Source organism: Pedobacter sp. GSP4 (assembly GCF_051857575.1).
GTDB lineage: Bacteria > Bacteroidota > Bacteroidia > Sphingobacteriales > Sphingobacteriaceae > Pedobacter.
Window position 1 is genome coordinate 285975 of the sequence record NZ_JBPZIR010000001.1, and the last position, 115343, is coordinate 401317.

Consider the following 115343-nt stretch of genomic DNA (forward strand, 5'->3'; position numbering starts at 1 on the left):
GAAACCATTTATAATTACAAACATAATGCCTATACTAAAGGTATTATTGTAACCTTGGAAAACATACAGAAACATTATACTGTACCCAAATTAAATATAAAAGTAGAAGAAGACATTAATAAAATATAGTTATGTGCGCAAAAACAATAGAAACGAAAGACATTACATACGATAGCTTATTACAGGGCAATAAAGACTGGGTTAAGGATACCATTGAAAGTGATCCTGCCTTTTTCGATAAATTATCGGCCGGACAGAGCCCACCGGTATTATGGATCGGCTGTTCTGATAGCCGTGTACCAGCCAATCAGATTACCAACACTAAACCGGGCGATATTTTCGTGCATAGAAATATTGCGAATGTGGTTGTTCATACCGATATGAACCTACTTTCGGTACTCGATTATTCGATAAATGTGTTAAAAGTTAAACACGTTATTGTTTGTGGCCATTATGGTTGCGGCGGTGTTAAAGCTGCTCTGGGCGATAAACAGGTAGGTATTATTGATAACTGGTTAAGGAACATCCGCGATGTTTACCGGGTACACAGCGAAGAACTGGCTTCTATCACAGATCCAGATCAAAAATTTGACCGACTGGTAGAATTGAATGCCATTGAAGGTGCTGCAAATGTGATGAATACTTCAATAGTTCAAAATGCTTGGGCAAACGGACAGGAGTTATCTGTACACGCTTGGGTATATAGCCTAAAAACAGGTATCATTAACGATTTGAAGGTTACCACCACAAGTCTTGATGATGTTTCGCCTGCGTTTAAGGTGAGTTAAAACATCTTTTAGATGTTAATTTTTAGTTGTTAGGGAAGGCCCCCGATTAATATCGGGAGCCTTTATTTTTTTGCGGTATTTGGCATGTTGCCAGCTTGGCCCTTATTTCCTTTGCCTGCATCTGTTCTGGCTTCTTCCGAACCAAAATCGCCACTTCCGAAATCCTTGCCCAGGTTACCTGCATCAGTAGCTACTTTATTTTTCTTTTCCTTTTCGTTGCTGCGGTGGCGTGGAACCAATTGATCGGGCATATTTGTTTTATCGGCAGTATTTTCTGCCTTGCTATTGCCCAGGTTTTTATTATTATCGCTTTTGCTTTCCATAACCATAAAATTGAATTGTTTATATAGAACAGTACAAAACACGATTGGTTTTAGTTAAGCTAACGGTTAACTGCTTTATTTTCCGTCTTTCCAGTCAATTTTAAACACATAAGTTTCTGCGTTTGCACCTCCGCTAAGGTTTAAGCCTGCTGAGGCATAAAAATACTTTGGCTTACCGTTTATCATCAGTACGGCCGGGCGCTCCATTTTGCCACTGCTGCTGTATTCGAAATGACCGGGTGTGGTTAATAGTTTTTGATGATCTTTTTCGGTGCCCCAATAATCTAAAATGGTACCCATTCCTATTTTGGCATCGGCCAATTTAAAATCTAAACCGGTTTTCGATTGCCATAAGATGATATTGCCAAACACGCCTGTATTGGTACCATGGTTATCGGTAGTTAACAGGTAATGTTTTTTATTTGCGGTAAAGGCTACGGCATCTTCAATGTAATCTATATTATCGGTTATTGGCTGATCGGATAGGGTATAAGGGCCTTCTAAATGATCGGCTACGGCGTAACCGTATTTTGCAGTCCTTTGTGTAGGCATACCAGATTTGAAATAAATATAGTATTTGGATCCGATTTTGGTAAAGGCAGGATTATCGGCGCCGATAGCCCCGTTGTAGGTCCAGTGTTTTGGGTCTTTTGAATTTTCTACCATAAGTCCATCTTTTTGCCCAGCAAAGCGCCACGGTCCGTTAATATTATCCGCTATCATCATGCCGGTATACATTACGGCTTTGCCCTTTTGGGTTTGAAAAATGTATAGTAACACATACTTGCCATCTACATAGCTTATTCTCGAATTGTGTGGTGCCCACATTTTATCGGGGTGTGGAAAATCGCTTGTTTTTAAAACAGTACTTACATACTTAAACGGACCTTCGGGTTTATCGGCAATAAAATGTGCGATTTCGGCATTTTGACCCATCCAACCACTCATTCCCTCTTTTGCGGGCCAGCGGCTGCCAAAAATATGGATCTTTCCATCCTTTCCCTGTATCGGGCTTACGCACCAGTTGTACCAATCAGGATCGCTGATAGCTGGGCCGATAAGTTTTGCGGTAAGGGCCATATTGGAGTAGGCAAGTTTTGGTTTTTTACCTTTTGCAGATGGTAGTATGCTTATGGTTTGGGCCTTTAACTGCGCAATTGCAAATAGCATTACAACTAGCGCTAAGGCGTACCTGGATAATGAACTGGATATTCTTTTTGAGTTTGATAATAGTAAATTCATTTGTTGTGGTTTTACTTATGGGTTATTGGGAATAGCTTTAAAATTGAAAGTTGATCTGCTGTTGCCAACGGTAATGTTTAAGGTAAAATCGTAGCTTTTGCCTTTTTCAAATGCATGGTTTAGCGCTAAATTTTTCACGGCACTTTGATACTTTTCAATAGCTTGTATACCGGCTGTTGCAATTGTTTTTTCCTGTTGATCAATTGTAGCTGAAAGACTTATTTTGGCAGGTTGTGATGCCGTTAAACCAAAGTTTTCTATCGTTACTTCGGCTGTATTTTGGTCGTTACTGATTTTAAAAGTTGGCTTTCGTGCACTCAATATCGCTTCTTCATACTGGATCCATGGTACGCGCGTATAGCCGAAAAGCATTTTCCCTGATCGGTATCTGCCAAGCAGTTTTGGGGCAAATTCATCTCTGGTTAAATCGAGTCCGTTAGTGCTAAACGTTAGGATTAAATCTTTGCCAGATTTTGCTGTACTGATTACTTTGGCCCCTTTGCCAAAATTTACGGCAGTTGATGCCCCAAACCTTAACGATTTAATATCTATATCTGTTTGTGGATTAAAACCATCTTCTGCTTTTAGCTTTATTTTTATGCTTTTTGTCTTTGCATCTGGAAAGCTTTGGCTCATCATGGTAATCAGCACACCTGGGTTTAAGGGAACTACAATGGCTTTGGAGCTGTGGTTATCACTGGCAAAATCTTCTTCTTTTTGCGTGTCGATTACAGCAAAATTTGCCTGTGTAGCCCTGCCAAATTGATCTTGGAAAACCCGCATCCTTTCATATTTGAACCAGTTTTCTACCAATCCATCTTTATGAAAGGAAATGCCCGGTACATAAGCTTCTCCGGCATCGGTAATCCAGTTTACTCCATCTTTAGATCGCAGATAATAGGCAATCCGGCCCAGCCAGTCGTTTACAATTAAATTGTATTGAACGTTATCTTTCCAGATTACAGGATCTTCAAACTCTCCTTTTATGTTTGGATAGGCCCTTTTGTTCGATATTTGCTTATAGGTTGATAGACCGGTTTCACTGATCCAGCTTCCTCCACCGCGGCATACCATGAGGTAGGAGCCATCTTCTCTTTGCGCAAATGTTAGATTGGACAAGCCTTCAATAATGGGCCTGTCTCTTTGGTCGAAGCTAAATTTTCCAGCTTTCCATGGGCCGTTTTCATTATCAGCAGTGTAGTTTTTATCAATGGCGTATAATACCAATCTGCCATCCTTTGACCTAAAAGCATCTACATTATGTCCGTAACCAATGGTATCTTTAATGCTGAAAGGACCAAAAGAACTTTTGCTGGTAGCATGGTAGATAATGGATTTTGGCCATTCGCGATGCCCTTTTGCAGCACTTTCGCGCCAACCCACCACATACATATGATATACATTGTCCTTCCCCGAAATAATATCAGCGCACCAATATGATCTTTCTCTATCTTCTATGCCGTTATCTACATATCGCGGCAATACATTTTTTGCCCCCCAGGTATCACTGCTCAGTTTGCCTTCGGGCATGGGTAAAAAACGATCTTTAAAAGCCCCACCTTTTACCAGTTGTTTCCAGCTTTCAGGGCGCGGCCTGTCGGTTACCTGCGCGCTAACCTGCGTAGCCACAATAACTGCCGTAAAGAGTAAAAAAAATAACTTTTTCATCATGGTTCTATTCAATTGTAATCTATTTATATCTGTTGGCTATTGCTGAACATGCAGTACTAAATTGCATTAAAAATCTATAATCGCCTTAATCAGATTTTGATCTTCGCTATATAAATTTTCAAAATTTCCTGCTAAATTATCAAATGGGATTCTGTGCGTAATGTATCCAGAAGTGTCAATCAAGCCTGCTTGTAGTTTTTCGATCACTTTTTTAAAATCGACCGCTCTTGCGGCTCTGCTGGCTTTTAGGGTAATTTCTTTTCTATGGAAGTTGGCATCGTCAAAAGCTACATCGCCAATAAAAAGACCTACAAAAATGATAGTTCCGCCTGCGGCAACATAATTGAATGTGGCTTGCATCGAAACTTTATTTCCAGTGGCATCAAAAACTACGGTAGGCAGATCGCCTCCATATAAGGATTTTAAATCTTCGATTGTTGAATCGCTCGGTAGGAGTATTTCGATTTCTGGAAATTTTTGTTTTACAAAATCCAACCGTTTTTGATTAAAATCCAGTGCAACAATTTTCAACTTTTCCAATCTGGCAATGGCCATAATCCCTAAACCAATTGGTCCGGCCCCAATAACCAAAATGGTGTCATTTAAGCCCAATTCCGCTCTTTCTACTGCATGACTGCCTATCGCAAGTGGTTCAACTAGCGAAATCTGATCTGGTGAAAGGTTGTTGGTAAGGTGGATATGGGAAGCTTTATAATTGATATATTCTTGCATGGCACCATCTTCATGAACGCCTAATACAGTTAGTTGACTACCGCAATTGGTTTTACCTTTTTTAACTGCTTGATCGAAAACCAGGTTTCTGTAAGGTTCAACTGTACAATTGTCGCCAACTTTGAATGTTGTAACCTGATTGCCCACAGCAGCAATTTCAGCTGCAATTTCGTGCCCCAGTATTCTGGGATAGTTAAAAAAAGGTTGATTGCCTTTATAGGCGTGCAGATCTGTGCCACAGATAGATACTTTATTTATTTTTAGAAGAACTTCATCAGGGCCTGGATTTACAGGTTTCTCTTTTATGATTGTCTCGAAAACACCAGGTGCTTTTAATACAATTGATTTCATTTTTAATGTTTTTATGTTTACATATTAACTGTAGCGCCACCATCAACTGGTAATACCACGCCGGTAATGTATCTTGCAGCTTCTGAGGCTAAAAACACAGCCGCATTGCCTATATCTTCGGGTTTGCCAAAACCTGGCATTGCAATTCGGTTCACAATTTTTTGTTTTCTTTCAGGATCAGCATTAATGGCATTGAGCATCATTGGGCTTTCAATCCATCCCGGTGCTATGGTATTTACGCGTACGTTATGCCTTGAATATTCGGTAACCATATTATTCATTAAACCGGTAAGCGCAGTTTTTGAGGTGCCATAAGCCACAACGCGGTCTATTCCAAAAATCCCTGTCATCGAGCCTAGAAAAATAATGCTGCCGTTCTTACGCTCAACCATGCGTTTTGCACATTCGCGGCTTAAGCTAAAAACACTGATTACATTTGTTTGAAGTATCTTTTCAAATTCATCATCACTTGTTTCGAGCGACCATTTTTTCAAATGGATACCTGCGTTGTTGATCAAAATATCTATTGGTGCAATTTCAGTCTCGATTTTATGGATGAATGCCGGCATTGCTGCTTTATCTAGCATATCGAAAACAAAATAGCTGCAATTAGGGCCAAGTTGTGCTTTGGCCTCTTTTAAAACCTCTTCACGTCTGCCAGTAATAACAATTTTTGCACCCGCCTCTATCATCGCCTTGGCAATGCCAAAACCAATACCTGTTCCTCCTCCGGTTATAAGTGCCGTTTTATGTTGTAGTGAAAATGCTGATAGTGCCATAAATATGATTTTATTTTATCTCTTCTAAATGTTCATCTAAAAATGTAAAGCCCCATCCGTTTTCCTCATGTGGAAAAGCGTAGCCATCTTTTATCTGCATAGGTTTATCAATCAGCGGGTCAATCCAATCAAATGACTCTACTCCAACTCCATTTGGCACAGAACATACCAGGGGCACATCATAATCTTTGTAGTAGTGTGGCAAAACCGGTAAATGATGGCTGTTGGCCAATGCCGCGCTTTCACGCCATGCCTCTACACCCCCAATCCTAAGCAAATCTGGTTGCCAGATGTCAATCGCATTTCTTTTGATCAGTTCTACCAACGGAAACGTGTCATATTCTCTTTCGCCCATAGCTAATGAAACCCCTGTCTGCTCTTTTAAAGTTTTATAACCTTCAAAATTTTGATGATGGAGAGGTTCTTCAAACCAATAGATGTTTAATTCTTTAGCTTTTTGTACCAATTGTATGGCATCAGGCAACTTCATCCCCTGGTTGGCATCCATCATTACATTCAATTTGTTGCCAACGGCATCGCGCACCAATTTAAGCCGTTCGGCATCGGTTTTCCAATTGGGAGAGCCAACCTTGATTTTTACAGCTTTAAATCCTCTTTCTTTGTAATCTGTTACTTCTTCTATAAGCTCATCTATCGTATAAGATAACCAGCCACCACTGCCGTATATTTCACATTTGTTGCGGTGTACCCCCCAAAGTTTCCAAACAGGCTGTTCAACAGTGCGTGCCCAGGCATCCCACATGGCAATATTAATGGCTGCAGCGGCCCATTTATTAATGCCTCCTTCTCCAAAATATTCTGAATGATGCTTAAGTTGCTCATTTACTTTGCCGGTTTCATAGGCTTCAAAACCAATCACAGATGGTAAAGTATCGTGTAGTGCACCTAAAATTGCAAGCGGAGAATACTGGAAGGAGAGCAAATAAGACTCTCCGGTTACGCCATTTTCTAACTGTAACCTTAACACTAAAAAAGATATCTCGTGCAAAGTATGCGTAGCATCTGCAATAGGCTTTTTTAGCTTTGCTTTTGCCTTGTATATTTTATAGGATCTGATTTTTGTTGATGAACTCTTCATTTCGTTGTTATTTAATCCTGGTGAAAAACTTCTTCCATTTGGCTCCAGGTTTCTTTTTTTGCCGCGGCATCAGGCAACGGGATCTGCAAAGGAGCAGTTTCTTTCCACCAGCGTTGCGTGGTGGTATCGGCAGCCATTTTTTTCATGTCGGCTGTAAAATCGTTGCCCTCATATTCAAAATAGCTGAACAGGTATGGTTTTCCATCGATCTCTTTTAAATAGATGGAGTAATTTTTAATGTTACAGGCCTTAATCTGTTTAAGTACACCGGGCCACACCGCAGCATGAAGTTTTTTATAGGCCTCAATTTTATCGGGCTTAAGCCCGGTTATACTGCCATATCTCATTACTTTGGCTTGGGTAGGAGCAGTGGTACTTTGGTTGTTTTGCGTGCAGGCTAACAAGGTAATGATGCCTAATACGATGAACACCAGGAAATTTCGTTGATAAGTAGTTTTCATTATGATGTTTTTTAGTGGTTTACTTTTTCGTAGATACTGGAATATGCCAGCTTATAAATTGTATAAAGTGATTTTTTCTAGATGGGGTGTCCCGGCAGAATCTTTTGCCCGGAATCTTATTTTATCGGTATGCATAGCTGTGAAGTGCTGAATACGTTTATGGCCAATGGAGCTGTCTTCGGTTATTTTTAGCCATTTGTTATTTACCCAAGCTTCTATAACGTACTGCCGTATGCGTTCACCTTTTGTGATATCCTCTTGCAGAACGATGCAATTGATCATTTTAGGTTGGTTTGCAATGGTAAACTGTACTTCTTTACCTGTTGCCTTTACTGAAAATACTGGGTGCGAAAACCTCTTTTTTATTGCCTGGCCAAAATCATGGAGTCTAGCAACATCTTCATCGGGAATTCGCCCGCTGGTATCGACCACTATGCCCAAAAGCATATTGGCATTACGCCCAATACTGGTGTCGTAATTTTTAACAAGTTGTTGCACTGATAATATTTTTTGGCCGTTTGCTTTCCAAAACCAGCCGCCCTGCCAACCGGTCCGCAAAGGGAAATCTGCTTCACCTGGACACCATATTTTACCATTGGGATTACCACTCATATCATCTACCTTGATGGTTCCTGCAGATGAGGTAGTTGTATCGGCCGTACTCCAGTTGGGATATGGTGCGGTACCTTCTTCATTGCCAATCCACCTTACCAGGTTTTTTGCATCGGTTGGCCCTTGAAAAACAATAGCGTTAGGCTGTAACTTTTTTAATAAACCGGCAATGGGCGGTCCACCTTTATCTTCTGGTAGAACACCGCCATCAAACCATATTTCAAAAAGATCTCCATAATTGCTCCATAGTTCAGTAAGCTGCCTAATTACAATGTCATTATATTGCTTTTGTGTATAGGGTGAACTCTTTTGTACCAAACCAGGGTTATCTACGTGGCAGAACCCATTTGCGGCAGCACTTGCGTAAATACCCGGCTTTACTTGGTACTTTTTGCAACTTTCGATAAATGCCTTTACAATATCGCCCTCTCCATTTTTCCAGGGCGTATTTTTAACGCTGTAAGGGTGTGCAGCGGTTGGCCAAAGGCTAAAGCCAGAGCAATGTTTTGCTACCAACACAATATAGGTTGCGCCTGCCGCCTTTGCGGCCTGTACCCATTGATCGGTATTTAACTTTTTAGGGTTAAACAAACTAGATGGCGGATGGGTACCCCAGTTGCGCCAGTTATAAGCGGGTACATAATTTAAAATATCAAAATGAATAATCGCACCCACTTCTGCCTTTGCCCATTGAAGCTGTTGAGCATTGGGTACAATTAATTTTTCGGCTTTCTGGGCTGATGAATGATTAGCACAAAGCGTTATGGATAAGCAGAAAATTAAGCATAATGTATTTTTCATCTTGATAATTATTGCGCTAAACCATCATTTTAGGTTGTTTGACAGCTTATTTTCAATGTAATTTAAAAAACAACAGGCACTAACTTAACTTGTGATAAACTTGCCTTTTTAGTATCGCCTTCTATTAAACTTACCACAATATTGTAGGTTCCGGCTTTGCTAAAGTACATCCAACCAAATGGATACCAGTGATATACTGCAGAAGAACTTTGCTGGTTTTGTACCATCTGCCCGCCATTGTCAATTTTCCATACACACTTGCCCTGACCAGTATAGTTCAGTGCTATCTGATAATAACCGGCTTGCTGCACATTTACTTCCCAGGTTGCTTTTCCATTTTCTTTCCAGTCACTGATGCGTGCAACGTGTTTCCATTCGCCAAATTTTTCCATCCAATGCTCATCGCTCTTTTGTGCATTTTCTGTTTTGGCAAAAAGTGCGTCCATTACGGTTTCTTGTTGTGGATCAATAGCCAACTGTGATGATGCCTTTGGTGCACCAACTGTTTTCAGCGCTATAACAGATACTAATTTTTCTGGCGCGACTGAAGGGATTTTAATTTCAATGGAATTTACTTTTTTGGTATGGCTTAAAGGGATGGCCGTTTTCCCAGTTAACAATTTAATACTGCTAATTTCAGATTGAAGGTTGGGCAGGTAAAGTTTGCCGGTACTTGGCCAATTATACACCAATAGCGAAATGGTATTGCCATTGGTTATGGCATCGACCCATGGCAATTCGTGGCCCCATGGAGAGCGCCCGCCTTCATATACTGTTTTCGGATATTTTTTAATCCAGTTACCTACGCTTATAAGGGCAGCTTTGGGCTGGGGCAAAATTTCCCCTTTATCGCTTGGGCCAACATTTAGCATGTAATTCCCTCCGCGGGCAACTGTTGATAGGGTATTGGTTAGGATTTGCTTGGGTGTTTTCCAATTGTTATCATACCAGGCGTAGCCCCAAGAGTCGTTGGTTACATCAACAGATTCCCAAAGGCCGGGTACATTTTTTTTGGGCACTTCCATATCGCCTAGGGTGCTGTAATCGCCAAGACCATGGCCAATTCGGCCACATATAAACGCGGTAGGCTGGTTTTGGTGTACTACATTGGCCAATTGTTGGGCGTATTTTTTTTCAATACTGCCAGGTGTATCAAACCATAGCACGGCTAATGGACCGTATTCTATTGTCAGTTGCTGTACTTCGGGTAAGCATTTTTCGTTAAAATAATCATCAAAGGTTTTTGCTTTTTCTCCTTTAGTTGAATCTACCCAGCCAGCACCTCCTCCTGGCGCGGTCCAATCCTGGAAATGGGAATAATAGATGCCCAGCCCAATGCCTGCTTTTTTACAAGCAGTGGCCATTTCCTTTATCGGATCTCTTTTAAAAGCGGTAGCATCATAAATATTAAATGGGTTGGCTTTAGAGCGGAACATAGAAAAACCATCGTGGTGCTTGGCGGTAATTACTACGTATTTCATGCCTGCATCTTTGGCTATTTTGGCAATGGTATCCGCATTAAAGTTTACCGGATTAAAGTCTTTAACACCGGGCATGTATTGCGCTGGTGTTAAGTTCGCCATATTCTCATTCATCATCCATTCGCCTATGCCGTAATAGGTTTTTCCATTCCATTTATTTGCGAAATGCGAAAAATATCCAAAATGGATGAACATGGCGTAGCGGCCCTGTTTGAAAATTTTCCCACGGCTAGCTTCTGTGGTTTTTAAAGCGGCATCGCCTTTCCACATATCGTTCATTTTTGGGTTTTGGGCATAAACGGCCATAGCCAAAAGTGATAATAGCGAACAGATAAAGTATGTTTTTTTAAGTCCCATATCCCTTTACGAATGGTTAAATCATTATTTTAAAACCGCTAAGCTTTCTGTAGGCCCATTCAATTCCAATACAACAATATATTCTGTTTTACCAACCAGGTTGGCCGGAAGCGTAATTTTAAAGGTATTGTTGCCTTCCTGTACTTTAAGGTTTTCGCCCTGCATGGTATGTACCTGGTTAATTTTACGATCTGGAATGTTTGGCAGCTCAATTTCTGTTTTCTTGGTATTAATGATGTGAAGAAATACTTTATTGCCTTTCCGCGTTGCGGCATAATCATCTGTAGGACTGTATGGCCCGCCCAGTGTGCCGTAAACTGCGCTACCATTTATTTTAAGCCAGTCGCCAATTTCCTTTAAACGTGTTATCTGTCTGGCTTCAATGCGTCCATCGGGCATAGGGCCAACATTAAGCAACAAGTTGCCATTGCCTCCAAAGGTTTTAGAAGAAATAGATAGACACTCATCCAAGCTTTTCATTTTATCGTTAGGTTTCCAGGCCCATTGGTTGCAGATGGTAAAGCAGCTTTCCCAGGGTGTATCCATATTCATCCGGCCAACTACCTGCTCTGGTGTATCAAAATCGCCTACCATTTGGTGCGCTTCGATCTTTTTATTTTGCGTACCTGCCATTTCTTTGCCGAGCCTGTTGTTCACGACCAAACTAGGCTTCAGTTTTTTAAGGTAGGCATATACTTCTTTACCCATTTCATTTGTCCATGGTTTTTCCCATCCACCATCAAACCAAAGCATTTGCGGATCATAATTGGTTACCAGTTCTTTTAATTGGTTTTTCATGTAAGCGAGGTACTTATTCATATCCGATTTTGGATCGATGGTACTGTTGTGCGCCGAATGGATGGGATATTCGGGATGCCACCAATCTAGAATGGTATAATAAATACAAAATTTGATACCCTGTTTATCGCATGCTTTTTTTAACGCACCCACCACATCCTTCTTGAAAGGCGTGTTCATGATATTGTAATCGGTAAACTTGGTAGGCCATAAACAGAAACCATCATGGTGCCTAGCAGTGATGGTAAGGTATTTCATGCCGGCATCTTTTGCGGCCTTTACCCATTCATCTGCATTAAAAAGTACAGGATTGAATTCTTTGTACAGGTTATCATAATCTTCTTTTGAAACCTGTTTATCTCTGCTCCAGCCAATTTCTGTGCCGCGCAGTGATACGGGCCCCCAGTGGATAAACATGCCGAAGCGCTGATCCATAAAGGCGGCCATGTTGGGGGCAAGCACTTTTTTGTTTTGTGCCATGCCCGGTAAAACACTAACCAATACGGTTAGCATCAACAAAATCTTTCTGAAGTTCATAATTAATTATTTAAAAAATCCATATAAAACAGCCATAATTACCAGAAGTAAGGCCGATAAAACTTTGTAATTGCCAATGCCTTTCCAGCCTTTGTACTGTAGGGGTTCCCAGATAGATTTCCAGTAAAGTACTTCGCTTTGCTTGGTATGCACGGCCGGATAAATGAAAGAGAAAATAACTTGAATAACCACGCAAGCGCAGAAGAGATAAAAAGCCATCATCATAAAAGGAATATTGCCGATAACAGTTTCTGTGCCGTATACTTTGTTTATGATAAATACAGCAACGCCTAAAACCGATCCAATTAGCAAGGTATATTGTGCAGCTTTGGCAGAAGCCTTTTTCCAGAACACGCCCAATAAAAATACGCAGGTAATTGGAGGGGCAATATGTGCAATAACATCGTTTATGCCCTCAAACAAACTCTGGTAGCTGTTTAATAATGGCAATAATGCAATAGAAAGCACTAAAGCTATGGCTGCCGACCAACGACCAACGCTTACCAGCTGTTTATCGCTAGTTTCGGGCTTGAAGCGTTTGTAAAGGTCGTAACTGCTTAAAGTGGCGATTGAATTTAGGGCGCCGGCAATCTGACTCATTAAGCCCGAAAGCAGCGCGGCCACCAAAATGCCTACCAATCCCTTTGGCAAAAGCTGGGTAATCATTAAAGTATAAATTCCTTTGGTATTTAATACTGTTTCGCCATTGGCGCCAATATGCTGTAGGGATGATAAATCCATGGTGCCTGATTTGTACAGTACGAATGCAAATAAGCCTGGCAACACAAAAATGAATACAGGCAAAATTTTTATAAAACCGCAAAATAAAGCGCCTACACGGGCATGGTTTTCATCTTTGGCACCCAATACACGCTGTACAATGGTTTGATCGGCACACCAATACCAGATACCTAAAATGGGATAACCTAAAAATACGGCTACCCAGCTCATTCCGCTTTTATCGCCAACTGGACGCATCATGCTCAGCTTATCCATGGCACTTTCCTTTTGCAGGATGCTGGTCATCTGATCCCAACCGCCAACTTTGTTCCATGCGAAATAGGTAATGATAATGGCACCGGTAATCAACACCAAACTCTGTATGGTTTCGGTAACCACTACCGCTTTTAAGCCGCCAATGATGGTATAAAGGCCAGTTAATGCGGCGATAACGATTATACTGGTATACATGTTAATCCCGAACAGTGTTTCGAGTACAATACCGCCTGCCAAAAAAGAAAAGGCAATGTGAATGATAATTGCTGAAAGAATGGAAATAAAAGCCAGCCAATCTCTACAGGCCCGGTTGTAACGGCGTTCTAAAAAATCGGGGAGGGTAGAAATACCCGATCGGATATAGAACGGAATAAACAGCAGGGCCAAAAGAATCAGGGTAAAAGCGGCCATCCATTCGAAGTTGCCGTTTAAAAGGCCAGAATCGAAGCCGCTTTGCGCTAAGCTTACCAAGTGGAGGCACGAAATATTAGTGGCAAATAAGGCAAGGCCTATCATTGGCCATTTTAAGCTTTTACCTGCCAGAAAATATTCGCCACTCGTGGTTTCTTCATCTTTTTTCTTTCTGGTACCCGTCCATAGGCCAATTGTTACAATAAACAATATGTACGCTATGGTAATTACAATATCTATGGTGCTGATCATAATGGCTTAGTTATATCCAGGGTTTTGCTTTAACTGTTTGTTTTTATCAAGCTCACTTTGTGAAAATGGTAATACGTTGTTCTGCTCGCCAAATTTTAGTGGTGTATCTCCTGGATCTTTTAGAGGTGCCAGCTTGCTTGCCATTAAATTTCTTCTTTTCAGATCGAAATAACGCTGACCTTCGAGTGCAAGCTCTATTCTGCGCTCATGTAAAATAAACTCCCTAAGTTTATCTTTAGTGTTATATTTAACTTGGTCAACTTCGGGTAGATCAACACTTTTCCGCATTCTGATTTGATTTAATGCAGCAGATATACTGGCATCAGGGCCGCTTACTTCGTTTTGAGCTTCAGCATACATTAACAATACATCAGCATAGCGCATATGGATGATATTCTGATCGGTTAAAGGGGTTTTACTTCTGTCAAACGGAAGTTTAGTTAGATCAATATATTTCTTTTGTGTATAATTTGTTGGCTGTAAATCAGTTTCGCCAAATATGGTGCCATCAGGGTTGATGTATTTATCTGTAGGCACTTTGATTGTAAATTTTAAACGTGGGTCTCTGTTTTCATAAGGATTTGCAGGGTTGTATCCCGAACCAGCTTCATTAATGGCTTTCCCGTTATCCATTTCATAATCGTCTACAAGGTTTTGATAAGGCCCAATAGCACCATACCATGCCAGCTCAACCAAAACGCCTTCACCACCTTGGGGGTTATTGGGCGATAGGAATTTGGTGGAGAAAATAATTTCTGGATTGTTCTGTTGTGTGGCAGTAAGGAATAGGTTGGGATATCCTCCTTGGTAAATCTGGAACTTTCCACCGGTAATTACAGTGTTTGCCCATTTCGCGGCGTTTGGCCAATCTTGCTGAGAGAGGAAAACTTTAGCTTTTAAGGCTTGAGCACTTCCTTTTACCGCATGACCGGAATAAGCTACATCAGGTAAAGTTGCAATGGCAAAATCAAGGTCCTCATGTATAAAGCTGAGTACCTGTTCTTTGGTACTTTTCGCAATTTTACCTTCATCAACCGTTTTAGGGGCAGTTTTATAGATAATTACACCTCCAAAGGCCTGAACCAGATCAAAATAAAACATGGCTCTAATAAATTTTACTTCGGCTTTATACCCATTTTTTTCTGCATCGCTAATTGGTGCCCTGTCTATATTATCAAGAAAGAAATTACAGCCTGCAATGCCCTGGTAAGGCGTATCGTAAAACGTCGAGGTTACATTGGTAGAATTTACGATTCCCTGCGTTAAGGCATCGAAGCCCTGATAGCTGTATCTATCCCAGGCATTGTCGGAGTAAGTATCCAGCCACAATTTACTGTGACCAAAAAAACCTTCCTGTAACCGCCTGTAAACCCCAGCCAGTGCAAGCTGTACATCTGAGCTGGTTTTCCAAAATGTTTCGTTAGCTATTTTGGAGGTAGGTTCTTTATCCAGAAAATCTTTTTTACAGGAGGTTAATATTCCAACCCCCATTAGCATAATTAAAGCGATGCTATTATATTTCGTTTTCATTTTATCTTATTTAAGTTTAAACAAGTAATTGTTTACGTGAGGATTAGTATTTAACTTTTAATCCTACGGTGTAGATCCTGAGTTGAGGAAATTGTGCAAATCTTCCAGAATTTGCCCGTTCAGGGTCGTTACCTTCATATTTTGTCCATGTTAATAGGTTATCACCCGATACATAGGCTAATATTCCTTTCGATCCTATCTTTTTCGTGATTTTTTCTGGTAGTGTATAAGACAGATAAAGATTCTTCAAACGCAGGTAAGAAACATCCTGCAGAAAATAAGTAGAGCTATAGCCCGATACACCAGCATAACCGGTAAGGTATACTGCCGGAACAGTGTTGCTTGGATTAGTAGGCGACCACGCATCTAAAAATTTTACCGGTGGTGCCGAACTCTGCATAAACGGCTCGTAGCCCCAGCCATTTACAACTATTTTCTGTCCTTGTACGCCTTGAAAGAATGCACTTAAATTGAAGCCTTTCCAACCCGCATTTAAATTAAATGAATAGGTGTAATCAGGGAAACTACTGATGCGGATCCTATCTTCTGGACCAACTGTTCCGTTTCCATCTACATCCCTAATTTTTAAATCGCCTGGTTTTAATGTGCCAGAATTTGGTTGTTTTGGTGAACTATTTATTTCTTGTTGACTTTGGAAAACTCCTATCCAATCATATAAAAAATAATTGTTATAAGGTTGGCCAACTTCAAAAGTGCCAACCGTTTCGGCCAATACTTTTGTAACCTTGTTCCGGTAACTGTGAAATAAGAAATTAGCACCATAGGTAAAATCCCCAATCCGGTTTTGGTGCCTCAGTTCGATTTCAATCCCCTTGTTAACCATAGCACCGGCATTTACAACTGGAGCAGTTAATCCTATGCTGGCAGGTACATCACTGCGCCTTGCCAATATATCGGTTGTATTTTTGTAATACCAGCTAACGGTAGCTCCAAATAAACCTTTAAATAGGTCTACATCCAATCCAAAATCGGTAATAGCTGTTTTTTCCCAGCGTAAACCTTTATCGGTTAGTGTGGTAAGCTGTACGCCAGAATTCAATCCAGTAGGGGAAAGTGGATAAACTGTGGGCTCGAGTACATCCTGATAAGGATAATAATTCAGCGTGCCATCAGGATTTGTGATCTCTTGATTTCCCAATACACCATAAGAGGTTCTCAATTTTAAATTATCAACCCACGAAAAGTTGTTTTTGATAAAATCTTCTTCTGATATTTTCCAGGCAGCAGATCCACCGCCAAAGGTTCCCCATCTGTATTTTGGACCTACTCTTGATGTGCCATCGTAACGGATATTACCTTCTAAAATATATTTTTCCTTGTAATTATAGTTTACTCTTCCAAATAACGATTGCAGCGCCCATTCAAAAGAATTTCCGCCTAATGATTGATTTAGCGGCGAACTTCCATCCAATTCCATAATGGTATTGTTAGGGAAATCGTATCGGTTACCGCTTAAATTCGTACTTCTATTATCCTGTTGCTCGTAACCGGCCAATACAGCGATATTGTGTGCATTGTTAATGGTTTTGTTATAGTTAAGTGTACTATAAAGTGTTTTGGTAATGTTGCGGGCAGATGATTGCTGAAGTCCGAAGAAAGAAGGCACCCCATTGCTTACCTGTACATAATTGCCATTGGCATCGGGCTGATAGGCAAATGATGCACTTCCAAACTGGCGTTGTCTGTAATCTTGGTTAAAAAAAGTGATAGCTCCTTTCGAATTCCATTTTAAGCCTTTAGCTAGGTCTACTTCAATATAAGCCTGTGCATTTACATTGTAATTTTTGGTATACTGGCCACCTGTATTGTACACTTCTTCAACACCTCTGTTCCCATCGCCTGAAGAGGTAAAATCTTTACTGGCTACTCTGCCATCAGGTAAAAACGGTTTAAAGGTAGGGGCTGCTGCATAGGCCAGCAAGAGCAGGTTATCGTTTGTTAACCAGGGAGCTTTCGCATCTTGATAGGAGAAATTAATATTGGTGCCAACTTTTACCCTTGAGTGGGCCTGTGTTGAGAAATCCAATAAGGCATTGTAACGGTTGTAATTATAGCCCTTGGTAATGCTGTTCTGATCTAAATAATTTAAAGAGATATTATAAGTGCTTTTATCGGTACCTCCTGAAAAACCTAAATTATGGTTTTGAATAGCGCCCTTATCCAAAACATAGCCCAACCAATCGAAATTAGGATATTGATCACTGTTTGGGTTGTTCTTATAAAGGTCTATCTGTGCCTGGGTATATGCCGCAGGACGGCCACTTCTTGCCCTTGCCTGATTGTACATTTCCATATAGGTTACCGAATTGGTAATTAATTTTGGATAGGTAGTGGCCTCGCTTACCCCATAGCTTCCATTATATTCGATTATATTGGTGCCTGCTTTACCTTTTTTGGTTGTTACCAGGATTACACCGTTAGCTGCCCTGGCTCCATATATTGAAGCCGAAGAGGCATCTTTTAATACGGTTACGCTTTCAATATCTTGTGGCGAAAGGTTATTTATGGTACCAATAACACCGTCTACGAGTACAAGTGGGTTGGGTGAGGCTCCGCTTGAACCGAATCCCCTTAGCCTAAAACTAGCGTTGTCTCTTCCTGGCTCACCTGTTGGCTGTACCACATCTAAGCCGGTAACACGGCCCTGTAGTAAATTTTGAACATTTGGTACTGGCCGTTCGGTAAGGGTTTTGCCGGTAACCGTGGCAACTGAACCCGACAAATTGATTTTCTTCTGTGTACCGTACCCAACTACCACTACCTCATCAAGGTTATTGTTACTTTCTTGCAAAGTAATGCTTACCTGAGCAGGATTTTGAACTGAAATTTGCTGATTGGCATAGCCTACCATTGTAACCTCTAACTTATTGCCTTTTTCGCCAGCAATGCTAAATTCGCCGTTGGTATTGGAAATGGTTTTACTTTTTTCTTTAGTGCTGATATTGGTAATCGTAACGCCTGGTAATGGCTGGTTTGCGGCATCAACAATACGTCCCTTAATTAGGGTTTGTGCTTCGGCTATATAAGTGCTTAGGCAAATAGCCATTATGGTTAAAAAATAACGCAAGCACGTTTTTTTAAATACCTTTTTCATAGCTTTTAAAATTTGTATTCATATTTGGTTAGTTTTAATAATAAAATTCTACTTTAAATCGCAGCTGCTCCCCGGTTCTTGCGGGGTGATGTAAACGCCGTTTTCTATTTTTATCGGATTTACAAAGTGTTGTTTTAAATGTGGAATATGTTCTAGAAATAGTGCTTCATGCCCCATACTGATGTGGTTAAACAATACCAGGTGCTGATGCAGTTGCCCCATATCGCCAACATGTGGCACTACCGGAACGCCAAATTTTTTGCACATTAAGCTAATGGTAATAAATTCGCTTACACCACCAACGCGTACGGCATCTACCTGTGCGAAGCTGGTACAGCCTGTTTGCAGATAATTTTTGAAAATGATGCGGTTGGGTACGTGTTCTCCCAATGCCAGTTTTACCGGCGAAATGGCTTTGGCAAGTGTTTGATGTGCCAAAACATCGTCTGGGTGCGTAGGCTCTTCTACCCAATAAGGGTTCATGTTCTTAAGTTCATTGCAGATGGAAATGGCCTGGGGTAAAGTCCATTGTTGGTTGGCATCGAGCATTACTTTAGCTTGGTCGCCGGCAACTTCCCGTACAATGTTTGCCCTGCGGATATCGCGCTGTGGATCTGCCGAACCTACCTTTAGTTTCATGGCTGTAAAGCCGCTATCTATTGCTCTTTTACAGTTTTCGCGTACTTTTTCATCATCATAATTAAACCATCCTACAGATGTATCGTAACCTGGATAACCAACATTGAGTATGCCTGATCTTGATTGTTTTGAGCCAAACTGGTCCTGTAGCATTTCGATGGCTTCTTCTCTGGTCAGTACATCTTCCAGGTAAGATAAATCGAGGGTGTTTACAATTTCCTCAGGACTTAAGTCGATCAGTAATTTCCAAAGCGGTACCCCGCGTTTTTTGGCCCATAAATCGAAACAGGCATTGGTTACAGCTGCTAAACCTAAATGCACTACGCCCTTGTGTGGTCCTAGCCATCTAAATTGCTGTTCGTTGGATAAGGTTTTGAAGGTTTCGCCAAAATTGCCCATCAGTTCTTCTATGCCCCTTCCTTTTAAGGTATCGGCATAAAATTTAGCGGCACTGCAAACCAATTCGTTTCCTTCGCCAAGGGTAAAGGCCAATCCTGTTCCGGTTAGGCCGTTTTCGGTAAGCTCGGTTACCGCATACGAATACTGTGGATCTTTATGTATGGCATCGCTACCGGCACCGGTTGAGAGCTCAAACCTTTTGTCTTTTATCTGTATTTTATCAATCATGTTATAATTATATCAAGGTTCTGTATCCTAGTTCTGCACCTCCACTTACCGGTAAAATTGTTCCGGTAATGAAGCGGGCGGCATGGCTTAAAAGGAAAGTGCAGGCATCGGCAATTACATCACCTTTAGGCATATTGCCCAAGGGCTGAAGTTTGTTCAGGTAATTTTCTATTTCGTGCTGGTTGGGCTGCTCTTGGCTCCAGGCCTGTAATGTTGGGGTATTTACTGCTGCCGGCGAAATGGCATTTACCCTGATTTTAAATGGGGCATAATCTAAAGCCATGGCTTTGGTCAATGCATTAATGGCACCTTTGGTAGCTACGTAAACAGCATGGTTATCCTGCCCAAGGCTGCCAACCATTGAGCTGGTATTCAGGATAACGCCCTGCGATTTTTTTAAATGCACAATTCCGTAGCGGGTGGTATACAAAATGCTCTTCAGGTTAATATCCATCAATAAATCCCATTCCGGATTAGTGGTTTCATCGAGTGTTTTTGATGGGTGGGCAATGGCGGCATTATTGTGGATTGCATCTATACGGCCATATTTTTCAATAATGGTGTTAAAGGCCGCTTGTACCTGTTGCTCGTTGGCTAAATTGCAGGTAAGCATCAATAGTTTATCGGTAGTGATCAGTTCTTTTGCACGGTCATCAGGCACCTCATTTTTGTCCAGTATACAAATGGTGGCCCCAGCTTTTACGTATGCTTTTGCACATTCCCAACCTATACCATCGCTTCCTCCAGTTAGTACAATGATTTTATTTTCAAGCATGCTTTGTTTTAATATTTGGTTAACGTTCAGCTAAATTATTGATGAATTTTGGGAAAGACTGGAGTAAGGTTCGCTAATACTGAGTCTATATTAGCATTCATTGCTTATTATGTAATAAACTTGGGATAATATTGGTGTTCTTTGTAACTTGCATATGTTAACCAAATATTATGAAACCCATTTTTGCTAAAATCCTAGATGGAAAAATAAACGATGTTTATGGATTAAAGGTTGTAGATGCACCTTACTTCTCAACCGATTTCCACTTTCATGAAGAATGCCAGCTTACCTATACCTTGGAGAGTGAAGGCCGGCGCATGATAGGGGATAGTATTGAAGATTTTTATTCGGATGAACTGATCTTTGTAGGATCGAATCTGCCCCATGTATGGCACAACAGCAACCAATACTTTAGTGAGGTAGAAGTGAATCCACATGCCCGGTCGGTATCGATATTTATACACCCCGATAAAATTCTTGATCTTTTTAAGGAACCTGATAATATCCAGCGGATCAAAAACTTTTTTCAGCTGGGCAAAAGGGGGATGAAGTTTGGGAGTGATGCCAAAAATAAACTGAAAACCCTGATGATGAAGGTAGCTTCGCAAACCGAAGAAATAGGGCGGTTAATCGGCGTGCTCGAAATTTTAAACCTGCTCTGTGCCACTAAAGATTACGAATTTTTAACCAGCCCGGGCTACACCAATAATTATCAGTTAAAAGACAACGATAGAATGGATAAGATTTTAAAGTACGTTTTTGATAATTTTAACCAGGAAATTTTGCTTACCTCAGCAGCAGGTATGACCAATATGAACAAGCAGGCTTTTTGCAGGTATTTTAAAAGCCGTACGCAGAAAACTTTTGTAACTTTTGTAAACGAAGTAAGGATTGGCCATGCCTGTAAATTAATGGCCCAGAGCGATCAGCAGATTAGCGAACTGGCCTATTCCTGTGGTTTTAACAGCCTGTCTAATTTTAATAAATTTTTTAAACTGGCGAAGGGCGTTACTCCAAAAGAGTATAAAAAAATGCTGGTGGTTGATTAATTTTCGGTTACGGTATTTAAATATTGCTTCGTGCCTCGCAATGGTAAAGGTTTAGTAATTCGGTAACAGAATTACTAAACCTTTACAGCAATCACGGCAGTTCTTTGTAATCCATCTTTGATGACATAGTAGAAGGATATTTGTGGTATTATGGATACTTAACCAAGTTCAGTATGACGATCCGAGACTTATTTTGTCCTTGCTTCTTCGGTGCTCAGTAAAGCTTCCAGTTCTTTTACTTTTTCGGGATACTTTAAGGCCAGGTTGTTTTTCTCCCCAACATCATCACTTAAATTATACAACTGTGCGGTTGGCAGATTTCCGGTGTCGGTATGGGTAAGTTTATAAAAAGCTTCGCCCTTTGATGGCCTGATGTATTTCCAGTTATTTTTAACAATGGCCAGCTGGTTGCTCTGTTCGATAAAAAAGTCGCGGCCTTTGGTATCTTTGCCTGTAAAAGCCTGCCATACATTTTTGCTGTCTATTGCGTTTTTGCTTTCAATATTGAAAAAACTGGCAAAGGAAGCCAGAAAATCTATTTGTGATACCAGCGCATCAGAAACACCGGGTTTGATTTTGGCCGGCCACGAAATGATAAAAGGTTCGCGGGTACCACCTTCCAAAATACTGTACTTGCCGCCACGTAAAACGCCTGCAGGCGTATGGCCATTTAATTTTTCGAAGCCCTGATCTTCATAACCGTCCATTATTACCGGACCATTATCGCTACTGAAAATAATCATGGTATTTTTGTCCAGTCCCAGGTTTTTCAGTTGTTTCATAATTTCTCCAACAGCCCAGTCCAGCTGTAAAATTACATCTCCCCTGTAGCCCAGTTCGCTCTTGCCTTTAAACATGGTAGCAGGAAGGCGTGGTACATGGGGTTCTGTTAAAGCATAGTACAGAAAAAAGGGTTCCTGCTTATTGTTTTCGATAAAATTTTTAGCTTTGGTCAAAAACGTAAAAGGCAATTCTTCATCCGTCCAACGGGCCAAATTGCCACCTTTCATGTAGCCAATGCGGCCAACGCCATTAACAATGGTTTGGTTGTGTCCGTGGTTCATTTCTGCCGCCATTTTTAACAGCTCGGGATGGTCTTTTCCGGTAGGATCTGTACCGATCGGGTTTTTATAATCAACTGTAATCGGGTCTTTTGCATCTAAGCCCACCACCAGTTGATTTTCCATAAATACAGTGGGAACCCTATCGGCTGTTGCCGGAAAAATAAAGGAGTAATCAAATCCAGTTTCTTTAGGTCCCGGTTTTACTTCCCTGTTCCAATCTTTTTCTACTTTATCTCCTAAACCTAGGTGCCATTTGCCTACCAAACCAGTTCTGTAACCTGCCTGCTGAAAAATTGCTGGCAAGGCGGTATTGTCGGTCGGAATAATCAGCGAAGCATCGCCCGGTAACACACCTGTTCCTTTTTTACGCCAGGCGTATCTGCCCGTCATTAACGAATAACGCGATGGCGTACAGGTTGATGCCGTAGCATGCCCGTTGGTAAATCTTAATCCCTGTTTTGCAAGTGCATCGATATTCGGGGTGTTAATTTTGGTTGCACCATAGCAGCTTAAATCGCCAAAGCCAAGATCATCGGCATATATGATAATGACATTGGGTTTCTTTTGTGCGGTGGCATAATGGTTAAAGCTTGCTAAGATGACAAGTAGGGAAAGTAAAAATCTGTGGTTCATGGTTAGAAAAGGTGTTTAGGTTTGATTAAGCGATACAATCGCTTTTCTTATTAACCCTCATTGCAAACGAGGACTATCAAGTTTACAAAAAAGGCCAAGCAATAATTGCCTGGCCTTTAATATGGTAAATATTAATCTTCTGCTAAGAAAGGGTAACGGTAATCAGTTGGTGATTCGAAAACCTCTTTAATGGTACGTGGAGAAACCCAACGCAATAAATTGATCATCGATCCGGCCTTGTCGTTTGTGCCCGAACCTCTTGCACCTCCAAATGGCTGCTGACCTACAACGGCTCCAGTACATTTATCGTTGATGTAGAAGTTACCTGCCGAATTACGCAATGCATGACTCGCTTTTTCAATGGCGTATCTGTCCTGTGCAATTAAAGCACCGGTTAAGGCATATGGTGAAGTTGTATCAATTAATGTTAAAACCTGATCAAAATCTTTATCTGCATAAACGTAAACAGTTAAAACCGGACCGAAAAGCTCTTCGCTCATGGTGGTATATTTCGGATCATCAACCACTAGGATTGTTGGTTCGATGAAATAACCTTTTGATTTATCGTAGTTACCACCAGCAATAATTTCTACACCTTTATCCTTTTTAGCCTGATCGATGTATTTAGCTAATTTATCAAAAGAACGCTCATCAATTACCGCATTGATAAAGTTGGTGAAATCTTCTGTTCCGCCCATTTTAAATGTAGCTAAATCGGCCAACATCTGTTCCTTAATTTCAGGCCAAAGGCTTTCGGCAATGTAAACACGGCTAGCTGCAGAACATTTTTGTCCCTGGTATTCGAAAGCACCGCGAACAATTGCTGTACTCGCCGCTTTAGTTTGTGCAGATGGGTGAACCAGGATAAAATCCTTTCCACCGGTTTCGCCAACAATACGTGGGTATGATCTGTATTTGTGGATGTTTGTTCCGATTGTTTTCCAGATTTCCTGAAAAACTTTGGTAGAACCTGTAAAGTGGATACCTGCAAAATCAGGGTGGTTAAAAATTACTTCTCCAGTTTCAGGGCCATCGGCATAAACCAAATTGATTACGCCATCAGGTACACCCGCTTCGCGGAAAATTTCCATTAAAAGGTTAGCCGCATAAACCTGTGTATCGGCAGGTTTCCAAACCACTACATTACCCATCATTGCTGCCGATGCTGGCAAATTAGCCGCAATTGCCGTAAAGTTGAAAGGGGTAAGTGCAAAAACAAAACCTTCTAAAGGGCGTTGTTCAACACGGTTCCAGCTGCCACGCGGCGAAACAGGGGGTTGTTGTTTGTAAATATCTACCATGTAGCTTACATTAAAACGTAAGAAATCGATCAGCTCGCAAGCGGCATCAATTTCGGCCTGATAAGCATTTTTGCTTTGGCCCAACATGGTTGCTGCATTTAATTTATAACGGTATTTGCCCGCAATTAAATCGGCAGCTTTTAAGAAAATAGCAGCACGGTGTTCCCATGCCAGGTTTTCCCAATCCTCTTTTGCGGCTAAGGCTGCATCAATGGCCTGGGTAATATGTGTTTTATCCCCAATGCTAAATTGAGCTAAAATATGTTGGTGATCGTGTGGTGGAACAACTTTACCTTTTTTTGCGGTATGAACTTGTTTACCACCAATATACATCGGGATGTCTTGTTGATGTGCACGTGCTTCGGCCAGTGCTTCTTTTAAAAGTGCACGCTCTTTACTGCCTGGGCCGTAGTTTAAAATAGGTTCGTTTACCGGTGTAGGTACGTTAAAAAATCCTTTAAGCATAGTGTATTTTTTATGAGTTGCGCAAAGATAAGGCTTTTTAACATAGCCAATTCTATTATTCTGTAAAGAAAATAGGGCAAACGTTTGTGTTGTTAGTCTTTGGTGAGAAGGCTAACCTGCAAAGCAAATTAGCCGTTAATTTTAAAGAAGTTGTGGTTAAAATATGGTTGGTGAGGAAATGTAACAATATCAGGGCTAGGGTTTACAAATTACTGGCACTGCGGAAAAAAAAATGTAAACTCTTGAATTAAGTGTAAATGAAAAGAGTTGACAATTTTAATAGCATTGTGGCAAAGAAAGTTGACCGCTCTAGAATTGATAGGACAAGTCAAAATACAATCAGGTGTAACTTTTTTAGAGATCCAACATTTGTTTAATCTGCGTTTTTTATCATTTTAGATCTGCGGGAAAATATTTAGCTCAATTTAATTTTCGGGGGGATTTCGCTGAAAATGATGCAGATTTATAACATATAGTTAAAATTAGCGGCACCTTCGCCTAACGCTCCGCTCAGGAGATAAGTTTGCGTTGCATTATTTCCAAAAAGTCTTTCCGGTAAGTTTCTCCGATGAGTATTTCGGTATCAACCCCTTTTAAAATAATCTTGTTTCCATCTACCGAAATAATTTTCTTCAGCGCCACTATAAACGACTTCTGTACCCTAATAAACTGTGTTTGTGGCAATCTATCCTCAACATCTTTCATGCTTAAAAGCGCGAGTGTTCTACTGCCATTGTGGTGAAATGCAACGTAGTTTTTCATGCCCTCAACAAAATCAATCTCAGCAATATTGATTTTAAGCATTTTACCTTTAGCTTCCGTTTTTATCATAAAGAAATCTTCGTATACCGAAGGTTTTACATCGATTTTAGAAGTATTGATCATTTTTTGAACTTTTGTTATTGCTTGTAGAAACCTGGTTAGGCTTATCGGCTTTAGTAGGTAATCGGCTACATGGAGATCGAAGGCGGTAGCTGCAAATTTGGTATCTCCAGTGGTGAGTACAACCATTGTATGTAAATTATTGAGCGTTTGAATAAACTCTATTCCCGATAGCTCGGGCATGTGGATGTCTAAAATGATAAGGTCGACAGTATTCGTGGTTAAAAAATTTAATGCTTTTATAGGATTGTTAAAGGTTGCTTTTATCTGTATTGAACCGATTGATTTTAGGTAATCGATAATCAGTTCTATGGCATGTTGTTCATCATCTACAATAATACAGTTAATCATGAGGCATTTAATTTGAAGTTGTTGAGGTTAATTTTGATGATAATAAGTGCTTGCTTGAAGTTGTTAAGTTCAAACAAGCAGATACGATGTCCGATTTTGAAGTTATTATGATCTAATTCGAAGATAATAACTTGCTGTTTGAGGTTATTATCTTCAAATCAGAGGATAATATGTACTATCTTGAAGTTATTAAGTTCAAATCGAAGGCAATAGGATTATCTAGAAGCTATTATTTGCTAAGTTGAAGGATTGCTTTTCTTAGTAAACCTCTTACTTAAATCTTCATATATTGGTTTGGAAGTGGTTATACCTTTTTTGTAAGCCTCTTTTACCTGCCCATAGTATAGCATTGCCGAGACTAAAGCTTCACTACCTGCAAGCATTACTGTGTCATTAAGGTCGGCTGCAAGTTGTTCCGTTAAACTATTTAAAGGACTAAGTTGAGCTGCAACTTTTTCATCTTTTAAAAACTCTGCTTTATCCATGTAAGCAGGTGCAAACTCAGGATTGGTTTCGATATACGATTTTACTTTTTGCACGGTAGCGATAGTTTTATCGCCCATTTTAAATAAGGCTCTCCGTTCATTGTCCGTGAGGGCATGTAGATAAGGAGCCAAAGCTTCTTTGCTTTCTTGTAAAGCTTTTAACACTTTTTCAATTACCACTGCGGGTATTTCTGCTGAGATTTGATTTGAGGTACTCATATTTTTATTATTAAATTTTCATCCATTCATTCATTCTTTTTTTGGGATGATTTTTTTAAGCAATACACTTTGCTTAGTACTTTAATAATAGGGGGAGATTAGAGAAACCATTATTAGTGATTTCGAAGCCAATATAGTGCATTTTTTACAATCACGTATTTATTTATTACTTTTTTTTGAAATTAATCAATACTTATCTGTCAGTTGTAATAGGTAATAGGTTTTCGTACTTACAAAGTGCCATTTGGTGTATCTTTTTTTCAAATTGATTTTTAAAATGCAATACTTGTTTCATGTTAGGCCAAACATAGGCAGTACCTGAAAAGCCTAAAAAGAGTAAGGAGTAAAATTTAAATTAAACGAAATGAAAAAATTAGAATTATCAAAGTTTGGTGTTCAGGAAATGGATGCCAGAGAAGTGCAAGGTATTGATGGAGGGATATGGCCAAACCCAATACTGTATGGTTGGGGAAAAATAAAAGAAGCTTTTTTAGAGGGATTTAACGATGGGTCTGGTTCAAACTGCAGTAAGTAATAATAAGATGAAAAATTTAAAGGAATTAAACGTATATATTCTGGAGGTGCCAGAATTGATGAAGATAACGGGAGGTACCGATAATTGTAAGGCAAAAGAAGGTAAGAGTTTAGCATATTATATCGGGTATACTTTAGGCTGGCTTTTCGATTAACAATTACTTCCGAAGGCACCCAAATGGGGTGCCTTCAATATTTCAAAGAATATGTCGTTTTTTTTAGAATTCAGAAGTGTTTTGACTACACCAAATTATGGTGTTAATTATAAACAGGGGGTATATTTATATAAGGCCATGTTGTTTTATTTTGGAATAATGGTTCTTTATATTTTTGTTTTAAAATATCTTGACGAATGGTTAGGTTTGCCTCCTCATAAAGCTTTTAGATTCTTTAAGGAAAATAGTTGGAAGTCAGTATTGTTATTTGGTTTAGTTGTTGCCCCCTTAATAGAAGAGTTAACTTTTCGGTTAGCACTTAAGTATACACCGCTAAATTTGGGCATTTCCCTGAGTTTGTTGTTTTATTTCACCTTATCAATATTAACCAAGTCTCCATTTTATAAGATTGATCGCTTTTTTATAATTAAGAGCGCTATAGTTGCTGTTTTTTTTGTTCTTTCTTTTTTAATCTTTAAAAGAAAGAAGGTAGACATGCTCTTGCAGCAGATATGGGAAAAATATTATGTTTCGATTATCTTATGTTTTGCGTTTCTATTTGCATTACTACATATTCGCAACCTTGAAGATTTTTCAATAAAGAATTTATTTTTAATACCTGTTATCGTATTTCCGCAGTTGGTTTTAGCATTTTTAACTTCTTATTTTAGAATTGCTTATGGTTTGAAGTACTGTATAATATTGCATAGCCTCATTAATGCAGTTCCCATTTTGTTTTGGTTAGTTATTCATTAGAATAAACGATAAAACAGCTATCTGCTAAAATGAAAAACAGATTGCCATTTTTCATGATACCTGTTTATTGTCTTATGTACTAATAAACAAATATAGTCAATCAGTCTTTCGTTCCTGTATTAAGCATTTGGTGTATCTTTTTTTCAAATTGATTTTTAAAATGCAATACTTGTTTCATGTTAGGCCAAACATAGGCAGTACCTGAAAAGCCTAAAAAGAGTAAGCAGTAAAATTTAAATTAAACGAAATGAAAAAATTAGAATTATCAAAGTTTGGTGTTCAGGAAATGGATGCTAAGGAGATGATTAATCAAAACGGTGGTATGGAATTGCCAAAATGGATTAAAGGTCTCGGTTGGGGGTACCTTGTAACGGAGGCAGTAGAACACTGGGCTGATATTAAACGTGGATTTGCCGAAGGTTATAATGCTCAGCTTTAAATAGAAGTAATATGAATAACAAAGATTTAAAGAATATTGATGGCGTCACAGAATTGATGTTATCAGAAGTCGTTTCCATTAATGGCGGTAGTGAAAAAGAAACAGGATTTTGGGAAGATGCAGGTTGGTTAGCAGGAGCTATAGTTCGTGGATGCATAATATTTGCAACAGAAGGTGGAAGAAACGCAGGACTCTGTGTTCGTTAGGCTATATTAAGGCCATCAAAATCGATGGCCTTAATTTTTTAATATTATTCTACAAAATTCAAAAATAATAGAATGTGCTTAATCAAATGAAAGAACTAAATACATTCGAATGGAGCTTTATATGGTTTGTTATTCTTATTATCATCAAATTTATTGTTAGGTGAAGGAACATTTAATTAGAATGGATGATTGGTTAAAAAGGTTAAATGGCATAGTCTTGATCGCACTAGCTGTACTGGTCAATTTATGCCTATCGCTAATCTTTTCCTCCATATCTTATTTTTTTACCGGAAAAAATATAGCACATGGAGTTAACGAAGGCATGCCTATTTCTGGCACTTTTTTTTTGGCTGTTATTCTAGCTCCAATACTAGAAACCATAATTTTTCAATACGCGATTATTGAAACAGCGAAAAATAAGATGCCAAAGGTTTATGCCTGTTTTTTGTCGGCATTGTTTTTTGGTATTACCCATTTGTACAATTTTTATTATTTCTTATTTGCTTTTATTGCCGGGCTTCTTTTTGCCTACATCTATACAATTGGTAATACCGTTATGAAAAGTATAGGGTATGTTTTTACAGTACATGTAATCTATAATTTAATTATTTTCTGCATCAAATCTTTTTAAGTTGGAAAATTTACTTCTGATTTCGTTCTGTTCAGGGACAAACAATTTGGCTATAGTTTGGTAAATGGGCATTCGTACTTACAAAGTACCGTTTGATGCATCATTTTTTCAAACTGATTTTTCAAATGCAATACTTGTTTCATATTAGGCCAAAACACAGGAGTAAATAAGTAATACAAAGTAAAATTAATGAAACACATTTTGTATTTTTTGTTTATATGGCTTCTTGTAGGGGCATTAATGGGTTCATTTGGATTTGGTTTAATCGCCTTATTCGATAAAATTCCAATTAGAGAAGTTGCTAATACCTACGATAAAAAACTTTCCTATATCCTCATCTTTCAATTTGTTAATCTTCTTGCAACTACAGTAACGATTTTTATTTTTCTTAAGAAAGAACAGATAGGCATAATGGATATTGGACTAAGGTATAAATATCCGATTTCGACTTTGCAAGGATTTATATTTGGATCATTGCCTATAATGTTGATCGCGATGATCCTTCTTCTTAGAAAAGAGACTAGCTTTGTTATTAATAATTTCAGCAGCCATAATTTGGTTTTATGTTTTTTTATATTTGTAATTGGGGCATTAACTGAAGAAATATTGACTAGAGGATATGTGTTAAGGTATTTGATGCAGAAAAAGAACAAGTATTGGGCATTAGTTTTATCATCAATATTATTTGCACTTTTTCATATTTCTAATGATAATCTTAGTTACATAGCATTTCTTAATATCTTTTTATCTGGAATATTTTTAGGGCTATTTTATATTTATTTTAAAAGTATTTGGTTTTCTGTTTCAGCTCATTTTGCATGGAATTTTTTTCAAGGTCCGGTTTTAGGAAGCGGGGTTAGTGGATTAAAAACAGAGAGCCTTCTGAAACAAACTTTGACAGGGCCTGATTTGATTACTGGAGGAGCATTTGGCTACGAATCTTCTGTGGTTTGTACCTTAATACTAATACTATTTATTTTTTTATTGTACCTGTTTTGCAAAAAATATCCATTGTCACAAGTTGATGATTATCGACAATAATCTATCCAATCTAAATATCAAAAATAAGTTCAACGCTATAAAAACTACATTACCAGAGAAAAATCAGGAAATGGTAAATACGATCTTTATTCACACCCTGATATGTGTTTATCTATTTGATCATAAAACAGCTTTTATAATTAAATAATACAGGGTATTAAAGACCTTATGCTTTCTCTTTAACATCATTAATATAAAACGATCTGCTAAAATGAAATACAAATTTTTTTCTTCATCATGCTTATGCTTGCATTTATTGCAGTTACCTGTTTAGGCGGTTATTTTGTTGAAATGACTACTTATTACTTTACACATTAATAAATTACCGCTTAACAGACAGTTAATATAGCTTTCGTACCTACAATAAGCCATTTGGTGTATCTTTTTTGTAGCTTAAATTAATAATGGCAAACTTGGCCTTAACCAAGCCAATTGATGATTATGCCATTTAAAGAAGATGCCGATTTTGAAGATAATGCCCTCGTTTTTTTGCATCAAACCAAACTCAGTACCCAGGTTATTTATGTAGTAACCCTGCTAGCTGTCATTGTCGCTTTTGCGGTCTTACCTTTAATTTACATCACTGTAAGTGTTAATGGCAATGGCTCTTTGCAAAGCAATATTGAGCGTACAGAGCTGCTTTCGCCAGTGGCTGGGAAAATTACCCTGATTAATTTGTTCGATAATAAAAAGATAAAAAAAGGGCAAGTGCTGTTAAATATCGACCCCACCATACCCCAAACACAAAATACGATTTTAAATACACGTCTACGCGAATTAAAAGATTTGTTAAATGATGCGCGCTATCTTCTACAAGAGGCTAAATTGAGCAATGCAGGGCAACCGGCATTGCAAACAGGCCTTTATGCGGCAAGCTGGCAGCAATATACAGAGCAACTGCAAAATGCTATAAATGCACGTGAGCAAGCTGCTAAAATTTACAAAAGATACGAAGTACTTTATGGCAAAAAAGTAGTTACCGAAGCAGAGTACGAACAATATAAGTTTAACTACGAACAAGCGCTTTCTGATTTTAAACTGGTCGCTAAAAAATACATAACCCAATGGCAAACAGAATCTAACCAGTATAGAAAAGAACTGAAAGATTTGGAGAACCAAAAGATCCAGGTGATGGAGCAGGAGAAAATGTATCACTTAACCGCACGTGTATCTGGAACAGTTCAAAACTTATCCGGACTTCAGCTGGGCTCGTTTATTGCAGCTAACCAAAAAATCGGGGAAATATCTCCCGATAGTGCTTTGCTTGCCGTTTGCTATGTAAAACCTGCTGATATTGGCTTGATTAAAACCCGGCAAATAGTGAGGTTCCAGGTAGATGCCTTTAATTATAACCAGTGGGGACTGCTTTCGGGAGTGGTTACTGATATAGCAGATGATATAGTTCTAGTGAACCAAGTCCCCTATTTTAAAGTGAAATGTAAACTAAACCGGGATTATTTAAAGCTAAAGAACGGATACAAAGGTCAGGTGAAAAAGGGAATGACATTTAGTGCGCATTTCGCCATTGCAGAAAGGAACTTATATCAATTGCTTTATGATAAAGTTGACGATTGGTTAAACCCAAATGGTGCTAAAAGCTGAATGATTAGCTAAAAGACCAAAGGCTGATATGCCTCCTTTCACATCTTTTGTCTCAAATATTGTGTCTCATATTTCACATCTAAAACCCAATGTCAACCCTAGTTAAACAACGTGATATTACCGATTGTGGTGCAGCCTGTCTGGCATCAGTTTCTGCATTTTATAAATTGAAAATGCCAGTTGCCCGCATTCGCCAATTGGCCAGTACCGATCAAAAAGGAACAAATGTTTTAGGATTGATAGAGGCCGCGAACAAACTTGGTTTTGAGGCGAAGGGAGTAAAAGGTACTGCTGATAGTCTGACTAAAATCCCGTTACCGGCCATAGCACACGTAGTGGTTAAAAGGCAATTGCAACATTATGTGGTGGTTTATAAGGTAACGGATAAATACATTGAAATAATGGATCCGGGTGATGGTAAAATGCATCGTAAAAATACCGACGATTTTACTAGTGAGTGGACGGGTGTACTGCTCTTGTTGTTGCCAGATGAAGGATTTAAGCAAGGCAACGAAAAGGTAGATACTGGCAGCCGCTTTTGGAATCTCATTAGGCCACACAAGCGTATTGTTATTCAAGCCCTTTACGGAGCTTTAATTTATACTATCCTTGGTTTATCTACTTCCATATTCGTTCAAAAAATAACCGATCATGTGCTGGTAGAAGGAAACCGCAATCTGCTCAACCTGATGAGTATCATAATGGTAGCCATTCTGGCCCTGCAATTGTTTATTGGTACTACCAAAACTATTTTTACCATCCGTACCGGACAGCAAATAGATGCGCGGTTAATATTGGGTTATTACAAACATCTTTTAAAACTTCCGCAACAGTTTTTTGATACCATGCGTGTGGGTGAAATTATTTCGAGAGTAAATGATGCTGTTAAAATCAGGGCTTTTATCAATGATGTTGCTGTTAATCTTGTTGTAAATGGCTTTATAGTTATATTTTCTTTTGTTTTAATGTTCAGTTACTATTGGAAACTGGCTTTAATCATGCTTGCTGTAATTCCTTTATACCTGTTGGTTTATTTAGTTAGCAACAAACTGAATAAGAAAATACAACGTAAGCTGATGGAAGAATCGGCTGATTTAGAATCGCAGCTGGTAGAAGGCTTGAATAATGTAGGTACTGTTAAAAGGTTTGGGCTCGAAAGGTTTACCAACGAGAAAACAGAAGCACACTTTATTGGCTTGCTCCGAACAATTTACAAATCCGGATTAAACTCAGTCTTTTCAGGTACTTCTACCGAAATTATTGCGCGAATGCTAACTATTGTGTTGCTTTGGGTTGGTGCAGGTTATGTATTGGATGGAGAAATTACTCCGGGCGAATTATTCTCTTTTTATACACTCATTGGTTACTTTACAAGTCCGGCTACTTCATTAATTGGTGCAAATAAGTCTATACAGGATGCCATGATTGCATCTGATCGTTTGTTCGAAATTATGGATCTGGAGATTGAACAAAATTCATCGAGCATTCATCTTACCAGGGAATTAATGGGTGATATCCGTTTTGAGCAGGTGGCTTTCCGGTACGGCAGTCGGGTAAATGTATTTGAAAATCTGAACCTGAATATTAAAGCAGGTAGTTTTACCGCAATAATAGGAGAGAGCGGATCAGGTAAATCTACGTTGATGGCTTTACTTCAAAATATTTACCCCATCCAATCGGGCAATATATTTATCGGTATTAATTCGCTCAAATACCTAAACAATGCTTCTTTAAGAAATCTTTTAAGCGTAGTGCCGCAGCAGATTGATCTTTTTGCAGGCAATGTAATCGAGAATATTGCAATTGGAGATTATGCCCCAAATATGCAGCAGATTATTAGTATTTGTACACAACTGGGTATTTTGAATTTTATTGAAGCTTTGCCTGAAGGATTTCAAACCTACCTGGGCGAAAATGGAGCTTCACTATCTGGTGGACAAAAGCAACGGATTGCCATTGCACGCGCACTATACCGTAACCCTGAGATTTTAATTCTGGACGAAGCGACATCCTCGCTGGATTCGGCTTCAGAGCAATACGTGCAGCGTACAATAGATCTGTTAAGAAAACAAAATAAAACAATTATCATCATTGCACATCGATTAACAACCATTAAAAAGGCTGATAAAATTATCGTTTTGGATAAAGGAGAGGTTGTGGAAGAAGGCAATCACGCTGAAATGGTAATAGCCAATGGACCTTATGCTACATTATGGAAGCAGCAGTTTGGCGGCTCAGATTTAATAGATTGCCCTGGCCAAGAAAAATGCTCGTGAATTTATAGCGTTGTCAACTTTAATGGCGGGTTAGCTAGAAAGTTGACAACGCTGAAACCAAAATTGTCACACCTGCTATCTCTGATAAAAAATAGGCTAGGTAGTTAATTAAGAGCGTTACCAACTTTAATAGCCGGTTTGCTAGAAAGTTGACAATTCTGAAAATCCTCAAATCTCCGTTCAAGAAAGGCTTTTATTAAAATATTTCTAAAATAATTTCATTTTATTAACAGTGTTAATTATGTTTGCAGTGTAATTGTTTTTATCATGGGAATAAAAGAGCGTAAGGAGAAGCATAAAGAAGATTTACGTCAGCGGATTTTGGATGCGGCGAAGGAACTTTTTTTAAAGGATGGCTATGAGGCCACCTCAATCAGGAAGATTGCAGAGAAAATAGAATTCAGTCCAACAACCATTTACTTGTACTATAAAGACAAGGCCGATATCATGTATGCCCTGCATCAGGAGGGCTTTAAATTATTGGGTTCGCAATTTGGAGTACTGCAGCATGTGAGCGAGCCTTTTGAGCGTTTAAAGGCAATGGGGCGAGTTTATATGAGCTTTGCGTTAAATAATCCCGACTTTTATGAACTCATGTTTATCATGAAAGAACCTATTGAATTTGTTAAGGCACACTGCCATGATGAAGAATGGGAAGAGGGTGAGCAAGCCTTTACCGCATTAATTATGACGGTTGACCAATGCAAGGCTGCAGGCTACTTTACCAGTTTCGAAACCACAACTTTTGCACTTAATGTATGGTCGCTAATGCATGGTTTATGCAGCTTAAAATTGCAGGGTCACCTTGATCACATGGCTACAACTAAAGCGCATATGCTAGAGGAAGGCGACTGGTTAGAGAGAACTTTTGATGGTTTTATCGCCATGTTGAATAGTTTAAAATAACAATAAATTAACACTGTTAATTATGAGGACAAAGTTATTTGGTTTGTTGCTTTTCTCGGTTACGGTTTTGGGTTCGACGGCAAATGCTCAACAGTTGTTGGATGGCTACATTGCCGAAGCCTTTAAGAACAACATTGTTCTGCAGCAGAAAAACATTTCGTTGGATAAAGCTCAGTTGGCATTAAAAACAGCTAGGAGTTTATATCTGCCTACAGTAGCATTTTCTACCACTTGGTCTACAGCTGATGGTGGCCGGAATATCCCGCTTCCGCTTGGCGACCTGTTAAATCCCGTTTATTCTACATTAAATAAACTAACCGCCACCAACAATTTTCCTTTGATGGAAAACCAGAGCATCAATTTCTTGCCGAAGAATTACTATGATGCCAAAGTAAGAACAACCGTGCCGATTATCAATACCGATTTGGGCTACAATAAACAGTTATCGGCACAACAGGTAAACCTTCAGGAATTTGAAGTGCAGATTTACAAACGGGATTTGGTAAGGAGCATTAAAACAGCCTATTATAATTATCAGAATGCCTTACAGGCCGTTGATATTTACAAGTCGGGTTTGCAATTGGCCAACGAAGGTTTAAGGGTGAACGAGAAACTGCTTGATGGTGGAAAAGGTTTGCCAGCTTATGTTTTGCGCTCAAAAAGCGAGTTAGAAAATGTAAATGCACAATTGGTTTCGGCAGAGCAGCAGGTAATTAACGCCCAGATGTATTTTAATTTTCTCTTAAACCGCGATGCAAACGAAAAGATTGATTCAGACATTAACAATCAGGTAGATTTAAATAAAGCCACTACACTCATTGCTGATTTATCGATAAAAGGTGGTAGGGAAGAGTTAAAAGCATTAGATCAGTTGGTCAACATCAACAAAACAGCACTTAAAATGAACAAGCAGTTTGCGGTGCCAAAGGTGGGTGGTTTTGTCGATCTTGGTTCACAATCAGAAGGCTTTCATTTTAACGATAATACGCGTTATTACATGATTGGTCTGCAGCTCGATATCCCGATTTTTACCGGCAACCGCAATAACATTAAAATCAAACAAAGTAATCTCGATCTTAAAAATGCCGAGCTTAATGCCAATCTGGTCGCCCAACAGCTCAATCTTTCGGCTAAAACAGCGCAGAACAACCTAAAGGCTGCCTATCAAACTTATCAATCCTCATTAAAGCAGTTCGAGTCCGCATCAAGCTATCAACGGCTCATCGAAAAAGGATATAAAGCAGGTACCAATTCATTTATCGAAACCATAGATGCACGGAACCAATATACTTCGGCCCAACTTTTAGTAAACATAAACAGGTATAAAGTTTTATCGGCAATGGCTGATGTTGAACGCGAAACCGCAACCTATTCAATAAATTAATTTATGAAGAAGATATTTATTTACTCAGCCCTGCTTGCTGCAGGTTTTACAATAAGTGCTTGCGGCAACCATAAAACCGAAACCGCCAAAGTAGGTACGCAGGATACCATTCCTGTGCAGGTAATGTCGCTAAAAGTAGAAGATGCAAGCCACGCCATTGCTGCTTCTGGACAGTTTACCACCAATGATGAAACTTTCCTGTCGTTTAAAAATGGAGGCATCATTAACCGGATTTTGGTAAAAGAAGGCGATGCGGTAAGTCAGGGGCAGTTATTGGCTACGGTAAACCAGACTGAAATTTCGGCCCAGGTACAGCAGGTAAATTTATCATACCAAAAAGCTGAACGTGATTACAACCGGGCGAGCAAACTGTATAAAGATAGCGTGGCAACATTAGAGCAGATGCAAAATGCCAAAACAGCATTGCAGGTAGCCAAAGAACAGTTGGCAGCAGTAAAATTTAATCAGAACTATTCCGAAATCAGGGCAACGAGCAGTGGTTATGTGCTTAAAAAACTAGCTAACGATGGTCAGGTAGTTGGGCCCGGAACACCGATATTACAGATAAACGGAGCAAAACAAAGTAAATGGATTTTAAAAGTGGGTTTAAGCGACGAGCAATGGGCAGCACTAAAAATAGGAGATGGCGCTACGGTTACCACTGATGCGTTACCGAATAAAACATTACAGGCAAAAGTAACCCGCAAAGCAGAAGGGATAGACCCACAAAGTGGAACTTTTGGTATAGAGCTGAGCTTGAGCGATGTGAAAGTTCAGGGACTTGCAGCAGGTTTGTTCGGTAAGGCTACCATTGTGCCAACCAAAACAAGCATTGGCTATACCATTCCTTACGATGCGCTATTGGATGGAGGCGAAAACGAAGGCTATGTTTTTATTACTAATGATAACAAGACTGCCCAAAAAGTAAAGGTGAAGCTCGGGGCTATTCAAAACGATAAAATCAGTATTACAGGCGGTTTAGAAAATGCAGCAGGCTTAATTGTTTCGGGCAGCGCCTATTTAACTGATGGTTCTAAGATTAAAGTGGTGAAGTAAGCGTAAAGCAGAAAGACCAAAGATTAAAGAATAAAGCAGATTGAGCGGAAAGACTGAGAACCAAAGCTGAAAGCTAAAAAGAAGCACTCCAGATCGGTGTAATCATTCAATCCGTGTAATCACCCTGAAGGAAATCATATATACATCATAGCTAATAAGATGAAAATATCAGAATACGCTGTAAAAAATTACCAGTTTACCCTAATCATGGTGCTCATGGTTTTGGCGCTGGGTATTACAACCATATTTAACATGCCGAGATCGGAAGATCCAGATATGAATGCACCAAACTATCCGGTGGTAGTGGTTTATCCGGGCGCCAGTCCGAAGGATATGGAAGAGCTGGTGGTAAAGCCTTTGGAGAAAACAATTTACGGATTGGACGATATCAAAACCATTAAAACCACCATTCGAGATGGCCTGGCTGTACTTTTTGTAGAGTATAAATATGCTGTAAATGTGGATGATAAATACCAGGAACTGGTGCGTGAGGTAAACAGCGAGCGGGCAAACCTTCCGCAGGAAATTTACAGTATGGAAGTGCAAAAGGTTTCTCCTTCGGATGTAAATGTATTACAGATTGCATTGGTTTCTGAAAATGCATCGCGAGATAAGCTGAAAACCAAGGCTGAAGATCTGCAGACTGCGCTGGAGAAAATCCCTTTTTTGAAAAACGTAGAAATAATGGGTTTGCCCGATCAGTTGGTGCGGGTAGATTTAAACCTCCAGAAGCTGGCGCAGCTGCATATCCCGGTTACGTTTATTGCCAGTGCCATTCAAAGCGAGGTGGCCAATATTCCCGGTGGAAGTGTTAATGCGGGTTCCAAATCATTTAACATTAAAACAAGTGGCAACTATCAGAATATTGATGAAATTAAAAATACCGTAGTTTTTAGTGGTAATGGTAAAAATACGGCCTTGAAGGATGTAGCGAATGTATATTTCGATTATTCGCAGGAAAAAGATATTACCCGCTTAAATGGGCACCGTTGTGTTTTTGTGGTTGCTGCGCAAAAATCGGGTGGAAATATTACTGCCGCCCAGAAAGCCTATCTGCCCGTGATTGAGCAATTTCAGAAAACCTTGCCGGCCAATATCGATCAGCAGTTAATGTTTGATCAGGCCGATAACGTAAACAGCCGCCTAGGTGGACTGGGAATGGATTTTATGATCGCTATTTTATTGGTTTTGGTTACACTTCTTCCTTTAGGTACAAGAGCTTCCATTGTGGTAATGGTCTCCATCCCTTTATCGTTAGCCATTGGTGTGGTGCTATTAAGTGTTTTAGGTTTTAGTTTAAACCAGTTGAGTATTGTAGGACTGGTGGTTTCGCTGGGTTTATTGGTTGACGACAGTATTGTAGTGGTCGAAAATATAGAACGTTGGATGCGCGATGGCCATAGTAGATTGGATGCCACCCTGAAAGCCACCAAACAAATTGGCATGGCGGTTTTGGGCTGCACGGCCACATTGATTATTGCTTTCATGCCTTTAATGTTCTTACCCGAAGCATCAGGCGAATTTATCAGAAGTTTACCAGTAGCCGTAATTTGTTCGGTTATTGCCTCGATGCTGGTAGCTTTAACAGTAGTACCCTTTTTATCAAGCAAATTGTTAAAACCACATGCCGATGCCAATGGCAACATTTTCTTGCGCACTTTACAGAAAATTATCCATGGTTCTTATTCAAAACTGCTGGATAAGGCTTTGGCGAAACCAATTTTAACCATCGTTATTGCTGTAGCTATTTTTGTAGGTTCTATCATGCTTATTCCGGTTATTGGCTTCAGTTTATTTCCGGCCTCAGAGAAACCACAGTTTTTGATTAATATCTCTACGCCTTTGCAATCGAACCTATATTATACCGATTCGGTTACCAAAGCCATAGAAAAGGAGTTGAAAAAGATTCCAGAAGTAAAATTCTTTGCCTCGAATGTTGGGAAAGGTAATCCGCGGATTTACTATAACGTGCTGCCACAGAACGAAAGAACCGATTTTTCTGAGCTTTTTGTCTTACTGCAACCCGATATCAAATCCGACCGCAAGATCGAAATTATCGAAATGTTGCGTAAAAAATGGACACCTTACCCTGGTGCAAAGGTAGAAGTTAAAGACTTTGAGCAGGGGCAGCCTATCATTTCTCCGGTTGAAGTACGTTTGCTCGGCGATAATCTGGACACCTTAAGAAGCATTGGTGGGCGGGTAGAAAATATGTTGCTTAAAACCGCCGGGACAATTTATGTAAACAATCCACTCAAAAATTTAAAATCAGATATTAAGGTCGATATCAACAAGGATAAAGCACAGGCACTGGGTATTCCAACGGTTAACATCGATAGGACCGTGCGCATGGCTGTAGCGGGCTTGGAAGTAGGAAAGTTTATCAATCCCAAATCTAATGGCGACGATTACAATATCCTGCTCACCACCGAACGGCCTTCGTACCCTGATTTAACGGTTTTTAATAACCTTTATGTCAATAATAGTCAGGGGGCATCGATACCATTGTTGCAAGTGGCTTCGCTAAAGCTCGAAACCTCACCTTTAAGCATTAATCACTACAATAAAACCCGGACCATTTCGGTAAACGCTTTTGTACAGAAAGGTTTTTTAAATGATAAGGTAATTCAGGATGTAGAGGTGCAAATGAAAAACCTGAAACTGCCCGATGGCTATACTTTTGAAATGGGGGGCGAAATAGAAAGTAGAAACCAATCTTTCGGAGGTTTTGGCAGCATATTGTTGGTTACGCTTTTCCTTTTTATTGCCGTGTTGGTGCTCGAGTTTAAAACTTTTAAAAGTACGCTTATAGTACTTTCGGTTATTCCACTGGGTATTGTTGGAGCTGTTTTAGCCTTAATGGTTACAGGTAATTCACTCTCCTTCGTGGCTACCATTGGTATTGTGGCTTTGGCAGGTATTGAAGTAAAGAACACAATTTTACTCGTCGATTTTACAAACCAGTTGCGTGCTGAAGGTATGCCTTTAAACCAGGCCATTGAAGAAGCAGGAGAGATCAGGTTTTTGCCTATTATCTTAACTACATTTACTGCCATTGGCGGTTTATTGCCAATCGCGCTATCAAGCAACCCGCTTATTTCGCCGCTGGCCATTGTCATGATTGGCGGTTTAATCAGTTCTACTTTGTTATCAAGAATTGTAACTCCGGTAGTTTATAAGTTAATGCCGCCAAGGGTCGATGCGAAAGAGGAGATTTAGTGAAGCTTGCTGTCTTGATGCCTTAATGGTTGTTTTATAGTTTTTACATCATTAAGAAGTTAAGAACATTAAGGGCTTAATCTTAAATATCTTAATTCCTTAACAGTAGTTTATAGTTTTTTACCATTAAGAAGTTAAGAAAATTAAGTGCTTAATCTTAAATATCTTAATTCCTTAATGGTAGTTTATGGTTTTTTACACCATTGAGAAGTTAAGAATATTAAGTGCTTAATCTTAAATATCTTAATGCCTTAATGGTTATTTTAAAGTTATCTCCCAAAGTTGTTAACGTTTTATTTAAGAAGAATAATTAAATTACAGCACAAAAATCATATACCTATTAAATAACCGTTCTAATTTACCAATGTGCTGCTCAAAAATCTTATTGTCGCTAATCGCTGCCTTTTTCTTCTTGTTGCCTTGTACCCAGGCGCAAAAAATAATTAAAGGCCATGTTGTTAATGAAGCCAATAAGGCCATAGAATCGGTATCCATTTACAATAAAGAAAAATTAATTGCACTAAGCGACCAAGAAGGAAATTTTACCATAAAAATTGATTCGTTGGATAAAGGTCAGTTGCTTTCCTTTAGTTCGGTTGGTTATGTAACCCGCTCGGTTAAAATTGATGAACAAACCGCAACCGCCAATCTGCTTGTTAAACTGAAAGACCGCTATGTAAATTTAGAGGATGTTCATATTTATGCCCCAAATTTTGTTCAAACTTTGATCAATGATGCGGTAAAACATCTTGCCGATACCGGTGTAGTGAGCAAAACAATGCTTTGCAGGCAATATCTGGTTAGAGATGGTAAGTACAAAACTTTTGCCGAAGGACTATTTGACCTACATACAGATGAATACAAAAACGAGATCAAGCTTCATCTCAACGGTATCAGAAGGCTCAATAACCTCAGTAAAAATACGGCCAACCGCGTTAAGCTCAACTTTGCGGTCGATTTAAGGTTCGAGCTTAAATCTTATTTTGTAGGCAACCTTAACGATAACATGCTGAGCCCAAACAACGATTACGAAATTGAAGGTTTGGTAGAATACGAAGGTGAAAAGTGTTATAAAATTTACTTTAACAAAGCCAGAAATATCCTCTACAAAAGTAGAAATGGATGGATTTACATTACCGCTGATAAACACCTGATTAAAGGCATGGAGAGCAATGTAGCCACCTTAGCCAAAAACATGATCTGGATCAACAAGCAAAACTATAGCATTCAAAATGGCTTATCCAAGCTTACCTCTACCTATTTGAAATGCAATGTAGTGGCAGGGTTATTTTCGGAAGGAGAGCCCTCGGCAGAAATGGAACTGCTTTTTCTCAATGACATCGATCCGGCACAAAAAAACAGCGATAATTTTTCTACATTCAAACTCCGACAGGATTTTTATGAACACCCTAAAAAGAACAATGCTAAACTTTGGGAAGAACTTTATCAGGTAAATCATTTAATCATTCCCCAGGTAATTGTCGAAACCTATAAATCAGATAAGGATATTTTGGAGCAGTTTTAAACAGGTTTATTGGTCATTGGTTCATTAGTTCATAGGTCAATAGTGGATTGGTTAAGATCATCTTCCATCAAACATTTTCCATTCTACATCTTCCATCAAACATTTTCCATTCTAAATCTTCCATCCTTTATTTAAAACCATTTCTGTTGCTTAACGGTTGCTTTATTGGGCTATGCCTTTCTTTTTTAAATAATCAGTATTTTTGAATCCACGTTATGCTATTGAATTACCTGCGCCTTTTATTGCTCCCCTTTTCATTTATTTATGGAATGGCTATTGTTCTCCGGAAAAAGCTGTACGATTGGGGGCTAATGATATCTGTAAAATTCGATCTTCCTGTTATTTGTGTAGGTAATTTAGCTGTTGGCGGATCGGGCAAAACACCAACAACCGAATACCTGGTTAAGCTGTTGGCCGAATATAAAGTGGCTATTTTAAGTAGGGGTTATGGCCGTAAAACCAAAGGCTTTATACTTGCCGATCTCAATTCGACTGCGGAAACGATTGGGGATGAGCCATTGCAGTATTACCAGAAATTTGCCAATATTACTGTAGCCGTTTGCGAAGACCGTGTAAAAGGCATTAACCAACTAAAAGAAAACCACGATCTGATCATCCTGGATGATGCCTTTCAGCATAGGGCGGTACGTGCAGGTTTTAATATCCTGCTTTTTGAGTTCAGAAAATTAGGCACGCTACAGTTTTTGCTGCCTGCCGGGAATTTAAGGGATGTTTTTTCTTCGCGTAAGCGGGCAGATGTGATGCTGGTAACCAAATCGCCGGTGCCCTTGTTGCATGTGGCGCAGCAGGCATCCATAAATGAACTGCAGCCCAATAATAATCAGCCTGTACTGCATGCTTATCTAAAATATGGCGAATTAAAGCAACTGTATAAAAACGAAAGCCTACCACTGGCCGCTATAAAAGATGTTGAAGTTTTCCTTTTAACCGGAATTGCCAACCCCGATCCCTTGATAGAGGAGCTCGAAAAATATAACAAAACCATCAAACATCAAGAATATCCTGATCATTACGCCTTTAAAGAAAGTGATATCAGGAAATTCAAAGCTGCTTTTGAGGCCGGAACCAAAAAAGAAAAAATCATCATCACAACAGAAAAGGATAGCAAACGTTTAAGAGCTACCGGATTTGAAGATTTACTAGTAGATTTACCAGTATATTATTTACCCATCGAGGTAGAATTATTTGAAGAGGATAAGATTACCTTTGACGAACTCATTTTAAATTATGTTAAGAGCAATAGAAGAAACCGTTGAATATATAAAACGTAAAACAGAGAATTTTATGCCCGAAATAGGCATTATCCTGGGCACAGGCTTAGGCGGGCTGGTAAAAGATATCGAAGTTGAACATCAGTTAATGTATTCTAATATTCCAAACTTCCCGATTTCTACTTTGGAATTTCACAGTGGGAAATTAATTTTTGGAACATTAAACGGAAAGAAAATTGTGGCCATGCAGGGGCGTTTGCACTATTACGAAGGTTACAGCATGCAACAGATTACGTTTCCGGTAAGGGTAATGAAAGGTTTAGGCATCGAAAACCTGATTGTTTCTAATGCTGCGGGCTCTTTAAACCCCGAGTTTAGAAAAGGTGACCTGATGATTATTGAAGATCACATTAACCTTCAGCCAGATAATCCATTACGTGGCTTAATTGAAAGCGACCTCGGTCCGCGTTTCCCAGATATGAGCCAGCCTTATAAACGGAGCATTATTGCCAAAGCGCTCGAAATTGCGAAAGATATCGATATTAAATGCCATAAAGGAGTTTATGTAGCCGTTTCGGGACCTAATTTAGAAACCAAGGCTGAGTATAAATACCTGCGTTTAATTGGTGCCGATGCCGTTGGTATGAGCACTGTGCCCGAAGTTATTGTGGCCAACCACGCGGGTTTACCGGTTTTTGCGATCTCGGTACTTACTGACGAGGGTTTCCCTGAAGATTTACAGCCCTTTAACCTGGACGAAATTCTAGAAGCTGCAGCCAAAGCCGAACCGAAAATGACGGAAATTTTAACCCGCTTAATCGCTGAATTATAATATGCGTAAAGTCGTTCAAGTCTGTTTTTTTGTTCTGCTGCTTTTGGGCATCAATAAATCCTTTGCGCAAGATTTAAAAACAAGTGTTGGTACCAATAAAGAACTGGATTCGGTTAGAAAAAAACTCGATTCAGGCAAAGATTCTGTTGTTTTTACCGCTAAATATATCCGCTTTACCAAGCTTTCTCTAACCAAAGATAGTATTGTGCTGCTGCCTTTAGATACGAGTACCGTAAATATCCAGAACTACAGTCCGCTTTTACAGCCCAAACACCCCACCATCAGCAACGGTAACATGGGGCTTTCGGCAAGGCCGCTGTTGTACGAGCCAAGTAAGCGCATTGGCTTTGATGAAGGTTTCCATGCGTTGGATTATTATGCCCTAACGCCCGAAGATATTATCTACTACCAGGCACGTACACCCTTTACCAGTTTGTATTTCGTTAGTGCCGGACAAAAAGAACAGTTGTTCAGGGCCATACACACACAGAATATCAAAAAGAACTGGAATGTTGGGGTTAACTTTAACCGTGGCGATTCAAAAGGCTTTTATGCGAGGCAGCGTGGCGATAATTTAAATGTTGCCGTATTTTCTTGGTATCAATCGCCCAGCAAACGTTACAACATGTGGGCTTCTGCAATTTTTAACACCATGCGTGCCTACGAAAACGGCTCGGTGGTGGCAAAAAATATATTTGAGCCCGATTATACTACCATCAGCAGAGAGGCCGAGCCTGTTAGTTTATCAACAGCACGGAACATGTACAAAAAGAACACTTTGTTTTTAAAACAGACCTATTATGTGGGTAGGATAGATACCTCTGCCAATGTTAATAATGCGGTGCTGCCAACCAATAAGGTTACTTATACCGTTGAGTATAACAATAATACCTACGATTTTTTTAAAAATGAATCGGATATCAACAATGTTATGCCTCCGGGTATTGCCAGTACGGTGTTTACCAATGATTCTACACGCGTGCAGCATCTGAAAAATGAATTTATTTATAGTTTCTTTTTGAGGCCAAAAAACTCGTCGGTAATTAAAAATGAACTAAAAGTTGATGCAGGTATCAGGCATGATTATTTTAAGCATCAGTTTTTGGGTATTAAGGCCGATGGAACAAACTACGAACAGAGCCGTTTTGCCTATCAGAACATCACTGTTTTAGGGGCTGCGGGCTACCGTTTTTCTAACAATATCGATTTTAATTTAGATGTGCAGCAGATATTGCAGGGAGAAAATGCCGGCGATTATTTGTACGAGGCCAAAAGTAAAATCCTGTTGGGTAAATCTATCGGAAGGATTGAGCTTGGTGCATATGCGCAGAACCAGAGTCCGGCTGCAATTTTTGATTATTACCACGGTAACCACTATAAATGGAACAATACCGATTTTAAAAACACCAAAATTGCCAATTTATCTTTCAATTATGTAAACGATAAATATGGTTTAATTGCTGGGGCAAAATATTTCTTAACCAGTAATTACCTGTATTTTGCTGCCGATTATAGCAATGGTACCAATTCTATTTTACCCCAACAGGCTACTGCCGATATCAGTTTAATCAGGATAGATGTATCGAAAAAATGGCGTTTTGGCAAGTTTGCTATGGAAAACTACGTGGCTTACCAAAAAACAGATAAAAATTCGGTTTTAAGAACTCCTGAGCTTTATACCTACAATAGCATTTATTTTGATAATACCTTTTTTAAGGTGTTAAAGGCCAATATTGGCTTTGATGTTCGGTACAATTCAGAATATGCAAATTATTTATACTCGCCGGCAACTGCACAGTTTTATATAGACGAGCGTAATCCTACAAATTTATCTTCAAAACCAATTGTCGATGTGTTTTTTAAGGCGAATTTAAAAAGGGCCAATCTTTTTATCAAATACGATTTTGTAAACCAGGGCCTTTTCCAAAAAGGATACTATACCGTAAACAGATACCCAATGCAGGATGCGCTGTTAAAGTTTGGTGTAAGCTGGAATTTTTACGATTAAACGGCAAATATCAAGCATAAAAAAACCTGTTACGTTATCCGTAACAGGTTTTTATTTTTAAAGATTTTTTCTCTTAGAAAGAATAACCTACTGATAAACCAATTACACGGTTTTTTAATTTGTTATCAGATGACCTTTTATCATCAGGTACTAAGTTAGATAAACCAAGACCGTAGTTTGCACCAACTAAAAAGCCTGAAGTTGTTCTGTAAGCTAAGCCGAAGTTTGCACCAAAATCAATGCTGTTCAAATCATCATTATTGGTTTTACCAAATTCTAAATCTCTGTCGTTGTAAGTAGTACCGGTAACCAGTGGGTTAGAATAAGTTCCGGTGTATTTATTTTTACCAGAAATGTTAAAACCGATGTATGGTCCTGCACTGATCTGTACAGCTCCTGCATCTCCTGTTGGGATACGTACCACAGCATTAATCGGAACTTCGATAGCCATAACATCTTGTTTAAATGTTCCGGTGCTGGTAGTAGAACCAACTGTGGTTACGCTTTCAACTTTTGCACCTTTATTCTGTAATGAAATTCCAGGTTGGATAAAGAAGTTGTTGCCTACTCCAAAATCGCCAAATGCAGTTACATTATAACCAACATTATTTTTGTAATCCAGGTCGTATGCACCTGTACCGCTATAGCTCGAAAGGTTAACGCCGGCTTTTAATCCAAAACGGGCTGTTTCACTTGTGGTTTTTGTTTGTGCAAATGCACCTGTTGCCAATAATAAAACTGAAGCGCTTAATAATAACTTTTTCATAATATTTTTCTTTTAGAACTATCTTGTTTAAAAAATGCAGGCTATAAACCTGTGTTAATTACAAGCCTCAATTCCAAAAGCTGTGCCAAAGTATCAAGTGTGTTACATTTAGATTTCTAATGTGCTGGTTTACAGCGCTGTTTTTGTGGTGTTTAAGCATTGTACGCCAAGCAGCTGATAGGTAGTATAGCTGTTTCTTATTGTATACAGAATAGGAATATTAGCCAGAATTTGGAAAATATTCGCCTTAAAACGAATAATCCCAGAAACGTTGGTCAGAAAAACTATGTTTTTTGGGGTTTCTTTTTTGCTGCTGGGAAAAGCACATTGTTTAAAATGAGGCGATAGCCTGGCGAGTTTGGATGCAGGTTTAAATCGGTAGGAGGATCGCCTACGGCATGCTGGTAATCTTCTGGGTCGTGACCACCGTAAAAAGTAAATTGACCTTTACCAATTTCGCCATGTAGGTACCTTACTTCTGCTGCACCTTTATTTTCGCCCAAAACAGTAACACTCGTTTTAACCAAACTTTTTCTAAAGGCGGTAGTCTGTCCCATAAAACCTTTAATCACCTTATCATGGTCTTGGGTAAGCATGGTAGGTACAAGATCCCATTTGGCCGAAAAATCAAAGAGCGTAAAATAATCGTTGGTTTGGTTCAGTGTACGCGTTTGGGTAGCATCAATATCCGAAAATTCATAATTCATCGGATTGTTATCGAGCTTAAAATTCTGGAAAGCCAACGTTTTACTAAAATCAAGCTTGGCCTGTGCATTGGGGTCGGCGGCATCGCCATCAAACATCTGTGCGCAAATATCTACACCCTCGGCCGCAAGTGCAATATCGAAACTATCGGTGCCTGAGCACATGGCAAATAAAAAGCCTCCGCCGGCACAGTACTCTTTAATATGTTTGGCAACAGCCAGTTTCATTTCCGAAACTTTTTTAAAGCCCATCCTTTTGGCCAGGGTTTCTTGGTTTTTAACATCTTCCTGGTACCAGGTGGCGTATCTGAAATTTGCCCAAAAGCGGCCGTACTGTCCTGTAAAATCTTCATGGTGCAAATGCAGCCAATCATATTTGCTCAGTTTATCCTGCAAAATATCATCATCATATATTACATCGTAGGGAATTTCGGCATAGGTTAAAACCAATGTAACGGCATCATCCCAGGGTAATTTGCTTTTAGGCGAATAAACGGCAATTTTAGGCGTTTTCTCTAATTTAACCATTTCCATGTTTACCGATGGATCGCTGATTTCATTCAACAGGTTGGTTACCTTTCCATCCGCCATCACTTCGTACGATACGCCTCTTATTTTTAGCTCATCTTCAACTGTTTTATTGTATTTAATCAGAAAGCTCCCTCCACGGTAGTTTAAAAGCCAATCAACCTCTAGCTGTTTACTAATGGTCCAATAGGCAATGCCATACGCTTTAAGGTGGTTTTTCTGGTCTTCATCCATGTAAATTAACAATGATGAAGCCTTGGCACCAAAAGCACAGAGCAGGCAGATAAGGAGGATATAATATTTCTTTGTCAAAACCAATTTGCTTAAAACACTAAAATACCTCATTTATACTGTATAGAAAAATTTAATGATGTTATAAGTTATACAATTTTGTTATTTTTGCCCTCTACTAAAAAAAGCCATAAACTTTTTTGGTAAGTTAAATTTAAATTTAGTACCGATATTGATATGAGTAAAGCAATAATAAAAACAGAAAAAGGCAACATGACTGTAGAGTTCTACGAAAATGATGCGCCAAAAGCAGTTGCAAACTTTAAAAAACTAGCTAAAGAAGGCTTTTATGATGGTGTAACTTTTCACCGTGTAATTCCTAACTTTATGGTTCAGGGCGGATGCCCAAATTCAAAAGATCCAGCTAAAGCACATTTAGCAGGTACAGGTGGCCCAGGTTACAAAATTGATTGCGAGCTTGATGGCGAAAACCAGTTTCACGACCGAGGTGTGTTATCAATGGCACATGCAGGCCGCAATACCGGAGGTTCACAGTTTTTTATCTGCCACAGCAGAGCAAATACAGCACATTTAGACCGTAACCATACTTGTTTTGGGAAAGTAGTTGAGAATGTTGATATTGTAGATGATATCCGTCAAGGTGATAAAATTTTAAACATTGAAGTTTTAGAAGATTAAGAGCGTAAAGCGTTTGGCGGTAAGCGTATTGATTATACATACATTTCAGCCATCTAAATTTTATAACATTGAAAAACGCGTTGAGCGTTTGGCTAAGCGCTTTGTTGTGCTAACCGCCAACCGCTAGCCGCTTAACACACATATAATATGAACTTAAGAGGAATTGTTGCCGTATCTGGCAGACCAGGTTTATTTAAACTGGTTGGACAAAATAAAGTAGGATACATTTTAGAGGGTTTAGATGCTCAAAAAGCTAAAATTGTAGCCAACATCACCAACACGAAATTAGCTTCGTTAGAAGATATTACGGTTTATGGTGAAGAAGAAGAAATTAAATTGGCTGATATTTTTGCTAAAATTTCGGAAAAAGGATCTACTCCTGATCTGAAAGGCGATTTACGTGCTTATTTTCTTGAAGTAGCGCCAGGTCACGATCAGGAAAAAGTGTATGCTTCGGATATGAAGAAAATCATTACCTGGTATAACCTGTTAAAAGATCTGCCTTTGTTTACCGAAGAAACACCAGAAACCCCTGGTACACCAGCTGAAGTAAAACTTTCGGAAGAAAAGGCTGCTTCGGACAAAAAACAGAAAGCTACGGGATCTAAAGCATCGGCAAGTGCCAAAGCAACAACTAAGACTTCAGCTCCAGCTAAAAAAGCGAGCATGACAAGTAAAAAAGGCGTTTAAAATTTTTTACGACAATATAAAAAACACCAGGCTATTCGTCTGGTGTTTTTTTATGGTATTAATCCAGGAAATACCAAAGCACCGCTACAATAACCAGTGAAACAATGATGCTGATCCACAGGTTTTTATTGTTTCCGTTCTGATTGCTTTTGTACCGGTATTCGCGTTTATATTTATCTAGTAGCATAATTTCTTTTATTTAATGATGATATTAATCTTGTTTTTCCATACCTCAACCACATTTTCCATCTCCAATTCACCATTTTCCATTTGTTAAGCGTGATGGTAAGGTTCTCCTTTTAAAATACTAAAGCCACGGTAAAGCTGCTCTACAAAGAATAACCTGATCATCTGGTGCGAAAATGTCATGTCAGACAAAGAGATTAAGCCATTGGCCCTTTTGTAAATGCTTTCGTCAAATCCGTAAGGTCCGCCAATAATGAAAATTAAATGCTGCACACTGCCAATCATCTGTTTGTTTAAGTAGTTGGAAAACTCAACAGAAGAATACTTTTTCCCTTTTTCATCCAATAAAATAACAACATCGCCATTATTGATTTGTTTGTGCAGCAGCTCGGCCTCTTTGGCCTTTTGTTGGGCTTCGCTTAGGTTCTTAACGTTTTTTACATCGGGTAAGGGCAAAAAACTAAAGTTAATGTAGTGCTTTAGGCGGTTAATGTATTTATCAATGCCTTCAATTAGGTATTTATCTTCGGTTTTGCCAATGGCGATTAAAGTAATCTTCATTTAATATTTTGCCTATCTTTAGAATTTCGAGATCCAAACTTAGAGAAATTGTAACAAAAAAGACAATCTATCGATCTTATACCTCCGAAAATATACACAGCGAAGCACCCATGTTAAAACAACAGACCGAAATAATAGCCGGATATGAACAGAAAATTAAGGAAGTTACCTCAGATATTGCACAGACCAAAAAACTGATTGACCAGCTCTCTTTGATCAGGGTAGGTTTGTTTTTGATCGAAATCCTATTTTTTATCCTATTGGTACGCTCGGCTGATGATAATTTGCGCACATTAATTCAACTGGGGTTGATTTTGCCCATAATTGCTTTTGCTTTTATTGTGCGTAGGCAAAGTAAGCTCGACCGCGAAATTGATTATAAAAAACAGCTTTTATGGGTTTACCAGAATGAGTGGAATATTTTAAACGGTGCTTCTAATGGTTACGATCATGGCAAAGCCTTCGAGTCTGAGCTGCATGCTTATACGGCCGATCTTGATATTTTTGGAACGGCATCCCTATTTGCACTGGTTAACCGCTGTAGTACCAAAAATGGGAACAGCCTATTGGCGAAAAATCTGGCAGAAAAATCTGTTAGGGATAAAATGCTGCAACGTCAGGAATCGGTGAAGGAAATAATGGATAAGATAGGCGAAACCTATAGTTTTAGGGCAAACCTCCATGGCTACGATCCCGATAAAATAGAACAGATTAAAACACAGTTAAAAAGCCAGCTAGGCGAACAACTGGAATTTGTAAAAAATAAGTTTTTAAGGTTTTATGTTAAGCTGGTGCCTTATATTTCTATTGGACTGGTATTAGCGGCAATTTTTATCAGCGCTGCTTTTTGGAAGTTATTGGCCCTGTTATTTGTGGTGCACACCGGCTGGAATGTTTTGTTGAACGCCAAAATTACCAAGGTGTTTTACTCATTTGGTGGCAGCTCTAACCTATTAAATGGCTATGCCAGCGCTATTTTATGGACAGAAAACCAAAATTGGAAGAGCGCTTATACCCTAAGCTTACTGGATACTAAAATTCCGGTGAGTAAAGAAATCAGAGCCCTATCTAAAATTATCCAAAATTTCGATGCACGGTTAAATATCCTAGTAGGAGGCATATTAAACGCACTGTTTTTATGGGATTTAAAGTGCTGCATCAGTTTGGATAGCTGGTACAAGTCATCTTCAAACGATGTGGTATCGGCGCTCGATCATTTAGGCGATTTCGAAGAACTGATTTCGTTTGCCACCACGGCCTACAATCAGCCTGATTGGGTTTTTCCGGTAATTAGCAATCAGTTTAGCTTGGCTGTTACTCAAATAGGGCACCCGCTCATTAAAAAGCAATTGCGGATAAACAACGATTTCCGTTTGGCCGAAAAACCTACGGTTGATATTGTAACGGGCTCTAACATGGCGGGTAAAAGTACTTTTCTCCGTACTTTGGGCATTAATATGGTTTTGGCTTACGCCGGTGCACCGGTTTGCGCTGAGGCCATGCAACTATCGGTTTTCTCAATCAATACCTATATGCGGATAAAAGATTCGCTGAACGAAAGCACGTCTACTTTTAAGGCCGAGCTGAACCGTTTAAAAATGATTTTAGATAACGTAGTTAAAGATAAAGATACTTTTGTGCTGATTGATGAAATGCTGCGTGGCACAAATAGCAGGGATAAATACCTGGGATCGAAGGTTTTTGTGCAGAAACTGATCGCCGAAAAAACACCGGCATTATTTGCTACCCACGATCTGCAACTGGCCGATCTGATTGCCGATTATCCGGATACTGTGCGTAATTTCCACTTCGATATCCAGATCACCAAAGGGGAAATGAAATTCGATTATCTACTAAAAGCAGGTCCATGTAAAACATTTAATGCCGCGATTTTATTAAACGAAATTGGCTTAAGCCTGGATTAATACAGGAATTAACCCTTATTTAAATTATACCTGATCTCGTGAAACAAGCGCTCCTGTTTACCCTTAAAGTTACCCTAACTACCTTATTATTTTGCTTACCGGTTACCTTTGCGGTAATGGTGACCTACCTTAAACTGTTGCCCATATTTGCCTCAAATTATAATTACAACTTCAATTTAGATCTGACAGATGCCCTTGTATTTATTGTAATGGTATTTTGCGTACTTCTATTTAATATGCGGAAAATTGACGGCTCAGTGCAGGCTGCTTACAACAAACGCATCATTACCAAACGTGCACTGTGGATTTCGATAGGGCTTTTTATCATTTACCTTTTAATTATAGGTGAACTAAAAGAACTTTCTGTTGATGGATTTTTGATTACCTATGGCCCTTCATTTTTGATTATGTGGCTTTGCATGCGGATTTTTCCGCTTCATAATGAGGCTCGGGCAGATGGTAATATCCCATTTTCCCTGTAAAAAATATCAATTAAACCTATTGTCGCGGTATTGCTTTGGCGATGTACCCATAATGCTGGAGAACAGCCGGCTAAAGTAATATGGATCGTTAATGCCGATTTTTGCCGCAATTTCGCTGATCCGCAGGTTGGTAAAGCGCAGATATTGGGTAGCCTGTTGTATTTTGAGCTGGTTAAAATAATCGATGGGAGAAGTGCCGGTCTGTTTTTTGAAAGAAGCCGAAAAATAGGATGGGGACAAATAAATGGCCAAAGCTATTTCCTTTAAACTGAGTGGTTTTTCAATGTTGTTGCGCATAAAATCTATCGCCTCTTCAATTTTGTTGGGGCCTGCATTGTTATCGCTCATACTCTGCCTGTCGGCATAAACAAATTCGGCCAGGTACCTATGGAAACATAAATTGGCATAAATAATATTTTCTCGGCTAAAACCTCTTTCAAATCTGTTGTAAATAGAATTGAATATCGTTGTGCGTTCTTCATCAAAACCCGAATAGGATTTGTAGCCCTGTAAATGCTTAACAAGTGAATCGGCACCCGTACCATAAAAATGAAACCAATAGATTGTCCATGGTAACATTACATCTGCCTGGTAAATGTGCGGTGTTTTTTTTGGAATGATGATAAAATTACCAGCTTCGATCTTATATTCCATGCCATTGAATATAGCTGTCCCTTTCCCTTCAAAACAATAGATCAGGATATGCTGTTCAGCTCCATTTTTGCGTTCACAATAGTGATTTTGTGCTTTTTTATAGTACCCGATATCAGTAATATACAACGCGCTGATTACCTCGTCCTTTACGCAAAGCTTATTTAAAACATTTTTTGGAATGATAATGGCTTTTTGAACTTCAAACTCACTTTTCTTCCTGATGGGCTGCTTTTTCATGCGTAATTTCTTTACCTGGAATATTCTAAATTATAACAAAAAGTAATATAATCCATTTTTTGAGCAAGTTAGTACATTTTTGTGCTTTGTTTTTTTCTTGATCTTTGGTTTAACAGAAACAGGAAAGCAGTGTTTTAGCTTAATAATGCCTCTTGTTATGTTTATGATTATTGTTTAGCTTAATTTAACTTTGTATACAAATACAAAACTGCTAAAAAATATTTTAAATCCATACTAACCAAATGTTACCGAAAAAGAAAATCATCTTTGCTACTGGCTTTGTGCTGGTTGCTATCGCCTTAATTGCTTTTTCTCTTCTTTCATCAGAGAAGCAGGTCGATTTTAACACACAGGTTAAGCCGATACTCAATAAAAAATGTATTTCGTGCCATGGTGGTGTAAAGCAGCAGGGTGGCTTTAGCGTATTGTTTAGAGAAGAAGCCTTGGCGAAAACCAAAAGTGGTCATCCGGCCATTATTCCAGGCAACCCTGAAGATAGTGAATTTATCAAAAGGCTAAAATCAGACGATCCCGAATTGCGGATGCCTTATAAACATCCCGCACTTAATAATGATGAAATCGATATTTTAAGCGCCTGGATTAAACAGGGTGCAAAATGGGGTAAGCACTGGGCTTATGTGAGTGTAAAAGCAACTGAGGTTCCCGATGTAGCAAACAGTTGGGTGCGTAACGATCTGGATAAATTTATTCTGGCCAAACTGGATGAGCAAGGGCTTAAACCTGCTAAAACTGCAGATAAGGCTACTCTGTTGAGAAGGGTAAGTCTGGATCTGATCGGTACCTATCCTTCAGCTAAATTGGCTGCAACATATCTGGGCAGTACGGATGAAGAACGTGCTTATAATGTATTGGTTGATAGTTTATTGGCTTCGCCTAAATTTGGTGAGCGTTGGGCCTCCATGTGGTTGGATATTGCACGTTATGCCGATACCAAAGGTTACGAAAGCGATCCAAACCGCAACATTTGGAGCTATAGAGATTGGGTAATTAAGGCCTACAATCAGGACATGCCTTACAACAAGTTCATTACCGACCAGATTGCTGGCGATTTGTTTCCGAACCCAACCGATGCACAATACATTGCCACGGCGTTTAGCCGCAATACGCCTACCAATGATGAGGGCGGAACCAATAATGAGGAGTTTAGGACCGCTGCAGTTTTAGATCGGGTAAATGCAACCTGGGAAGGTTTAATGAGCACTACTTTTTCTTGTGTACAATGCCATAGCCATCCTTACGATCCCTTTAAACATGATGAATACTATAAGTTTATGTCGTATTTTAACAATACCAGAGATGAAGATGTATCGGCAGAATACCCTTTGTTAAGGAATTTTAATGATAGCCTTAAAAATCAGCTCGATAAACTGGTTGGTTGGGTTAAAGGCGTTTCGGGTAAAGAGAGGGCTGCGGCTGTAGAACTGTTTTTGAAAACCGGGCAGCCGGCTATAAATTCTACCACAGCAGATGAATTGGTTAACTCGGTAATCGGCAATCATAATATTGCACTGTTCTTTAAAAACAGCTCATCGGCCAGGTTAAAATCGGTTAACCTACAGGATGTAGATCAGCTGATTTTGCGCTATAACTGTAGCAAACCAAATGGTACCATGAGCCTACATCTGGGCTCGCCAAACGGCCCTGCACTCAAATTGTGGAAAGTGGCCGATACCAAGGGCTACCAGAACATAACGGTCGATTTTGCCAAGCAGAGCGGGGTAAAGGATGTGTATCTGAAATACAGCAATCCATCGGTAAAAAATCCGGATGAGTTTATGGTGTACTTCGATTGGTTTTATTTTACACAGCAATTTCCAGGACAGGGCAAACCAGATTATGCAGCCTATAAAAAAACTTTTACGGATTTAATGAATGCCAGTGTGCCAACCACACCAGTTATGGTCGAAAACCCGCAGAGTATGCAGCGTAAAAACTTTGTGTTTGAGCGCGGGGCATGGACATCGAAAGGTAAGGAAGTAAAAGTTGGTGTACCCAATTCGTTGGCTTTTGCTATGCCTGCAAACGCACCCGCCAACCGGATGGGCCTGGCCATGTGGCTTACCGATAAAAGAAATCCCTTAGTATCCAGAACAATGGTAAACCGGTTATGGGAGCAGTTATATGGTGCAGGTTTGGTAGAAACCCTCGAGGATATGGGTACGCAGGGAATGGCGCCAACGCATCAGGAACTGTTAGATTTTATGGCTTACCAGTTAATGTATACATACAATTGGAGCATTAAAAAGATGCTTAAGGAGATGGTCATGATGGCTACTTACCGCCAGGACAGTAAGGTATCAGAAGAGTTGAAAGAAAAAGACCTGTTTAATAAGTTTTATGCCCGTGGCTCGCGGGTAAGGCTAAGTGCCGAACAGATCAGGGATCAGAACCTGGCTGTTTGTGGCGTGCTAAGCAATAAGATGTATGGCCCACCGGTAATGCCATGGCAGCCCGAGGGCATCTGGTTTTCGCCTTACAATGGTTCAAAGTGGGTAACGAGCGGTGGAGAAGAACAATATAGAAGGGGGATTTACACCTATTGGAAACGCACAGCCCCATATCCATCGGCTATTGCTTTTGATGGTGCATCGAGGGTAGTTTGTAGCCCACGCAGAATCCGTACCAACACGCCGTTGCAGGCTTTAGTTACCCTAAACGATAGTGTTTATATCGATATGGCCCGGAAACTGGCTGTGCGCATGGAAAAGGATGGAGGAAACAGTAATAAATCTAAAATTGCCAAAGGCTACGAACTGATCCTATATAAAACTATTCCAGAAAGCAGGTTGAAAATATTTGAAGAGCTGTATGCAAAAGCCTTTACTGAGTTTAAAAGGAATGCGGCAGGTGTATCGGCCTTTATGGGCGATAAACAAAAGAAATATAAACCAGAAGAGGCAGCAATGGTTTTGGTAGCCAATGCCATGCTTAATCTGGATGAGGTAGTTACCAAAAATTAACTGATCGGTATGACAAGAGATGAGCTTAACGCACATAGATTAATTAAGGAAGCGCAAGAGGCCAATGCCCACATGCATTCGAGGCGCCATTTTTTAAAAGAAAGTGCAATGGGTTTGGGCGCCCTGGCCATGGGATCACTATTGGGGAGCTGCGGCAATCTTTTTTCCAGTCCGCAAACTAAAATTGCCTACGATCCCGCACATCCTTTACTGCCAAAATCGCCACCATTGGTTGGAAAGGCAAAAAGTGTAATTTATTTACATATGGCAGGTGCACCTTCGCAATTGGAGCTATTCGATTTTAAGCCAGAATTAATGAAAATGGATGGTCAGGATTGTCCGCCATCATTACTCGCCGGCAAAAAGTTTGCCTTTATTACCGGGGTGCCCAAAATGCTGGGGCCACAGGCTACCTTTGCAAGGCATGGACAATCTGGTGCTTTGGTAAGCGATAATTTGCCCCATTTTTCTACGATGGTAGATGATGTAAGCTTTTTAAAAGCGGTAAAAACCGATCAGTTTAACCATGCACCCGCCCAGTTATTGGTACATACAGGTTCGCCCCGTTTAGGCAGGCCGAGCATGGGCAGCTGGGTAACCTATGGTTTAGGTTCCGAAAATCAGAATCTGCCTGGCTATGTGGTGCTTACCAGTGGCGGTAGTTTTCCTGATGCAGGGAAAAGTGTATGGGGAAGTGGCTTTTTGCCTTCCGTTTATCAGGGGGTACAATGCCGTAGCGAGGGCGATCCGGTACTGTTTATCAAAGACCCCGAGGGGATGAACAGAGATTTGCGAAAAGCTTCGATAGATGCCATAAACAAAGCAAACGAACAACAATACCAGGAATATAACGACCCTGAAATTTTATCGCGTATTGCGCAGTACGAAATGGCCTACCGCATGCAGATATCGGCTCCAGAAGTGATGAACATTAACGATGAACCGGCCTATATCCACGAAATGTATGGTACACAGCCAGGAAAAAGCTGTTTTGCAAATAATGTGCTGCTTGCCCGTAAATTGGTAGAAAAAGGTGTACGTTACATTCAGCTGTTCGATTGGGGCTGGGATGCGCATGGCGATAACCCCAACAACTCATTAAATATCGGACTTAAAAATAAATGCAGAAGTATTGATAGGCCTATTACCGCCTTACTGCTCGATTTAAAACAGCGTGGACTGCTCGAAGAAACCTTGGTGGTTTGGGGCGGCGAATTTGGGCGTACACCGATGATGGAGAACCGCAACGGGATACAAAATCCGTTCAAGGGCAGGGATCATCACACCGAGGCATTTACAATATGGATGGCCGGTGGGGGCGTTAAAAAAGGCTTCACGCACGGCGAAACCGACGAAATAGGTTATAGCGCCATTAGCGGTAAAGTAGATGCATTTGATATCCAGGCGACCATTTTAAACCAGCTGGGCTTTGATCACGAACAGTTTACCTATCCATTTCAGGGCCGTCCGTTCCGGTTAACCGATGTAGCCGGAAAAGTAATCTCAGAAATTGTGGCCTAGCATGCTTAGTTCAATTAACAGTTAATCATTCATTCACTCACTCAATCACCCATTCAATTCTATGTCTCAAACCAGAAGGAAATTCTTACAAAATACTGCGGTGGTAACAGCGGCTTCTTTTATCGCGCCGATTGGTAATTTAAATGCAAACGAACCTAGGCATATCAAGCCTAAAGCTGGCTACGAACTGTTGTTTATGCAAACCGATTGGGGTTTTGAAGGTACAAGGGATGAATTTTGTGCAGCCGCTAAAAAAGAAGGATATGAAGGGATTGAGGTATGGTGGCCTGCTGAAACTGCGGCTCAAAAAGAGCTTTTCGATGCGGCTAAAAAGCACGGTTTGCAGATTGGTTTTTTGTGCGCGGGCTCCAGTGTAAATCCTGCAGAGCATTTCACACAATTTAAAAGTAATCTGGATGCCATTTGTGCTAACACCTATCAGAAACCGGTTTACATCAACTGTCACTCGGGCAAAGATTATTTCAGCTATGAGGATAACAAAAAGATTATCGATTATGTAACTGCTAAAGCGAAGGCAACAGGCATTGCTATTTACCATGAAACACACCGCGGCAGGATGATGTTTGCGGCCACAATAGCCAGAAATTTTGCTGAAAAGAATCCTGATATACGTTTTACGCTCGATATTTCGCACTGGTGTGCTGTGCACGAAAGTTTATTGTCGGATCAAAAGCAGACCATAGATCTCATCCTGGAAAAAACAGACCATATCCACTCGCGCATTGGACACCCAGAAGGGCCGCAGGTTAACGATCCGCGCGCACCAGAATGGACCAATGTGGTAAAAGCACATTTGGCCTGGTGGGATAAAGTAATTGAACGTAAAAAACAGAAAGGCGAACGGATGACCATTCTTACCGAGTTCGGGCCGGCCGATTACATGCCAACTTTGCCTTACACCCGCCAACCGCTTGCCGATCAATGGGGAATAAACGTATACATGATGAATTTATTAAGAAAGAGATACCAATAAGATGCTAGAATTTTTCGGTCGTTTCCATCCGGTTTTTGTCCACCTTCCCATTGGGATTTTACTGCTTGCCTGTATCTGCATCCTCTTATCTTGCTGGGCAAAGTTTAACAGTTTAAAACCAGCCATTCACCTGATGTTGCTGTTTGGCGCACTGAGTGCCATTGTTTCGTGCCTCACCGGATATTTTTTGGCCAATAATGGAGATTATGATGGTAAATTGGTGAGTAACCACCAGTGGATGGGAATAAGCGTGGCCATAATTGCTTCAGTTTTATGGGCGGTTTATCAAAAAGTTAAAGCCAATTGGGCATTGGGTACAATTGCTACGGTGCTTATCGTGTTGATATCAATTACAGGCCATATGGGCGGTTCTTTAACCCATGGGGCCGATTATTTAACGGCACCGCTTAAATCGGGCGCAACAAAAGGAGGAGCGGCCATTCCACCAATCCCGAATGTTCAAGAAGCCTTCGTTTATCAGCAGGCCATTCAACCTTTGCTTAAAAATAGATGTTACAGTTGCCATGGTAGCGAAAAACAAAAAGGAAAATTGAGGTTAGATGAAGAACAATATATTTTAAAAGGAGGAGAGGATGGGGCTGCTGTTGTAAAAGGCAGGGCCGATGAAAGTGAACTGATTAAAAGGATTTTGCTGCCACTGAGTAATGAAGATCATATGGCGCCGAAAGAAAAACCCCAGCTTACCGCCAATGAAATTGCTTTGTTAAAGTGGTGGATTGATAATGGTGCCGATTTCAAAAAGAAATTTAAAGATCTGCCCCAAACCGAAGCCATGAAGCCTATTTTGACAGCCCTGCAAAAAGGGGAAAATGCGGGAGGCGAAAATAAGGTGAGCGATATCCCGGCTGAAGAAGTAAGTAGGGCTGATGATAAAGTATTGAAAAAAATCAACGATTTGGGGATTACGGTTATTCCGGTAGCCCAAAATACCAATTACTTATCGGCTAATTTTATCAATGCCACATCCATGGGTAAAGACGTGCTCGAACTGATCAAATCCATACAAAAACAATTGCTCTGGCTAAAATTGGAAAATAGTCAGGTTACCGATAAAACGCTGGCTACCATTAAAAATTGTAAAAATTTAACGCGTTTAAGTTTAAACTATACTGCTGTAACCGACGCCGGCATAAGTCAGCTTAAAGATTTAGAAGAGTTACAATCGCTCAGCTTAGTGGGAACCAAGGTTAGCCTTAACGGTATTAACCAACTTAAAAAACTCAAAAAATTAAAGTTTCTTTATTTGTACCAAACAGCTGTTAATCAGAAAGACCTTGCCGAAATTAAAAAGCTATTGCCAAAGGTAAATTTAGATACGGGTAATTACACTGTGCCGAAACTTCCGCAGGATACGATGGTGATCAAAGCACCTTAGCTATATTTGTTGTAATAAAAGCATAAATTAACTATTGTGTTGATAGTTAATGATTTGTTAATATTAAACTTGCAACTTATGGCAATTAATGTATAAACAATGATTAAGGCAAGCGATTTCGGCTCAAAGTTTATCTGGGGAGTGGCCACTGCTGCAGCTCAAATTGAAGGTACAGCAAGCCAGTACGGCAAAGGGCCTTCTATTTGGGATACATTTACCGCTAAAAATGGTAAAATTAAAAAGAACCATAAATTAGACCCCGCATGTGACTTTTATCACCGGTATGCAGAAGATGTTGCGCTGGTAAAATTGTTGGGTTTTACCGTTTTCCGGTTTTCTATCGCTTGGTCGAGGATTTTACCAAACGGTCGGGGGGAAGTTAACCAGGAAGGTATCCGTTTTTACCACAATTTAATCGATGAGTGCCTGTCAAATGGAATCACGCCCTACATTACCCTTTATCATTGGGATCTGCCGCAGGCCTTAGAAGATGAGGGCGGGTGGACAAGTTTTAGCATTAACGCAGCCTTTAATGCTTTTGTAAGTATTTGCGCTATGGAATATGGCGATAAGGTAAAAAACTGGATCGTATTGAACGAACCCTTTGGCTATACCTCATTGGGTTATATGTTGGGCGTACATGCACCAGGCAAAACAGGCTTAAGCAATTTCTTTCCGGCAGTTTTACACACAGCGCTTGCACAGGCAGAAGGCGGAAAAATTTTACGTGCAGAAATCAGCAAAGCCAATATCGGTACTACTTTCTCCTGCTCAGAAATAATTCCATATACCCAAAGCGATAGCGATCTGCTTGCCGCAAAACGGGTAGATACCTTAATGAACCGCCTTTTTATCGAACCTACGCAAGGAATGGGTTTCCCAACCGCCAATTGGGATGTATTGGAGAAATTCCAGATTGAATATGGAACCTGGCGCCTTCAGGAAAGGATGAAATTTGATTTCGATTTTATCGGCCTTCAGAATTATTTTCCATTAGTGGTAAAATACAACGCTTTTATTCCGGTAATACAGGCATGGGAAGTAAAGGCTAAAAGTAGAAAAAAGCCCCACACGGCAATGGGCTGGGAAATAAATGCCGATAGCTTTTATAATATCATTAAGCAGTTTGCTGCTTACCCAAATGTTAAAAATATAATGATTACCGAGAATGGGGCGGCTTACCATGACAAAATTAGTAATGGCAATGTAGTTGATGCAGAACGGATAGCTTATTTTGAACTGTATTTACAGGCTCTTTTGAAAGCTAAAAAGGAAGGCATTAATATTACAGGTTACATGGCCTGGACCTTGATGGATAATTTTGAATGGGCCGAGGGATTTAATGCCCGCTTTGGTTTGGTACACACCGATTTCCACACCTTAAAAAGAACAATAAAATATTCGGGATACTGGTGGCAGGAGTTTTTGAAGGTTTAAGCGTTTCCCATGCTGTAAGGTATGAAATAGTTATGCCTGCTAAACAGGTTATTGGTAACTGGTTAAAGCAAAAAGAGGCTGCATCTTGTAATTAAGATGCAGCTTAAAGCACGGCCTTAATTATTTTTATTTAGCATATACCTCAATCTTCAAACTGCTTGGTTTTTCGCCCTGCAAACGGATATACCTTATTGTTTTGCCCGGAACATATACCCCGGTCATAAATGTAGAAAAACTTATTTCCTCTGTTTTCTCTTTAGCATTTCCGCCAGCTTCCCATTTTTTTCCATCTGTTGATATACTGATTGAAATATTTCCGTCATTGTTATAGCAGCCTATACCTGTGGTATTCTTAACATTTCCAAAATCGATGGTATAACTATTTTGTTTCCAGTCGGTGGTTTTAATCTGCTTTGTTAATATTTTTTCGCCATAGGCCGGATCATCGAATAAGCTCCAAGTGCTCTTTTCTAATATTTCCTTAATTGGCTTCTGCATGGTTAGCTCCAGTATAGTTACCGAAGCATCAGGAAGGTTTGGACTGTTAAATTGTAGGTTGGTTCCTTCTTTACTCCACACCACCTTTTCGTTAAGGTTTATAAAAGATGCCTTGATAATTGCATTGTCTTTTAAACTTGGTAATGTAAGCTTTTGGTTTTGCCAGTTAAATACATATAGATACACTTTATTCCCCTTATGTACTGAGCCATAGTCTTTAGTGGGCATCCAAGGCCCGCCACGCGTACCGTAATAGGCTGTTCCATACTTTTTAAGCCAACTGCCCACTTTTAAGAGGGTATCCTTTTGTGCTGGGTCCCATTCGCCGTCAAAATGAGCGCCCCAGCTTAACAGTACGTTTCCATTTCCGGCTGCTGCGGTAAGCATTTCTTTAATTAAACTCTTGGCCGACCTAATTGGATGGCTAGGGTCATATCCCCAGCTACCGTTTAAGGTCATAGCACTTTCCCAACTTCTTTTCTGGTACATACCTATACGCTGCTCAGGAGTATCAAAATCTCCGGGTAGGCTTGTCCTGTTGTTAATCAGTATGCCGGGTTGCAATTGCCTGATCATCCTGGTCAGCTTTTCTGCTTCCCACATATCGGCATTAAACATTCCGCCCCACCAAACAGCATCAAACCAAAATATATCGATTTTTCCATATTTGGTCAACAACTCGCGTACTACATTAAATTGGTAGTCGATATATTTATGGTGTGTAGCACCTGGTATTACCTTTTTGCCCGGCAAAGCTTCGTAGTAAGGTGGGTTGGGAATTCGTTTTATCGTATTGGTATCAATCGGCGCATAGTCGGGATGGTACCAGTCGCGCTGAGAATAATAAAGTCCCACGGGCATTCCGGCTTTATGACAGGCATTAATAACTTCTTTTAAATAGTCTCTTTTAAATGGTGTATTGGTGATTTTGAAATCTGAATATTTCGTGTCCCACATATGAAAACCATCGTGGTGTTTTGCTATCACGACAATATATTTCATACCTGCATCTTTGGCTATCTTTACCCATTCATCAGCATTAAATTTCTCGAGTTTAAAAAGCGATGGCCATATTTTTTGCCAAGTGCTATCCGGATATGCACCATGCCCCTGATCTGGTGCCTTGCGGTTGTATACAATTGGCCAGCTCATATCTTTATTAACGTACGAGTTTAGCCCAAAATGTATAAACATCCCATATCTTGCATCATTGTGCCACTTAATGCTTTCTGGTTTGGCAAAATTGCTCGCGTTCCACTGTTGAGCGGTAAATACTTGATATAGGTACTGTTCTCCTTTATCATGAGCTGGTCTGGGGTCGCTGCTTAATACGCTCCATTGCGAGAAAGAATGGGTTGCGATGAGTATGAAGATGATGGATAAGGCTAATTTATTTGAAAACTGGATTTTCATGATGTATTTAGGGATGTTAATTTGAAACTTACCGAGATAAATGCATTGTTCTTTGTATCTATCGGAATAAAAAATACTATGCTGTTCAAAAAGGTTTACCACATATAACTGGAGCCTCCTTGCGCTTACAGCATCGGAGGCTCCAGTAGATAATTGGTTCTGATATTAACCAGGTTAATAACCTTTGGTTGGAACTAGGTTTGGATTTTTACGCAGCTCAACACTTGGTATTGGAAACAATAACTCGCGCTCGGTTAGCACTGGGCCATACGAAAAACGGTGACCAACAAAAGGTTCGAAAGTTTTTGTGGCCACATTGTAAGCTTTGCGGAGACGGGCCATATCGAACCAGGTAATGTTTTCGAAGCAGAGCTCGTGCCAGCGTTCCTGCCAAATGGCTTCCCTAAGCTGATCTTTAGATAGGCCACTTAATAAAGGAAGTTGTGCACGGGTACGGATGGCGTTTACAGCATCCAGTATTGGAGTTGTAGGGCCACTAACTTCGTTTGCTGCTTCCGCATAGGTTAACAGTACATCAGCATAGCGGATAACAGACCAGTTTAAATCGCTGTTTGCAGTGCTGGTTTGCGCTACATCATCAAATAGTTTGTACACGAAATATCCGCCTAGGTTTACTGTTTGGTTCCTGTTATCCTGATGGGTGAATTGGGTAAAAAAGAACTGTTTTTCTTTTGCCCTTAAATCTGCAGCATCGTACGATTTGACAAAATCTTCGGTGGAATAAATTGCCCCAGCCTCTGCAGAGTAAGCCGAAATATTTTTGTTGTTCGGAATAATTACTTCTTGCCAAGTACCCGGTATGATCTGGGTTTTATATTGTATCATGAAGATATTTTCCTCAATATTCTTTTTTGTTGGATTGTGGAGATCTGCATAAGTACCAAAAAGTTTGTACTGCTTTGAATCGATTACCTCCCCTGCTTTTTGAGCAGCAAGATTATAATATTCGGCTCCTTTTTGCAGTGGGTAACCCGCCATGGTAAGATAAACAGAAGCTAACAGTGATTTAACCGCGCTAAGGCTTGCCTTTCCGCTTGCATCTGTAATTGGAAGCCCAGATGCTTCGGCTGTTTTAAGGTCATTAACAATGAGTTGGTACACAGCCTCTGGAGTTGCCTGTTTAGGACGTAGTTGTTCCGAATCAAGTTTAACGGGTTCGGTAATAAGGGGTATGTTGCCGAAAAGCCTTACTAAGGTAAAATAATACCAAGCCCTTAAAAAATAGGCTTCGCCCAGCAACTTTTTTGCTTCTGTAGCATCCATGTTAATGCCGGGTATTTTGGCAATAGCCTGATTGGCATTTCCAATACCGCGGTAATAACTTTGCCAATAAGTTAAGCCATAACCGTTATCGGCCGTATTTCTCAGGTCTTTTACGTAAATGCTATTTATGGCCTGACCCAGATCGTTGGCCGCTTGGCCGGTGGCAAACTCGGTCATTAGCCACGCTCCACCACCAAAGCCACTAACCATTGGATCTCTCAGGCTGCTGTAAATTGCATTTACCCCACTTCTGGCATGTTCAGGCTTGGTATAATATTGATCGTCTATAAAATTACTAGGGTCGCTTTCAGTTAGAAATTTTTTGCATGAACCTAAGGTAAGGCTCAGCATGCTAAATATTATTAGGCTGTATTTTTGTTTAATTGTCATGGTTTGCAGATTAAGAATTAAAGGCCAATGTTAAGTCCAAGCATAAATACACGTGGTTTCGGGTAATCGTACAAGCCTACACCCTGATCGAATGGTGCGCCAGAATTGGATACTTCAGGATCGTAACCACTGTATTTAGTCGCTACAAAGAAGTTCTGTACTGAACCATATATCCGTAAGTTGCTAAATTTTAGCCTGTTGGCTATTGCAGCTGGAAAAGTGTAAGATAGTAGGAGGTTTCTTCCACGGATAAAGGAAGCATCAGTTACCTTATGGCTATCGTTGTTTGTGGTGTAACCAGCAATATATGGACGTATCTGTGCGATAGGTGTATTCTGATTGGTTTCTGTCCAAGCATTTAAGGTTGTTTTATAACTGTTTGCAATTCCCTGGCGGTCTTCTGCCGAATGGATACTGCGATCTAAAACATCATTCCCGTACATGTACTGTAAATCAACAGTAAGCGACCAGTTTTTATAACGGACAGTATTTAAGAAAGTTCCGTATCCAGTCGGGATACCATGCCCGATAATCGTTCTGTCAAAATCGTTGATGATGCCATCATTGTTGCGGTCAAGGTATTTGATATCACCAGGACGTAGGTTGTAGCGTTGTGCTTCAGCAGCTTCGTTGCTGCCCCAAGTGCCAAGCGATGTAAAACCAAAGAAAGATCCTACAGGTTCACCTTCGCGGATTACCCCATTGCCCGAAAAAATATCTCCATTAACCAAGCTAATCACTTTGTTTTTGTTTACAGATATATTGAATGTGGTACTCCAGGTAAACTGTTCGGTTTTAATATTGGTGGTGCTTAAGCCCAGTTCAAAGCCCTTGTTTTCCATGCTGCCAACATTAGAGAAGATGCTGGTGTAGCCACTGGTAAATGGTAGGGGTGCGTCGAGTAGCATACCATCTACCCTTCGTTTGTACAAATCTAAATCGATGTTGATGCGGTTATTGAAAAGCCCCAATTCAAGACCGAAATCAATCTGTTTGGTTTTCTCCCATTTAAGGTTCGGGTTGGCAATCCGGTTAATACCTACACCGGCATTGCGGGCAGCATTAAATACTACACTATAATTGCCAAGGCCAGCAAGCCCACGATAGGCTGGAATTTCAGAGTTCCCTGTTTCGCCGTAGCTGGTTCTGATTTTAAGGTTAGAAATAGCCGGAATGTTCTTCATAAAAGCTTCTTCAGATACGCGCCATGCTAAAGCTGCAGATGGGAAAAAGGCATATTGATTTTCTGTACCGAATTTAGATGATCCATCCAACCTGCCAGTAAGGGTTACCAGGTATTTATTTTGCAGACTGTAGTTAATTCTAGAGAAATAAGAGTTAAGTCCATAAGCCTGTGCAGCCGAGCTTGGTGGTTGTGGGCTAGAAGCCGCACCAAGATTGTTAAATGCAAAATAAGTATCTTCAAAACCTTGAGTATTTGCAGTGCTTTCAAAACTATCTACATGTTGCCATGAAAGTCCGGCCATAGCCGTAATGGAATGTATTTTAGCAAATTCTTTAGTGTAGGTAAGGTAGTTTTCGAACTGCCACGAGTTGTAACGGTTATTGGCAACCGAGGCGTTTCCGTTATCTGAGATATATTGTAAGCCTTTAGCTGCAAAGTAATCGTTTCGCTGGTTGATGATATTTGAACCGATAACAGAGCGCAGATCTAAGCCAGGGGCAAGGTGTGCCGTGGCATAAACATTCCCTAAGAGGGTTTGGGTACGTAGAAAGTAAAGCCTATCGGTAATAACCCTCAAAGGGCTGTCTCCACCTTCCATGCCTGGGTAATCGCGGTTGCTGGCCCAAGAGCCATCAGCATATTTTACAGGGATGATTGGCAATGCTTCAACAACTTGTCGCATGGTGGTAATCCCACCATCACCTAGGGCATCAACCTGTTTCTCATTTTGATCGGTATAACTCATTGAGCCACCTATTTTAAGCCATTTTTTTAATTGCGTATCAAATACAAACCGTCCAGAATAACGCTTTTGCCATGAACCTCGGGCCAAGCCTTGTTCGTCGCGGTAATTAAGAAATGCACCATAGCTGCCACGTTCATTTCCATCTGTAAAACCCAGCTGATGATTTTGGCTAAAAGCTTTTTGAAAAGTCTCGTCCTGCCAATCCGTATCGTATAATGGATTTCCCTGCGCATCGAATAATTTTGGATTGGTTCTTTTTGTTTTTGGATTTACATATTTAGTTCCTGTAGCCCAACCAACAGGATCATATTTCTGTGCGTTTGAATAGGCAAGCTCTTCCATGGCCAAAAATTCGCGGGAGTTTAACACCGCTAGTTTTTTTGGAAGTACACCAATGCTCACATTTGGATCGTAAGTAATTTTTCCGCCACTGGCACTACCACGCTTGGTTGTAACCAAAATAACACCATTTGCGCCACGTGCACCATAAATAGCGGTTGATGAGGCATCTTTCAATACTTCGATAGATGCAATATCGTTGGAATTGATATAATCGATTGGGGTACTGCCATTCCTTAGGTCAACAGTGTTCAAAATAACACCATCAATTACATAAAGTGGATTATTAGAAACACTGATCGAACTTGCACCACGGATGCGGATGTTGGCGCGGCCTCCTGGTCGTCCTGAGTTCGATGATACGTTTACACCCGTTATTCGCCCGGATAAGCCTTGGTTTAGCGAAGAAGCAGGGCGCTCCTGTAGCACGTCGCCTTTAACTGTGCCCACTGCGCCGGTAAGATCCGATTTTTTGGAGGTACCATAACCTACCACTACTACTTCATCGAGCTTTTTATTTTCTGATTGAAGCGTAATCGTTAAATCATTGCTATTGGCTATAATTATGGTTTGCTTCGTATAGCTAATAACAGAAATTTCCAGTACATCTTTTACTTTTGCTGCAATGGAAAATTGCCCGGCATCGGATGCAGCTACTTTGGTGCCGGTGGTTTTGTTTTCAATGGTTGCTCCGGGAATCGGAGTTCCGGTTTCATCTATAATTTTTCCCCTTACTGTGTTTTGTGCTGCGGCCTGAAAAGAAAAGGCCAATAAAACAGTACAAAGGGTAAGCGCAAAATATTCCAGAATTTTTTGTTGTGGTCTTTTTTTCATACAGCTAAGCTTTACGGTTTATATTAGGTTATAACCAAACATACTTTTGCTGTATTGTTTCTGCAACAGGCTGATTGATAAAAGGTAACGTTATATTAGCTGTTATTTTGTCTCTATTGTTAGAGTTGTTTTGCGGTTTTTTTCAGAAAATATGATGTTCAGTTACAATTACGAAGATTTTGATTTAGCTTTTTAAGGACTGATAGCAGTTAGGCAATATCTTTGCTATTAAGCTGACAAACTGATGCTGAATATGGGTGCGCGCAATGGAAGAAGAGGGCCGCTAAGGTGTAAGATTTAACAACCTATAAGATTAGTCTTTCTGGATTTGATTGCGAATTGAACCAGCCAATTTTTAAACAAAAAAAATCCCGCTCTGCATAAACAAAGCGGGATTGATATTTTAACTACAGCATATTAAAGCGCAGCTTTTGCAGCAGCTTCAGCTCTGATGATGTTCAACGCACCACCAGCTTTAAACCAGTCGATCTGTTGTGCATTGTAGCTATGGTTAACCGGGAATTGCTCCGTAGTGCCATCTGCATGGTGTAGTACCAGGGTTAATGGTTTATCAGGTGCAAATTCTGTTAAGCCTAAGATATCGATCGTATCATCTTCTAAAATCTTATCGTAATCATCTTTATCGGCGAAGGTTAAGCCCAACATACCTTGTTTTTTAAGGTTAGTTTCGTGGATACGGGCAAAAGATTTTACCAATACAGCACGAACGCCTAAGTGGCGGGGTTCCATAGCTGCGTGTTCACGCGATGAACCTTCGCCATAGTTTTCGTCGCCTACAACGATCGAACCTAAACCTGCTGCTTTATAATCGCGTTGCGTGGCTGGCACCGGACCGTACTCTCCGGTTAATTCATTTTTAACGTTATCTGTTTTATCGTTAAAGTAGTTTACAGCACCAATTAACATGTTGTTAGAAATATTATCTAAGTGGCCGCGGAATTTTAACCACGGACCAGCCATAGAAATATGATCTGTTGTACACTTACCTTTAGCTTTAATTAATAGTTTTAAGCCTTTAAGATCTGTGCCTTCCCATGGTGTAAACGGATCTAATAACTGCAAACGGTGCGAGGTAGGGGATACCAGAACCTGAACTGATGAACCATCGGCTGCTGGTGCCTGGAAGCCTGCATCCTCCACAGCGAAACCTTTCTGAGGTAACTCATCACCAGTAGGCGGATCTAATTTAACCTGCTCACCTTTATCGTTTGTTAAAGTATCCGTTAGCGGGTTAAAACCTAAATCTCCGGCAATTGCAATTGCAGCAACCATTTCTGGCGAAGCAACAAAAGCAAAAGTATTCGGGTTACCATCGGCACGTTTAGCAAAGTTTCGGTTAAACGAGTGTACAATTGTATTTTTTTCTGCTTTTTCTGCACCCGTACGGTCCCACATACCAATACATGGTCCGCAGGCGTTGGTAAAGATGGTCGCATTTAAATCTTCGAAAGTTTTTAAGTAGCCATCGCGGTCAGCAGTGTAACGAACCTGCTCAGATCCCGGATTGATGCCAAATTCTGCTTTGGTAACCAAACCTTTTGAAATGGCCTGGTTGGCGATGGATGCTGCCCTTGATAAATCTTCGTAAGAAGAGTTGGTACAAGAACCGATCAAGCCCCATTCTACTTTTAAAGGCCAGCCGTTTTTCTCTGCCTCAACTTTCATCTGCGAAACAGGAGTAGCCAGATCAGGCGTAAAAGGACCGTTTAAATAAGGTTCTAAGGTATCTAAATCAATCTCAATAACCTGATCGAAATAGTTTTCAGGATCTGCATAAACTTCGGCATCGCCTGTTAAATATGCTTTAATTTTGTTGGCCTCATCGGCAACTTCGTTCCTGTCAGTAGCACGTAAATAACGTTCCATGCTTTCATCATAACCGAAAGTAGAGGTGGTAGCACCAATTTCGGCGCCCATGTTACAAATGGTGCCTTTACCGGTACAGCTCATTGAAGTAGCACCATCGCCAAAATATTCTACAATGGCACCTGTACCGCCTTTTACGGTCAAAATACCGGCCACTTTAAGGATAACATCTTTAGCTGCAGTCCAACCGTTTAATTTTCCGGTTAATTTAACACCAATTAACTTCGGGAATTTAAGCTCCCAGGGTAAACCCGCCATTACATCACAGGCATCGGCACCACCAACCCCAATAGCCACCATACCCAAACCACCTGCATTTACCGTATGCGAGTCGGTACCGATCATCATTCCACCTGGGAATGCATAATTTTCCAATACCACTTGGTGGATAATACCAGCTCCCGGTTTCCAGAAACCGATACCATATTTGTTAGATACAGATGATAAGAAATCAAAAACTTCAGCACTTTCCGTTCTGGCGTGAGGTAAATCTATTGCAGCGCCTTCTTTGGCCGTAATTAAGTGGTCGCAATGAACCGTAGATGGAACAGCCACTTGCGGGCGGCCCGCCTGCATAAATTGCAACAAAGCCATTTGGGCAGTTGCATCTTGCATCGCAACGCGATCTGGTGCAAAATCTACGTAATCAGAACCACGTTTAAATGCCGTTTTAGGATCTCCATCCCAAAGGTGTGCATACAATATTTTTTCGGATAATGTTAAAGGCCTGCCAACTACTTTACGGGCAGCCTCAACGCGGCTACCGAAGTTTGCATATACCTTTTTGATCATTTCTATATCAAAAGCCATACTTTATTTATTAATAATTATTGTCATTAATGAGACTACCTAAATTAAACAATTTTTAACACACTTGTTTTTGAGAATTGTCAAATTGTGTTATTTAAAAACATTCTATGCAACCTTTATCTAAACAAAAAAGGCTATCCGTTGTGTCAGATAGCCTCATTTTTTTAATAAGATAATGCTTATTGTTTAGTAGAAATAGGGGTAAACTTGGTTAAATTAATACCTTCTACTGCTAGTTTATATTCTTCAATGCTTGGAATACGGCCTAAAATGGCTGAAAGAACCACCACCGGCGTTGATGCCAATAAAGACTCTCCTTTTTTACCATCTTTATCTTCTACCACGCGGCCTTGGAATAAACGTGTAGAAGTAGCCATAACGGTATCGCCTTTGGCGGCTTTCTCTTGGTTACCCATGCAAAGGTTACAGCCCGGACGCTCTAAATACATGATGTTTTCGTACTCGGTACGTGCATTGCTTTTAGGTAAAGCATCGCTGAACTCAAATCCCGAATATCTTTGCAGGTATTCCCAATCGCCTTCTGCTTTCAGTTCATCGATGATATTATACGTAGGAGCCGCAACTACCAATGGTGCTTTGAACTCTACTTTGCCCGTTTGTGTCTCTATGTTTTTCAACATTTGCGATACAATTTTCAAGTCGTCTTTATGCACCATGCAAGAACCTACGAAACCAAGGTCAACCTTTTTATCGCCACCGTAGTAAGTCAAATCTCTGATGGTATCGTGTGTGTAACGTTTAGATACATCTGCATTGTTCACATCCGGATCGGCAATCATCGGTTCTTGAATTAAATCAAGGTCAATTACTACTTCAGCGTAATATTTGGCATTCTCATCAGGTGTTAAAGCAGGTTTAATGCCTGTTTTAATTTCCTCAATGCGTTTATTTGCTTTATTGATCAAGCCCTGTAAAACCTGGTTATGGTTATCCATACCCTTGTCAATCATGATCTGTATACGGTTTTTGGCAATTTCTAAAGATTGGATCAACGTATCATCCTGCGAAATACAGATAGAAGCTTTTGCTTTCATCTCTGCCGTCCAATCAGTAAAGGTAAAGGCTTGATCGGCCAACAAAGTACCGATGTGCACCTCAATAATACGGCCCTGGAATACGTTTTCGCCATCAAACTGTTGCAACATTTGCAGTTGTGTTGCATGAACCACATCACGGAAATCCATGTGTTCTTTCATTGCACCTTTGAAGGTTACTTTTACCGATTCAGGGATTGGCATAGAAGCCTCGCCGGTTGCCAAAGCCAAGGCTACAGTACCAGAATCGGCACCGAATGCTACTCCTTTAGACATACGGGTGTGCGAGTCTCCACCGATGATGATCGCCCATTCATCAATAGTAATGTCGTTCAATACTTTGTGGATAACGTCGGTCATTGAATGATATTCGCCTTTAGGGTCGCGGGCAGTAATCACGCCAAAATCATTCATAAACTTCATCAGTTTAGGGATGTTTGCCTGTGCTTTTTTATCCCAAACAGATGCCGTGTGGCAGCCTGACTGGTATGCGCCATCAACAATTGGAGAAATAACGGTAGCTGCCATCGCCTCTAGTTCCTGAGCCGTCATTAAACCGGTAGTATCCTGCGAACCTACAATGTTTACTTCTACACGTACATCAGAACCAGCATGCAAAACTTTGCCCTGCGTTAAACCAACTGCATTTCTGTTGAATATTTTTTCTACTGCTGTTAAACCCTGACCTTCGATAGAAACTTCTTTAGCCGGTGCAAACACTAATGGTGCTTCGATGCCTAATGTTTTAGCCGCAAAAGTTTGGATTTTTTTGCCAAATACGATGGCGTAAGAACCACCTGCTTTAATAAATTCAACTTTTTGAGGTGTTAGGGCTTTCGAAATATCAATCAGCTCTTGGTCGCCATTGTATAATTTTTTGGTTCTGGTATTGATGGTCAAAACAGTACCGGTTTCAACGGTATAAACCTGCTCTAAAATTGGCTCATCGTTTTCGTTACGGATCGCATTACCCTGCTCATCTGTTTTCTTTACCCAGTTTTTAAGGTCGATACCAATACCGCCCGTAACATCAACTGTGGTTAAGAAAATTGGAGAAATACCGTTGGTGCCACCTACAATCGGGGCAATGTTTACAAATGGAACATAAGGGCTTGAACGTTTACCTGTCCAAAGTGCCACATTGTTTACACCCGACATACGTGAAGAACCTACACCCATGGTGCCTTTTTCGGCTACCAGCATTACGCTTTTATCTGGATGCAGCGCCTGCAAAGCTTTGATTTCTTCTTGAGCCTCTGGCGTGATCATGCACTTGCCATGCAGCTCGCGATCTGAACGGGAGTGGGCCTGGTTACCTGGCGACAATAAATCGGTAGAAATATCGCCAATACCGGCAATAAATGTTACCACTTTAATTTCTTCAGCAATGGCAGGCAGTTCGGTAAAGAATTCGGCCTTGGCATAACTTTCCAATATCTCTCTGGCAATGTCATTGCCGCTGTGGTAAGCTTCCTTTAAGCGATCAGTATCTGCATCGTACAAGAAAACCTGTGTTTTAAGCACGTTTGCAGCTTTATGGGCTTTATCACCATTGTCGGCCAAAGCAATGTCCAATAACACTTTAATAGAAGGGCCGCCCTTCATGTGCGATAACAGTTCGAAAGCAAAATCAGGTGTGATTTCTGCAACAACAGTTCCACCTAAAATAATTTCTTTTAAAAACTCAGCTTTTACACCAGCTGCGCCTGTAGTTCCAGGCAAGGTGTTATATATGAAAAAATTAACAGCATCTGCTCTGTTAAAATTGTTAACATTTTTAATCTGATCGATGATTTCGCTTAATAATTCGGCTCCATCAATAGGTTTAGGATGAAGACCCTGCGTTTTCCTGTCTTCAATTTCCTGGATATAATCGTTGTAAATACTCATCTTAGATATGCTATTCTTTTTTTGCTTAGCCTGTGTAACACATACACACTGCTTTTAGCCTAAAGAATACTGATTTTTATATATTAATTTGTGGTTTTTTGATCAAAAAACTCGATTTTTTGACTAGACCCAAAAATAGCAAAAAACAAATTTTAAATGTAATTTGCACAGGCGATTAGGTAATTTGGAATTATTCTAAATTAAGGCAATCCATGTAAATCAGAAGCTGAAAAAGCGCCCCAATCCTTGAAAAATATCCTGTAAGTTTGTGATTTGACAAATGCTTTTAATCAATCAGGAAACGTTCATTACCGAACAGTTCTGTCCGTTTTTGAACAGTAGGTAGGATGCTGTTCATGCAAAAACGGCTTTTATCCGGTTGCAGTCCATAAAAAAGGTTCTGGCATAACTATCGCTAAAGCGTAGCGAAAGCAAAACCTTTTTCAGTAAAATAAGCTAAAACCTTGGGAAGTGCGTAAGTTAAGCGGTCGAATGCCTTTAAACTATCGTGGAACACAATAATAGAGCCGTTTTCGGTATGTTTAATTACATTTTGATAACATTTTTCGGGCGCCAGATTGATGTCGAAATCGCCGCTGAGTACATCCCACATCACAATTTGCAGTTGGGCGTTTGTGGTTTTCAGTTTGGAGCCAGACTCCGGACTCCAAACTACCGACTCCAAACTCCGAACCTGGCTCTTCTTAATCCTCCCGTAAGGTGGCCGGAAAAGATTGGTTTGGGTAAGTTCCTGGCATTTTAGTGTATTTTGAAGATAGGTTTCATCATCAGTTTTCCATCCTTTTAAATGGTTAAAAGTATGGTTGCCGATGGCATGCCCATCGTTTTTGACGCGTTCGAAAACTTCGGGGTGTTTTACAATATTATCGCCTATGCAAAAGAATGTAGCTTTTGCATTAAAGACTTTCAAAGTTTTTAATACAAAATCTGTAACATTGGGTATGGGTCCATCGTCAAAGGTCAGATAAATAACTTTTTCGGTGCGGGATTTATTCCATAATAATGATGGATAATACCATTTTAGCAGAAGCGGTGATTTGATGAGGTACATTTTAGCAACAAAGTTACTAAATGCCTGTACAGATTGAAATTATTAAAGTTGTTTATATAGATTTGAAACAAATTATGAAGATGTTTACCAAGAAGAAGTTAATTACCGGATCCGCATTATCAATTGCTTTAGGTATTTTTCAGGTTGCCAATGCCCAGCAGGTGATTACCATTCAGCAGGCTGTTGAAAATACCCTTAAAAATAACCTGACCATTAAACAAGCACAGTTTAGCGCTGCAATAACTGAAGAAAACCTAACACAGTCTAAATATGCGCTTTATCCCAACTTAAACGCGAGCATAAATCCCAATTTAACATTTGGCCGTGGTTTGGATCAAACAACATTCCAGGTTACCAACCAAACATCATTATACACCAGCGGTAATTTAACTACCAATGTAGACCTGTTTCAGGGCTTTACCAAAATAAACCAGATCAGGCAGAATAAAATATTATTGGATGCCGACAAAACCAATATCGAAAAAGTTAAGAACGATCTGATCCTAAATGTGGTTAATGCTTATCTCCAGGTTTTATATAACACGGATCTGGAACGCGCTTCTAAAGAACAATTGGATATTGCCAGAAAAACCCTCACCAGGGAAAATGCTTTGCTCGATGCGGGTAATAAAACCTTGGCCGATGTTTCGCAGGCTAAATCTCAGGCCGCAACTGCCGAACTTAATTTAACGAATGCCCAAAATGCCCTTTCCATTTCATACCTCACCCTGGGGCAGTTAATGGAAATGCAGCCCAACCAAAAATTTGTGGTACAGGCACCGCTGATTGATAATATTAAAACGGCATCAACAACAGTGGATGCAGAAGAAATTTATAACAATGCGCTGAATATCTTTCCTGATATCAAATTGGCTACATTAAGATCGTTGGCGGCTAAGCAGGCCATCGCTGTAGCAAAAGGCGCATACTCGCCATCATTAAGCTTGGGCGCTGGATTAAATACCTCCTATTCTTACCAGTTTAATTATAATGGATTAACGCCACAATCTTCGTTTGCAGATCAAATCGATCAAAGGTTGGGACAAAGTATAGGGATGAGCCTTCAGATTCCCATTTTTAATGGATTTACTGCCCGCTCAAGTGTGCGCAAGGCGAAAATTACCTACCAAAATAATCTAACGCAGGAACAGCTTGCAAAGAATAACCTGAATAAAGTTATTTTTCAGGCTACCACCGATTTAAAAGCTGCCGAAAGCCGTTATGCTTCTACCCAAAATGCTTTTAACGCGCAAAAGGATGCCTTTTACGTAGTAGAACAGCGTTATAATGTTGGTTTGGTAAATTCTTTAGATTACAGCACGGCCCAAACCAATAGGAACAAAGCTGAAATAGATTTTATCCAGGCCAAATACGATCTTATTTTCAGGGCGAAAGTAATTGATTATTACCTGGGTAAACAAATTACTTTTTAAGGCTTAAAAAAGGGCGAAAGCATTGTATGTTGTGTCTTAACATCACAACATTTTAACCTTAAAACATTACAACTTTAATAAAACAAACGAAATACAATAAATTATGAAACTGAAGCATATTATTATTACCGTAGTTGCTATCGTAGCGCTCTTGGTTATACTTAAACTGGCCGGAGTTATTGGCGGCGATAAAACTGAAAAAGTAACTACGGAAAAAGCATCAGATAAAACTGTTGTAGAAACAGTTACGGCAAGCGGTAAAATACAGCCCGAAACCGAAGTTAAGTTAAGCTCGGAGGTATCGGGAGAGGTTGTAGAACTGAAAGTAAAAGAAGGCGATATTGTTAAGGCCGGACAACTGCTTTGTAAAGTGCGTCCTGATGTTTTGCAATCGGGTTACGAAAGAACAGTAGCGAGTTTTAACGCACAAAAAGCCAGTGTGGCTGCTGCACAACAGCAATTGGCTCAAAACCAGGCAAATTTTATCAATGCCGATGCTACCTATAAACGTAATGTAGAGCTTTTCAATAAAAAAGTAATATCAGCTTCAGAATTCGATGCGGCCAAAGCTGCTTATTTAACGGCCAAAGCAAATTTAGCAAGTGCTAAAGAAAATGTAACGGGAGCTAAATTTACTTTAGAACAAACTGGTGCAAACGTTAAAGAAGCAGGTGCGAATTTGGCCAAAACCACAATATATGCACCTGTTGATGGGGTGGTTTCTAAACTATCAATTGAGCTGGGCGACCGTATTTTAGGTACGTCGCAAATGGCTGGTACAGAAATTATGCGTATTTCTAACCTATCCTCAATGGAAGTTAATGTGGATGTAAACGAAAACGACATTACCCGTGTTAAGGTTGGCGATAAAGCTTCAATTGAAGTTGATGCTTTCTCTGACAAGAAATTTAGGGGAGTGGTAACGGAAATTGCAAGCTCATCAACTGCTGTAGGTACTGCAGTATCAACCTCGGTAGATCAGGTTACCAATTTCTCTGTAAAAATCAGGATCAGCGAAGAACTGGCCGGTAAACAACAGTCTATCTTCCGTCCGGGTATGTCGGCTACGGTTGATATTGAAAGCGAATCTTTAACAGGTTTGGCCATTCCTATACAAGCTGTATTTACAGATAACGGAAAATCGGGCGAAGGAAATCAGAACCAGGGCAACCAGGAAAATACCGATAAGCAAAAATCTAAGCTAACCGATAAAAAAGTGAAACAGTATGTGTATGCTTACGATGCTAAGACCAAAAAAGTTAAAAAAACAGAAGTAACTACCGGGATACAGAATGATCAGTTTATCATTGTAAAATCGGGTGTTAAAGCTGGCAATGAAATCGTAACTGGCCCTTATTCGGCTATCCAGAACAAGTTAAAAGACGGTATGGTTGTAGAAAAAACATCTAAAGACCAGTTGTTTAACAAAGACGCTAAGAAGTAGACTTGTTAGGTGCAAGGTTAAAGGTGTGAGGTGTAGGGTATTACCTATTCGCCTCACACTTTTATCGTAAATATCTATTAGAAATAGTAACTTGCAGGCTTTAGGTGTATCCTAAAGGTTTAGGGTGTAAGATTTAAGCTTTATGGCAAATTGTCCTTTAGCCATAAGTCTTACACCTTTTGCCTTACACCTTTTACCTTAGCTTTAGGGCGCAGGCCATAATAACCTTATGCCTTTTACCTTAAGCCTTATACCTTTTTTAAAATATGGTACCTAAAATAGCAATGATAGGGGGTGGGAGCTGGGCTACTGCCATTGTAAAAATGCTTGCTGATAATTTATCAGAGAAAGAAATTTTTTGGTGGATGCGCAACGAAGCAGCCATAGAGCACATTAAAAAATTTAAGCACAACCCCAATTACATCAGTTCTGTTGAGATTAAACTCTCGCAGGATGACCACATCTCTTCAGATATCAATCTGATTATTCAATCTGCCGAATTTGTAATTTTGAATGTTCCGGCCGCATTTTTAAAAGAAACACTTTCTAGCATCACTGCTGATGATTTAAAAGGGAAGAAAATTGTTTCTGCCATTAAAGGCATCGTTCCGGAAGACAACCTGATTATCGGTGAGTTCCTGCATAAAAATTACAACATTCCTTACCACGATATTTTAGTGGTTAGTGGCCCCTGCCACGCCGAAGAGGTAGCTCTAGAAAAACTATCTTATTTAACCATTGCCTGTACAGATGTAGAAAAAGCATCGACCTTTGCATCTTTTTTAAATACACGTTACATCAAAACCAATGTATCAGACGATATTTTCGGTACTGAATATGCTGCCGTTTTAAAGAATATTTATGCTGTGGCAAGTGGTATCTGTCATGGAATAGGCTATGGCGATAATTTTCAGGCGGTACTCATCAGCAATGCCATTAGGGAAATTAAACGTTTTGTTGATGTGGTTCACCCCATTAACCGCGATATTAAAGAATCGGCTTACCTGGGCGATTTATTGGTAACTGCTTACTCGCAGTTTAGCCGTAACCGTACCTTTGGTAACATGGTAGGTAAGGGCTATACGGTAAAATCGGCTCAGCTGGAAATGAATATGATTGCAGAAGGTTATTATGCCGCCAAATGCATGCACATTAAAAATCAGGAGTATAACGTTGATATGCCCATTTGTAAGGCTGTTCACAGCATCATTTATGAGAAACGTTCGCCGCAGATAGAAATGAAATTACTGGCCGAAAAGTTAAACTAAGCCTGGCATCGCTGCATTTTATCATGTACTTAGCCCAGGGCGAAGCGGCATCCCCTAAGTGCAGCGAAGGGATATAGCAAAGCACGGGAACACATGGAAATAATTGCATTGTCCCTGCGCTTCAAAAAATGTAAAGCAGTTTTTATGCTCGCCGCTTACAGTGGCCCTTATTTCCGCTACTAATTTTTTGTGCGGTTTAGCTTTGTCCGCTGTTATAATTTTATATCAGGGCTTAATCAGCTTCAGTACTTTGCTGGCATTGCAAATGTGTAGCTACTTCAATAAGGTTTATTTAATTTGTTCTGTACGCCAAACAAAAATCATACGGCACTGTTATCATAAAAAACAATATAGCTGTCATGAAAAAGAAATTTGTAATGGGTTTATTAACAATGGCCTTAATTGGCGGTGTAACCCTTAGCGTAAACGCACAAGAAAAGAAAAAAACCGAAGTTGGAAAGGCATTAGATCATACAGGTAAAGCCATTGGTAAAGGCGCTAAATCTGTGGGTAATAAAACTGCAGAAGTTGCTGTAAAAGGTAGTTCGAAAGTAGCCGATAAAACCTGGAAAGGTAAAATGGCACCCGATGGTTCAGATGTTTACATCAACGGAAAGAACGAAAAATATTATGTAAACGCAAAAGGTGCCAAAATCTGGTTAAAAGCTAGTCAGATTAAAGACAGGCCGGCCCCTAAAAACTAAATAAAAAACTCCCGATTCCTGATCGGGAGTTTTTTAATTAAAATATGTTTTTCACCACAAAACAAAATCCCGAAAGCAGCGCCCCGGGATTTTAATCAGTTATATTTGATTAAACAATTGTTCCGTATAGATCGAAATCTTCGGCCCGATCAATTTTCACGTTAACAAAACTTCCATTGGCGGCATAACCTGTTGCAGCATCAATTAAAACTTCGTTATCTACTTCAGGCGAGTCGAATTCTGTTCTGCCTACAAAGAAATCGCCTTCTTTTTTGTCGACCAGAACTTTAAAGGTTTGCCCAACTTTTTCTTGGTTGATATCGAACGAAATACCCTGCTGGATTTCCATAATATCATCTACACGTTGCTGTTTCACTTCATCAGGTACATCATCAACCAAGGTATGCGCATGGGTTTTTTCTTCGTGAGAGTAGGTAAAGCAGCCTAAGCGGTCGAATTTGGTTTCTGCAACCCATTCCTTCATTTCTTCAAAATCGCGTTCACTTTCGCCCGGATAACCGCAGATTAAAGTGGTACGCATGGCAATGTTCGGCACTTTGTCCCTGATCTGGTTTACCAGATCGATGGTTTTTTGCTTTGTAGTACCTCGGCGCATTGATTTTAACATATTATCTGTAATGTGCTGTAAGGGCATATCCAGATATTTACAGATGTTATCGCGTTCGTTCATGGCGTCTAAAATTTCCATCGGGAAGCCAGAAGGGTAGGCGTATTGCAGGCGGATCCACTCAATGCCCGGCACATCCGATAAACGGCGCATCAGTTCATCTAACTTACGCACACCGTAAAGGTCCAGGCCATAATAGGTAAGATCCTGGGCAATTAATATCAGCTCTTTGGTGCCGTTTTTAGCCAAAATCTTTGCTTCGTTCACTAATTCTTCCATCGGCTTGCTCATGTGCTTACCACGCATCAGCGGAATGGCACAGAATGAACATGGGCGGTTACAGCCTTCAGCTATTTTAAAATAAGCAAAGTGAGATGGGGTAGTGAGTAAACGTTCGCCAATAAGCTCATGTTTGTAATTAGCGCCCAACTCGTGCAATATGTTTTGTAAATCATTGGTACCAAAGAATGCATCAACGTTGGTAATTTCCGATTCCAGCTCGGGTTTATAACGTTCAGAAAGGCAGCCGGTAACCACAACCTTGCCAATTTTACCAGCCTCTTTAAGTTCGCTGAACTGTAGGATGGTATCAATAGATTCCTGCTTGGCATTATCGATAAAACCGCAGGTGTTGATTACTACGATATCATCTTTGCCCATTTTATCAGATTCGTGTGTAACGTTTAAATTGTTGCCACGCAGCTGTCCCATCAATACTTCCGAATCGTATATGTTTTTTGAACAACCCAAAGTAATTACATTAATTTTTGGCTGTTTAACTGTGGTTTTACTTCTTGCTATTTTGGTATTCATCTTTCACTTAATCTTTACTGTTATTAAAAGTAAGGAGATCGTCATCCTGATCCGATAGCTATCGGATTTATTTCAGGGTCTTTAATTTAAAAAAAGAGATGCTGAAATAAATTCGGCATGACGAATGGTTAATAGGTTACTTAAATAAACTATTCACAAATTCCTTTTTATCGAATAGTTGCAGGTCGTTTATCTTTTCTCCAACACCGATATATTTAACCGGGATTTTAAACTGATCCGAAATGCCGATTACCACACCACCTTTGGCAGTACCATCTAATTTGGTAATGGCTAAAGCATTTACATCAGTTGCTTCTGTAAACTGTTTACATTGTTCAAAAGCATTCTGACCGGTTGAGGCATCCAGCACCAATAAAATTTCGTGCGGTGCACCTGGTACCACTTTCTGCATTACCTGTTTAATTTTGCCCAGCTCGTTCATCAAACCAATTTTGTTGTGCAAACGGCCAGCGGTATCGATAATAACCACATCTTCATTATTGGCTACAGCCGATTGCAAAGTATCGAAAGCTACTGAAGCAGGATCGGAGCCCATGCCCTGCGCTACCACCCTAACGCCTACACGTTCGCCCCAAAGCTTAATCTGATCTACGGCTGCGGCCCTAAAGGTATCGGCAGCGCCTAAAACAACCTTAAGGCCCGATTCTTTAAGTTTATGTGCCAGCTTTCCAATGGTAGTGGTTTTACCCACACCGTTAACGCCAACAACCATAATTACATAAGGTTTATGATCGCCATATTCGAACTGACGGAAATCGTTACTGTTGTTTTCTGATAACAGCAGTTGAATTTCATCGCGCAGAATAAAGTTTAATTCGGAGGTGTTCAGGTATTTGTCTTTGGCAACACGGTCTTCAATACGCTTAATAATTTTCAGCGTAGTGCTTACACCCACATCAGAAGTAACCAAAACTTCTTCCAGATTATCGAGCACTTCATCATCAACAGAAGATTTTCCGGCAACGGCCTTGGTAATTTTGTTGAAGAAACCATCTTTTGTTTTCTCTAAACCCTTATCTAAAGCTTCTTGAGCTTCAGGTGCAGTTTCTTTCTTTTTGAAAAAATCGAATAAGCCCATATCTAAAATTTGATATAACAAAAAAAGCCCTTCCGGTTAAAACGGAACGGCCTTTAATATCTTTTAATATTAAAAAATATTAACCTTATTTAGATGCAATAGCATCTTTTACGTGGTCGTTATGTACGATAAGTTCTTTGAATGAGTAAGCACCTGTTTTTGGTGATTTAACCATTGTAATTACTTTCGAATACTCTTTACCTGTACCTGTTTTAAGGGTTGCAACTACTTTCTTTGCCATGTTGTTATAATTTTAATGATTGAATTAGTGAATGTTCGAATGAATGAATTAAACTCACCCATTCAATCAATCTATCATTCAATTATTTAATTTCTTTGTGTACGGTTACTTTTCTCAATACCGGGTTGAATTTTTTCAATTCTAAACGCTCAGTAGTGTTTTTACGGTTTTTGGTAGAAATATATCTAGACATACCTGGCATGCCACTTTCTTTGTGCTCAGTACATTCTAAAATAACCTGAACTCTGTTACCTTTTTTTGCCATTTTAATATTAATTGTAAACTGTTAATCTCAACAGTTAATGTTTTTTACAAAAATCCTTTTTTTACGAAACGGTTGATGGCTTCGCTAATACCCACTTTATTGATGGTTTTAATCGCTGAAGTAGAAACTTTCAACGTAATCCAACGGTCTTCTTCAGGGATATAAAATTTCTGAAGTTTCAAATTAGGATAAAATTTGCGTTTGGTTTTAACGTTCGAGTGCGATACGTTATTGCCTTTCATTGCCATTTTTCCTGTTAAATCACAAACTCTTGACATGACTTGTAAATATAGTTGTTAAATATCGGTCGCTTAATTTTTTTAAGAGTGTGCAAATATCTGAATAATAATTGTAAAAGGCAAGAGCCTAGTTAATTATTTTTATAATTTATATCAACATCCCATCTTCCTGGTTCCTTTAATTCGAAATCTATAAGCTCTGTACCAGCATGGAGCCTTAAGCGTAAGGGGAAATTGATATTTGTCAAGGTGTAAAAATTTTGGGTTGTCGATTTTTTATCAACCTTAATGCTATCATAACCACCATTTAAAACTTCAATGTTGTCAAATGTTGGCCCTGTTTGGTTCCTTACTTCAGCTGATTCAGAAGTTCCAACTACACCGTATCCTGTCGAATTATTGTTTACTGCAGATAATTTCTTTTTACCTATCGTAATAAAAACAATCTGTCCACTTTTCTTGCTCTTCCGGATTTCAACAGATTCTATGTTTTGCGATTTTGCCAAAACAGTATAAAGAGCAGTTTTAGTGGTATCGTTTTCAGATTTTAAACCGGACCTGAAAGTTGCGAATGTTCTATTTGCCATCAATGTGGTAAGTAGAAGGAGTGTTAAAGCGAAATTTTTCATATATCAAATATAAATAATTTTGATCAAACGTTTGATATCCATTTTGATACGATTTAACTATTTTACCTTGTTATTATTTCTTTAAATTAGCCGCACTAATCCAAAATATAAAACGAGCGATGCAAATTACATCTTTTAAGCAATACGAAGAAGATTATAAGAAAAGCGTAGAAAACCCTGAGCAGTTTTGGGGTGAGGTGGCGCAAAATTTCCAGTGGCGCAAGCCCTGGTTCAAAGTATTGTCGTGGAACTTTAATGAACCCAATATCAAGTGGTTTGAAGGGGCTAAGCTTAATATTACCGAAAACTGTTTAGACCGCCATTTGGCAACCAACGGAGATAAACCCGCCATTATCTGGGAGCCCAATAATCCTGAAGAGGAGAGTGTTACCTACACTTATAAAATGCTGCACGAGCGAGTATGCCGTTTTGCCAATGTGTTAAAACGCAATGGCGCTAAAAAAGGCGACCGTATCTGTATCTATATGCCAATGGTGCCCGAATTGGCAATTGCTGTTTTGGCCTGCGCGAGGATAGGTGCGGTACATTCGGTTATTTTTGGCGGCTTTTCGGCCAAATCTATTGCCGATAGGATTAACGATTCGCAGTGTAAACTTGTAATTACTGCTGATGGCTCTTACCGCGGTAACAAACAGATCCCGTTAAAGGATGTAATTGACGATGCATTGATAGGTTGCCCCACGGTAGAAAAATGTATTGTATTAACACATGTACGTACGCCTGTTTCGATGTTGAAAGGAAGAGATGTGTGGTGGGAAGATGAAGTTAAACATGTTAACGATGTTTGTGAGGCAGAGGAAATGGATGCAGAGGATATGCTCTTTATCCTGTATACATCTGGCTCTACCGGTAAGCCAAAAGGGGTTGTTCACACCTGTGGTGGTTACATGGTTTATGCAGGTTATACTTTTTCTAATGTGTTCAACTACCAACCGGGCGAGGTATATTTCTGTACAGCCGATATTGGCTGGATTACCGGGCACTCTTACATCGTGTACGGACCACTTTCGCAAGGGGCAACTTCGGTTCTTTTTGAAGGTATACCAACTTATCCCAGCCCATCGCGTTTTTGGGATATTGTGGAAAAACACAAAGTAAATACTTTATATACTGCACCAACAGCCATCCGTTCTTTAATGAGCTATGGCGATGAGCCTTTAAATGGAAAAGATTTAAGCACGGTCCGCGTTTTAGGATCGGTAGGAGAACCAATTAACGAAGAGGCCTGGCATTGGTTTGATGAGAAAATTGGCCATGGTAAAGCACCAATAGTAGATACCTGGTGGCAGACCGAAACCGGAGGGATTATGATTTCGCCTATTGCAACCGTAACCCCAACCAAGCCAAGTTTTGCAACCCTGCCTTTGCCGGGCATCCAACCTATTTTGGTTGATGAGAACGGTAACGAAATTGAAGGTAACGGCGTAATGGGCAACCTCTGCATCAAGTTTCCTTGGCCAGGCATGCTGCGCACAACCTATGGCGACCACGAGCGCTGTAAGCAAACTTATTTCTCTACTTACGAAAATTTATATTTTACGGGTGATGGTTGTTTACGTGATGAGGACGGTTACTATAGAATTACCGGTAGGGTAGATGATGTTTTAAATGTATCGGGCCATAGAATCGGGACAGCTGAAGTAGAAAATGCCATTAACATGCATGCCGGTGTGGTAGAAAGTGCTGTGGTAGGTTATCCACACGATGTAAAAGGACAGGGCATTTATGCTTTTGTAATTTACCCTGAAATGCACGGAGAGGCCGAATTATCTAAAAAGGATATTTTACAAACGGTTACCCGCGTGATTGGGGCAATTGCCAAGCCAGATAAAATTTTGTTTGTTTCCGGACTTCCAAAAACACGTTCGGGCAAAATAATGCGTAGGATACTGCGCAAAATTGCCGAAGGCGATACCGCTAATCTGGGCGATACGTCTACATTGCTCGATCCGGGAGTGGTGGAAGAGATTATAGCAGCTGCCAATAAACTTTAAAAAACAATATTAAACGAGAAAGCCCCAGTATTTGGGGCTTTTTCGTTTAAATGAAATGCTGTTATTGGTAACCTGCATTTTGTACCAGGTTTTTGTTTGCATCAATCTCTCTTTGCGGAATTGGAAAAACCAGAACGGTTGAATTCCATGGAATAGAGCCAATATTGGTCTGCGTTCTTTTGGCATCGTGTAGCGAGAAACCTTCAAAAGCGAGTTCGAGTTTACGTTCAGCCAAAATATTGGCCAAAGTGGCTGTTGTGGTTGTTAAGCCAGCCCTACTTCTTACCACGGCTAAATCCTGCAGAGGTGTTTGGCCACCAATTGGTGCCGCAGGTGCCAAACGGGCATTACACTCTGCTCTGATTAAGTACATTTCGGCTAAGCGGATTACAGGAACGTTTCCGTATTGATTACCGAATTTTGCGGTAAACATATCGTCATCATCGTAAAAGGCATTTTTTCTATCATCAGCGGTGCTATAGGTAGCATCAATCCAATCTTGCGAAATTACGGCATCTCCACGGCCGCCAAAGGTAGATGAGCCATAAAATTCATTAAATCCATTAAAGCCGGTTAAGGTGGTTACCTGCATGGCAAAAACATCTTCAGTCGTGTTTTCGCCAGGTTTTGCCGGTTTACCACTTTCGGGCATTTTCGGAAAGGCATCTATGTAAGCAGCCGTTAAATGGTAATTCCCTGAAGCAATTACCCTGTTTGCAGCAGCACCTGCAGCGCTAAAATTGCCCATTTGCAAATATAACCGAGCTAACATTCCTGCCGCGGCCGATTTGGTAGCGAAAAAACCGTTTGTGGCCGGAAGTTTGGCTTCAGCATCGGTTAAATCGGCAATGGCCTGGGTATAAACTGCCGCCACAGTCGATCTGCTGAGGTAGCTCGATTCGCTTACTACAGTGGTTGGCGTTAGTACAATAGGCACCCCAGGGTTTGTAGTCGGAGAACCATCGTTGTAGGCTTTTCCAAATAACCTTACCAGCTCAAAATAGGCTGCACCGCGTATAAACTTGGCTTCGCCTTCAACCCTGCTTTTCTTTGCCGCATCAACTTTGTCAATTGCTGCAATTACATTATTAGCGTCGTTTATGGCGGTATACCCAGCAGCCCAAACATTATCTACAAAGGTATTGGTTTTCAATAGCGATTTATTGATGGCCTGTGTGAGTTCCTCGTAGGTTCCAAACCATTCAATGGCATTGGTATTGGCCAAAAAATCGGTTATTAGAAATGGCCGTCCACCAAAAAAGTTACGGCTGCCTAAATCTGAGTAGGCACCAACCAGGGCTCCTTCAACATCTTTCGACGTGCGCAAGGCATTTTGCTGTTCAATCGTATCTACCGGATTAATATCGAGTGCTTTTTTGCATGATGATAAAACCATCAGAAACAGGCAAGCAAATATGATCTTATTTATATATGTCTTTTTCATTTTGATTCTCTTTAAATTATAGGCCAATGTTTATACCAAATGAAATTGTACGTGGTTGCGGAGCCGAATAAAAATCTACCCCCTGGTTAATATTGGTCGATTGGTAATCGGCATTTACTTCAGGGTCCCAGCCTTTGTAACCGGTAATGGTCAGTAAATTTAAACCAGTTGCATATACCCTTAACTTGCTCAGTTTAATTTTTGTAAGTACCGAAGCAGGGAAGGTATATCCAAGCGTTACGGTTTTTAAACGAACGTACGAACCATCAGATAAATAGCGGGTAGAATTGCCTACCCCATTGCCATAAAATAGGCGTGGTTCGGGCACGGAGGTAACATCTCCGGGTTTATCCCAATAGCTCATCTGGTCTGCAGTTTGGTTATCGTAGCCGTTTGATGCATTTGCGCTCATGTACTGCCCGCCGGCATTAAAAATCTTGTTCCCCTTAACGCCCTGAAAAAATATGCCCAGATCAAAATTTTGGAAAGAGAGGGTATTGTTAAACCCAAATGTATATTTTGGATTAGGGTTTCCGGCAAATATTCTTTGTGCTTTGTTAATGTCAGTAGTTACCGATCTATCCACATTTCCTGAAGCATCGGTGGTATTTAAAAAATACAGGGCATCGCCATTGGCCGGATTTACACCTGCGTATTCTGGCAGGTAGAAAACACCGATCGGCTGACCTGAAATGGCCGCGTTTATTTCGTTGCCATTTAAAACCTGACCGCCTAAATTGGTAATTTTATTGTTGTTAATGGCTGCTGTTATGGCTGTTGACCATTTGAAAGCACCCACCAGGTTTTCGGTATTGATACCAAGCTCAAAGCCGGTATTTTTTAACGCACCTAAATTTTGTGTTTTGGTAGAGAAACCAGTGGTTTGTGGTACAGGTACATCCAAAAGCAGGTCGGTAGTGTTTTTACGGTAAAAATCGAAAACCCCGGTAATTCTATTCTTTAAAATACCAAAGTCTAAGCCAATGTCGAGCTGTTTGGTTTTTTCCCAGGTTAAATCTGGGTTGGCAATCCGCGATGGAATCTGCCCCGGCAGGCCACCATAAGCACCTGTGCCGCTAAATAGGCCACGTGCAGAGTAGTTTCCGATTTCGGCATTACCGGTTAAACCATAACTGGCCCTTACTTTTAGCAAACTAATGGTTTCACTCTGTTTCAAAAAATCTTCTTCAGAGGCAATCCAGGCCAACGATCCGGCAGGGAAGTAACCATATCTATGATTTGCACCGAAACGGGAAGAGCCATCAGCACGCACACTGAATCCGATTAAATAACGGTCGTTATATTTATAATTTGCCCTAAAGAAATAGGATAGAAAGCTAAATGCGCCCTCGTTACTGGTGGCAATAACCTTTGTGGCTGCCGATCCCAGTTTGATGTAAGAATCGCTCGGAAAATCCTGACCTTCGATGGTGCTGTATTTCGTTGTTGATTTTTGATAACTGGTACCCAAAATGGCATCAAAGCTACTTTTGCCGATGGTGGTGTTGTAGCTGAAAAAGTTGTTCGTATTGGTGTTAATTACAAAAGTCGAAATATTTTGCCCGTCACCATTTGAAGTGCCCGTATTTCTGAATGTTAAAGAACCGTAATAGCTTTCTTCATTCTGGTTCAGGTTATCAATAGAAAAATCGGTGCTGAATTTTAGCCCTTTCGCCAGGTTGATATTGGCAAAGGCCTTACCGATTGTTCTGTACACGGTAGCCTTGTAAAAAGCATTTTCAATACCGATAAATGGGTTATAATATACAGGGTAGTTTGATGCTGCACCCGGTAGTGTTCCGCTGATCAAGCCAGATCTTGGGTCGATAAAAGGAGTAATCGGCGATAGCGCTACAGATTGCAGTGGACTTGAAAAGGCATTATCGTTTGATAAGCGGTTGTTGATGCTGTTCGAAAAATTAAGGTTAACGCCAACTTCTAAAAAATCGGTTACCTTATTGGTGAGGTTTAACCTGCCGCTGTATCTTTTGTAACTGTTGCCCACCAAAATCCCATCTTGATCTAAGGCCTGGCCACCGATATAGAATTTGGTTTTTTCGTTTCCGCCGGTCAAATTAAGGTCGTACTGTTGTGTAGCCGGGTTATCCTGAAAAGAAGCCGCCTCCCAGTTGGAGTTTACCTTATAGGTCTGGTAATCATTATTGCCTGCCGAATACCGGTTTAGCCTTGCCTCCACACTCGAACTGTAATCATCCAAGGCTTCCTGTAGGGTAGTATAGTCGCCATTTAAAAAATCCTGATTGGCTGCACCCTGTCCGGCACGGCGTAAAATTTTAACATACTGCTCTGCTGTTAAAAAATCCCTGTGGTTAGATGGCGAACTGATTCCGCCCAATGCATTAAACTGAATGAGTGTTTTGCCTACCTTGCCCTGTTTGGTGGTAATGAGCACCACACCGTTTGATGCCCTTGCACCATAAATTGCAGAGGCCGAGGCATCTTTTAAAACCTCGATAGATTCGATATCATTGGTGTTTAAATCGGCTAAAGCGCTGGTTGGCGCGGTTGTGCTCGAAAAATCTCCTGAGGTAATCGGGATACCATCTACGATATAAAGTGGTTCGCTACCGGCAGTTACCGATGCAGCGCCCCTTACCCGTACCGTAATGCCCTGCCCAAGTTTTCCATTCTGGGCCGCAATTTGTACACCAGCAGCTTTTCCCTGTAAGGCCTGTTCAAAGGTGGTTACGGGCAGGTTTTCTAAATCTTTCGATTTCACCGAGGCTACCGATCCCGTAACATCGCGCTTAATCTGCGTGCCGTAACCTACTACCACTACATCAGATAATGTGGTATTTTCTTCCTCCAGACTTACATTTATATTTTGTCCGGTAATGGCCACCTCTTTTGTTTTGTAACCGATAAAGCTAAAGACAAGGATTTTTGCATCATCGGCAACACTGAGTTTAAAAGCCCCGGTAACATCACTTTGTGTACCGTTAGCTGGAGCGCCTTTTACGTATACGCTAACCCCGGGAATTGGTCCGGAGTTCGACGTAACTTTTCCGGTAATGACCCTGCCCTGTGCGAAAGCAAATGAAATTAATCCGAAAGACAAAATCATACTTAAGAGTAGTTTTTTCATCAATTGTTTAGTTTAGTTAATAATGTTTGATTTTTGTAGGAATGTATTTTCAATATACTAAAAAAGAAGCGTAAAACCTTGAGGAATAACGTTAAATATGAGTGTTGTTTGGTTTTAAGCCTATAGATCGAAACAAAAAGGCGCGGTAAAATGTTATTAAGATTAAAAAGTATATCATTTATAAAAAAAATACGAGCATGGATAAGTTAGAATTAAAAGGAAAGTGGAATGAAATAAAAGGTAAGGTTAAACAGGCCTATGCCGATTTAACAGATGATGATTTAAAGCACGAAGAGGGGCAGGACGATGAATTGCTGGGTAAACTGCAGCAAAAAACCGGAAAAGGGAGAGAAGAGCTTGTAAAATGGATCAACTCATTATAATTTCAATCCTATAATTAAAACAGGCATCCACATTTGGGTGCCTGTTTGCTTTTAAGCCTTTGCTATGCGCGATATTGCACAACGTTTTAGTCAAAATCCGATACTTTCTCCTATGGATTTAAAACCCAGCAGGGAAGGTTTGGTTATTGTTTGTTTGCTTAATCCAGGTGTCTTTACTTTCGATGGCAAAACCTGGCTGCTCATCCGTGTAGCCGAGCGGCCCGAACAGCGGCAAGGCACCATCTCTTTTCCCGTGCTGAAAAATGGAGGGATAGATATTGTCGAAATTGATGGGCAGCACCCCGAATTAGATGCAAGCGACCCAAGGGTAATCAATTACAAAGGTGCCGATTATTTAACTACGCTATCTCATTTAAGATTGGTTTGCAGCGATGATGGTGTAAATTTTTATCAGCCCGCAGGATATCCCTTGCTACAGGGTGAAGGCGAAGATGAGGTTTTTGGGATTGAAGATTGCCGTGTTTCGCTGATTGATGAAACCTATTATTTAACTTTTACCGCTGTTTCTGAACACGGGGTTGGTGTGGGGATGCGTACCACAAAAGATTGGATCAATTTTCAGCACCATGGAATGATTATTCCACCGCACAATAAAGACTGCGCCCTGTTTGAAGAACGTATTAACGGAAAGTTTTACGCTTTGCACCGCCCCAGCAGCGTAGCTCTGGGTGGCAATTACATTTGGCTGGCCGAATCGCCAGATGGTATACATTGGGGCAAACATAAATGTATAGTTAAAACCAGGGCCAGTTTTTGGGATAGTGCACGGGTTGGTGCGGGTGCAGCACCCATCAAAACCTCGGCTGGCTGGCTCGAAATATACCATGGCGCAAATGATAAGCATCAATATTGTTTAGGTGCTTTTTTAATGGATTTAAACGACCCTTCGAAAGTATTGGCGCGCACAACAGACCCCATTATGGTGCCCACAGCAGATTATGAACTACATGGTTTCTTTGGCGAAGTGGTATTTACCAACGGGCATGTGCTTAATGGCGACGAATTAACCATTTACTATGGCGCGGCCGATGAATTTGTATGCGGAGCGAAGTTTTCGGTGGAAGAGATTTTAGGGAAATTGAAATATAACTAGCTTTTTTTTGCCACGGAAGCACGGATTAACACGGAATGTATTGTTTAGCTTTTTACCACAAACGCACCAAGGCACAAAGATTGTTTTTTAAGTCTGCATACCAATAACAAACTCCAGTTTTCATTTGGCCGTTTTCAATAAACTAATTGCCAATGAACTAATAAACTTTTTAGCCACAGATGCACAGATTAACACGGAACGTGTTGTTTTAGCTTTTATCACTAAGGTACGAAGACATCAAATTGTTTTTACGCGCGGAATACCAATAACTAACTCTAGTTAACAGTTTCCAGTTGACAGTTTTCAATGAACTAATGACTAATGAACTAATGACTAATGAACTAATGACCAATGAACTAATGACGAATGACCAATGAACCAATGAACAAAAAAAGCGATCCCCATTTCTGGGAACCGCTCATATTTTAATTTTTGGGCGTTGGGTTTTACCTTTAACCCTCTACCTTCTTACCTTCAACCTTTCTAGTATCCAAAAATCTGCTCCAGGCTTAATTTTGTTACCGGCCCAAATTTTGCTAAATCGGCCATGTTGATTTTCTTTTCAGAAGCCACGATACAATAGCTGTAAGGTTTGCCCGAAAGATTAGTCTGGTGGAATGATTTTACATCATTAAAGGTTAACGGTTTTAAGTTGGCATATTCATCAACCCTCGAATCGTGATCGAAACCTAATTTTTTATCGGCCAGGTAGGTGTAGATAATTCCGTCTTTAGTGATACGGCTGGTTTCTAAGCCATTTAATGAGTTTGTTTTCGATAAAGCGAATGATTTATCCGACTCCGGTAAAGTGGTTAACAATTCATTCATACCCGCAACAGCCTCATTCATTTTATCTGCCTGTGTACCCACGTAAGCAATAATGGTGTTTTCTTTGTCTTTGCTGTTTGGCGAAGAATATACCGCGAAAGTAGAATAAGCCAAAGCTTTAGATTCGCGGATGGTTTGGAATACAACCGAGCCCATACCACCACCAAAGTAGTTGTTAAATAAGGCTATTTTGGCTGCATTGGCCGGATCGTACAATCCGCCGTTGCGTACCCAACGGATTTCTGCCTGCACCATATCGTAATCGGCAAAGTAAACTTTGTTCGAATCGGTTTTGGTGTACACAAATTTCTTGATCGGCGCAGCATCGTTAAATTCTTTTGCCAAAGGATGAGCTTTTACAATATCTGCAGAAAATGCAGCCAATGTTTTAGGCCCGTAATAAGTAATGGTGTGTTTGTAATTGGTAAGATTGTGCAGGATATAAATCAGATCGGCCGATTTCATATTCTTGATCTCATCATTGGTTAATCCGTAGTTGAAAGGGTTATCTGCACCATATTGTGCATAGCTCATTAAACCACCAAGGATTGACGATTTGTTCAGTTTCGCATTTTCTCTCGATTTTAACAAACGGCCCTTTAAATCTTCTAAAGCTTTTTCGTTTGGCTTGCAATGCGCTAAAACATCTTCAACCAAAGCAACGGCTTTATCAAAGTTTTCCTGTAAACCACTAATCGATACGGTAGTTACATCAGTACCCACATTAATGTTGTAGCTACAGGCAATGTTGTAAAATGCCTTGCTGATATCTTCTGCCGAATATTTATCCGTGCTTAAGAAAGCCAGATACTGGGTAGCATAAGGCAATAGTTTGTAGTTGTAAGAACCCATATCAAAACGGTAGCCCATGCGGAAAATGCCGTTTTCGGTGTTTTGAACCGAGATTACATCTGCAATACCTGCTTTACCGAAATTAAGATCTTTGGTATAATCTAAAAATTTAGGGGCGATAGGTTTTACCGGGGCAGCAATAATATTTTTTGTGAAGGGAGAAACCTCGTTAACATTGGTTTTTACAGCTGTAATGGTTGGTTTTTCTACCTTGATAATGCTTTTGTCTTCACCTTTATGTTTTAAGATAACAGCATAATTGTTGATGAAAAATTTATTGGCAAAATCTACAATTTCCTTTTTGGTTACTTTGGCCATCGCATCCGTTGAGGCTAAGGTTTTATCCCATTCGGTACCACGGTTTTGAATAAAAGCATTCATGGTAGCATCTGCACGAACATCATTGTTATCGAAACTTTGCAGTTCTGCCAATTTAATGTTGGCCACGGTAGCTTTGATTAAACTTTCGTCGAATTCGCCTTTTTTAAGCAGTTCTACCTGCTCTAACAATAATTTCTGTGCATCTTCTAAACTTTGTCCAGCTTTTGGCGAACCCGATAGAATAAAGATTCCATAATCTTTCATCGAGTTGTAACCTGCACCAGCCCTAAGCATTTTTTGTTGCTTATTGATGTTGATATCCATTAAGCCCGCTTTACCGTTTGATAAAATGCTGCCGATTAAATCGAGCAATAAGCTTTGGTGGGTATTTTGTGCAAAACCTCTATAAGCAACATATAAATTTTCGGCACTTGGACCATAAATATCAACCGTTTGGATCTGTGTTAAAGGTTTTTCGGGAGCTGGGTTGTAAAGCGACAGTGGTTTTGGTGCCATGTAGGCAAAATCCTTGTCAATTTTCTTGATTAAATCATCGTAATTAATATCGCCCGACATAATTAAGGCCATATTATTTGGCACATAATATTTGTTGTAATATTTTCTGATTTCGATTAACGATGGGTTTTTTAAATGCTCAATGGTACCAATGGTGGTTTGTTGCCCGTAGTTATGTGTTGGGAAAAGCGCATAAAGCATTTTTTCGTACATTTTACGGCCATCGTTATCCATACCGATGTTTTTTTCTTCGTATACCGCTTCTAACTCGGTGTGGAAAATACGGAAAACCGGTGCACGGAAACGCTCGGCCTGTACCGCTAAAAACTTATCGATTGCATTTGATGGAAGGTCTTCTTCATAAACCGTTTCTTCTACCGAAGTATGGGCATTGGTGGAGCCGCTTCCGATAGATTTCATCATTTTATCGTACTCATTCGCAATCGAGTAGTTTGAAGCCTCGCCCGAGGTTTTATCAATTTCCTTGTAAATTTCTTTACGCTTGGCCGGATCTGTCGTTTTGTTGTAAACCTCGTAAAGCGATTCAATTTTATCTAAAAGCGGTTTTTCTTTGGCATAGTTTAACGTTCCGAACTTATCCGTTCCCTTAAATAAAAGGTGCTCTAAATAGTGGGCCAAACCCGTATTGGTTCTTGGATCGGTATTACTTCCGGCCCTTACCGCCATTTTGTAAGTAATGTTTGGCTCTTTGTTGTTTTGAGATAAAATTACGGTTAAACCGTTCTTTAAAGTGTAAAAACGGGTTTTGGTAGGGTCGTTGGTTACGTATTTGTACGTATAACCGCCCGATGTTCCGGTTTTCCATTGGTAGGCCGTCTGTGCTTTCGCAATAGCACCTGTAATCAGAAAACAAGCCAAAGTAAATAGTTTGAATTTCATTGAATTGGTTTTGGTTTATGATAATGAGCTTGTGTTTGGCAGCTATTGGTTGTGCCAAATACAGCATTCATCTTTAATAAGTTATTTATTCAAATATATATCCTTTCTGTTACGTTATGAAATACTTTTTAATTTCAGAACTAAAAACGTAGGAATAAATGATTTTTGCACATAAATGCCTGTTTATTGTGCCTTAAATTTTATAATCTGTATTTTTACCGGCATGACAAAGCAGGGCACAAAACCAAATATTTTAGTTGTAAACGATGATGGTATTACAGCAACAGGTATAAAAAATTTGATGGAAGTAATGCAGGAGCTGGGCAATGTGGTAGTAGTTGCACCAGATAGTCCTCAAAGTGGGATGGGGCATGCCATTACCATAGGTAAACCTATCCGTTTTGATAAAGTAACACTTTACGAAGGGGTAGAAATGTATAAATGCAGCGGTACACCGGTAGATTGTGTAAAAATTGCGGTAAACAAAATTTTTAAAGGCAAGAAACCCGATTTATGCGTTTCGGGCATTAACCACGGCTTAAATAACTCAATTAACGTACTGTATTCGGGCACCATGTCTGCCGCGGTAGAAGGGGCAATCGAGAAAATCCCATCTATTGGTTTTTCTTTGGATGATTTTGCAGCCGACGCCGATTTTAGTCATACCAAAAAATACATCAAAAATATCTGCGAAGAGGTTTTAGCAAATGGCCTACCAGAGGGCACCCTGTTGAATGTGAATTTCCCAAATGGAAGCGATTTAAAAGGGGTAAAAGTTTGCCGCCAGGCCAATGCCAAGTGGATGGAAGAATTTGAAGAGCGTACCGATCCTTACAAACGCCCATATTATTGGTTAACAGGTGTTTTCGAGAATTTTGATAAAGGAGAAGATACAGATGTTTGGGCATTGGAAAACGGTTACGTATCGATAGTTCCGGTTCAGTTCGATTTAACTGCGCACCACGCCATACAAGTCTTAAACAGTTGGAATTTTATTGGTGCCAAGGCCTCAAAAGCTGAAAGTGTTGGTACAAAGGTTTCGGCGCCAGATGGCATTAATTTAGGTTAAGCAGGCACCATGAACGATCGGTTAAAAAGATTGGACAATTCGGTGTGGGTTGGCCTGGGTATCGGTTTACTGGTGCCGATAATTTTATGTGCACTGGCCTGGTACATTATCCACCATGTAGCTTCTTTAGCCAAAGCCGATCTGCTGTACATTGGTGGCATTGCGGTAAACGCCTATACCATGCAGTACTTTTTTAAATACAATAAGGAAAATATCGGAAGAGGCATATTGGCTGCAACATTTTTATGTGCCTTTGTGTTTTTTGCCTATAAAGTATTTTAATAAAAAACTGGCGTCATTGCGCACTGAAGAAGAGGGATTGTGAGTGGGCCTGAAGCAATCTTTCCTGAATAAAGAAAGATTAAGGAATAAACTAATAGCATAAAAGATTGCTTCGTCGTGCCTCCTCGCAATGACGATTTTGTTATAATATAAAAAATATGAAATACTACCTCGTAGCCGGAGAAGCCTCAGGCGATCTGCATGGCGCCAACCTCATGAAAGCTTTAAAAGCTGAAGATAGCGCTGCTGTATTCCGGTATTTTGGTGGCGATAAAATGGCTGCCGAAGGTGGCGAACTGGTAAAACACTATGCCGATATGGCATTTATGGGCTTTACCGAGGTAGTTTTAAATTTAAGGACAATTTTTAGGAACCTTAAAGCCTGTAAAGAAGATATTTTAAACTGGAAACCGGATGTACTGATCTTGATCGATTTTCCGGGCTTTAACCTTAAAATTGCTGAATTTGCAAAAGCCCATGGCATAAAGGTTTGTTATTACATTTCGCCTAAAGTTTGGGCCTGGAACCAGAAAAGGGTATTAAAAATAAAAAAGGTTGTAGACCATATGTTCTGCATTTTGCCTTTTGAGGTAGATTTTTACCGCACATGGGGTATGCATGTAGATTATGTGGGCAACCCGTTGTTGGATGAAATTGCCCAGTTTATCCCCGATACCGCTTTCCGCCAGAAAAACCAGCTGGGCAATCAAAAAATTATTGCCTTATTGCCTGGAAGCCGTAAACAGGAAATAGAACGCCTACTTCCCGTAATGTTAAGCGTGGTAGAAAACCATGCCGATTACCTTTTTGCCATTGCTGCAGCACCAACTTTTACTGCCGAATACTATCAACAGTTTATTGGTAACAAAAATGTTGTACTACTGTTTAACAATACCTATAATTTATTGCACCATGCCCATGCTGCAATTGTAGCATCTGGTACGGCCACACTAGAAACCGCCCTATTTAGGGTTCCGCAGGTGGTGGTGTATAAAGGTGGTGCCCTATCAATTGCCATTGCCCGGATATTGGTCAAAATCAAGTTCATTTCTTTGGTCAATCTCATTGTAGATCAAAAGATTGTAACTGAATTAATCCAGGAAGATTGTAATCCACAAACGGTCGATCAGGAGCTTTCTTTGATACTCGAAGGTACAGGCAGAAGCGAAATGCTGAACCATTACGAAGCGCTGTTGGCACGCATGGGGAAACCCGGTGCTTCGGCTAAAACCGCTGTATTAATCCGCACATATTTACAGTAAATTTCTTTCATTGGCATCGTAACATTCAGGCGTGTTTTCACTTTTTATAAAACAAATGTCTGTTTATGGCGTTACTAAATCGTTTTGCGTAAATCCTATTCGTCTATAATTAATTCCGGCGTTCTCATTAATTAAGTACATAGGTTAGCCGCATTGCGTAACTAATTATAAACTAAACTAGTGAGTGCCAATGAAAAACATTTTACTAAGGATGTCGGGTTTCCTATGCCTCATCCTTCTTTCAAGCCCCCAGTTGTTTGCAAAAATTACGAGCGAAAAAAAGAATTTCAACCGCTTTTATTTTCAGCAGGACACAACTAAAAAACAAGAAACAACAAAGAAAAATCCGGTAAAGACTGCAGATTCGGTAAAGGCTCCGGTAAACCCTTTGGGTGGCGCCAGTCCGGTGCCGGCCACTGCACCGGCCAGCCCTGCACAAACCTCGGCAGCACAGAAAACAATTACAGGAACTGTTGTTGATGAGAAAAAAATCGGCATGCCCGGTGTTGGTATCAAAATACAGGGAAAAACCGGCGGCAGTGTAACGCAGGAAAACGGTAAGTTCAGCATTAATGTAACAGCACCAACCGATATATTGGTTTTTAGTTATATCGGTTATCAAACCAAATCCATACCGGCGGGCAATGGCGCAACGCCTTTGGTTGTAAGCCTGGTGCCATCCGAATCTCAAAAACTCGATGAAGTGGTAGTGGTAGGTTATGGTACCTTAAAAACCAAAGAAGTTACCTCATCTGTAGCACACGTAGATACTGCCCAGTTTAGGCAGGGAGGAGCACGTAATGCCCTGGATTTAATTCAGGGTAAGGTTGCAGGTTTAAACATTACCCGTGCCAGTAGCTCCAATCCCAATTCGGGGCCAAGTGTGCAGTTGCGTGGTGTGGTATCGGTTACCGGAAGTGCAAGTCCGCTTTTTGTAATTGATGGGATTCCGGGCGGTAACCCCGATCTGCTTACGCAGGATGATATTTTATCGGTAGATGTTTTAAAAGATGGGTCTGGTGCCGCCATTTATGGTACAAGTGCCAATGCCGGGGTAATTTTAATTACCACCAAAAAAGGAAAACCGGGTGCGCCAACTTTTAATTATTCGGGCTACATCAGAAAAGAATATGTTCAGAACCGCCTCGATTTCTTAACCGCTGATGAATTTAGGTCAAAAATTGCCTCCGGACAGATTGATGCGATAGACAGGGGAGGGAACAATGATCTGTACGATCTGTTGGTTAACCATGGCAACTTTTCGCAGAACCATAACCTTGCACTATCAGGCGGTACCGATAAAACCAGTTATAGGGCCAGTATCAATTACCGCGATTTGCAGGGTATTGCCAAAGAAAACGGCCGCAAGGAGTACACTTTAAGGTTAAATGTAAATCAGAAAGGATTAAACGATAAGCTTAACGTACAGCTTAACCTGGCCACCAACTTTAACAATGCCAATTTGCTTGGCGGAGGCGGTTGGGAAGAAGAAGCCGGTAAAAATCCAACTACGCAGATATATAACTCAAACGGAACCTATTATTTCGATAACCAGAGCACCAATCAGTACGCCCGCTTGTTTCAGGAAACCAATTACAGGAAACAGCAAACGTCTAGTGCCGATGTAAAAGCTGATCTGGATATTGTGAAAGGATTAAAAGCATCAGTATTCGGTTCGGTTCAGCGGAACAGTTATATTGATGGCGGTTATGCAGTATTGGAGAGTGAAAACTCGGTAGAGAACAGCGATTTCCCTAACGGTGGTTATGCGTTTAAAAGCAATTTCCTATCTCAGGCCTTCGCCTTAGAGCCAACCTTGGCCTACAATACCGTTATTGATAAGCACTCTATTTCTGCAGTGGGTGGTTACAGTTACCGTTATTACATAGAAGAAGGACAGGATGCCAACAATCGCGGTTTCTTAAACAACCAGTTTAACGAAGATAATTTAAATCAGGGCGAAGCTTTGAGTTTGGGTAAAGCCTCTATGGGGAGTTTTAAAAACGACAATACCCTGATTGCATTTTTTGCACGTGTAAATTATGCCTTTGATGGTAAATACCTTGCCCAGTTTATTTTGAGGAGAGAGGGTTCTTCAAGGTTTGGCGATAACAATAAGTGGGGAAGTTTCCCTGCAGTATCAGTTGGATGGAACATTAGCCAGGAGAAATTTATGGAAAACATAAAATGGGTTAATAGTTTAAAACTACGGGCAGGTTACGGGGTAACCGGTAACTCTGGCTTCGAAAACAATGCCTCAAGGGTGGTTTTAGGCACAGGGGGTAAATATTTATATCCTGATGGGATTTACCGCGAAACTTATGGCCCAACCAGAAACGCCAATCCATTTCTGAAATGGGAAAGCAAGCGCGAGCTGAACATCGGGGCAGATTTTACTTTGTTCAACAACAAGTTAACCGGTGCGTTGGATTTATTTAAAAGAACCACCAAAGATCTGTTAGATACCTATACAACACCTCAGCCTCCATACATCCAATCGAGTATTTTTGCCAATGTGGGTACCATTTCATCAAAAGGTATCGAGCTTGCATTGTCATATCAGGCCATCAAAAACAAGGATTTTACCTTCAGTATGGATTTTACGGGCAGTACCATTAAAAACAAGCTAGATTCTTACTCTAACGATATATACACCGTAAAGTATAAAACCTTTGGCGGCATTGGTGGCGCCGGCGATTTAGGAAATGCCATTACCACTTACGAGGGTGAAGATTTGGGCGTGTTTTGGGGCAAGCGCTTTGCCGGTTTCGATGCCAACGGAAAGTGGCTGTTTTTTAACCGCAATGGCCAGGCCGTGCGCAACGATCAGATCAACAACTCGAAAGATAAAAACCTGACCGATTTAGCACCCATTGGTAACGCTATCCCTAAATATTATGCCTCTTACACTGCAAACTTTAGCTACAAACAGTTCGATTTAAGGATCTTTTTAAGAGGTAAATTCGATTACCAGATCTTAAACACCACAGCTTTAACTTACGGTAACCCCTCTATAAAAGGAGCCAACTACCTCAGCGAAGCCTTTACCAAGTACAGTGCCATTAACGATACTTTTATGTACTCAGACTATTATCTGGAAGATGGAGCCAATGTTAAAATAGATGAAGTGACCATTGGCTATAATTTTAAACTGAAAAATAAACTTATCCGTAACCTAAGGGTGTATGCCACTGGGCAGAACCTGGCAACCATAACCGGTTATTCGGGCAACGATCCTGATTTTGTGCAGGATACAGGTTTAGGTCCGGGGGTTGATAACCGAAGTGCCTATCCAAGTACCCGCTCATTCCTTTTTGGTGTTAATGTTGGCTTTTAATTTAGACGATAATGAAAAACAAATCAATAATATATTCGGCATTGATCGCATTTGTAGGCATGACTAGCGCATGTACCAAATTGGATGAAAATGCTTACGACGTAATACCTGCAGATAAATTTTATACCAATAAGAACGAAGTTCTTTCTGCAGTTTTAAGGCCCTATACCCATGCCAATGCCTGGGTTACCCCATCGCAGCAAGATGGTTGGTGGCGTTTGGCAGAGTTATCTGCTGATCAGCTGGCCTGGCCTACAAAAGGTCCGCACGGCGAAGATGGGGGCAAGTGGAAAAGATTGCACTACCACACCTGGACGGTTGATGAAGGCGGGATCAATAACGCCTGGTCGCTAATGTACGGTGGTGTGGGCTATTGCAACGATCCGATTGCCAATATCAGCACCCGCGATATTTCTACCATGGGCATTACCCAGGAAGAGAAAAATGCTTACGTATCAGAGCTCAAGCTGCTCCGCGCATTCCACTTTTTGAAATTAATGGATCTTTTTGGCGGAGTACCATTGGCAACCGAACCTGCAGATCCGGCCAATCCTATTTACCCGGTAACCACAAGCCGCAAAGATGTTTTTGCCTTTGTAGAGAAAGAAATAAAAGATAACATCAACAATGTGCCTAAACTTTCGCGAGCCATGCTTGGCAGGATGAGCCAGGCCAGCGGATATGCCATGTTGGTAGAACTTTACCTCAATGCCGAAGTTTGGACAGGTACACCGCGCTGGGACGATTGTATTGCAGCTGCCGATAAGCTGATCAATAATGATGGTGGGGGCCAAAATGGAAACATGGCCTTAGATCCCAATATCAGCGATCAGTTCAAAAACACCAATGATCTTTCAAAAGAAGTAATTTTTTCAATTGCATACGATTATACCAGGGCCAAGTTCGAACCATCGTGGACAGGCGAGTTTTACCACTTTGCCCAGAAAGATATTTATGGCGGTGGCCGTAACGGTAACGACGGTATTGTTCTGGTACCAGGCGTTTACAGTACTTTCGAAACCGAAGATCTGCGTAAAACCAATTGGTTGCTTTTTGGTCCGCAGGTTAAATTTTCAGATGGCGTAACACCAGTGCAGGGCACGGTAGAATATTCGGGCAAGCCTTTGGTTTTTGTGGATAACATTCAGAAAAACAGTAAAAACTCTACCGTGAGCAATATGAGCGAAGGAGAGGAGAACAGTGGTGTGCGTTTTAACAAATACAAACTCGGTAACTCTTTGGCAGGTATTGTTAATGGCGTTAAGGTAGAAGCCGACCCGAATTACAACAACACCGATTGGAATGTATACCGTTTAACCTGGATTTATTTTGCCAAGGCAGAGGCGCTTATGCGTAAAAACGGTGGTGTGGCCACGCAGGAAGCTGTTGATCTGATCAATACCTGTAAAAAACGCGCGTACACCGATGCGGTTTGGGCATCGAAAGCTTATACCGTACAAAGTTTAACCCTTAACGAACTGCTTGCCGAACGTGGCAGGGAATTTATTTTTGAAGGCTTTAGAAGAGATGATCTGATCCGTTTCGGGAAATTTACAACTGCCAGCTGGTGGGATCATACCCCTTCGGCAACCACCAAAGCATTGTACCCAATTCCGCAGCAGCAGCGCGATCTTAACCCCAAGCTCAGTCAAAACCCGGGATATTAAATTTGATACAAAAGGCGCCTAACAAGCGCCTTTTGCCTTTTTTAAGAAATAATAGGTTTATTGGCGCCTTTGTTTAGCGTTTCTAAAACGATTAATATAAAAATTGTTAAATTGCGTTTTTATAATGGGCAAAAAATTAAAAGCTACAATTTTTATTTAGCTTTGAATCAATTTACTTAAAAGAACTTCCAACCAAATGAAATCGCTTTCTATCAAAGATATAGCTATAAAAGCAAACGTATCCATTACCACTGTTTCGTTTATAATTAATGGTAAAGCCAAAGAGAAATCGATTAGCGAGGCAGTAATAGAAAAGGTAAAGAAAATTATAGAAGAAAGCGGCTACAAACCCAATCAGATTGCCAGAAGCCTGCGTACCGGAAATTCAAATATTATCGGTTTAATCATCGAAGATATATCCAACTCATTTTTTTCGAGGATAGCCAGGTTAATAGAAGATAAGGCCTATAAAAAAGGTTACAAAATTATTTATTCCAGTACCGAAAACAGTATCGATAAAGCGAAAGAACTGATTAACATGTTCAAATCGCGTAAAGTAGATGCTTATATCATTTCGCCGGTAAAAGGCATAGAAGAAGATATTCAGATGCTTTTGGACGATGGAAACCCTGTAATCCTTTTCGATAGGAATTTACCGGGCCTAAACACCAGCTATGTTGGAGCCGATCACTTCGAAGCCTCATACCAGTCTATCAAAAACTTTATAGATGATGGCAAGAAGAACATTGCACTGGTTACTACCGATATCAATGTAGAACAGATTACCGAACGTTTTGAAGGCTACAAAAAAGCACTGGAAGATAATGGCATCAAATACGATGATAACCTGGTGTTAAAAATCCACTTCAATCAGGATGAAAGTGAAACCATTGCCCAGATCAAAGATCTTTTCCTCAATAAAAATATAGATGCCGTATTGTTTGCAACCAACTATTTGGCCATTAGCGGTTTAAAAGTGCTGAAACAGATCAACAAAAAGATCGGGAAAGATTTTGCTGTTATTGCCTACGATGACCACGAAGCTTTCGAACTGCACACCCCGGGTATTTCTACCGTACAGCAACCTTTAGAAGAAATTGCCGAAAACGTAATCAAACTTATCCTTAAACAGCTTTCATCTAAAACTAAATTAGAAAACCAGCAGGTTATTATCCCCGCAAAACTGATTATCAGGGATTAAATTTCTTAGTAACTTAAATATTACAAAAGCCTATTTTAATATGATTTTAATTTCTCTAATATTGAATTAGTAAAACGTTTTACTTTATTTAGGCTTTAGCAAACGAAAATCTATTTTAAATTAGCATTAACTTCCATATTTCATTCGGCTTTTAGGATAAAATATTTGGTCGATTAATCAAGTAAAACGATTTATCATTACAATAAAACCAAATATGAATTTATGAGAAAACTTTCCCTAATCGCACTATGCCTTTTTTTTAGCCTCATTGCCCAAGCACAGGATAAAGCGCCAGCCTATCCATTAATTACACACGATGCCTATTTCAGCATCTGGTCGTTCGGCGATGGACTTACCAGTTCGGCTACCAAGCACTGGACAGGCAAAGAGCAATCGTTATTGGGGGTAATCAAAGTTGATGATAAATTTTACCGCTTTTTGGGTGAAGAAAGCAAAACATTTAAAACCGTTCTTCCTGCTGCCGATGAGTTGAAATACCAAGCGGCTTACAGTTTCGATCAGCCAGAAAACGGCTGGGAAACCAATGCTTACGACGATGCTGCCTGGAAAAAGGCCGATGCCCCTTTCGGCGATGACCATTCGGCAAAAACAAAGTGGAACACCGACGATCTGTATTTCAGGAGAACATTCGAAATATCCAAAGTTTCGGCAACCAAGAAATACCTTAAACTCAATCACGACGATAACGTAATGGTTTACCTGAACGGTAAACTCATTTATAGAAAAAACGGATGGGTTTCTGATTATGCCTATCTGCCGATTGAAGATGGTATTTTAAAAGCAGGTAAAAACGTGCTGGCCATACATGTTAAAAATACCGCCGGTGGCCGCCATTTAGATGCGGGCATAGTAGAAGAGGAAGCACAGGACATCAAAATTTCTCCTGCCAGCCAAACCAATGTAGCCATTAGTGCAACCACAACCAAATATACCTTTGCCTGTGGTAAAGTGGAACTTCAGGTAAGTTTTACTTCGCCTTTATTGCTTAACGATATTAAATTAACAGCAAGGCCTATCAGTTACATCAACTATGCCGTAAAATCTACCGATGCCAAAACGCACCAGGTAAGTGTTTTCTTTGGTGCCTCATCAAATATTGCCGTTAATACACCAATGCAAACCGTTTCTGCACGGAAAAGTGCCAAAAACAACCTTTCCATCCTGAAAACAGGAACTGTAGAACAGCCGATATTGAAAAAACGTGGCGATGATGTCCGTATTGATTGGGGCTATCTGTACGTTGCCGTACCTGCGCAGTTTAACGCGGTACAATTTATAGGTACACAGAACGAGAACCTGAAAAGTTTTATGCAGGCAAAATATCCTGCACAAAGCCAGGTGCTCAATGCAAAGAACTTAAACCTGAGCAGTGTTATCCCTTTTGGGGCTGTTTCATCGGCAACTGTAGAAAAATATGTGATGCTGGGTTATGACGATGTAAAATCGGTAGAATATTTTGGCGAAAAATTAGCTCCGGTATGGAAAAAATCGGGGAAAGATTTTGAAAACGAGCTGGCCGAAGCCGGTAAGGAATACCCAACATTAAAGGCCAAATGCGCAACCTTCGATGCTCAGCTTTATGCCGATGCAAAAAAAGCAGGTGGTACAGCCTATGCAGATCTTTGTAAACTTGCCTACAGACAGGCTATTGCTGCCCATAAAATTGTGTACGCGCCCAACGGGGATATCCTTTTCCTTTCAAAAGAAAATTTCAGTAACGGTTCTATCAATACAGTCGATGTAACCTATCCATCTGCTCCGCAGTTTTTGGTATACAGTCCCGAACTGTTAAAAGGGATGCTGAACGGTATTTTTTACTATTCGGAAAGTGGTAAGTGGAAAAAGCCTTTTGCCGCACACGATTTAGGCACTTATCCGCTAGCCAACGGACAAACCTATGGTGAGGATATGCCAGTAGAAGAAGCAGGTAACATGATTATTTTAACCGCTGCAATTACCAAAGCCGAAGGAAATGCAAAATATGCCGAAAAACACTGGGAAGTAATGTCTGTTTGGGCAAACTACCTTTTAAGAGAAGGTTTTGATCCGGCAAACCAGTTATGTACTGATGATTTTGCAGGTCACCTGGCACGCAATGCAAACTTATCGGTAAAGGCAATTGTGGCTTTGGGCGGTTATGCACAAATGGCACAGCAACTGGGTAAAACAGATGTGGCTACCAAGTATAGAACTGCCGCACTGCAAATGGCACAGAACTGGATGAAAATGGCCGATGATGGCGACCATTATGCTTTAACCTTTAACGATAAAAATACCTGGAGCCAGAAGTATAACTTAATATGGGATAAACTTTTAAAACTCGATCTTTTTCCGAAAGAGGTTTATAAAAAGGAAATCAACTTTTATTTAACCAAACAAAAAGATTTCGGCTTGCCACTGGATAGCCGCAGAACCTATACAAAATCGGATTGGATTATGTGGACAGCTACCTTGGCAGATAATGAAGCCGATTTCCAGAAATTTGTTGCCCCAATATACCGTTATGCCACTGAAACAGAAAGCAGGGTACCATTGAGCGATTGGCATGAGACTACAAATGGAAAAATGACCGGCTTCCAGGCCAGGAGCGTAGTTGGAGGTTATTTTATTAAAATGCTTGCCGATAAATGGGGAATTAAATAACAATAACAGCTATGCCTGCATGATCTACCTATGCAGGTGTAGTTTGTTTTAATGATACACGGTCTGTTACAGCCCGAAAAATAAACACACACAAACAAACAATGAAACTTAAATTAATTGCATCCTTTTTATGCTGCATCTCTGCCAACGGGTTATTGGCACAGCAGAAAGATTGGGTCCACTATGTTAACACCCTGCAGGGAACCAATTCCAAGCACGAACTAACCAGGGGCAACACCTACCCCACAACAGCGCTGCCTTTCGGTATGCACACCTGGACTCCTCAAACCGGCCGCAACGGCGATGGCTGGAAATACCAGTATTTTAGGGATAAAATCAGGGGCTTTCAGCAAGCGCACCAATGCAGCTCGTGGACAAGGGATTATGCGGTGTTTTCTTTAATGCCCATGGTGGATGAACTGGTTGTAGATGAAAACCAGCGTGAAGCTAAATTTAGCCACAACGATGAAATTGCCAAGCCAAACTACTATAAGGTAAAGTTCGAAAACGAAATTACTACCGAAATTTCTCCATCAGAGCGGGGCGCACACCTCCGCTTCAGTTATCCAAAAGGCAAAAGAAGCTTTTTAATTTTAGATGGTTACACCCGCTTAAGTGGTGTGCATATTTATCCAAAAGAAAATAAAATTACAGGTTGGGTTAATAATGGCGAGGGATTTAAAAGAGGCTGGAAAAGTTACTTTGTGATCCAGTTTGATCAGCCGATCAAATCGTACGGTACATGGGAGAATAAGCGCAATACTGTAGCTAAAGATTCTGTATCAGCCGAAGGCCTGGGTAAGGGCGCATTTGTACAGTTTGAATCTGGCGTAAAAGTTCAGGCCAAAACCGCTTCATCTTACATCAGCCTGGCACAGGCAGAACTCAATTTGAAAAGAGAATTAGGCAACGATAAAACTTTAGAAGATACCAAAGCCAATGGCGCTGCGGTTTGGAATAAATCTCTAGGTAAAATAGAGGTTGAAGGCGGTTCGAAAGCCGATATGGAAACTTTTTATTCTTGCTTTTTTAGGGCCAGTTTATTTTCGAGGAAATTTTACGAGTTAAACGAAGCCGGTAAACCATATTATTTCAGTCCATACGATGGTAAGGTACACGATGGATATATGTTTACCGATACAGGTTTTTGGGATACTTTCCGTGCCCAGTTCCCCTTAAATACATTGGTACAGCCAGAAATGCACGGCCGTTACATGCAGGCCATGCTCGATGCTTACGAGCAATGCGGTTGGTTGCCTTCGTGGTCGTTCCCTAGCGAGGCCGGAAGTATGATCGGTAACCATGCCATTTCATTATTGGCCGATGCCTGGGCAAAAGGGATCAGGACTTTCGATGCCAAAAAAGCTTTGGATGCCTATTACCACGAAGCAATGAATAAAGGGCCATGGGGCCCAGCAAATGGCAGAGATGGCGTAACCGAATACAACCAATTGGGTTATGTTCCTTACCCTAAATACCGTGAGGCCACAGCTAAAACCTTGGAGTACGCCTATGATGATTACTGCGCATACCAATTGGCTAAAATGATCGGCGATAAGGATTATATGGAGGTTTTTGAAAAACCGATGTACAACTATAAAAATGTGTACGATCCGGCTACCCGCTTTATGAGGGGCAAGAATGCAGAGGGCAAGTGGGCGGCAAATTTCGACCCTACTGAGTGGGGAGGGCCTTTTACCGAAGGTAACGCATGGCACTGGCAGTGGTCGGTTTTTCAAGATACCAAAGGATTGATCAATTTAATGGGCGGTTACAATAACTTTACGGCCAAGCTTGATTCTGTTTTTACCGAGCCGAATAAAGTTAACGTTGGCTCGTACGGTGGCATGATACACGAAATGACCGAGATGGTAATGGCCAATATGGGGCAATATGCACATGGCAACCAGCCAATACAGCATATGGTGTACTTGTATAACTATGCCAACCAGCCTTGGAAAGCCCAGTTCCATGCCAGGGAAGTAATGCGCAAACTTTACGATGCCACCGAAAACGGTTATCCCGGAGATGAAGATCAGGGACAAACTTCTTCGTGGTATGTTTTAAGTGCATTGGGTTTTTATAGCGTTACCCCTGGAACAGGAGAGTATGTTTTGGGCAGCCCGGTGTTTAAAAAAACTACAATTAATTTAGAAAACGGTAAAAAATTCATCATCGAAGCACCCGATAACGATCAATCACATGTTTATATTAAGTCGGCCAGCCTAAACGGTAAAAATTTTACCAAAAACTTCATTAATCACTCTGATTTGTTAAAAGGCGGGGTATTAAAATTAGAAATGAATGTTAAACCTATGTTAAATAGGGGATTATTAGCTGAAGATAAGCCGTTTTCGTTGAGTAAATAAATATTGAATTACTACTTTTGGCGAAATAATTCAAATACGAGTTAAGAAAAGAATAAATAATATATAGATATAGAATGGAAAAGCCTGTTGCATTAGGTGTAGATATTGGCGGCTCGCACATTACAGCCGCATTGGTGGATTTAGAAACAAGAACTTTGGTGAAGGATTCTATCAAACGTAGCCCTGTGAATTCGCAGGAGAATAAAGAAGTGATTTTAGCTGCATGGTGCGATATCATCAGCGAAGCTTTTCAGAACATCAAGAACGGTAGCCGCAGTGTAGGTATTGCTATGCCCGGGCCTTTTAATTACGATCAGGGCATTTCTCTGATCAAAGATCAGGATAAATTTAAATCACTTTACCAGGTAAACGTTAAAGAAGAACTGTCTAAACGTTTGGACATACCAACAGAGAACATCCATTTTATAAATGATGCAGCAGGTTTTTTACAGGGCGAGGTTTTTGCCGGGGCCGCAAAAGGCAACGCCAGTGTACTGGGTTTAACCCTGGGTACAGGACTTGGTTCTTCGCTCTGCTTAAACTATAAAGCTTTTGATGCCGACCTCTGGAGCTCTGAATTTTTAGATGGAATTGCAGAAGATTATTTATCTACGCGCTGGTTCGTAAAACGATTTAAGCAACTCAGCGGCAACACGGTAGATGGTGTTAAAGAATTGGTAGAAATTGTAGATACCAACCATTTTGCCACAATGGTTTTTATGGAATTTGGTTATAACCTTGCACAGTTCCTGATCCCGGTGATTAGGAAACATAAAATAGATACCGTTATTGTAGGTGGCAATATTGCACAGTCTTTTAGTGCTTTTGCACCCGAGCTTATTGCAACACTTAAAGGCAATGGAATCGATACCGAAATTAAAATCTCTGAGTTAAAGGAGCATGCGGCTTTAATTGGTGCGGCCAGCTGCTGCGATTTAAGCCTAACTTAACGGGTATTCAGTATAGCACATCTTTTGGTTATATTTTTTAAGGATAAGCAACGAATTGTAATTTTGTTAATTTAATTCGCTGGTTATCCTTTCTTTTTGTCTTATTTCTCTTAAATAGGTTATTCTGTTTCGATTTTTTGTTTTTATTTCTATTGTTTTTTGTGAATTGGTGTTTGTTTATGTGTTTTTTCTTCCAAAAATTTCACAAATAATTTTTGATTTGCGATAATATCCTTATTATTGTTTTAATAAAACGTTTTAGTAAGTTAAAGAGCTAAAAATAAAGAATCTAATTCTCCATTTGTCCAGTAAAAAAAGTTTTGATTTAACCATCAGGGCTTTTTTTTGTTCAGCTTTACTAAAACGTTTTAGTTGCTAATCAATTAATTGCTGACCATTTTAAGGAGGAGTGCCTATCAGAAAGTAAAATTTTACACCCAGATAATCCCAATCCGCGCCCAGCGGAAAACCAAAACCAAACTAAAAACTCAATTATGAACAAAAAATTTACCAATTTAATTAAGCGAAAGCTTTTGTTAAAAAACTGTGCGCTTAAACTAAGCACGGTATTATTGGCTGGCGGTACATGTTATACCGCATCAGCTTCGGCAATTACCATTAGTTCAAACGGATATGTAGATCACGTTGCAATGGCTTCTAACCCCCACAAAGATATTGTGGTTAGGGGTATTGTTAAAGATGAAACCGGCGCCGCATTACCTGGTGCAGGTATTAAGGTAAAAGGCACTTCCATTTCTTCATCTGCCGATGTTAATGGCGCTTTTAGTATTACTGTTCCTGATCAGAACTCGGTACTGATCTTCTCTTATATCGGCTACGAATCGATAGAGCTGCCTGTGGGCACGCAAACCAGTATGGTGGTTAAGCTTAAGCCTTCCGGAAATGATTTGCAGGAGGTTGCCATCGTAGCCTTCGGTACCCAAAAGAAAGAGAGCTTGGTTGGTGCACAATCATCAGTTAAAGCATCAGATTTAAGGCAGCCTGTGGCCAATATCAGTTCAATGCTGGCTGGGCGTCTGCCTGGCGTTGTGGCCGTTAACCGTAACGGCGAGCCTGGCTCTACCAATGCCGATATCTGGATCCGTGGTATTTCAAACATTGGCGGCGATAGAAGTCCGCTTATTGTAGTAGATGGAGTACCGAACAGGCCAATTGATGGTTTAAGCTCATATGATATCGAGTCGTTTACCATTTTAAAAGATGCTGCTGCTACGGCGGTTTATGGTATCAGGGGTGCAAACGGCGTAATTTTGGTCACCACAAAACAGGGCAAGGTTGGTCCGCCAAGAATTAATGTCGATTATTTTCAGGGAATAAGCCAGTTTACAAAAAGCCCTAAACTGATTGATGGGGTAGATTACATGAACCTGGCCAACGAAGCCAAGCTTACCGAATTTGTAAGGGGCGGCAGCGCAGGTACATTTACGCCGCAATATAGCCAAACAGCTATTAACCGAACTGCATCGGGAGAAAATCCGGTACTTTACCCCAATGTTGATTGGCTGGATGCCATTTTTAAAAACTGGGGGCAGAACCGTACGGCAACAGCCAATTTATCTGGTGGAGTTAATAATGCACGCTATTATGTATCATTAGGTTATTACGATGAAAATGGCCTATTTAAAACAGATGATGCCCAAACTTATGATGCTACCCAGAGTTTTGCCAGATACAATGTAAGCGCAAACTTAAACTGGGATATTACCGGTACTACCAAAATGGATTTAGGTATTAAAGGTATTTTAAGCTCGGGCAACTACCCGGGTGTGGATAATGCGCAGGGTGTTTTTAACCAGGCTTTCCAGTTAAATCCTACATCCTTTCCTGTTTCCTATCCTAACGGTTCAATTCCGGGAATCAGCGCACAATCAGATCAGAGAAATCCGTATGCCGATATTACCAGAAGGGGTTACAGAACTACTTTTAACAATCAATTGTTCTCTAATCTACGTTTAACGCAGGATTTAAAAGCCATTACCCCGGGCTTATCTGTAACCGGTATGTTTTCTTTTGATGTAAATAATTTTAACAACATTAACCGGAACAAGCGCGAAAGTACTTATTACATCAATCCGAACGATCCTTATAACGCCGATGGCTCATACAAATACGGATTAACCTACAACGGACAAAACTTTTTGGGCTACTCGAGGGCGAATGGTGGCGATAAGAAAATGTATGCTGAGCTGGCATTTAACTATAGCCGTACCTTTGGGAAGCACGCTGTTTCTGGCTTGGTGCTGTACAACCAGAATGATAACTTAAACGCATTTGCCGATAACTTTACCCTGGCCATTCCTTACAGAAGTCAGGGTATTGCCTCGCGTGTTACCTATGCTTACAACGACCGCTATTTTGCGGAAGCCAATATTGGTTACAATGGATCGGAAAACTTTGCCCCGAACAAACGTTATGGTTTTTTCCCGGCTTTTGGTGTGGGATGGATCTTATCAAACGAGAAATTCTTTGAAGGTTTAAAAAATACCTTCCAATTGGTTAAGTTCCGTTATTCTGATGGTATTGTTGGTAGTGGAGGTAGCTCTAACGGCTATGTTACCAATGAAAGCGACCGTTTTTATTACCTTACCAAAGTTGGTGGCGCCAATGGCTATACCTTTGGGCAGACCAGAAATATTGTAAGCACTGGCTTAAACGTAACGGCTTATGGTGTGGATATTACCTGGGCCGAAAGCCGCAAGCAGGATTTAGGTTTCGAATTAAAAACCCTGAACAACAACTTATCCATCATTGTCGATTTATTTAAAGAACACCGTACAGGTATTTTCTTGGGCAGGGGACTTGTGCCAAACTACATTGGTTTGGTTTCTAACCCTTCGGGTAACCTGGGCGAAACCAGAAACAAAGGTATAGATGGAACAATCGAATACAATGCAAAATTCAGCGATGATTTCGACATCACTTTCAGGGGTAACTACACTTTTAACAAAGATAAAATCGTAGAGAACGACCAGGCGCCTACAAAATATCCATGGCAAGAATTAAGGGGAAGCAATATCCTGGCGCGTACAGGTTACATTGCCGAAGGTTTATTTACCAGTCAGGCCGAAATTAATGCAAGTCCTAAGCAGTTTGGTACATTGTTGCCAGGCGATATTAAATACAAGGATTTAAATGGCGACGGGATAATCGATGCTTTTGACAGAACAATTATCGGTAGGGGCGATGTACCATCAACCATGTATGGTTTTGGTTTTTCACTTCGGTACAAGGGATTCGATCTGGGCGCATTTTTTCAAGGACAGGACAATGCCGATATCATCTTGAGCGGCGATGCCATCCAGCCTTTCACGGCATCGGGCGGTTTAGGTAATTTACATGCCATTGCTACTGATAGATGGACCGTTGATAACCCACGTCAGGATGCTTTCTATCCACGCCTATCTTACGGTGTCAACAACAACAACTTCCAAACCAGTACCTGGTGGAAACGCGATATTAGCTACCTGCGTTTAAAGAACCTTGATTTGGGCTACACCTTGAAAAATGGGATCAAAAAAATCGGTATCAACCGCTTAAGGGTTTATGCTACTGGTTATAACGTATTTACCATCAGCAAGTTTAAACTTTGGGATCCTGAGCTGGCCTCTAACAACGGTACCAAATACCCGCTAACAACCACCTATACCTTGGGTTTCACAGCTAATTTTTAATCGTCATGAAAAAGATATATATATTCACCATAGCAACCTTACTGGTTTTGAGCAATGCAGGTTGTAAAAAATTTCTAGATCAGGTACCTAATGATAGGTTAACGTTTGATGAATCTTTCGCAACCAAAAGTACTGTGGATCAGTTGCTGGCAAATGTTTACTCTACCCTGCCAGATGAAATGCAGCAGCGTTTCCCGGCCAATGGTTATACCGCTGGCCCTTGGACAGGTGCCTCGGATGAGGCAGATTATACCTTGCCAAGTAGTTTTTCCAATAACTTGAACAGTGGTAACTGGGATGCAACCACTGGGCAGGTAAATACCATCTGGCAATTGTATTACAGGGGTATACAGGCATCGAGTAATTTTATGGCCAACGTTAGCAAGTGTACCGATTGTAATCTGAACGGAATCGATTTTATTTCGAGGTATTATAACGAAGCCAGGGCAATAAGGGCAATTTATTACTATTATTTAATCCGCCAGTACGGTCCGGTAGTGTTATTGGGCAACGATCCGATTGCTGCCGATGCCCCGATTCAGGCCATTAGCAAGCCCCGCAATTCTTTTGATGAATGTGTGGATT

General features: G+C 40.3%; 86 protein-coding genes (2 of these 86 cut by a window edge). 47 read left to right on the top strand and 39 right to left on the bottom strand.

What is annotated here, in order from left to right; genetic code table 11:
• Together ACS5PU_RS01185 and ACS5PU_RS01190 are read left to right on the top strand one after the other, a co-directional pair.
• Window positions 1-129 carry the final stretch of a SulP family inorganic anion transporter gene (locus ACS5PU_RS01185; RefSeq protein WP_439457437.1) on the top strand. It extends 1479 nt beyond the left edge of the window, so 129 of the gene's 1608 nt are visible here — the last part of the coding sequence; its start codon lies off the left edge, out of view; the stop codon is at window positions 127-129.
• A gap of 2 nt (window positions 130-131) precedes the next feature.
• Entirely contained in the window at window positions 132-788 is a 657-nt protein-coding gene (locus ACS5PU_RS01190; RefSeq protein ID WP_439457438.1) for a carbonic anhydrase, read from the top strand.
• A gap of 62 nt (window positions 789-850) precedes the next feature.
• Here ACS5PU_RS01190 and ACS5PU_RS01195 read toward each other — a convergent pair whose 3' ends face one another.
• The 15 genes from ACS5PU_RS01195 to ACS5PU_RS01265 all read right to left on the bottom strand — a co-directional run bounded on the left by ACS5PU_RS01195 (window position 851) and on the right by ACS5PU_RS01265 (window position 20377).
• Window positions 851-1111 carry a hypothetical protein gene (locus ACS5PU_RS01195; RefSeq protein WP_439457439.1) on the bottom strand — a complete coding sequence of 87 codons (261 nt, stop codon included), beginning with the start codon at window positions 1109-1111 and terminating at the stop codon, window positions 851-853.
• Window positions 1112-1186: 75 nt separating this feature from the next.
• Window positions 1187-2353 (bottom strand): glycoside hydrolase family protein, encoded by a 1167-nt coding sequence (locus ACS5PU_RS01200; protein ID WP_439457440.1) that lies wholly within the window; start codon window positions 2351-2353, stop codon window positions 1187-1189.
• 15 nt (window positions 2354-2368) lie between these two features.
• On the bottom strand, window positions 2369-4024 hold the full coding sequence (locus tag ACS5PU_RS01205) for a glycoside hydrolase family protein (RefSeq protein WP_439457441.1): 1656 nt from the start codon (window positions 4022-4024) through the stop codon (window positions 2369-2371).
• Window positions 4025-4090: 66 nt separating this feature from the next.
• Entirely contained in the window at window positions 4091-5107 is a 1017-nt protein-coding gene (locus tag ACS5PU_RS01210; protein WP_439457442.1) for a zinc-binding alcohol dehydrogenase family protein, read from the bottom strand.
• Between the two features lie 17 nt (window positions 5108-5124).
• Window positions 5125-5886 (bottom strand): SDR family NAD(P)-dependent oxidoreductase, encoded by a 762-nt coding sequence (locus ACS5PU_RS01215; protein WP_439457443.1) that lies wholly within the window; start codon window positions 5884-5886, stop codon window positions 5125-5127.
• Between the two features lie 10 nt (window positions 5887-5896).
• A complete protein-coding gene (locus ACS5PU_RS01220) occupies window positions 5897-6985 on the bottom strand; it encodes a mandelate racemase/muconate lactonizing enzyme family protein (protein WP_439457444.1) in 1089 nt (362 codons plus the stop codon).
• An 11-nt stretch (window positions 6986-6996) separates the two neighbouring features.
• A complete protein-coding gene (locus tag ACS5PU_RS01225) occupies window positions 6997-7446 on the bottom strand; it encodes an L-rhamnose mutarotase (protein ID WP_439457445.1) in 450 nt (149 codons plus the stop codon).
• A gap of 51 nt (window positions 7447-7497) precedes the next feature.
• Window positions 7498-8859 (bottom strand): alpha-L-fucosidase, encoded by a 1362-nt coding sequence (locus ACS5PU_RS01230; protein WP_439457446.1) that lies wholly within the window; start codon window positions 8857-8859, stop codon window positions 7498-7500.
• A 62-nt stretch (window positions 8860-8921) separates the two neighbouring features.
• The gene (locus ACS5PU_RS01235; protein WP_439457447.1) at window positions 8922-10697 is read right to left on the bottom strand and encodes an alpha-L-fucosidase; all 1776 of its coding nucleotides are present in this window, start codon (window positions 10695-10697) and stop codon (window positions 8922-8924) included.
• Between the two features lie 24 nt (window positions 10698-10721).
• Complete coding sequence (locus tag ACS5PU_RS01240; protein ID WP_439457448.1) at window positions 10722-12032, bottom strand: alpha-L-fucosidase; 1311 nt, start codon at window positions 12030-12032, stop codon at window positions 10722-10724.
• 6 nt (window positions 12033-12038) lie between these two features.
• The gene (locus ACS5PU_RS01245) at window positions 12039-13691 is read right to left on the bottom strand and encodes a sodium:solute symporter (RefSeq protein ID WP_439457449.1); all 1653 of its coding nucleotides are present in this window, start codon (window positions 13689-13691) and stop codon (window positions 12039-12041) included.
• A gap of 6 nt (window positions 13692-13697) precedes the next feature.
• The gene (locus ACS5PU_RS01250) at window positions 13698-15221 is read right to left on the bottom strand and encodes a RagB/SusD family nutrient uptake outer membrane protein (RefSeq protein ID WP_439457450.1); all 1524 of its coding nucleotides are present in this window, start codon (window positions 15219-15221) and stop codon (window positions 13698-13700) included.
• Window positions 15222-15264: 43 nt separating this feature from the next.
• Window positions 15265-18336: a SusC/RagA family TonB-linked outer membrane protein gene (locus ACS5PU_RS01255; RefSeq protein WP_439457451.1), complete on the bottom strand. Its 3072-nt coding sequence runs from the start codon at window positions 18334-18336 to the stop codon at window positions 15265-15267.
• 48 nt (window positions 18337-18384) lie between these two features.
• Window positions 18385-19602 carry an enolase C-terminal domain-like protein gene (locus tag ACS5PU_RS01260; protein WP_439457452.1) on the bottom strand — a complete coding sequence of 406 codons (1218 nt, stop codon included), beginning with the start codon at window positions 19600-19602 and terminating at the stop codon, window positions 18385-18387.
• Between the two features lie 7 nt (window positions 19603-19609).
• Window positions 19610-20377, bottom strand: a complete 768-nt coding sequence (locus ACS5PU_RS01265) for an SDR family NAD(P)-dependent oxidoreductase (RefSeq protein ID WP_439457453.1) — start codon at window positions 20375-20377, stop codon at window positions 19610-19612.
• Between the two features lie 170 nt (window positions 20378-20547).
• On the opposite strand from ACS5PU_RS01265, the gene ACS5PU_RS01270 reads away from it, so the two are divergent.
• Window positions 20548-21426 (top strand): AraC family transcriptional regulator, encoded by an 879-nt coding sequence (locus ACS5PU_RS01270; protein WP_439457454.1) that lies wholly within the window; start codon window positions 20548-20550, stop codon window positions 21424-21426.
• A gap of 188 nt (window positions 21427-21614) precedes the next feature.
• Here ACS5PU_RS01270 and ACS5PU_RS01275 read toward each other — a convergent pair whose 3' ends face one another.
• The 4 genes from ACS5PU_RS01275 to ACS5PU_RS01290 form a co-directional block, all read right to left on the bottom strand.
• Window positions 21615-23123: a sulfatase family protein gene (locus tag ACS5PU_RS01275; protein WP_439457455.1), complete on the bottom strand. Its 1509-nt coding sequence runs from the start codon at window positions 23121-23123 to the stop codon at window positions 21615-21617.
• A gap of 131 nt (window positions 23124-23254) precedes the next feature.
• Window positions 23255-24889: an L-glutamate gamma-semialdehyde dehydrogenase gene (gene pruA / locus ACS5PU_RS01280; protein ID WP_439457456.1), complete on the bottom strand. Its 1635-nt coding sequence runs from the start codon at window positions 24887-24889 to the stop codon at window positions 23255-23257.
• Between the two features lie 510 nt (window positions 24890-25399).
• Window positions 25400-26122: a LytR/AlgR family response regulator transcription factor gene (locus tag ACS5PU_RS01285; RefSeq protein ID WP_439457457.1), complete on the bottom strand. Its 723-nt coding sequence runs from the start codon at window positions 26120-26122 to the stop codon at window positions 25400-25402.
• Between the two features lie 236 nt (window positions 26123-26358).
• Window positions 26359-26826: a hypothetical protein gene (locus ACS5PU_RS01290; protein ID WP_439457458.1), complete on the bottom strand. Its 468-nt coding sequence runs from the start codon at window positions 26824-26826 to the stop codon at window positions 26359-26361.
• A gap of 364 nt (window positions 26827-27190) precedes the next feature.
• Here ACS5PU_RS01290 and ACS5PU_RS01295 point away from each other — a divergent pair, with 364 nt between their 5' ends.
• The 17 genes from ACS5PU_RS01295 (at window position 27191) to ACS5PU_RS01375 (ending at window position 46628) form a co-directional block, all read left to right on the top strand.
• The gene (locus ACS5PU_RS01295) at window positions 27191-27361 is read left to right on the top strand and encodes a hypothetical protein (RefSeq protein WP_439457459.1); all 171 of its coding nucleotides are present in this window, start codon (window positions 27191-27193) and stop codon (window positions 27359-27361) included.
• 7 nt (window positions 27362-27368) lie between these two features.
• Entirely contained in the window at window positions 27369-27515 is a 147-nt protein-coding gene (locus tag ACS5PU_RS01300; protein WP_439457460.1) for a hypothetical protein, read from the top strand.
• 51 nt (window positions 27516-27566) lie between these two features.
• Window positions 27567-28271: a hypothetical protein gene (locus ACS5PU_RS01305; protein ID WP_439457461.1), complete on the top strand. Its 705-nt coding sequence runs from the start codon at window positions 27567-27569 to the stop codon at window positions 28269-28271.
• A gap of 247 nt (window positions 28272-28518) precedes the next feature.
• Entirely contained in the window at window positions 28519-28710 is a 192-nt protein-coding gene (locus tag ACS5PU_RS01310) for a hypothetical protein (RefSeq protein ID WP_439457462.1), read from the top strand.
• Between the two features lie 11 nt (window positions 28711-28721).
• A complete protein-coding gene (locus ACS5PU_RS01315; protein WP_439457463.1) occupies window positions 28722-28916 on the top strand; it encodes a hypothetical protein in 195 nt (64 codons plus the stop codon).
• A 181-nt stretch (window positions 28917-29097) separates the two neighbouring features.
• A complete protein-coding gene (locus ACS5PU_RS01320; RefSeq protein ID WP_439457464.1) occupies window positions 29098-29547 on the top strand; it encodes a lysostaphin resistance A-like protein in 450 nt (149 codons plus the stop codon).
• A 189-nt stretch (window positions 29548-29736) separates the two neighbouring features.
• Window positions 29737-30588: a lysostaphin resistance A-like protein gene (locus ACS5PU_RS01325; protein WP_439457465.1), complete on the top strand. Its 852-nt coding sequence runs from the start codon at window positions 29737-29739 to the stop codon at window positions 30586-30588.
• Window positions 30589-31029: 441 nt separating this feature from the next.
• Window positions 31030-32190, top strand: coding sequence for an HlyD family secretion protein (locus ACS5PU_RS01330; protein ID WP_439457466.1), 1161 nt, complete (start codon window positions 31030-31032; stop codon window positions 32188-32190).
• A gap of 89 nt (window positions 32191-32279) precedes the next feature.
• Window positions 32280-34466, top strand: a complete 2187-nt coding sequence (locus ACS5PU_RS01335; RefSeq protein ID WP_439457467.1) for a peptidase domain-containing ABC transporter — start codon at window positions 32280-32282, stop codon at window positions 34464-34466.
• A gap of 267 nt (window positions 34467-34733) precedes the next feature.
• Entirely contained in the window at window positions 34734-35372 is a 639-nt protein-coding gene (locus tag ACS5PU_RS01340; RefSeq protein WP_439457468.1) for a TetR/AcrR family transcriptional regulator, read from the top strand.
• A gap of 22 nt (window positions 35373-35394) precedes the next feature.
• Complete coding sequence (locus tag ACS5PU_RS01345) at window positions 35395-36756, top strand: TolC family protein (RefSeq protein ID WP_439457469.1); 1362 nt, start codon at window positions 35395-35397, stop codon at window positions 36754-36756.
• Between the two features lie 3 nt (window positions 36757-36759).
• Complete coding sequence (locus ACS5PU_RS01350; RefSeq protein WP_439457470.1) at window positions 36760-37812, top strand: efflux RND transporter periplasmic adaptor subunit; 1053 nt, start codon at window positions 36760-36762, stop codon at window positions 37810-37812.
• 159 nt (window positions 37813-37971) lie between these two features.
• Window positions 37972-41031 (top strand): efflux RND transporter permease subunit, encoded by a 3060-nt coding sequence (locus tag ACS5PU_RS01355; RefSeq protein ID WP_439457471.1) that lies wholly within the window; start codon window positions 37972-37974, stop codon window positions 41029-41031.
• A 364-nt stretch (window positions 41032-41395) separates the two neighbouring features.
• Window positions 41396-42556, top strand: a complete 1161-nt coding sequence (locus tag ACS5PU_RS01360; RefSeq protein ID WP_439457472.1) for a carboxypeptidase-like regulatory domain-containing protein — start codon at window positions 41396-41398, stop codon at window positions 42554-42556.
• Window positions 42557-42771: 215 nt separating this feature from the next.
• Window positions 42772-43833, top strand: a complete 1062-nt coding sequence (lpxK, locus tag ACS5PU_RS01365) for a tetraacyldisaccharide 4'-kinase (RefSeq protein WP_439457473.1) — start codon at window positions 42772-42774, stop codon at window positions 43831-43833.
• On the top strand, window positions 43805-44620 hold the full coding sequence (locus ACS5PU_RS01370; RefSeq protein WP_439457474.1) for a purine-nucleoside phosphorylase: 816 nt from the start codon (window positions 43805-43807) through the stop codon (window positions 44618-44620). Before lpxK ends, ACS5PU_RS01370 begins: the two co-directional genes overlap by 29 nt.
• A 1-nt stretch (window position 44621) precedes the next feature.
• Window positions 44622-46628 carry a putative porin gene (locus ACS5PU_RS01375; protein ID WP_439457475.1) on the top strand — a complete coding sequence of 669 codons (2007 nt, stop codon included), beginning with the start codon at window positions 44622-44624 and terminating at the stop codon, window positions 46626-46628.
• Window positions 46629-46701: 73 nt separating this feature from the next.
• Here ACS5PU_RS01375 and ACS5PU_RS01380 read toward each other — a convergent pair whose 3' ends face one another.
• Both ACS5PU_RS01380 and ACS5PU_RS01385 read right to left on the bottom strand, forming a co-directional pair.
• Entirely contained in the window at window positions 46702-47394 is a 693-nt protein-coding gene (locus ACS5PU_RS01380; RefSeq protein WP_439457476.1) for a porin family protein, read from the bottom strand.
• A 284-nt stretch (window positions 47395-47678) separates the two neighbouring features.
• On the bottom strand, window positions 47679-48860 hold the full coding sequence (locus tag ACS5PU_RS01385; RefSeq protein WP_439457902.1) for an asparagine synthetase B: 1182 nt from the start codon (window positions 48858-48860) through the stop codon (window positions 47679-47681).
• Between the two features lie 234 nt (window positions 48861-49094).
• Between ACS5PU_RS01385 and ACS5PU_RS01390 the strand changes: the two genes are divergently transcribed.
• Together ACS5PU_RS01390 and ACS5PU_RS01395 are read left to right on the top strand one after the other, a co-directional pair.
• The gene (locus ACS5PU_RS01390; RefSeq protein WP_439457477.1) at window positions 49095-49556 is read left to right on the top strand and encodes a peptidylprolyl isomerase; all 462 of its coding nucleotides are present in this window, start codon (window positions 49095-49097) and stop codon (window positions 49554-49556) included.
• 147 nt (window positions 49557-49703) lie between these two features.
• The gene (locus tag ACS5PU_RS01395) at window positions 49704-50246 is read left to right on the top strand and encodes a DUF5606 family protein (protein WP_439457478.1); all 543 of its coding nucleotides are present in this window, start codon (window positions 49704-49706) and stop codon (window positions 50244-50246) included.
• Between the two features lie 58 nt (window positions 50247-50304).
• Here ACS5PU_RS01395 and ACS5PU_RS01400 read toward each other — a convergent pair whose 3' ends face one another.
• Complete coding sequence (locus tag ACS5PU_RS01400; RefSeq protein ID WP_439457479.1) at window positions 50305-50433, bottom strand: hypothetical protein; 129 nt, start codon at window positions 50431-50433, stop codon at window positions 50305-50307.
• Window positions 50434-50519: 86 nt separating this feature from the next.
• Entirely contained in the window at window positions 50520-50993 is a 474-nt protein-coding gene (gene rlmH / locus ACS5PU_RS01405; protein WP_439457480.1) for a 23S rRNA (pseudouridine(1915)-N(3))-methyltransferase RlmH, read from the bottom strand.
• 110 nt (window positions 50994-51103) lie between these two features.
• On the opposite strand from rlmH, the gene ACS5PU_RS01410 reads away from it, so the two are divergent.
• Together ACS5PU_RS01410 and ACS5PU_RS01415 are read left to right on the top strand one after the other, a co-directional pair.
• Window positions 51104-52918 (top strand): MutS-related protein, encoded by a 1815-nt coding sequence (locus tag ACS5PU_RS01410; protein ID WP_439457481.1) that lies wholly within the window; start codon window positions 51104-51106, stop codon window positions 52916-52918.
• Between the two features lie 38 nt (window positions 52919-52956).
• On the top strand, window positions 52957-53400 hold the full coding sequence (locus ACS5PU_RS01415) for a hypothetical protein (protein WP_439457482.1): 444 nt from the start codon (window positions 52957-52959) through the stop codon (window positions 53398-53400).
• Between the two features lie 6 nt (window positions 53401-53406).
• Here the strand turns inward: ACS5PU_RS01415 and ACS5PU_RS01420 are convergent, their stop codons facing one another.
• On the bottom strand, window positions 53407-54291 hold the full coding sequence (locus tag ACS5PU_RS01420) for an AraC family transcriptional regulator (RefSeq protein ID WP_439457483.1): 885 nt from the start codon (window positions 54289-54291) through the stop codon (window positions 53407-53409).
• A gap of 242 nt (window positions 54292-54533) precedes the next feature.
• Here ACS5PU_RS01420 and ACS5PU_RS01425 point away from each other — a divergent pair, with 242 nt between their 5' ends.
• The 5 genes from ACS5PU_RS01425 to ACS5PU_RS01445 all read left to right on the top strand — a co-directional run bounded on the left by ACS5PU_RS01425 (window position 54534) and on the right by ACS5PU_RS01445 (window position 62620).
• The gene (locus ACS5PU_RS01425; RefSeq protein WP_439457484.1) at window positions 54534-57272 is read left to right on the top strand and encodes a DUF1553 domain-containing protein; all 2739 of its coding nucleotides are present in this window, start codon (window positions 54534-54536) and stop codon (window positions 57270-57272) included.
• A 9-nt stretch (window positions 57273-57281) separates the two neighbouring features.
• A complete protein-coding gene (locus ACS5PU_RS01430; protein WP_439457485.1) occupies window positions 57282-58793 on the top strand; it encodes a DUF1501 domain-containing protein in 1512 nt (503 codons plus the stop codon).
• Between the two features lie 61 nt (window positions 58794-58854).
• Window positions 58855-59787 carry a sugar phosphate isomerase/epimerase family protein gene (locus tag ACS5PU_RS01435; protein ID WP_439457486.1) on the top strand — a complete coding sequence of 311 codons (933 nt, stop codon included), beginning with the start codon at window positions 58855-58857 and terminating at the stop codon, window positions 59785-59787.
• A 1-nt stretch (window position 59788) separates the two neighbouring features.
• Entirely contained in the window at window positions 59789-61183 is a 1395-nt protein-coding gene (locus ACS5PU_RS01440) for a c-type cytochrome domain-containing protein (protein WP_439457487.1), read from the top strand.
• A 99-nt stretch (window positions 61184-61282) separates the two neighbouring features.
• Window positions 61283-62620 (top strand): GH1 family beta-glucosidase, encoded by a 1338-nt coding sequence (locus ACS5PU_RS01445; protein WP_439457488.1) that lies wholly within the window; start codon window positions 61283-61285, stop codon window positions 62618-62620.
• Between the two features lie 126 nt (window positions 62621-62746).
• Here ACS5PU_RS01445 and ACS5PU_RS01450 read toward each other — a convergent pair whose 3' ends face one another.
• The 6 genes from ACS5PU_RS01450 to ACS5PU_RS01475 form a co-directional block, all read right to left on the bottom strand.
• Window positions 62747-64531, bottom strand: a complete 1785-nt coding sequence (locus tag ACS5PU_RS01450; RefSeq protein ID WP_439457489.1) for an alpha-L-fucosidase — start codon at window positions 64529-64531, stop codon at window positions 62747-62749.
• Window positions 64532-64705: 174 nt separating this feature from the next.
• Window positions 64706-66205 (bottom strand): RagB/SusD family nutrient uptake outer membrane protein, encoded by a 1500-nt coding sequence (locus ACS5PU_RS01455; protein WP_439457490.1) that lies wholly within the window; start codon window positions 66203-66205, stop codon window positions 64706-64708.
• 17 nt (window positions 66206-66222) lie between these two features.
• Window positions 66223-69309, bottom strand: coding sequence for a SusC/RagA family TonB-linked outer membrane protein (locus ACS5PU_RS01460; protein ID WP_439457491.1), 3087 nt, complete (start codon window positions 69307-69309; stop codon window positions 66223-66225).
• Window positions 69310-69726: 417 nt separating this feature from the next.
• On the bottom strand, window positions 69727-72006 hold the full coding sequence (locus tag ACS5PU_RS01465) for an aconitate hydratase (protein ID WP_439457492.1): 2280 nt from the start codon (window positions 72004-72006) through the stop codon (window positions 69727-69729).
• Between the two features lie 179 nt (window positions 72007-72185).
• Window positions 72186-74951, bottom strand: coding sequence for a bifunctional aconitate hydratase 2/2-methylisocitrate dehydratase (locus ACS5PU_RS01470; RefSeq protein ID WP_439457493.1), 2766 nt, complete (start codon window positions 74949-74951; stop codon window positions 72186-72188).
• A gap of 415 nt (window positions 74952-75366) precedes the next feature.
• Entirely contained in the window at window positions 75367-76023 is a 657-nt protein-coding gene (locus tag ACS5PU_RS01475; protein WP_439457494.1) for a polysaccharide deacetylase family protein, read from the bottom strand.
• Between the two features lie 20 nt (window positions 76024-76043).
• On the opposite strand from ACS5PU_RS01475, the gene ACS5PU_RS01480 reads away from it, so the two are divergent.
• The 4 genes from ACS5PU_RS01480 (at window position 76044) to ACS5PU_RS01495 (ending at window position 80872) form a co-directional block, all read left to right on the top strand.
• The gene (locus ACS5PU_RS01480) at window positions 76044-77456 is read left to right on the top strand and encodes a TolC family protein (RefSeq protein ID WP_439457495.1); all 1413 of its coding nucleotides are present in this window, start codon (window positions 76044-76046) and stop codon (window positions 77454-77456) included.
• 103 nt (window positions 77457-77559) lie between these two features.
• Window positions 77560-78900, top strand: coding sequence for an efflux RND transporter periplasmic adaptor subunit (locus ACS5PU_RS01485; protein WP_439457496.1), 1341 nt, complete (start codon window positions 77560-77562; stop codon window positions 78898-78900).
• Between the two features lie 266 nt (window positions 78901-79166).
• Window positions 79167-80168 (top strand): NAD(P)H-dependent glycerol-3-phosphate dehydrogenase, encoded by a 1002-nt coding sequence (locus ACS5PU_RS01490; RefSeq protein ID WP_439457497.1) that lies wholly within the window; start codon window positions 79167-79169, stop codon window positions 80166-80168.
• 359 nt (window positions 80169-80527) lie between these two features.
• Window positions 80528-80872, top strand: coding sequence for a hypothetical protein (locus ACS5PU_RS01495; RefSeq protein WP_439457498.1), 345 nt, complete (start codon window positions 80528-80530; stop codon window positions 80870-80872).
• A gap of 109 nt (window positions 80873-80981) precedes the next feature.
• On the opposite strand, the gene rimO is transcribed toward ACS5PU_RS01495, so the two are convergent.
• The 6 genes from rimO to ACS5PU_RS01525 form a co-directional block, all read right to left on the bottom strand.
• Window positions 80982-82313 carry a 30S ribosomal protein S12 methylthiotransferase RimO gene (rimO, locus tag ACS5PU_RS01500; protein ID WP_439457499.1) on the bottom strand — a complete coding sequence of 444 codons (1332 nt, stop codon included), beginning with the start codon at window positions 82311-82313 and terminating at the stop codon, window positions 80982-80984.
• 136 nt (window positions 82314-82449) lie between these two features.
• Window positions 82450-83412 (bottom strand): signal recognition particle-docking protein FtsY, encoded by a 963-nt coding sequence (gene ftsY, locus ACS5PU_RS01505; RefSeq protein WP_439457903.1) that lies wholly within the window; start codon window positions 83410-83412, stop codon window positions 82450-82452.
• A gap of 85 nt (window positions 83413-83497) precedes the next feature.
• On the bottom strand, window positions 83498-83653 hold the full coding sequence (locus ACS5PU_RS01510) for a DUF4295 domain-containing protein (RefSeq protein WP_010599808.1): 156 nt from the start codon (window positions 83651-83653) through the stop codon (window positions 83498-83500).
• A gap of 82 nt (window positions 83654-83735) precedes the next feature.
• A complete protein-coding gene (gene rpmG, locus ACS5PU_RS01515) occupies window positions 83736-83918 on the bottom strand; it encodes a 50S ribosomal protein L33 (protein ID WP_010599807.1) in 183 nt (60 codons plus the stop codon).
• A gap of 44 nt (window positions 83919-83962) precedes the next feature.
• On the bottom strand, window positions 83963-84196 hold the full coding sequence (rpmB, locus tag ACS5PU_RS01520; protein ID WP_010599806.1) for a 50S ribosomal protein L28: 234 nt from the start codon (window positions 84194-84196) through the stop codon (window positions 83963-83965).
• Window positions 84197-84288: 92 nt separating this feature from the next.
• The gene (locus ACS5PU_RS01525) at window positions 84289-84786 is read right to left on the bottom strand and encodes a hypothetical protein (protein ID WP_439457500.1); all 498 of its coding nucleotides are present in this window, start codon (window positions 84784-84786) and stop codon (window positions 84289-84291) included.
• Between the two features lie 107 nt (window positions 84787-84893).
• On the opposite strand from ACS5PU_RS01525, the gene acs reads away from it, so the two are divergent.
• Entirely contained in the window at window positions 84894-86801 is a 1908-nt protein-coding gene (gene acs / locus ACS5PU_RS01530) for an acetate--CoA ligase (RefSeq protein WP_439457904.1), read from the top strand.
• Between the two features lie 61 nt (window positions 86802-86862).
• Here the strand turns inward: acs and ACS5PU_RS01535 are convergent, their stop codons facing one another.
• Window positions 86863-88245: a RagB/SusD family nutrient uptake outer membrane protein gene (locus tag ACS5PU_RS01535; RefSeq protein ID WP_439457501.1), complete on the bottom strand. Its 1383-nt coding sequence runs from the start codon at window positions 88243-88245 to the stop codon at window positions 86863-86865.
• Window positions 88246-88261: 16 nt separating this feature from the next.
• Window positions 88262-91351: a SusC/RagA family TonB-linked outer membrane protein gene (locus tag ACS5PU_RS01540; protein ID WP_439457502.1), complete on the bottom strand. Its 3090-nt coding sequence runs from the start codon at window positions 91349-91351 to the stop codon at window positions 88262-88264.
• Between the two features lie 197 nt (window positions 91352-91548).
• Between ACS5PU_RS01540 and ACS5PU_RS01545 the strand changes: the two genes are divergently transcribed.
• Together ACS5PU_RS01545 and ACS5PU_RS01550 are read left to right on the top strand one after the other, a co-directional pair.
• Window positions 91549-91734 (top strand): CsbD family protein, encoded by a 186-nt coding sequence (locus ACS5PU_RS01545; protein ID WP_025145117.1) that lies wholly within the window; start codon window positions 91549-91551, stop codon window positions 91732-91734.
• Window positions 91735-91798: 64 nt separating this feature from the next.
• Complete coding sequence (locus ACS5PU_RS01550) at window positions 91799-92848, top strand: glycoside hydrolase family 130 protein (protein WP_439457503.1); 1050 nt, start codon at window positions 91799-91801, stop codon at window positions 92846-92848.
• Between the two features lie 483 nt (window positions 92849-93331).
• Here ACS5PU_RS01550 and ACS5PU_RS01555 read toward each other — a convergent pair whose 3' ends face one another.
• Window positions 93332-96265, bottom strand: a complete 2934-nt coding sequence (locus tag ACS5PU_RS01555) for a M16 family metallopeptidase (RefSeq protein ID WP_439457504.1) — start codon at window positions 96263-96265, stop codon at window positions 93332-93334.
• Window positions 96266-96488: 223 nt separating this feature from the next.
• Between ACS5PU_RS01555 and surE the strand changes: the two genes are divergently transcribed.
• The 11 genes from surE to ACS5PU_RS01610 all read left to right on the top strand — a co-directional run.
• Window positions 96489-97334 (top strand): 5'/3'-nucleotidase SurE, encoded by an 846-nt coding sequence (surE, locus tag ACS5PU_RS01560; protein WP_439457505.1) that lies wholly within the window; start codon window positions 96489-96491, stop codon window positions 97332-97334.
• A 9-nt stretch (window positions 97335-97343) separates the two neighbouring features.
• Window positions 97344-97616, top strand: coding sequence for a stationary phase survival protein SurE (locus tag ACS5PU_RS01565; RefSeq protein WP_439457506.1), 273 nt, complete (start codon window positions 97344-97346; stop codon window positions 97614-97616).
• A gap of 158 nt (window positions 97617-97774) precedes the next feature.
• A complete protein-coding gene (lpxB, locus tag ACS5PU_RS01570) occupies window positions 97775-98878 on the top strand; it encodes a lipid-A-disaccharide synthase (RefSeq protein WP_439457507.1) in 1104 nt (367 codons plus the stop codon).
• 190 nt (window positions 98879-99068) lie between these two features.
• Window positions 99069-102215: a SusC/RagA family TonB-linked outer membrane protein gene (locus tag ACS5PU_RS01575; RefSeq protein ID WP_439457508.1), complete on the top strand. Its 3147-nt coding sequence runs from the start codon at window positions 99069-99071 to the stop codon at window positions 102213-102215.
• Between the two features lie 11 nt (window positions 102216-102226).
• Window positions 102227-103882, top strand: coding sequence for a RagB/SusD family nutrient uptake outer membrane protein (locus ACS5PU_RS01580; RefSeq protein WP_439457509.1), 1656 nt, complete (start codon window positions 102227-102229; stop codon window positions 103880-103882).
• 196 nt (window positions 103883-104078) lie between these two features.
• The gene (locus ACS5PU_RS01585) at window positions 104079-105083 is read left to right on the top strand and encodes a LacI family DNA-binding transcriptional regulator (protein ID WP_439457510.1); all 1005 of its coding nucleotides are present in this window, start codon (window positions 104079-104081) and stop codon (window positions 105081-105083) included.
• A gap of 222 nt (window positions 105084-105305) precedes the next feature.
• The gene (locus ACS5PU_RS01590) at window positions 105306-107747 is read left to right on the top strand and encodes a glutaminase domain-containing protein (protein WP_439457511.1); all 2442 of its coding nucleotides are present in this window, start codon (window positions 105306-105308) and stop codon (window positions 107745-107747) included.
• 80 nt (window positions 107748-107827) lie between these two features.
• The gene (locus ACS5PU_RS01595; RefSeq protein ID WP_439457905.1) at window positions 107828-110116 is read left to right on the top strand and encodes a GH92 family glycosyl hydrolase; all 2289 of its coding nucleotides are present in this window, start codon (window positions 107828-107830) and stop codon (window positions 110114-110116) included.
• A 74-nt stretch (window positions 110117-110190) separates the two neighbouring features.
• Window positions 110191-111066, top strand: coding sequence for an ROK family protein (locus ACS5PU_RS01600; RefSeq protein ID WP_439457512.1), 876 nt, complete (start codon window positions 110191-110193; stop codon window positions 111064-111066).
• Window positions 111067-111560: 494 nt separating this feature from the next.
• The gene (locus ACS5PU_RS01605) at window positions 111561-114758 is read left to right on the top strand and encodes a SusC/RagA family TonB-linked outer membrane protein (RefSeq protein WP_439457513.1); all 3198 of its coding nucleotides are present in this window, start codon (window positions 111561-111563) and stop codon (window positions 114756-114758) included.
• A gap of 5 nt (window positions 114759-114763) precedes the next feature.
• Window positions 114764-115343, top strand: partial view of a RagB/SusD family nutrient uptake outer membrane protein gene (locus ACS5PU_RS01610; RefSeq protein WP_439457514.1) — the start only. It continues 1235 nt past the right edge of the window; only the first 580 of its 1815 coding nucleotides appear in the window; its start codon is at window positions 114764-114766; its stop codon lies beyond the right edge, outside the window.

Excerpts from the sequence above, each read along its gene's own strand:
- ACS5PU_RS01190 (WP_439457438.1), top strand. The coding sequence starts at position 132 with ATGTGCGCAAAAACAATAGAAACGAAAGACATTACATACGATAGCTTA.
- ACS5PU_RS01195 (WP_439457439.1), bottom strand. The coding sequence starts at position 1,111 with ATGGAAAGCAAAAGCGATAATAATAAAAACCTGGGCAATAGCAAGGCA.
- ACS5PU_RS01200 (WP_439457440.1), bottom strand. The coding sequence starts at position 2,353 with ATGAATTTACTATTATCAAACTCAAAAAGAATATCCAGTTCATTATCC.
- ACS5PU_RS01205 (WP_439457441.1), bottom strand. The coding sequence starts at position 4,024 with ATGATGAAAAAGTTATTTTTTTTACTCTTTACGGCAGTTATTGTGGCT.
- ACS5PU_RS01210 (WP_439457442.1), bottom strand. The coding sequence starts at position 5,107 with ATGAAATCAATTGTATTAAAAGCACCTGGTGTTTTCGAGACAATCATA.
- ACS5PU_RS01215 (WP_439457443.1), bottom strand. The coding sequence starts at position 5,886 with ATGGCACTATCAGCATTTTCACTACAACATAAAACGGCACTTATAACC.
- ACS5PU_RS01220 (WP_439457444.1), bottom strand. The coding sequence starts at position 6,985 with ATGAAGAGTTCATCAACAAAAATCAGATCCTATAAAATATACAAGGCA.
- ACS5PU_RS01225 (WP_439457445.1), bottom strand. The coding sequence starts at position 7,446 with ATGAAAACTACTTATCAACGAAATTTCCTGGTGTTCATCGTATTAGGC.
- ACS5PU_RS01230 (WP_439457446.1), bottom strand. The coding sequence starts at position 8,859 with ATGAAAAATACATTATGCTTAATTTTCTGCTTATCCATAACGCTTTGT.
- ACS5PU_RS01235 (WP_439457447.1), bottom strand. The coding sequence starts at position 10,697 with ATGGGACTTAAAAAAACATACTTTATCTGTTCGCTATTATCACTTTTG.
- ACS5PU_RS01240 (WP_439457448.1), bottom strand. The coding sequence starts at position 12,032 with ATGAACTTCAGAAAGATTTTGTTGATGCTAACCGTATTGGTTAGTGTT.
- ACS5PU_RS01245 (WP_439457449.1), bottom strand. The coding sequence starts at position 13,691 with ATGATCAGCACCATAGATATTGTAATTACCATAGCGTACATATTGTTT.
- ACS5PU_RS01250 (WP_439457450.1), bottom strand. The coding sequence starts at position 15,221 with ATGAAAACGAAATATAATAGCATCGCTTTAATTATGCTAATGGGGGTT.
- ACS5PU_RS01255 (WP_439457451.1), bottom strand. The coding sequence starts at position 18,336 with ATGAAAAAGGTATTTAAAAAAACGTGCTTGCGTTATTTTTTAACCATA.
- ACS5PU_RS01260 (WP_439457452.1), bottom strand. The coding sequence starts at position 19,602 with ATGATTGATAAAATACAGATAAAAGACAAAAGGTTTGAGCTCTCAACC.
- ACS5PU_RS01265 (WP_439457453.1), bottom strand. The coding sequence starts at position 20,377 with ATGCTTGAAAATAAAATCATTGTACTAACTGGAGGAAGCGATGGTATA.
- ACS5PU_RS01270 (WP_439457454.1), top strand. The coding sequence starts at position 20,548 with ATGAAACCCATTTTTGCTAAAATCCTAGATGGAAAAATAAACGATGTT.
- ACS5PU_RS01275 (WP_439457455.1), bottom strand. The coding sequence starts at position 23,123 with ATGAACCACAGATTTTTACTTTCCCTACTTGTCATCTTAGCAAGCTTT.
- pruA (WP_439457456.1), bottom strand. The coding sequence starts at position 24,889 with ATGCTTAAAGGATTTTTTAACGTACCTACACCGGTAAACGAACCTATT.
- ACS5PU_RS01285 (WP_439457457.1), bottom strand. The coding sequence starts at position 26,122 with ATGATTAACTGTATTATTGTAGATGATGAACAACATGCCATAGAACTG.
- ACS5PU_RS01290 (WP_439457458.1), bottom strand. The coding sequence starts at position 26,826 with ATGAGTACCTCAAATCAAATCTCAGCAGAAATACCCGCAGTGGTAATT.
- ACS5PU_RS01295 (WP_439457459.1), top strand. The coding sequence starts at position 27,191 with ATGAAAAAATTAGAATTATCAAAGTTTGGTGTTCAGGAAATGGATGCC.
- ACS5PU_RS01300 (WP_439457460.1), top strand. The coding sequence starts at position 27,369 with ATGAAAAATTTAAAGGAATTAAACGTATATATTCTGGAGGTGCCAGAA.
- ACS5PU_RS01305 (WP_439457461.1), top strand. The coding sequence starts at position 27,567 with ATGTCGTTTTTTTTAGAATTCAGAAGTGTTTTGACTACACCAAATTAT.
- ACS5PU_RS01310 (WP_439457462.1), top strand. The coding sequence starts at position 28,519 with ATGAAAAAATTAGAATTATCAAAGTTTGGTGTTCAGGAAATGGATGCT.
- ACS5PU_RS01315 (WP_439457463.1), top strand. The coding sequence starts at position 28,722 with ATGAATAACAAAGATTTAAAGAATATTGATGGCGTCACAGAATTGATG.
- ACS5PU_RS01320 (WP_439457464.1), top strand. The coding sequence starts at position 29,098 with ATGGATGATTGGTTAAAAAGGTTAAATGGCATAGTCTTGATCGCACTA.
- ACS5PU_RS01325 (WP_439457465.1), top strand. The coding sequence starts at position 29,737 with ATGAAACACATTTTGTATTTTTTGTTTATATGGCTTCTTGTAGGGGCA.
- ACS5PU_RS01330 (WP_439457466.1), top strand. The coding sequence starts at position 31,030 with ATGCCATTTAAAGAAGATGCCGATTTTGAAGATAATGCCCTCGTTTTT.
- ACS5PU_RS01335 (WP_439457467.1), top strand. The coding sequence starts at position 32,280 with ATGTCAACCCTAGTTAAACAACGTGATATTACCGATTGTGGTGCAGCC.
- ACS5PU_RS01340 (WP_439457468.1), top strand. The coding sequence starts at position 34,734 with ATGGGAATAAAAGAGCGTAAGGAGAAGCATAAAGAAGATTTACGTCAG.
- ACS5PU_RS01345 (WP_439457469.1), top strand. The coding sequence starts at position 35,395 with ATGAGGACAAAGTTATTTGGTTTGTTGCTTTTCTCGGTTACGGTTTTG.
- ACS5PU_RS01350 (WP_439457470.1), top strand. The coding sequence starts at position 36,760 with ATGAAGAAGATATTTATTTACTCAGCCCTGCTTGCTGCAGGTTTTACA.
- ACS5PU_RS01355 (WP_439457471.1), top strand. The coding sequence starts at position 37,972 with ATGAAAATATCAGAATACGCTGTAAAAAATTACCAGTTTACCCTAATC.
- ACS5PU_RS01360 (WP_439457472.1), top strand. The coding sequence starts at position 41,396 with ATGTGCTGCTCAAAAATCTTATTGTCGCTAATCGCTGCCTTTTTCTTC.
- lpxK (WP_439457473.1), top strand. The coding sequence starts at position 42,772 with ATGCTATTGAATTACCTGCGCCTTTTATTGCTCCCCTTTTCATTTATT.
- ACS5PU_RS01370 (WP_439457474.1), top strand. The coding sequence starts at position 43,805 with ATGTTAAGAGCAATAGAAGAAACCGTTGAATATATAAAACGTAAAACA.
- ACS5PU_RS01375 (WP_439457475.1), top strand. The coding sequence starts at position 44,622 with ATGCGTAAAGTCGTTCAAGTCTGTTTTTTTGTTCTGCTGCTTTTGGGC.
- ACS5PU_RS01380 (WP_439457476.1), bottom strand. The coding sequence starts at position 47,394 with ATGAAAAAGTTATTATTAAGCGCTTCAGTTTTATTATTGGCAACAGGT.
- ACS5PU_RS01385 (WP_439457902.1), bottom strand. The coding sequence starts at position 48,860 with ATGGATGAAGACCAGAAAAACCACCTTAAAGCGTATGGCATTGCCTAT.
- ACS5PU_RS01390 (WP_439457477.1), top strand. The coding sequence starts at position 49,095 with ATGAGTAAAGCAATAATAAAAACAGAAAAAGGCAACATGACTGTAGAG.
- ACS5PU_RS01395 (WP_439457478.1), top strand. The coding sequence starts at position 49,704 with ATGAACTTAAGAGGAATTGTTGCCGTATCTGGCAGACCAGGTTTATTT.
- ACS5PU_RS01400 (WP_439457479.1), bottom strand. The coding sequence starts at position 50,433 with ATGCTACTAGATAAATATAAACGCGAATACCGGTACAAAAGCAATCAG.
- rlmH (WP_439457480.1), bottom strand. The coding sequence starts at position 50,993 with ATGAAGATTACTTTAATCGCCATTGGCAAAACCGAAGATAAATACCTA.
- ACS5PU_RS01410 (WP_439457481.1), top strand. The coding sequence starts at position 51,104 with ATGTTAAAACAACAGACCGAAATAATAGCCGGATATGAACAGAAAATT.
- ACS5PU_RS01420 (WP_439457483.1), bottom strand. The coding sequence starts at position 54,291 with ATGAAAAAGCAGCCCATCAGGAAGAAAAGTGAGTTTGAAGTTCAAAAA.
- ACS5PU_RS01425 (WP_439457484.1), top strand. The coding sequence starts at position 54,534 with ATGTTACCGAAAAAGAAAATCATCTTTGCTACTGGCTTTGTGCTGGTT.
- ACS5PU_RS01430 (WP_439457485.1), top strand. The coding sequence starts at position 57,282 with ATGACAAGAGATGAGCTTAACGCACATAGATTAATTAAGGAAGCGCAA.
- ACS5PU_RS01435 (WP_439457486.1), top strand. The coding sequence starts at position 58,855 with ATGTCTCAAACCAGAAGGAAATTCTTACAAAATACTGCGGTGGTAACA.
- ACS5PU_RS01440 (WP_439457487.1), top strand. The coding sequence starts at position 59,789 with ATGCTAGAATTTTTCGGTCGTTTCCATCCGGTTTTTGTCCACCTTCCC.
- ACS5PU_RS01445 (WP_439457488.1), top strand. The coding sequence starts at position 61,283 with ATGATTAAGGCAAGCGATTTCGGCTCAAAGTTTATCTGGGGAGTGGCC.
- ACS5PU_RS01450 (WP_439457489.1), bottom strand. The coding sequence starts at position 64,531 with ATGAAAATCCAGTTTTCAAATAAATTAGCCTTATCCATCATCTTCATA.
- ACS5PU_RS01455 (WP_439457490.1), bottom strand. The coding sequence starts at position 66,205 with ATGACAATTAAACAAAAATACAGCCTAATAATATTTAGCATGCTGAGC.
- ACS5PU_RS01460 (WP_439457491.1), bottom strand. The coding sequence starts at position 69,309 with ATGAAAAAAAGACCACAACAAAAAATTCTGGAATATTTTGCGCTTACC.
- ACS5PU_RS01465 (WP_439457492.1), bottom strand. The coding sequence starts at position 72,006 with ATGGCTTTTGATATAGAAATGATCAAAAAGGTATATGCAAACTTCGGT.
- ACS5PU_RS01470 (WP_439457493.1), bottom strand. The coding sequence starts at position 74,951 with ATGAGTATTTACAACGATTATATCCAGGAAATTGAAGACAGGAAAACG.
- ACS5PU_RS01475 (WP_439457494.1), bottom strand. The coding sequence starts at position 76,023 with ATGTACCTCATCAAATCACCGCTTCTGCTAAAATGGTATTATCCATCA.
- ACS5PU_RS01480 (WP_439457495.1), top strand. The coding sequence starts at position 76,044 with ATGCCTGTACAGATTGAAATTATTAAAGTTGTTTATATAGATTTGAAA.
- ACS5PU_RS01485 (WP_439457496.1), top strand. The coding sequence starts at position 77,560 with ATGAAACTGAAGCATATTATTATTACCGTAGTTGCTATCGTAGCGCTC.
- ACS5PU_RS01490 (WP_439457497.1), top strand. The coding sequence starts at position 79,167 with ATGGTACCTAAAATAGCAATGATAGGGGGTGGGAGCTGGGCTACTGCC.
- ACS5PU_RS01495 (WP_439457498.1), top strand. The coding sequence starts at position 80,528 with ATGAAAAAGAAATTTGTAATGGGTTTATTAACAATGGCCTTAATTGGC.
- rimO (WP_439457499.1), bottom strand. The coding sequence starts at position 82,313 with ATGAATACCAAAATAGCAAGAAGTAAAACCACAGTTAAACAGCCAAAA.
- ftsY (WP_439457903.1), bottom strand. The coding sequence starts at position 83,412 with ATGGGCTTATTCGATTTTTTCAAAAAGAAAGAAACTGCACCTGAAGCT.
- ACS5PU_RS01510 (WP_010599808.1), bottom strand. The coding sequence starts at position 83,653 with ATGGCAAAGAAAGTAGTTGCAACCCTTAAAACAGGTACAGGTAAAGAG.
- rpmG (WP_010599807.1), bottom strand. The coding sequence starts at position 83,918 with ATGGCAAAAAAAGGTAACAGAGTTCAGGTTATTTTAGAATGTACTGAG.
- rpmB (WP_010599806.1), bottom strand. The coding sequence starts at position 84,196 with ATGTCAAGAGTTTGTGATTTAACAGGAAAAATGGCAATGAAAGGCAAT.
- ACS5PU_RS01525 (WP_439457500.1), bottom strand. The coding sequence starts at position 84,786 with ATGAAAAATTTCGCTTTAACACTCCTTCTACTTACCACATTGATGGCA.
- ACS5PU_RS01535 (WP_439457501.1), bottom strand. The coding sequence starts at position 88,245 with ATGAAAAAGACATATATAAATAAGATCATATTTGCTTGCCTGTTTCTG.
- ACS5PU_RS01540 (WP_439457502.1), bottom strand. The coding sequence starts at position 91,351 with ATGAAAAAACTACTCTTAAGTATGATTTTGTCTTTCGGATTAATTTCA.
- ACS5PU_RS01545 (WP_025145117.1), top strand. The coding sequence starts at position 91,549 with ATGGATAAGTTAGAATTAAAAGGAAAGTGGAATGAAATAAAAGGTAAG.
- ACS5PU_RS01550 (WP_439457503.1), top strand. The coding sequence starts at position 91,799 with ATGCGCGATATTGCACAACGTTTTAGTCAAAATCCGATACTTTCTCCT.
- ACS5PU_RS01555 (WP_439457504.1), bottom strand. The coding sequence starts at position 96,265 with ATGAAATTCAAACTATTTACTTTGGCTTGTTTTCTGATTACAGGTGCT.
- surE (WP_439457505.1), top strand. The coding sequence starts at position 96,489 with ATGACAAAGCAGGGCACAAAACCAAATATTTTAGTTGTAAACGATGAT.
- ACS5PU_RS01565 (WP_439457506.1), top strand. The coding sequence starts at position 97,344 with ATGAACGATCGGTTAAAAAGATTGGACAATTCGGTGTGGGTTGGCCTG.
- lpxB (WP_439457507.1), top strand. The coding sequence starts at position 97,775 with ATGAAATACTACCTCGTAGCCGGAGAAGCCTCAGGCGATCTGCATGGC.
- ACS5PU_RS01575 (WP_439457508.1), top strand. The coding sequence starts at position 99,069 with ATGAAAAACATTTTACTAAGGATGTCGGGTTTCCTATGCCTCATCCTT.
- ACS5PU_RS01580 (WP_439457509.1), top strand. The coding sequence starts at position 102,227 with ATGAAAAACAAATCAATAATATATTCGGCATTGATCGCATTTGTAGGC.
- ACS5PU_RS01585 (WP_439457510.1), top strand. The coding sequence starts at position 104,079 with ATGAAATCGCTTTCTATCAAAGATATAGCTATAAAAGCAAACGTATCC.
- ACS5PU_RS01590 (WP_439457511.1), top strand. The coding sequence starts at position 105,306 with ATGAGAAAACTTTCCCTAATCGCACTATGCCTTTTTTTTAGCCTCATT.
- ACS5PU_RS01600 (WP_439457512.1), top strand. The coding sequence starts at position 110,191 with ATGGAAAAGCCTGTTGCATTAGGTGTAGATATTGGCGGCTCGCACATT.
- ACS5PU_RS01605 (WP_439457513.1), top strand. The coding sequence starts at position 111,561 with ATGAACAAAAAATTTACCAATTTAATTAAGCGAAAGCTTTTGTTAAAA.